Source organism: Diaphorobacter sp. B2A2W2 (genome assembly GCF_056730635.1).
The window spans coordinates 1-113,637 of record NZ_JBWZOR010000001.1 but is presented as its reverse complement, the minus strand read 5'-3'; the positions used below and the strand labels follow the sequence as shown (position 1 = coordinate 113,637).

Sequence of the window (113,637 nt, the reverse complement as noted above, 5' to 3'; positions counted from 1 at the left end):
GTCCATGCCTTCGACCAGGCGCAGGCGGTGCTCGGGCGTGGCCACCTGCGCATGGTCGCCCACGGCCATGCGCAGCACGGGCACGCCCACCTGGCCGTAGAAAGCGGGCACGGCGCCCTTCAGGGCCTCGATGCGGGTAGTGCTCAACTCGATGGCCTCCGCAGCGTCGCCTGCCAGCAGTCGCTGGTAGATGCGCGTGGGCTCATCCAGCACCGGCCGGCTGCCCAGCAGCACCTCCAGGAAGGCCAGCTGCGGCAGATACCGGCCGATCACCAGCAGGCACACGGTGAGCGGCGTGGACATGATGAGCCCCACCGGCCCCCACAGCGCCGCCCAGAAGGTGGCCGCCACGATGAGCGACAGCGCCGACAGCCCGGTGCTGGAGCCATACAGCCAGGGCTCGATGACGTTGTTGCTCACCAGTTCCAGCAGCACGATGAGGCCGAGCGTCCACAGCACCAGGTCCCAGCCCGGGTCCACCGCGAAAGCGAGGGTGAGCGGAAACGCCGCGGCAATGAACGGCCCCAGGTAGGGCACGAAGCGCATCACCGCGGCCAGCGACCCCCACAGCACGGCACCGGGCACGCCGATGAGCCACAGGCCCGCCGCCATGGGGATGCCGTAGGTCACGTTGACCAGCAACTGCATGGTCAGGTAGCGCGTGATGCGGTCGCCCGCCTCGTCCATGGCATCGGTGGCGCGGTGCAGATTGCCCCCCCACAGGCGCAGCAGGCGGTCGCGCAGGTCTACACGGTCCAGCAGGATGAAGATCACGAACACCAGCACCAGGCCCGCCTGGGTGAGCGGCCCACTGACCGCCGAGAGCGCGGCCATAAGCTGGTTGGCGGGCGACAGCACGGGCGGCTGCACCTGCACCTTTTGCACGGCCGGCGCGCGCGCGGCACCCGACAAGGCGGGAGCGGCCGCCTCCACCTCGCGCTGCACGATGTCGAAGGTGCGCTTGGCGCCGTCGAACATGCCAGGCGCGCGCAACTCCTGGCGCAGGCTGCGCAGCTTCTTGCGGATGGTGCTCTGGTAGGAGGGCAGCTGCGCGCTCAGCTCGCGCGCCTCGTTACCCACGAACAGCGCCCCCACGCCCAGCACCATCAGCATGGCCATCACCACCGCGATGACCGAGGGCAGGCGCGGCAGGCCCATGCGCTTGAGCTGCGCCACCAGCGGCTCCAGCACGAAGCTCAGCAGGAACGCCAATGCCAGCGGCACCAGTAGCGTACGGCCGAAATACAGGCCCGCGACCACCAGCGCCGCGATCACCAGGCCGATCATGAACCGCAGGCTGGGCACCGTGGCGTCCATGGCCGTGGCGGTGTGCACGGTGCGCTGCGGCGGATAGCCCGAAGCGGTGGCGCCGCGCGCCGCCCCCTTATCCCTGGCCGGCCTGGAATCGGTCGGCTCCTGCGGCCCGCTGTTGCCCATGGCGTTGTCCCCTTGCATCGCTTCTCGAAGTCGTGTCCGGCGCGTATTGTCCGCTGCGCGGCCCCGCGCCCCTGTAGGCGGCAGCCGCCACAGACTGCACGCGGGCGGGCGACTGACAGCGCACGCCGTGCACCGCGCCGCCCGCAGGGCGCTCCGCCCTACCGATCAATGACCTAAAATAGCCCCAGCGCGCTTGTAGCAAGCGCGAGCAGCTATCAAAATAAAAGCGCCTCTGCCGCACCGCCCCGTCGGCACGCACCTACCGGTCCACCCCAACAAAGCCACCGCGCCGCCGCCTTGACCGCCACCGCCACTCCCCTGATTGCCGCCGGCACCCTGCTGGGCGGCATCGGCCTGTTCCTGCTGGGCATGACCATGCTGACCGACGGGCTCAAGCTGGCGGCCGGGCGCGCGCTGGAGCGCATCCTGGCCGCCTGGACGCGCACGCCGCTGCACGGGCTGGTGACCGGGGTGGCGCTCACGGCGCTGGTGCAATCGTCCACCGCCATGACGGTGGCGGCCATCGGTTTCGTCAACGCGGGGTTGCTGGGCTTCAGCTCCGCGCTGTGGGTGGTGTTCGGCTCCAATCTGGGTTCATCGGTCACCGGCTGGCTCGTGGCGTGGCTAGGCTTTGCGGTGAAGGCCGATGCCTTCGCCCTTCCGTTCATCGGCATCGGCATGGCGCTGCAAATCACCGGCAGCGGCACGCGGCGCGGGGCGCTGGGCCAGGCGGTGGCGGGGTTCGGCGTGCTGTTTCTGGGTATCGAACTGCTGCGCAACGGCTTCACCGGGCTGGGTCCGCAAGCGCTGCCACCGCTGTCCAGCGACCTGCCGGGCCTGGCGCTGGCAGTGCTCATCGGCCTGGGCATGACGGTGGTGCTGCAGGCCTCGTCGGCCACGCTGGCGGTGGTGCTCACGGCCGTGGCGGGCGGCTCGCTGGCGGTGGAAGTGGGCGCGGGCGTGGTCATCGGCGCCAACGTGGGCACCACGCTCACGGGCATCCTGGCCGCCATCCACGCCACGTCCAACGCGCGGCGCCTGGCGGCGGCACACGTGCTGTTCAACGTGGTGACGGCCGCGGCGGCCCTGGCGCTGCTGTCGCCCCTGCTCGCGGCCATCCACCATCTGGGCGTATGGCTCACGGGTGAGGGAGACGCAGTGACGCAGCTCGTGATCTTCCACACCGCGTTCAACCTGCTGGGCGTGCTGCTCATGTGGCCGCTGTCGGGGCCGCTCGCGCGCTTTCTGCTGGCACGCTTTCGCTCGGCGGACGAAGACGTGGCCCGTGCGCAGTTCCTGGACCACAACGTGGCCGCCGTGCCCGCGCTGGCCCTGCAGGCGCTGCGCCGCGAGATGGCGCGCGTAGGCCACCTGGCACTGCAGCTGGCGTCGGATGCCACCCGCATGGCGCCCGTCGCCCTGCCCTGGCAACCGGCCGGCGCACAGGCCGCGAGCCAGCTCACGCGCCAGTTGCAGGCGCTGGAGCAGCTGCAGCAGCAGGTGGGCGAGTTTGTGAGCGACGTGAGCCGCCAGCCGCTGTCGCGCGACGTGGCCGACCAGATGCCCGAGCTGCTGCGCATTGCGGGCTACTACGACACGCTGGCGCGTGTCATGCACCAGGTGGGCCAGCAGGCGCTGCGCGTCACGCACCCCGCAACGGTGGCGCCCACCGCGCCCGAAGGCCACCCCCTGGCCGCGCTGCCCCTGGCCTTCACCGCGGCGCTGGATTTCTTTGCTGCCGCTGATCCCAAGGCCCACGACCTGGACCAGGTGAACACCGCAAACGCCGTGTTCGACGCGGCGTATGAAGCCGCCAAGGCCGCCGTGCTGCGCGCGGGTGCCCAGGGCTTGCTGGCAGTGACAGCCGTGCACGAGTGGACGGGCCTGCTGGGCGACCTGCGCCGCGCCGTGGAACAGGCCCACAAGGCCGCGCAGCATCTGGCAGCCCTGCCGCGTCTCAAGCCCACCCCGCCCGCCAATGGCTCCACAGGCGGCACACCCGGCGCCGAGTGATCCTCACTGGCGATTCAGGCAAAAAATGCCCGAAACGCCCTTGCATACTGCGCTGGCAGCTATACAAAACATAGCAATCTGAGCACATCCGTACGGCTGCACTCCCAACGGGTGTTCCGTCATGGGCCGACGCACTGTTGCGTTATGGCACACGGCTGTGCCGCTGCGGCACAGCCGCGGCACGCCCCACCGCCCCCTTCCCTCTGCCGCCGTGCTGGCACGGCGCTTGCACTGAGGCACTGCCGCCGCCGCATCGGTGGCATTCCTTCATAAGCACTCAGGAGACACCACATGAACATGGCCGAAATCGCCAGCCTTGGCATCGCCAACCCCTACAAGCAGCAGTACGGCAACTACATCGGCGGGCAGTGGGTGGCGCCCGTGGACGGGCAGTACTTCGAGAACATCTCGCCCATCAACGGCCAGAAGTTCACGGCCGTGCCGCGCTCCAACAGCAAGGACATCGACGCCGCACTGGACGCAGCGCACAAAGCCAAGGCCGCGTGGGGCCGCACCTCGACCACCGAGCGCGCCAACATCCTGAACCGGATCGCCGACCGCATGGAGGCCAACCTGCTGCAGATCGCCGTGGCCGAGACCATCGACAACGGCAAGCCGCTGCGCGAGACCATGGCGGCCGACATTCCGCTGGCCATCGACCACTTCCGCTACTTCGCCGGCGCGGTGCGCGCGCAGGAGGGCGGCATCAGCGAGATCGACGCCGACACCATCGCCTACCACTTCCATGAGCCGCTGGGCGTGGTCGGGCAGATCATTCCGTGGAACTTCCCCATCCTGATGGCGGTGTGGAAGCTCGCCCCCGCGCTGGCTGCGGGCAACTGCGTGGTGCTGAAACCCGCGGAGCAGACGCCCGCCTCCATCCTGGTGCTGATGGAGATCATTGGCGACCTGCTGCCGCCGGGCGTGGTCAATGTGGTCAACGGCTTTGGCCTGGAGGCCGGCAAGCCGCTGGCGTCCAGCAACCGGATCGCAAAAATAGCCTTCACCGGCGAGACCACCACGGGCCGGCTCATCATGCAGTACGCCAGCCAGAACATCATCCCCGTGACGCTGGAGCTGGGCGGCAAGAGCCCCAACATCTTCTTCGAGGACGTGATGTCCGCCGACGACGGCTTCTTCGACAAGGCGCTGGAAGGCTTTGCGATGTTCGCGCTGAACCAGGGCGAGGTCTGCACCTGCCCCAGCCGCGCGTTGATCCAGGAATCGATCTACGAGCGCTTCATGGAGCGCGCGCTCAAGCGCGTGGCCGCCATCCAGCAGGGCCACCCGCTGGACAAGAACACCATGATCGGCGCCCAGGCCTCGCAGGAGCAACTGGAAAAGATCCTTTCTTACCTGGACCTGGGCAAGCAGGAAGGCGCCCAGTGCCTCATCGGCGGCGCGCGCAACACAGCCCTGGGCGGCGACCTGGCCGGCGGCTACTACGTACAGCCCACGGTGTTCAAGGGCCACAACAAGATGCGCATCTTCCAGGAGGAAATCTTCGGGCCCGTGGTCTCGGTGACCACCTTCAAGACCGAAGAAGAGGCGCTGGAGATCGCCAACGACACGCTCTACGGCCTGGGCGCGGGCGTGTGGAGCCGTGATGGCGCGCGCGCCTTCCGCATGGGCAAGGGCATCCAGGCCGGGCGGGTGTGGACCAACTGCTACCACCACTACCCCGCGCACGCGGCATTTGGCGGCTACAAGCAGTCGGGCATCGGTCGTGAGAACCACAAGATGATGCTGGACCACTACCAGCAGACCAAGAACCTGCTGGTGAGCTACACCCAGCAGCCGCTGGGCTTCTTCTAAGCCCATACAGCGCCCCCACTGGCCGTCCCAGCGGGGGCGGCTGGTGCACGGGGGCTCCCCTTGCGTTCATTTGCACAGAGAAGGAGGTTTATCCCATGCCAGCCAAGACAATGAAAGCCGCCGTGGTCCGTGAATTCGGCAAGCCGCTGACGATCGAAGAGGTGCCCGTTCCCACCCCCACCGCCGACCAGATCCTGGTGAAGATCGAGGCCTCGGGCGTGTGCCACACCGACCTGCACGCCGCCGAGGGCGACTGGCCCGTCAAGCCCAATCCGCCCTTCATCCCCGGGCATGAGGGCGTGGGCTTCGTCGCCGCCGTGGGCGCCAACGTCAAGCATGTGAAGGAAGGCGACCGCGTGGGCGTGCCCTGGCTGCACTCGGCCTGCGGCTGTTGCACGCACTGCCTGGGCGGTTGGGAGACGCTGTGCGAGTCGCAGAGCAACACGGGGTATTCGGTCAACGGCGGTTTTGCCGACTACGCGCTGGCCGACCCCAACTACGTGGGCCACCTGCCGAAAGACGTGGGCTTCGTGGACATCGCCCCCGTGCTGTGCGCCGGCGTGACCGTGTACAAAGGCCTGAAGGTGACCGACACCAAGCCCGGCGACTGGGTGGCGATTTCCGGCATTGGCGGCCTGGGCCACATGGCCGTGCAGTACGCCCGCGCCATGGGGCTGAACGTGGCTGCGGTGGACGTGGACGACGACAAGCTCGCGCTGGCCCGCCAGCTGGGCGCCAGCGTGACGGTGAACGCGCGCGACACCGACCCGGCCGCCTTCCTGCAAAAGGAGATCGGCGGCGCGCACGGCGCGCTGGTCACGGCCGTGTCGCCCAAGGCCTTCGAGCAGGCGCTGGGCATGGTGCGGCGTGGCGGCACGGTGTCGCTCAACGGGTTGCCGCCGGGCAACTTTCCGCTGCCCATCTTCGACATGGTGCTGCGCGGCGTGACCGTGCGCGGCTCCATCGTCGGCACGCGGCTGGACCTGCAGGAGTCGCTGGACTTCGCCGCGCGCGGCCAGGTGAAGGCCACGGTGAGCACCGAGAAGCTGGAGAACATCAACGACGTGTTCGCGCGCATGCACAAGGGCCAGATCCAGGGCCGCGTGGTGCTGGACATGGCGGCCTGACGCCGCGGCACAGGCAACGCCATGACCACGCCAGCGCCGCCCGCCACCCGCGTGTCGGCCACGCCCGAGGCCACGGCGCTCATCAAGCGCCTGGTGGCCCAGCACGGTCCGCTGATGTTCCACCAGTCGGGTGGCTGCTGCGACGGCAGCGCGCCCATGTGCTTTGCACGCGGGGAGTTCCTGCTGGGCGATGCCGACGTGCTGCTGGGCGAGATCGCCGGGCAGCCGTTCTACATGAGCCGCTCGCAGTTCGCGTACTGGGAGCACACGCACCTCCTCATCGATGCGGTACCGGGCGGCGGGGGCATGTTCTCGCTCGAAGGACCCACGGGCATGCGCTTTCTCACGCGCTCACGGCTGTACACCGACGAGGAATGGGCCGCCATCGAAGCGCTGGGGCCGCCGCCAACGGGCGGCCAGTGACGCTCTTGTTGGGCCTGTTAGCACTATGGAAGGGTATCCCCTCCCATAGTGTTAGCAGGTCCTGGTGTTGCTCTTTATTTAATAGCTACTCGCGCCGTATCGGCGGCGTTTTTCAGGTCAATTTCGACTAAATCGCCCGCCCAACCAGCGCAAAGCGCTCCTTTTTCAGGAGCGACACGACTGCGCGCGCAGGTAGCGGTACACCGTGTTGCGCGACACGCCCAGCGCGCGCGCGGCGGCGGAGACATTGCCCGCGTGCGCATCCAGTGCCTGCTGCAGCGCATGGGCCGCCACATCGCCCAGCGGCCGCACGCTGGCCGGGGCCGGGGCCGGGACCGCGGCGCGCGCGCCGTCCGCTAGCGGCACCGCTGGCTGAGAGAACGCCTGCGCCACCACGCGGCCCTGCTGCGCCAGCGCCTCGCATTCCTCCAGGAAGTCCTCCGGCAGGTGCGCGCACGTGATCGCGTCCGCGCCCTCGGCCAACAGCGCCGCCGTGCGCAGCACGTTGGACAGCTGGCGCAGGTTGCCCGACCAGGCGTGGGCGGCGAACAGCGCCATCACCTCGGGCGCCACCGGTATGGGGCTGTCTGCGGCGGGAGAGTCATGCTGGGCGCGCAGCAACCGCTGCACGATCACCGCCAGGTCCGTGCGCTCGCGCAGCGCAGGCAGTCGCACCACCAGGCCGTTCAGCCGGTAGTACAGGTCGTCACGGAACTGGCCGTCGGCCATCATGGCGCGCAGGTTGCGGTGCGTGGCGCAGACCACGTTCACGTCCACCTCGATCTGCCGCGTGCTGCCCAGAGGCGCCACGCTGCGCTCCTGCAGCACGCGCAGCAGCCGCGCCTGCATGGCCAGCGGCATGTCGCCAATCTCGTCCAGGAACAGCGTGCCGCCGTGCGCCTGCACGATCTTGCCCACGCTGCCCTTGCGGCGCGCGCCGGTGAAGGCGCCCTCTTCGTAGCCGAACAGCTCGGCCTCGATCAGCGACTCGGGAATGGACGCGCAGTTCACCGCCACGAAGGGCCCCCGCGCGCGCGGGCCGTCGTTATGGATGGCACGCGCCAGCAGCTCCTTGCCGGTGCCCGTCTCACCCAGGATCATCGTGGGCACGCCACGCCCCAGCAGCCGCGTGACGCGCTCGATCACCTGCGCCAGCTGGGCATCGCCCGTGTCCAGGTAGCGCAGGCTGGACAGGCCCGGGGCCGCAGCAGGCCGCGCGCGCGGCGGCGGAGCCTCGGCCGGGACGTCCGGGCACACCGGCAGCGTGACGCCGCCGCGTGGCGCAAACTCCACCTGTGCGTGCACCGACACGCCTGCCGGCAGTTGCAGCGCCAGCAGCGTGGGCACCGAGCGGCGCGCATGCTCCAGCAACGCGCCCATCGACAGGCCGAACAGCGAGGTGAAGGTGTGTGCCGCCAGCGCCGGTCCCGACAACCCCAGCTGGAACTGCGCGCTGCGGTTGGCCGCCAGAAAGCGCCCCTGCGGGGTGAACGCCGCCAGCCCTTCCATGAGCGTGCCCAGGAACTCGGCGCGCGCATGAAAGCGCAGGCGCACGGCATCCTCGTACACCTTGCCGAAGAGGTGGTTCTCCACCATCGCGGCGGACATGCGCACCAGCGCCAGCGTGTGGGCGCTGTGGCCGCGGCGGTCGCCGCTCACGTCCAGCGCGCCGAGGATCTGCCCCTGCGGATCCAGGATGGGAGCGCATGAACAGGTGAGGAACTGGTTGGCTTCCAGGTAATGCTGGCGCCCGTTGATCTGCACCGCATCGCCCAGGGCCAACGCCGTACCAATGGCGTTGGTGCCCTTGCTGCGCTCCGACCAGCCCGCACCGGGCTGCAGGGCCACGCGGCCAGCGCGGTCCAGGAAGGCATCATCGCCCTCGGCATGCAGGATCACCCCCTGCGCGTCGGTCAGCATCACCATGCTCTGCGTGCCGCGCAGCTGCTGCGCCAGGGTTTCCATGACGGGGCGCGCATGGGCGCACAGGGCCTCGTTGCGTGCCACGGTCCAGGCCAGGGTCTGGCGGTCCAGCAGGTGCAGGTCGGCCTGCTCATGGGGCTGCAGCCCGAACGACTGCGAGCGGGCGTGGGCCTGGGCGACGACGCCTGCCGTGGTCAGCGCCAGCGCGGCACCCGCGGAAGGATGCGCGCCGGGCGTTGCGGTGCGGTGCATGGTGTCTCCTATGCAAGCTATGCGCTGCACGGCACGCGGCCAGGCGGCGCTTTGGGACCGCACGATAGCATCAACGGCCGCTGACGAGCCCAGCAACCGCGGCGGGCACGCAGGCATGGGGCTGCGCCCACGCGTGGGCCAACGCCTGCAGGGCAGTGCCTGCGTCCTGCTCCAGCTTGAGCGCCAGCAGCCCGTCGGCCCGTGTACGCCCCTGGTTGACCGCTGCCACGGGCAGGCCCGCATCGACCGCCGCCTGCACGAACCGGAAGCCCGAATACACCATGAGCGACGAGCCCACGACGAGCACCGCGTGCGAGCGTGCCAGCGCCGCGCGCGCGGCCTCCACACGCTCGCGCGGCACGCTCTCGCCAAAGAACACCACGTCGGGCTTGAGCAGGCCGTTGCCGCAATGTGCGCAGGAAGGCACATCGAAGCCGCCGAAATCAAGACCCTCTAGATCGGCGTCCCCATCGGGCGCGGCGCCGGCCTGCAGGGCCACCCATCCGGGATTGCGCCGCTCCAGTTCGTGTTGCAACGCGGCACGCGGCGCACGCATGCCGCAGTCCATGCACAGCACGGTGTCGATGCGCCCGTGCAGGTCCAGCGTGCGCTGGCTGCCCGCTGCGCTGTGCAGGCCGTCCACGTTCTGGGTTAACAGCAGTTCGATGCGGCCCGCCGCTTCCAGCGCAGCCAGCGCACGGTGCGCAGAACCGGGCTGGGCGCGGCCCATCACCCGCCAGCCCAGCAGGCTGCGGGCCCAGTAGCGCCGGCGCGTGGCTTCATCGCCCATGAAGGCCTGGAAGGTGACGGGCTGGGGGCGCTTCCATTCACCGTTGTGGTCGCGGTAGTCGGGAATGCCCACCTCCGTACTGCAGCCCGCGCCCGTGATGACGAACAACCACGGATGGCGGCGCACGAAGTCAAGCAGCGCATCAACGTTGGCGGCAGCTTGCATCACAGCCCCTCAGTCCATGCCGGGCGCGATGCTCTCGGCGTAGTCGTACACCGCGCCGAGGATGGCCTCGGTGCGTTCGTCATCGGCCTCGGCACCCAGCGTGTCCAGGCGCTCGAACAGCGCGTCGAACGTCAGCGCGCCGCCCTCGCCCTCCACCAGCATGGCGACGCGGTGCGCCTCCCAGCGCTCCTGCTCCTCGGGCGAGAGCGTGTGCGGGAAGTTGCGCGCACGGTAGCGCCAGACCAGCTCGGCCAGGCGCGCGTCGTCAAAACCCAGGCGCTCGTGCGCCAGCTCTTCGCCGGGCAATGCGCGCAGACGGTTCAGGCGGCGGCGGTCCTCATTGCCCACGAAGCCCCCGTACAGGTCCTGGTCCACATCCAGCGGCCCCTCCGCAGGGCGCTGGAACACCTGGGCCCACACGGCTGTCAGGTCGGGCAACGCGCGCGCCGCGGCGGCATGCAGCGCGGCCTGTGGCAGGTCGATGCCCCAGCGCTGCGCCATGGCCGGCGTGAGCGTATTGAGGTTACCCACCACCATCGGCGACTTGTTCAGATGCACGCTCTTGAGCGGCAGGCGCGTCACGCCCTCGGGCAGGTCGGCTGCGCGCGTGAACAGGCGCGTGCGGATCTCGTCAGCGGACAGCCGGGCCAGTTCGGAAGGGTCTTGCGCCAGGTCCCAGGCCAGCAGCTCATTCTTGTTGGTCGGGTGGCTGGCCAGCGGCCACATCACGGCCAGGCAGCCGCGTTCGGCAGGGAACATGCCCGAGACGTGCAGGAACGGCCGTGCCTCCTGCGCCGTGGTGGGCAGGCGCAGCTCAGCCGCCACGCGGTCCTTCTTGTGCAGGGACAGCGCGAAGTCGAACAGCCGGAGGTTGCGTGAACGGATGAGCCGCGCCAGCGCGATGGTTGCGCGCACGTCCGACAGCGCGTCGTGCGCGGCCTCGTGCGCCAGGCCGTTGGCCTTGGACAGATGCTCCAGGCGGAAGCTGGGCTTGCCGTCCACCTCGGGCCACGCGATGCCCTCGGGGCGCAGCGCGTAGGTCAGGCGCACCACATCCAGCAGGTCCCAGCGGCCGCACTGGTTCTGCCACTCGCGCGCATACGGGTCCATGAGATTGCGCCAGAACATGAAGCGCGTGATCTCGTCGTCGAAACGGATGGTGTTGTAGCCCACGCCAATGGTGCCGGGCAGCGCCATCTCGGCCTCGATGCGGGCGGCGAATTCGCGCTCGGGCAAACCCTTTTCCAGGCACAGCTGGGGCGTGATGCCAGTGATCAGGCACGACTGCGGATCCGGCAGATAGTCGTTGGTCGGGCGGCAATAGATCATCAGCGGCTCGCCGATCTCGTTGAGCTCGGCATCGGTGCGGACGGCGGCGAACTGTGCGGGGCGGTCGCGGCGCGTGTTGGCGCCAAAGGTTTCGTAGTCGTGCCAGAGGAAAGTGTGCATGAGGAAGAAGTTGCAGCCGGAAACAGTGCCAGGGCGAAGTATGCATGGCAGGCCGGCACAATGGCCGCATGCGTTTTCTCTTCATGCCCGACACCCTCGCCCGGCGCCGCGCCGCCGCCTCCGCACTGGGCCTGGCAGCACTGGCGGGGTGCGCCTCCGCTCCGCCAGCGACCCCCGCCGTAGCGGCTCCATCCGCTGCACCCAGCGCCCTTGCTCCCGCGCCGGTCATCCCCCAACTGCCCTCGCCCGCAGCGCCCACCACCCCGGCGCCTGCCCCGGCAGCATCCACCGTGGAACCTGCGAGCACGCCGGTAGCCCTGGCGCAGGCGGGCACCACTGCGGCCACACTGGCCGGCTTTCACGCCTGGGTGAGCGCCTTTGAACGCGAGGCGCTGGCCGCCGGCATCCGACCGCAGACCGTGGCCGCCACCCTGGGCCAGGTGCAGTGGCAACCGCGCGTGGTGGAACTGGACCGCGCCCAGCCCGAATTCACCCGCCCGCCCTGGGCCTACCTGGACAGCGCCGTGTCACCCCAGCGTATTGCGCAGGGACGCGAGCAGAGGCGCCAGTACGCCGACGCGCTGGACGCGGCCGCGCAGCGCTACGGCGTGCCCGCCAGCGTGGTCACGGCCATCTGGGGCATGGAGAGCAACTATGGCCGCAACTTCGGCAGCTTCCGCACCGTGGATGCGCTGGCCACCCTCGCCTACGACGGGCGCCGCAGCGCATGGGCCCAGCGCGAGCTGCTGGCCGCGTTGCGCATCGTGGACCAGGGCGACATCGCGGCCGACGCGCTCATCGGCTCCTGGGCCGGGGCCATGGGGCACACGCAGTTTCTGCCTTCGGTGTTCCTTGCCCATGCGGTGGATGCCGACGGGGACGGGCGGCGCGACATCTGGGGCAGCGTGCCCGACGTGGTGGCGTCCACCGCCAACTTCCTGTCCCATTCGGGCTGGAAGAGCGGTGAGCCGTGGGGCGCCGAAGTGCTGCTGCCGCCCGGCTTCGACTACGCACGCGCCGAACTGAGCGTGCGCCAGGCCAGCAGCGACTGGGCCGCTGAAGGGGTGCGCGGGGTGGATGGCGCAGAACTGCCGCCGCTGCAGGACGCCTCCGTCCTTACCCCGGCAGGCGCGCGTGGTCCCGCCATCCTGGTCGGGCCCAACTTCCGCGCGCTGCTGCGCTACAACAACTCGGTGAACTACGCCCTGGCCGTGGGCCTGCTGGCACGGCAGATCGACGGCGGCGCGGGCCTGGCATCCGCCTGGCCGCGCGAACTGCAGCCTCTGTCGCGCAGCGAAGTACGCGCGCTGCAGGAGGCGCTGAACGCGCGCGGCCTGGACACCGGCACGCCCGACGGCGTGGCAGGGCCTGCCACGCGCGCTGGGGTGCGCCGCTACCAGCAAAGTGTGGGCTTGCCCGCCGATGGCTATGCCACGCGCGAACTATTGCAGCGACTGCTGACGCATTGAGCGGGCGTTACTCCACTTTTAATAGCTTCTCGCGCTTGCTGGACGGGCGCTAGAGCCTGATTTCATCAAGATCGCCGCTTCACTCGAAGCCGCGCCCCTCGCCCGCCTCTTCGTGGGTCACGCCGTCGCGTATGTGGTAGATGCGCTTGAAGGTGGGAATGATCTTCTCGTCGTGCGTGACGACAATGATGGCCGTTTCCAGGCGCCGAGCCATGTCGTTCAGGATGCGGATCACCGCCATGGCACGTTGCGAATCCAGCGGCGCCGTGGGCTCGTCGGCCAGGATCACCGGCGGGCGGTTGACCAAGCCGCGGGCGATGGCCACACGCTGCTGCTCCCCGCCCGACAGTTGCGATGGCATGGCCGTGGCGCGGTGCTGCACGTCCAGGGCCGTGAGCAACTCCAGTGCGCGGCGGCGCGCCTCGTCGTTGGGCACGCCGGCCAGCATGGGCAGCAGCGCCACGTTGTCGGTGGCATCCAGAAACTGGATCAGGTACGGCGCCTGGAACACGAAGCCGATCTGGTCGCGGCGCAGCGCGCGCAGGTCGGGTACTTGCCAGCCGTCGTCATAGATCACCGTATCGCCCAGCGTCATGCGGCCCGACGTGGGATCGATCACCGCGCCCAGGCACTTGAGCAGCGTGCTCTTGCCCGAGCCGGACGGGCCGATCAGGCCCACCACCTCACCCGGTGCAACGTGCATGTTCACGTCCTTGAGGGCGAGGAACGCCGTGTCGCCGGAGCCGTAGCGCTTGGTCAGGCGCTCGATGTGGATCCCTTTCCTGCTCATTGCTGCGTCCTCACCCTATCGCCTCGGCCGGATCGACCCGCAGCGCCATGCGGATGGCCACCACGCTGGAGAGCACGCAGATCGCCAGCACCGCGATGAACCCCGCCACCGTATCGAACGGCACCAGCAGCACGTATTTGGGAAACAGCGGCGCGGCAAAGGTGGCCGTGATCTTGCCGACAACGAAACCGATCACGCCGAGCACCAGCGCCTGCTGCAGGATCATCCAGGCGATGGTGCGGTTGCGTGTGCCGATGAGCTTGAGCACGGCAATCTCGCGGATCTTGTCCATCGTCAGCGTGTAGATGAGAAAAGCCACGATGGCCGCACTGACCAGCGCCAGGATCACCAGGAACATGCCAATCTGCTTGGCCGATGTCGCGATGAGCTTGCCCACGAGGATGCCTTCCATCTGCGCCCGGTCGTAAACCGTGAGCCGCTTCCAGCGGCGGATGGGCTCGGCCACCTCCTGGGATGTGAAGCCCGGCTGCATGCGCACCAGCACGGCATTCACATAGCTGTTGCTGGTTTGCGAGGCCACCACCGCATCCAGCAGGTCGGGAACGCCGGGGCGGTTGAAGGCCGGGTTGGCCTCGGTGCGCCGGCGCTGCATGAGGATGGCGTCGTTGTCTTTGAGGAACTGCGCCTCCTGCGCATCTTTCAACGGTATGAACACCATCGGGTCGCCGCTGGACGAGACCATGCGCCGCGTGAGGCCCACCACCGTGTAGTGGTTGCGACGGATCTTCAGCACATCGCCCAGACGCACGCCGGCCGCCACGTCGGCGACGGCCTCGTAATGGCCGCGCGTGATCTGGCGCCCTGCCACCAACTGCGGCGGCCAGCCGGGCGCGCCCGGGCCGCTCGCGGTGATGCCCACCACCATGGAGCGCACATCCTTGTCGCCATGGCCCACTTGCATGGTCAGGTAGGTGATGTTCGCGGCCTGCGCCACGCCCGGCATGGCGCGGATGCCGCGCCACAGGTCGTCGGGCACGCTGGAGGATTCCGCGTAGGGGCCCAGCGTGTCTTTCTGCACCACCCACAGGTCGGCGCCGCTGTTGTCCAGCAGCACCTTGCCGTCGTCCACCATGCCGCGGTAGACGCCCGCCATGGTCAGCGTCACGCCGATCAGCAGGCCCAGGCCGATGCCTGTGAAGACGAACTTTCCCCAGGCATGCAGAATGTCGCGCCCTGCCAGGCTGATCAAGGCGCCACCCCGGCAATGCGCTCGACCACGTGCACGCGGCTGCGCGCAGTGAGCGCCCTCTCGCTGTACACCACGATGGAGTCGCCCACGGCCAGCCCGTCCAGCACCTGCACATGGCCGTCGAGGTCCGCACGGCCCAGGCGTACCTGCGCAAACTGCGGCTTGCCACTGACCAGCTTCCACACGCCGCGCTGCCCGTCCACGAAGCGGATGGCCGCATTGGGAATGGTGGGCGCCTCGGGCAGTGCCGGCAGGCGCACAGTGACCTCGGCCAGCTCACCGACGGGGGGCAGCGGTGTAACCGGTGCATCGAAGACGATCTTGGCCAGCGTCTCCTCTGTCACCGCGTCCGCCAGGGGCTCGACGCGCAGCACGCTGCCGACCAGGTTGTCCCCGCGGCGCGAGCGCAGCACCACCTCGGCCGGTAGCTGTGCCGCCAACCCTTGGGCGGTGATCTGGTCAAAGCGCGTGTCGATCCACAGGCTGGCCGGGTCGATGAGCTTTACCACCGCCTGCCCCGCCACCACGGTCGTGCCAGGGTCGGCATCGCGCGCAGCCACCATGCCGGCCACGGGCGACACCAGCCGCAGGTTGCCACGCTGCGCGCGCAATGCCTGCAAGTCAGCGCGCAGACGGCTCGCATCCTCGCGGGCAGCGGCGAGCGCGGCGTCTGCCACGGCCAGCTCCTGCTGTTTGGTGGCGTAGCTTTCCTCACTGGTGCCGCGCACGGCCACCAGTTTCCCGTAGCGCTGGTGCTGGGTCTGCGCATAGCTCTGTCTGGCCTCTGCCTGGCGCAGCGCGGCTTCGGCGCTCTTGATGGCCGCCTGCTGTGCGCGCACGCGGTCGTCCAGGTCCACCGGGTCCATTTCGCCCAGCACCTGCCCAGCCTCAACCCTGTCGCCCACCTGCACGTCCAGGCGCTGCACGCGCCCCGCGAAGGTGGGGCCGATCTTGTACAGATACCGCGCCTGCACCGTGCCGATGCCCGAGAGTGCCGGGGCAATGGCGCGCGATTGCACGCTGCCCAGCGTGACCGCCACGGGCGCCAGCGGCCCCGAACGCAGAGCGACATAGACGAACAGCGCCACCAGCGGCGCAATGACGGCGATCAGCGCCAGCGTGCGGCGCCGCAGACGGGGAAACTTCATAGCGCCCTTCCGATGCCGCGGCGGTAAATGGCAAACACGCCCTGCGCATCGCGGCGCATGCGCTGCACGTCGCCCGCGAGCAGCGACTGCATCACCAGCCCCTGCACGGTGCCGATGAACAGCACGGCAGCGGCCTGCGCATCCAGTTGCGGGTCCAGCTCTCCCGCGGCTTTGCCGGTCTCCAGCAGCCCGCGCAGGCGCTCGCCGTAGGCCGTGATCAGGGTCTGCACCATCTGCTTGGGCAGGGTTTGGCCAGGGCGTTGGAGCTCCCCAAAGATGAGGCGTGGCACACCGGGCCGCTCGCACACGAAATGGATGTGCGCCATGAACACCGCCTCCAGCGCCGCCAGGGGAGAGGCTGCCCCATCCGCGGCCGCGTCCACGCGAGCCATGAGACGCTGCGCCACCCACGACATCACCGCCTGCAGGATGGCGTCCTTGGACGCGAAATGCCGAAACAGTGCCCCCTGCGTCACGCCCATATGCTGGGCAATGGCGGTGGTGGTGATGTCGCTGGGGTTCTGCTGGGCCGCCAGATCGACCACGGCCTCCACCGTGGCGGTGCGCCGTTCGTCGGCGGGCAGGTACTTGGGCAGCTCACTCATGCAATCACCAAAAGAAAGTAATTTATTACTATCTTATCGATAAAAACGTTCGGCACAAGGCACGCAGCCCCCTGGAGCGTCCCCAGGGCTCCCATTCGCACGACCCCCCCAGCAATTCACTCTCTTATCGATAGCTGCTCTCGCTTGGTGGTTGGGCGCCGGAGGCGCTTTTGTTCATAAGCATGGCGCGCGCCCATAAAAAACCCGCAGCGCGAGCTGCGGGTTTGTTAAAACGCGGCGGTGCCGGAATCAGTCGGCGGTGGCTTCTTCGGGTTCGGCCGGTTCGGACTTGGCTCCGCGCTCCTTCTTGGGCACCGGCTGGATGTCCAGCAGCACCTCGGAAGTCTCCACGCCCTTGTCGTCCGTCTTGACCTCGATGTCCACCGTCAGACGCCCGCCTTCGGTCAGGCGACCGAAAAGCAACTCGTCGGCCAGCGCCTTGCGGATGGTGTCTTGGATCAAGCGCTGCATGGGGCGCGCGCCCATGAGCGGATCAAAGCCCTTCTTGGCCAAGTGCTTGCGCAGCGCGTCGGTAAAGGTAACTTCCACCTTCTTCTCGGCGAGTTGCTGCTCGAGCTGCAGCAGGAACTTGTCCACCACGCGCAGGATGATCTGCTCATCCAGCGGCTTGAAGCTCACGATGGCATCCAGGCGGTTGCGGAACTCGGGCGTGAACAGGCGCTTGATGTCGCCCATCTCGTCGCCCGCCTGGCGCGGATTCGTGAAGCCGATAGCGGCCTTGTTCATGGTCTCGGCGCCCGCATTCGTCGTCATGATGATGATGACGTTGCGGAAGTCGGCCTTGCGCCCGTTGTTGTCCGTCAACGTGCCGTGGTCCATGACCTGCAGCAGTACGTTGAAGATGTCCGGATGTGCCTTCTCGATTTCGTCGAGCAGCAGCACCGCATGCGGCTTCTTGGTGATTGCCTCGGTCAACAGGCCACCTTGGTCGAAGCCCACGTAGCCCGGAGGCGCACCGATGAGGCGGCTCACGGCGTGGCGCTCCATGTACTCCGACATGTCGAAACGGATCAGGTCCACACCCATGATGTAGGCGAGCTGCTTGGCGGCCTCGGTTTTTCCCACGCCTGTGGGGCCGGAGAACAGGAAGGAGCCGATCGGCTTGTCCGCCTTACCCAGTCCCGAGCGTGCCATCTTGACGGCGGCGGCAAGCACCTCCAGCGCTTTGTCCTGACCGAAAACCACGCTCTTGAGGTCGCGCTCAAGCGTCTGCAGCTTGCCGCGGTCGTCATTGGACACGTTGGCAGGCGGGATGCGGGCGATCTTTGCCACGATCTCCTCGATCTCGGCCTTGCCGATGGTCTTTTTGCGCTTGGACGGCGTGAGGATGCGCTGCGCTGCGCCAGCCTCGTCGATCACGTCGATGGCCTTGTCGGGCAGGTGGCGGTCATTGATGTACTTGGCACTCAGCTCGGCCGCGGCCTGCAAGGCAGCGGCGGCGTACTTCACGCTGTGGTGCTCCTCAAAGCGGCTCTTGAGTCCCTTGAGGATGTCGATGGTCTCCTGTACCGTTGGCTCGACCACGTCCACCTTCTGGAAACGCCGCGACAGCGCCGCGTCCTTTTCGAAGATGCCCCGGTATTCGGTGAATGTCGTTGCGCCGATGCACTTGAGCTGCCCGCTGGACAGCGCAGGCTTCAGCAGGTTGGACGCATCCAGTGTCCCGCCCGACGCCGCGCCCGCACCGATCAGCGTGTGGATCTCGTCGATGAACAGGATGGCGTTGGGCTTGTCTTTCAGGCTCTTCAAGACGCCCTTGAGGCGCTGCTCGAAGTCGCCGCGGTATTTGGTGCCCGCCAGCAATGCGCCCATGTCCAGCGAATACACCGTGGCCTCGGCCAGGATCTCGGGCACGTCGTTCTGCGTGATGCGCCAAGCCAGGCCCTCGGCAATCGCGGTCTTGCCCACGCCGGCCTCACCCACCAGCAGCGGGTTGTTCTTGCGGCGGCGGCACAGGATCTGGATCGTGCGCTCGACCTCGTAGTTGCGGCCGATTAGGGGGTCGATCTTCCCGTCCTTGGCCGCCTGGTTCAGGTTCTGGGTGTATTGCTCCAGGGGCGACGCCTTTTCACTGCGCTCGCCTTGCGCGCCCTCTTCCCCGTCGGCCTGGCCCTCGGCCTTGGCAGGCTCCGGCGGCTCGCCCTTCTTGATGCCGTGGGCGATGTAGTTCACCACGTCCAGGCGCGTCACGCCCTGCTGGTGCAGGTAGTACACGGCATGGGAGTCCTTTTCGCCGAAGATGGCCACAAGCACGTTGGCGCCCGTGACTTCCTTCTTGCCGTTGCCCGTGGACTGCACGTGCATGATGGCGCGTTGAATCACCCGCTGGAAGCCCAGCGTGGGTTGTGTGTCCACCTCGTCGGTACCGGCGACCTGCGGGGTGTTGTCCTTGATGAAGTTGGTCAGCGATGCGCGCAGATCGTCGATGTTGGCAGCGCATGAACGCAGCACCTCGGCCGCGCTGGGGTTATCGAGCAGTGCCAGCAGCAGATGTTCCACGGTGATGAACTCGTGGCGTTGCTGGCGGGCCTCGACAAAGGCCATGTGCAAGCTGACTTCCAGTTCCTGGGCAATCATGTGAGAACTCCTTTGTGCTTGCGTGTTAGGGATGACTGTAGATCGGGAGCAATGCCCCCTTATTCAACGGGCTCACTCAAACATTGCAGGGGGTGGCCTGCCTTGTGCGCCGCTTCCAGCACTTGGTCCACCTTGGTAGCGGCGACATCGCGCGTGTACACACCGCACACGCCTTTGCCGTCCAGATGAATCTTCAGCATGATCTGCGTGGCGGCCTCGCGGTCCTTGTTGAAGAACTCCTGCAACACGACGACGACGAACTCCATGGGGGTGTAGTCGTCGTTGAGCATGACCACCTGGTACATCTGGGGCGGCTGGGTCTTCTGTGTACGCCGCTCCAGCACGACCGAACCACCCTCGTCCCAGGACGGAGGGGTGGGAGCCGGCACCGGCGCGGGGATTGGGGGAGTGGTTGCCATGAATTTCATTCTAGCGAGGCCGATGCGGCACCGGAGCAGACCGCACATGGTGCCGCGCGGGCTTTTTTCAAGCGCTGATCACAGCCCTACTCATAGACCACATTCACAGCACCGCTGCCCGCCTGAGCGCTCCACGCGGCCAGCGCGGCATCGCTGGGAAAGAACCGGCTGGCCTCTCCCAACTGCACCTCGGCCGTGGCCGCGCCGGCCGCCGCTGTGCAGCGCAACTGCATGCGCACGCGCAGGCCATGGGCAAGCACCTCGCCGTGTTCTGTCTCCTCCCGTTGCGGAGGATAGTCACGCACCAGCGCCCCGATGTCTGGCAACTGCTGCCCCAGGCACACCTGCAGATAGCGCCCATAGCGTGCCCGCGCACCCGCCAAATCCCAGACCTGCTGCACCTTCATACGCAGGCCTCCGCTGAAGTGGTCCAACTGCAACCGACCACTCACCACTACGAATTCATCGTCCTTGAGCAGGCCGGCGTTCGCGTTGATCAGCCCTTCGTCGGCGGAAGCCTCGATGACGCCCGACTTGTCGTCCAGCTTGAACAACGCCAGCCTGCCGCGCTGCCCGTTAATGACGCGGTAGTCGCTCACGATGCCGGCTACCACCTGCGTCTCGCGGCTGTCTACCAGTTCGTCGATAGCGGTGCGCACGAAGCGGCGCACTTCCTGGTGCACTTCATCGAACAAGTGGCCCGAGAGGTAGAAGCCCACCGCGGTCTTCTCCTGCATCAGCCGTTCCTTGATGCCCCAGGGCATCACATCCACCAAATCAGGCTCCTGCGTGCTGGAGCCGATGGCGTCATCGCCCATCATGTCGAACAGCCCGCCTTGGTTGGCGTTGGCGATCTGCGCATTGGCAAACTCGAACGCCCGGTCGAGGGATGCCACGAGCGCGGCACGGTTGAGTTGCAGGGCATCGAAGGCGCCCGCCTTGATGAGCGCCTCCACCGTGCGCTTGTTGACGCGCGTGCGGTCCACGCGTACGCAAAAGTCAAACAAGCTCTTGAAAGGCCCCCGGGTTGCGCCCTGCGGACCCACGCCCTGCCCTTCGCGTGCGGCGATGATGGCCTCGATCGCCTGCTGTCCCGTGCCCTTAACGGCGCCCAGGCCATAGCGGATGACCTTGTCCGTCACCGGCTCGAAGCGGTAATTGCCGCGGTTGATGTCCGGCGGCTCGAAGGTCATGCCGAAATGTTTGACCGCGTCTTCATAGAGCACCTTGAGCTTGTCGGTGTCGTCCATTTCCACGGTCATATTGGCGCAGTAAAACTCCGCCGTGTAGTGCACCTTGAGCCACCCCGTGTGGTAGGCCAGCAGCGAATAGGCGGCGGCGTGAGACTTGTTGAAGCCGTAACCCGCAAACTTCTCCATCAGGTCGAAGACCTCGTCGGCCTTATCCTGACTGATACCCTTTTCGGCTGCACCCTTGCGGAAGATGGCACGGTGCTCGGCCATCTCCTCGGCCTTCTTCTTGCCCATGGCACGGCGCAGCATGTCGGCGCCGCCCAGGCTGTAGCCGCCCAGCACCTGGGCGGTCTGCATCACCTGCTCCTGGTAGACCATGATGCCGTAGGTCTCGGCCAGCACGGGCTCCACCAGCGGATGCGGGTACTCCACCACCTCCTTGCCGTGCTTGCGGTTCACGAAGCTGGGAATCAGGTCCATGGGGCCGGGCCGGTACAGGGCATTCAAGGCGATCAGGTCTTCCAGCCTGCTTGGGCGCGCTTCCTTGAGCATGCCTTGCATGCCCCGGCTTTCAAACTGGAACACGGCTTCGGTCTTGCCGTCCGAGAACAGTTTGTAGGTCGCAGCATCGTCCAGGGGAATGTTCTCGAACGCGAAGTTTTCCTGCCCTTTGTGACGCTGCATGATGAACTCACGCGCGATTTCCAGGATGGTCAGCGTCGCCAGGCCCAGGAAGTCGAATTTCACCAGGCCGATGGCCTCCACATCGTCCTTGTCGTACTGGCTCACCGCCGATTCGCTGCCTGGCTGCTGGTACAGCGGGCAGAAATCGGTCAGCTTGCCCGGCGCGATCAGCACGCCGCCGGCGTGCATGCCAATATTGCGCGTCATCCCTTCGAGCTTTTGCGCCATTTCGATGATGGTGCGCACGTCCTCCTCCTTGCGCACGCGCTCGTACAGGATGGGTTCCAACTCCAGGGCGTAGTTGTTCTTGTCCCCTTCCTTCTTGGGCTCTGGCGGGTAGGCCAGCGTATAGGTCTGGCCGGGTTTGCCCGGCACCAGCTTCGAGATACCGTCACAGAACGTGTAGCTCATGTCCATCACCCGCCCCACGTCGCGGATGGCAGCCTTGGCCGCCATCGTGCCGAAGGTGGCGATCTGGCTCACGGCCTCCTTGCCGTATTTATCCTTCACATAGTCGATCACCCGGTCGCGGTTGGCCTGGCAAAAATCGATGTCGAAGTCGGGCATGGACACCCGTTCGGGGTTCAGGAAGCGCTCGAACAGCAGGTTGTATTGCAGCGGATCCAGATCCGTGATCTTGAGCGCGTAGGCCACGAGCGAGCCCGCACCCGAGCCGCGCCCGGGGCCCACCGGGCAGCCGTTCTTCTTGGCCCACTGGATGAAGTCACCCACGATGAGGAAGTAGCCGGGAAAGCCCATCTTCAGGATGGTGCCCAGTTCAAACTCCAGCCGCTCCTGGTAGCGGGGGCGCTGGCGGTCGCGCTCGGCGGTGTCCGGGTACAGGTGCAGCAGCCGCTCCTCCAGGCCCTCGTGGGACGCGTGGCGGAAGTACTGCTCCATCGTCATGCCGCCCGGAATGGGGAAGTGCGGCAGTTGCGGCTTGCCCAGCACCAGCGACACATTGCAGCGCTTGGCCACCTCAACGGTGTTGGCGAGCGCGCTGGGTACATCGGCGAATAGCGCTTCCATCTCGGCACTGCTCTTGAAATACTGCTCGCGCGTGAAACGGCGCACGCGCCGCGGATTCGCCAAGATCTCGCCCTCGGCAATGCACACGCGCGCCTCGTGCGCCTCGTAATCGTCCGGCGTTGCGAACTGCACCGGGTGGGTGGCTACCACCGGCAGGGCCAGGCGCGCGGCAAGCTGCACCGCGGCGGTGACATGGGCTTCGTCGTCAGTGCGTCCGGCGCGCTGGACCTCCAGGTAGAAGCGGTGCGGGAAAATGCCCGCCAGACGCAGCGCCAGCTGCGCAGCTCCGGCGTCATCGCCCTTCATGAGCGCCTGCCCCACGGGACCGGCCTGTGCTCCAGCGAGGGCAATCAGGCCATCGCCCAATTCCTGCAGCCACTCCCAGGTGCACAGCGCCTGGTTCCTGACGATGTTGCGCGTCCACGCGCGGGCCAGCAGTTCGGAGAGGTTCAGATACCCGGTGCGGTTCTGCACCAGCAACACCATGCGCGAGGGTGCGCCTGCCGCTTCCCCCTCCAGGTAGATTTCGGCGCCCAGGATGGGCTTGACGCCCTTGCCCCGGCCTTCCTTGTAGAACTTGATCGCGCCGAACAGGTTGTTCAGGTCCGTGATCGCCAGGGCGGGCTGGCCGTCTTTCGCCGCCGCCTTCACGACCTCGTCGATACGGGTGGTTCCGTCCACGACGGAAAATTCAGTGTGCAAGCGCAAGTGGACAAACATGCGGCATTGTAGGAACGCGGGCATGTCCCATGCTTGCTCAGGGCCCCGCGCGCAGCATCCTTACAATGGTGCCATGCGGCCGCTCCATGGAGGTGCCGCCGCCGTCGCACACCCTTAGTACAAGAGCTGCCGCCATGCCGCGTTTTCCCCTGCCTTTGATTTCTGCCCTGCTCGCCGCCGGCCTGCTGGCTGCCTGCTCCAGCACGCCTGAAGACAAGACCGCTGGCTGGAGTACCGACAAGATTTATTCGGAAGCACGCGACGAGCTCAATGGCGGCTCTTACGACAAAGCCGTGCCGCTGCTGGAAAAGCTGGAAGGACGCGCCGCCGGCACGCCGTTGGCACAACAGGCCCAGTTGGAAAAGGCCTACGCGCAATACAAGGGCGGCGAGAAGGCGCAGGCTATTGCCACGCTGGACCGCTTCATGAAACTGCACCCCGCCAGCCCAGCGTACGACTATGCGCTGTACCTCAAAGGCTTGGTGAACTTCAACGACAACCTGGGCCTGTTCTCGTGGCTCTCGCGCCAGGACCTGTCGGAGCGCGACCAGAAGGCCGCCAAGGACTCGTTCGAGTCCTTCCGCGAACTGGTGACCCGCTTCCCCGAGTCGCGCTACACGCCCGACGCGCGCCAGCGCATGACCTACATCGTCAACTCGCTGGCGCAGTACGAAGTACACGTGGCGCGCTACTACTATGAGCGCGGCGCGTATGTGGCCGCCGTGAGTCGCGCGCAGAGTGCGGTTGCCGACTACAAGGACGTTCCAGCGACGGAAGAGGCTCTGTACATCCTGGTTCGGTCGTACGACGCGCTGGGACTCACACAACTGCGTGACGACACCCGCCGCGTGATGGATGCGACCTATCCTCAGAGCAGCCTGCCGCAGACGGGATTCAAGGCGAAGGCGAACCCCTGGTGGAAGTTCTGGTAAGGGCATCCAGCGCCGCGCCGAACTCTTCCTGCGTATGCAGCCTCCGCATGGGGGGCAATGCCCGCAGCAGAGGCTTGCCATAGCCCTTGTGCAACAGGCGTGTGTCGGCGATGACCAGTATGCCGTGGTCGTTCTCGTTGCGGATCAGCCGGCCGGCCCCCTGCTTGAGCGCCACTGCCGCCGATGGCAGGGCGTGGCTGCGGAACACGTTGCCTCCCTGGTCCGCCAGCCGCCGTGCCTGCGCCTGCTCCCACGGGTCACCCGGAGCGGGGAATGGCAGCTTGTCGATCACCACCATCTGCAGGGCCTCGCCCGGCACGTCGATCCCCTCCCAGAACGACGCCGCCCCCACGAGCACATGGCCCGCCGGCCGGCCGCTCGCGTCAAGCTGGGCACGAAAGCGCTCCACCATGCGCGACCGTGAGGCATGTCCCTGCACCAGCACCTCGATGCCGCCGCCGGGCGCGAACCGGCGGCATAGCTCATCCGCGATCACCGCAAGCGCCCGCAGACTGGTGGTCAACACCAGCGTATGCCCGCCAAGCCGTGCTACGGCATCACCCACCCAGCGCGCAAGCTGAACGCTGTGCCCCGCGTCGGAAGGCAGCGGGAGTGCGGGTGGCACATACAGCGCCGCCTGCCGCGCGTAGTCGAAGGGGCTAGGCACCTGCAGGATACGAGCGCCCTCCAAACCACAGGCATCGGTAAACCAGCGCAGGTCCTTGCCATCGCCCAGCGTGGCGGAGGTATAGATCCACGAACGCGGTGCGGACGCGGCAGGCGGTTCGTCGCTCTCGTCCCAGGCGCCCTCCGTGGGGGGCTTTCCCTCCCACAGCGTGCGCAGGGCGCCGGCCACATCCAGGGGCGTTTCCACCATGCGCAACGCACCTGCAGATTCAACCCAGCGCACCGTGCCAGCTTCCGCGTCGGAACAGAAATGCAGTACACGCTCCAGCAACGCGACCGTCCGGCTGTGCAGGTGGGCCAGATCGGGAGCGTGCTGCGCCACGCCGTCCAGTGCGGCCAGCACCGCGCGGAGTGCCGCCACCGCCCCCTCCAGCGCACCGTCCCAGGCTGACGGATCCAAGGCCTCGGGTGTGACGCCCGTCCAGGCGATGCGGGAGCCGGCTGCATCGGCATCTTCGCCCGGAGCGACCGCCAGGCGCAGCGCGTGCGCGCACTGGCGCAGGTGCTGGAGCAACCCCTGCCAATCCGCAGCGCCGCGCGCATGCCGCGCCCCAGCCGCCACCACATCCTGCCCAAGTTGCAGCAGCTGGCTGGTGCTGACATGCGTGCCCAGGAACTGGGCCGCAGTCTCGGCCAACCGATGGGCTTCATCGAACACCACGACCCCGGTGTCCGGTAGCAGTTGCGCGGCCCCCGCCCCCTGCGCACCGAGGTCCGCAAAGAACAGGTGGTGGTTGATGATGAGCACATCCGCCGCCTGCGCGTCGTGCCGTGCGCGGTAGACATGGCATTGGCGCAACCGCGGGCACATGGAACCCAGGCAGTTGTCTACCGTCGAAGTGACCTGCCTCCAGGCGGCTGAGTATTCATCCAGACCGGGGACCTCCGCCAGGTCTCCGCTGCGCGTGGACTGGGCCCATCGCTCAACACACGCCAGATCGTGGGCGACTGCTTCGTCATGCCCCTCCCCGTCGCGACGCGCCTGCTCCAGTCGGTAAAGGCAAAGGTAATTGGCCCGGCCTTTGAGGGCCGCTACGCGTAGCGGGAGCGCCAGCGCCTGCTGCAGCAGCGGCAGGTCGCGCGTCAACAGTTGGTCCTGCAGTGTCTTGGTGGCCGTGGAAATGAGCACACGCTCGCCGCTCAGCAGTGCGGGAACCAAATAGGCAAAGGTCTTGCCAATCCCCGTTCCCGCTTCCACCACCAGTGACTCCCGGGCGTTGATGGCCTGCGCCACAGCGAGGGCCATGGCCGCCTGCCCCGGGCGGGAACGCAGATCAGGCCGCACACGCGCCAGGGGTCCGTCGGGCGCAAACACCGGGAGGACGAGATCGCTCAAGGACATGCGCCGCGGGCCAAAAGAAGTGTCAGAAAGGAATGGCCTTGCACCAGCCGTGATGCTCTAAAAACACAAGCAGACGCACCAGCGATGACAAGGCCCGGGAGTTGATCATAATAGGCGGCTCCCCCCGCTTTCGCGACTGCGAGGCGGCCTTTCGTCCTCCGCTCCAATCCCATGACCAAAGCGTTCCGCCTCATTGCGTCGACCGGCATCCACAAGGGTGACCGCGAGTACCAGCAAGACCAGGTCGCCCTGCTGTCGCACCCGCGTTTCAATGGATGCGTACTGGGCGTGGTGGCCGATGGCATGGGTGGCCGCAGCGGAGGGCGCAAGGCGTCCGACCAGGTGATGCTCACCGCGCGCCAGTTGTTTGAACGCTATTCGCCAGAAACGGACGACGCCGCCGCCCTGCTCAAGCACATCGTAGAGGAGGCGCACATCGTGATCCGCCTCACCGCGATTTCCGCGGAACAGGAGCCACACAGCACCATCGCGGCATTCGTGATCAACCCACGCGGCGATTGCCACTGGGCCCACGCAGGGGACTCGCGCATCTACCACTTCCAGGGGGGGCGGCTGGTGTTCCGCACCAGCGACCACTCCTATGTGCAGGCGCTCGTGGACCGTGGCGAGATCACGGAAGCCGAGGCCAACACCCACCCCCACTCCAACATCCTCGTCGGCTGTCTGGGCACCGAGAGCGACCCTCCCATCACCACCCACCTGATTCCCCAGATGCAGCCGGGCGACGTACTGCTGGCCTGCAGCGACGGCGTGTGGCACTATTTCTCACCTGCGGAACTGGCATCGGTCCTGGATTCGCTGACGCCGCGCGAGGCCACCGAGTTCCTCATCGACAAGGCGCGCTCGCGCGCACGCGGGGGCGGCGACAACCTGTCGCTCGCCATCGTGAAGATCGAAACGCTGGTAGAGGAAAAGAAGCCTCCACGCTTGGCGCAACTCACACCCGCCACCTAAAACGCGCGTGGAAGACGGCCCCGCATGGGCCGTGGCGTCCACCGGGCCCTAAAGGGCACTCAACGGTCGCTGCTCGCGGCCGGGGCCGGCGGCGGCAATGCCGGCGACGGCTTGCGGCCGGCCGCCTCGGCTTGCTGGCGCTCAAGGCGTTCGCGGCGCTCACGTGCTTTCTGCTGCTTGGCCTCGTAGCGGGCGCGGGAATCCTGGATGCGCTGGGGCTGCGTTTGCTCACGGCGTTGCACATCGGCCGCATGCTCGGCTGCGCGGCGGCTCTGCTGCTGCGCACGGTCGCGCGCCTCCTGCTCGCGGGGCTTCTGCGGCGCGTTGCGGGGCGCCACCCGCATCGGGGCGGGACGCTCCCCTGCTTCCAGTTTCTGGCGTTGCTCCTGCTTGCGCTCCTCGATTGCTTGCAGGCGTTGCCCCGCCTTCTCCCGGCGCTCCGCATCGTTGATCTGCACTTCCTGGCGGTGCAGCACGTTGTCGGCCTCACGTGCCTGTACACGCACCCTGCGCAGGCAATCCTCCACGGCAAATTGCTGGTAGCAAGCCGCCTCGCCGCGCTCACGCTGCGCCTCGATCTCCCGGCGCTGCGCCTGGATGTGCTCACGCTGGGTCTGGCGCTGCCGCTGCGCCTGCGCTGCATCGGTCAATGGAGCGTCGGCAGCCCACGCCGCCAGGGGAGGCAGCGCTGCCCCACCCACGCACAGGAGAGCTGCAGCAAGAAAGCGGGAAGGCAGTGCAGGCATCAGGTCAGTCCGGTATCGACGACGCGCCGCTCAAGCGCCAGGAATTCCTTGGATTGCATCTCGTTGAGGCGCGAAATGGTGCGTGGAAATTCATGCGCCAGGGGGCCTTCCGTATAGAGCTGCTCGGGCGGCACGGCGGCGGAGACGACGAGTTTCACGCGCCTATCGTAGAGCACGTCCACCAGCCAGGTAAACCGGCGCGCGGGCGACGCCATGCTGACAGGCATGTAGGGCACGTTGGACAGCAGCACCGTGTGGAACTGCGAGGCGATTTCCAGATAGTCGTTCTGCGACCGGGGGCCCATGCACAGCTCGCGGAAGTCGAACCACACCACGCCGCCCGCACGGCGGATGGCCTTGATCTCGCGCGCCTCGATGTGCAGCACCGGGTCTTCGTCACGCACCTCGGCCAGCTGCTCGAAGGCGTGCTGCATGGCCGCGTCCGCCGCGGGGCCCAGGGGCGTGTGGTAGAGCTCGACCAGCTCCAGCGCACGGCGCCGATAGTCCGTGCCGTTGTCCACGTTCACCACCTCCATGCGCTCGTTGAGCAGGTCGATGGCAGGCAGGATGCGGTCGCGGTGCAGGCCGCCGGGGTACAGTTCGTCGGGCTTGAAGTTGGAAGTGGTGACAAAGCCCACGTCGTTGTCGAACAGCGCCGCCAGCAGGCGGTGCAGGATCATCGCGTCAGTGATGTCCGCGACGTGGAACTCGTCAAAGCAGATCAGCTTATAGCGCTTGGCGATGCGCGCACCCAGCACATCCAGGGGGTTCTGCGTCCCCTGCAGGCCAGCCAGCTCACGGTGCACTTCGCGCATGAATTCGTGAAAGTGCAGGCGCACCTTGCGCTTGATGGGTACGGCGTTGAAGAAGCAGTCCATGAGGAAGCTCTTGCCTCGCCCCACACCGCCGTACATGTACACGCCACGCGGCACCTGGGGCCGGTTGATGAGCTTCTTCAGCGTGTTGGAGCGGCGCTGCTTGTACGCTCCCCATTCCTGGGCACAACGCTCCAGTGCATCCACGGCCCGCAACTGGGCCGGATCGCTCTTGAAGCCCTTGGCGGCCAGCTCGGCCTCGTACGCCTGCCTGACGTTCACCCGCATGTTATCCCTATGCTTCAAAAACAATAGCTGCCAGCACTTGCCACACAAGCGCTGGCAGCCATTTTTGCCTCAAATTATCAGAAATTGAGGGTGCGCTTGTCCACGGCCAGCGCCGCTTCCTTGGTGGCTTCGGACAGCGAGGGGTGGGCATGGCAGATGCGCGCAATGTCTTCGCTCGATGCCTTGAACTCCATGGCGACCACGGCTTCGGCGATCAGTTCGGAAGCCATCGGACCGACGATGTGCACGCCCAGGATTTCGTCCGTGGCGGCGTCGGCCAGGAACTTCACCATGCCGGTGGTGTCGCCCAGCGCGCGCGCGCGGCCATTGGCCAGGAACGGGAAGGTGCCCGCCTTGTACTTCACGCCGTCGGCCTTGAGCTGCTGCTCGGTGCGTCCGACCCAGGCGATCTCGGGGCTGGTGTAGATGACCCAGGGGATGGTGTTGAAGTTGACATGGCCGTGCTGGCCAGCCATGCGCTCGGCCACGGCCACGCCCTCTTCCTCGGCCTTGTGCGCCAGCATGGGGCCGCGCACCACGTCGCCCACCGCCCACACGCCGGGCAGGTTGGTCTTGCAGTCACCGTCGACCACCACGGCGCCGCGCTCATCCAGCTTCAGGCCCACCCCTTCGGCGTTCAGGCCGGTGGTGTTGGGCACGCGGCCGATGGAGACGATCAGCTTGTCCACTTCCAACGCCTGGGCCTCGCCCTTGGCGTTGGTGTAGGCGATGCTCACGCCCGTCTTGCCAGTCTTGACTTCGCCAATCTTCACGCCCAGCTCGATCTTCAGGCCTTGCTTGTCGAAGGCCTTCTTGGCCTCCTTGGCGATCTGCTCGTCCACCGCGCCCAGGAACGTGGGCAAGCCTTCCAGAATGGTCACGTCGGCACCCAGGCGGCGCCACACGCTGCCCATTTCCAGGCCGATCACGCCGGAGCCGATCACGCCCAGCTTCTTCGGCACGCTGCCGATGGCGAGCGCGCCGTCGTTGGACAGGATCTGCTCTTCGTCGAAGGCCGCACCGGGCAGCGCACGTGCGTTGGATCCGGTGGCCACGATGACCTGCTTGGCGGTCAGCGTTTCTTCGGCCTTGCCGGTGACCTTGATTTCATAGCCCCCGTCCACCGCCTTCACGAAGGAGCCGCGGCCGTGGAAGAAGGTCACCTTGTTCTTCTTGAACAGGTACAGGATGCCGTCGTTGTTCTGCTTCACGACGTTGTCCTTACGGGCAATCATCTTGGCCACGTCCATCTTCACGCCCGTAGCGGTGATGCCGTGGTCGGCAAAGTGCAGGTTGGCATGTTCGAAATGCTCGGACGACTGCAGTAACGCCTTGGAGGGAATGCAGCCCACGTTGGTGCAGGTACCGCCGGGTGCGGCGCCGCCAGCGGCGTTCTTCCACTCGTCGATACAGGCCACATTCATGCCCAACTGGGCGGCGCGGATGGCGGCGATGTAGCCGCCAGGGCCTGCGCCGATCACGATGACGTCAAATTGCTTGCTCATGGTTCAAAAACAGTATCTGGTGATGAGAAAAAACCCACCGCTGGACCGGGCCGGGGGTGGGTTTTCGTATGCGTCGAACCCTGTGGGAATTACAGGTCGAACAACAGGCGCGACGGGTCTTCCAGCGCGTCCTTCATGGCCACGAGGCCCAGCACGGCTTCGCGGCCGTCGATGATGCGGTGGTCATAAGACATGGCCAGGTAGTTCATCGGACGCACCACGACCTGGCCGTTTTCGACCACGGCGCGGTCCTTGGTGGCGTGCACGCCCAGGATGGCCGACTGCGGCGGGTTGATGATGGGGGTGGACATCATCGAGCCGAAGGTGCCGCCGTTGGAGATGGAGAACGTGCCACCGGTCATCTCTTCGATGCCCAGCTTGCCGTCGGCCGCCTTCTTGCCGAATTCGGCGATCTTCTTTTCGATGTCGGCAAAGCTCATCTGGTCTGCGTTGCGCAGGATGGGCACCACCAGGCCGCGCGGCGAGCCCACGGCGATACCGATGTCGAAGTAGCCGTGGTAGACGATGTCGTTGCCGTCCACCGAGGCGTTGAGCACCGGGTACTTCTTGAGGGCATGCACCGCGGCCTTCACGAAGAAGGACATGAAGCCCAGCTTCACACCGTGCTCCTTGGTGAATGCGTCCTGGAACTTCTTGCGCAGGTCCATCACCGGCGCCATGTTCACTTCGTTGAACGTGGTGAGGATGGCGTTGGTGGACTGCGATTGCAGCAGACGCTCGGCCACGCGGGCACGCAAGCGGCTCATGGGCACGCGCTGCTCGGGGCGCTCGCCCAGATCAGCAGCGGACGACGGGGCTGCTACCTGGGGCAGCGCCTTGGTGGGCACGCCGGTGGGGATCACGGCGGCCGTCGACTTCACGCCGCCTGCCACTGCGGCCAGCACATCGCCCTTGGTCACGCGTCCGTCCTTGCCGGAGCCCGTCACATCGCCGACCGACAGGTTGTTGTCGGCCAGCAGCTTGGCGGCGGCCGGCATGGCCACGTCGCCCTTGCTGCCGCCAGCAGCGGCAGGCGCAGCGGCCGCCGGGGCAGATGCCGCTGCGGGCGCCGGTGCAGCGGCAGCAGCTGCCGGCGCGGCCGCGCCGGCCTTGCCCTCGGTGTCGATCTTGGCGATGACCTGGTCCGAAGCCACGGTGCCGCCGTCGGCAACCACGATCTCGGCCATCACGCCAGCGGCCGGTGCGGGCACTTCCAGCACCACCTTGTCGGTCTCGATCTCGATCAGGATTTCATCGATTGCCACGGCCTCGCCGGGCTTCTTCTTCCACTGCAGCAGGGTGGCCTCGGCCACGGACTCGGACAGCTGGGGGACTTTGACTTCTACGATAGCCATTTGATTCTTTCCAAAGAGGGTTCTGTACTGAAGGTGTGGGTTTGCGGCCTTACTTGGTCAGGACAAAACCCTTGAGCTTGGCGAAAGCGGCTTCCACCAGGGCCTTTTGCTGCTCCTGGTGCAGATGGGCGTAACCCACTGCGGGGGAGGCAGATGCGGCGCGGCCGGCATAGCCCAGCTTCTGGCCATCGAGCATGTTCTCGTGGATGTTGTGCTGGATGAAGAACCAGGCGCCCTGGTTCTGCGGTTCGTCCTGGCACCACACGATGTCGGTGGCATTCGGGTACTTCTTGAGCTCGGCGGCAAAGGCCTTGTGCGGGAACGGGTAGAGCTGCTCGACGCGGATGATGGCCACGTCGGTAGCTTCCTTCTCCACGCGCTTCTTCACGAGGTCGTAGTAGACCTTGCCCGAGCAGGCGATCACGCGCTTGACCTTGTCGGCCTTCTTGGCGATCGCTTCGTCCTGCTCCGAGATGACGGTCTGAAAACCGCCCTTGGTGAACTCGGACAGCGGCGACGTGGCGTCCTTGTTACGCAGCAGCGACTTCGGCGTCATGATGACCAGGGGCTTGCGCAGGTTGCGCACCATCTGGCGGCGCAGCACATGGAAGATCTGGCTGGCCGTGGTGGGCTGCACGATCTGCATGTTGGTGTCAGCGGCCAGCTGCATGAAGCGCTCCAGGCGGGCCGAGCTGTGCTCGGGGCCCTGGCCTTCGTAGCCGTGCGGCAGCATCAGCGTGATGCCGTTCACGCGGCCCCACTTCACTTCGCCCGAGGCGATGAACTGGTCGATCACCACCTGTGCGCCGTTGGCGAAGTCGCCGAACTGCGCTTCCCAGACCACCAGCGTGTTGGGGTCGTTGGAGGCGTAGCCGTATTCGAAGGCCAGAACGGCCTCCTCGGACAGGATGGAGTCGATCACCGTGAACGGCGCCTGGTTCTCGGCCACGTTCTGCAGCGGGATGTAGGTGCCTTCGTCCCACTTCTCACGCTTCTGGTCATGAATCACGGCGTGGCGGTGCGTGAACGTACCGCGGCCGCAATCCTCGCCAGACAGGCGCACCGGATAGCCCGATGCCACCAGCGATGCGAAGGCCATGTGCTCGCCCATGCCCCAGTCCACGTTGACCTCGCCACGGCCCATGGCGGCGCGGTCGTCGTAGACCTTCTTCACCAGTTGGTGCGGTGCGACGGTCTCTGGAATGGTCGTGATCTTCTCGGCGATGCGCTTCCACTCGGCCAGCGGGATGGCGGTGTCGCCGGCATCGGTCCACTTCTGGTCCAGGAAGGGACTCCAGTCCACGGCGTACTTGCTCTTGAAGTTGGTCAGCACCGGATCGACCGTGTGCTTGCCCTCGTCCATGGCGGCGCGATAGGCCTTGGCCATGTCGTCGCCCAGCGTCTCGCCCAGACCCTGGGCTGCCAGCTTGTCGGCGTAGAGCTTGCGCGTGCCGGGGTGTTGACCGATCTTCTTGTACATCAGCGGCTGGGTCAGCGCCGGCGTGTCCTGCTCGTTGTGGCCCAGCTTGCGGTAGCAGATGATGTCCACCACCACGTCCTTGGCGAATTCCATGCGGAAATCCAGCGCCAGCTGCATGGCCAGGCACACGGCCTCGGGATCGTCACCGTTCACGTGCAGCACGGGCGACTCGATCATCTTCACGATGTCGGTGCAGTACAGCGTAGAGCGCAGGTCGCGCGGATCGGACGTGGTGAAGCCGATCTGGTTGTTGATGATCAGGTGCACCGTACCGCCCGTGGTGTAGCCACGGGTTTCGGACAGCGCCAGGGTTTCCTGATTCACGCCCTGGCCGGCAAAGGCCGCGTCACCGTGCACCAGCACGGGCAGCACCTGTTTCCCCTTGGGGTCGCCGCGGCGGTCCATGCGCGAGCGCACGGAGCCCTCGACCACCGGGTTGACGATTTCCAGGTGCGAGGGGTTGAACGCGAGCGACAGGTGCACCGGGCCGCCGGCCGTGGAGACGTCGGAGCTGAAGCCCTGGTGGTATTTCACGTCACCGGCGGGCAGGTCCTCGGGGGCGGTGTGGTCGAACTCGGCGAACAGGTCCTTGGGCATCTTGCCCAGGGTGTTGACCAGCACGTTCAGGCGGCCGCGGTGGGCCATGCCGATCACCACTTCCTGCACGCCCTTCGCGCCTGCGGAGTTGATCAACTCGTCCATGGCGGCGATGAAGGACTCGCCCCCCTCGAGCGAGAAGCGCTTCTGGCCCACGTACTTGGTGTGCAGATAGCGTTCCAGGCCTTCGGCGGCCGTCAGGCGCTCCAGGATGCGCTTTTTCTTGTCGGCAGAGAAGTTGGGCTTGCTGCGGATGCTTTCCAGCTTTTGCTGCCACCAGCGCTTTTGCACCTGGTCGGTGGCGTACATGTACTCCACGCCGATGGTGCCGCAGTAGGTCTCGCGCAGCGCGTTCAGCAGCTCACGCAGGGGCATCTTGTCCTTGCCGAAGAAGGTGTTGCTCGCGTCGAACACCGTTTCCTGGTCGGCATCGCTGAAGCCGTAGAACGACGGCTCCAGTTCGGGAATCTGGGGGCGCTCGGTGCGCTTGAGGGGGTCCAGGTCGGCCCAGCGCTGGCCCACGTTGCGGTACGCGGCGATCAGTTGCTGGACGGCGGTGCGCTTGCGGCCCATCTCGGCGTCGGCGCTGGCCACCACGACCTTGGTGCCGCCGGCCTTGGCACGCTCGGCAAAGGCGTTGATAACGGGCAGGTGGGGAACATCCTTGGCATTGCTGCCGTCTACCGCGGGCACATGTTGCAGTGCGTCAAAGTATTCGCGCCAGGAGTCTGGCACGCTGCCAGGGTTGGCAAGGTAGTTCTCATACATCTCTTCGACGTAGGGCGCGTTGCCGCCGAAAAGATAGGTGTTGCCTTGGTAGGCTTGGTAGACGGATGTCGGATCGCTCATATTCCGCTGACCTCCACTTCCCTGAAGGAAGCGTTAGCTGGTTAACAAACCTTCCGCGTCACGGCTGAACCGGTTGGCGGATGCGACTGTGGCAGGGGAAGGGCCTCGTTTGCGGCCGCTATTGTGCCATTGAACGCCTGCGCGCGCGGCGAGTGGTGTATCAAGACAGGCGTCTGTGTGGCTTACATTTTGGGCTTCGCTCCTTCCACCGCCCCCATGAACCCGCCCACGCTCCAGTCCCGCACCCTGCTGCTCCTGCTCACCGTCGTGACGCTGGCCTTTGGCGCCATCCTCTGGCCGCTCAACGGCGCCATCTTCTGGGGTGTGGTGCTCGCCATCCTGTTCACGCCGCTGCACCGGCGGCTGCAGCGGCGCATGCCGCGCAGGCGCAACCTGGCCGCGCTTGCCACCCTGGGCGTGTGCCTGGTGATCGTGATCCTGCCGGTCACGCTGATCGGCGCTTCGCTGGTGCAGGAGGCCAGCGTGGCCTACGAGCGCGCCCGCTCGGGGCAGTTGAACTTCGGCGCCTACCTGCAGCAGGTGCTGGCCGCGCTGCCCCCCTGGATGCTGGAGCTGCTGGACCGCTTTCACCTCACCACCCGCGCGGAGCTGCAAGCCCGCCTGACCACGATCGGCGCCCAGGCCAGCCAGTTCCTGGCCACCAAGGCGCTGGACGTGGGCCAGAACACGCTGCAGTTCGTGGTGAGCTTCGGCGTCATGCTCTACCTGTTGTTTTTCCTGCTGCGCGACGGCGCGCGGCTGGCGGCGCGCATCCGCGAGGCCATCCCCCTGGATGCGCGGCACAAGGAGCAGTTGGCCATCAAGTTCACCACCGTGATCCGCGCCACCGTGAAGGGCAACATCGTGGTGGCCGCCGCCCAGGGCGCCCTGGGCGGCCTGATCTTCTGGCTGTTGAACATCCAGGGGCCGGTGATGTGGGGCGTGCTGATGGCGTTCCTGTCGCTGCTGCCCGCCGTGGGCGCCAGCCTGATCTGGGGGCCGGTGGCCATCTACTTCCTGGCGACCGGCGCGCCGGGGCAGGCCGTGATCCTCACCGCCTATGGCGTATTCGTCATCGGGCTGGTGGACAACGTACTGCGTCCCGTGCTGGTCGGCAAGGACACCAAGCTGCCCGACTACGTGGTGCTGATCTCCACCTTGGGCGGCATGGCGCTGTTCGGGCTCACGGGCTTTGTGATCGGCCCGATGATCGCCGCACTGTTCATCGCCACCTGGGACCTGTTCGCGCCGCACGACGGCGCAGAACGCTCCTGAAATAGTAGCTGCTAGCGCTTGATGGGCGGGCGCTGAAGGCCAAAACGCCTTCAACCCCGCCGGCGCACTCATTCCGCCTCAATACCCGCGGCCTTGATCACCCTGCCCCACTTCTGGGTCTCGGCGGCCTGAAAGCGCGCCAGCTCTTCGGGCGTGGTGGTCCAGGCCTCGGAGCCTGCGGTCTCGAAGAACGACTGGGCGGCCTGGCTCCTCGTCGCCTGCGCCAGCAGCGCGTTCAGCCGCGCCACCACGGGCGCGGGCGTGCCGGCGGGCACGTAGGCCGCAAACCAGTAGCCCATGTCATAGCCCCTCACGCCGGCCTCATCCAGCGTGGGCACCTCGGGCAGCTGCGTGCTGCGCTTTTGCGTGGAGTACCCCAGCGCGCGCAGCTTTCCCGCCTTGACCTGCGGGACGCCGGTGGACGTGTCGGTGATCATCAGGTCGATCTGCCCGCCGAGCAGATCGGTGATGGCCAACGGGTTGCTCTTGTACGGCACATGCAGAATGTCCACCCCCGCCAGTTGCTTGAGCATCTCGCCGGCCATGCGGCTGGAAGAACTGCCGCTGCCAAAGCTCAGCTTGCCGGGGTTCTTGCGGGCGGCGGCCAGCAGGTCGCCCACGTTCTTGTAGGGAGCGCCCGCGTTCACCACCAGCACCTGGCCGCCCTTGCCCAGGCCGGTGACGGGAGCGAAATCCTTCACCGGGTCGTAGGGCAGTTTCTTGTACAGGTGTTCGTTCGCGGCATGCGTGGTGTTGGTGGTGATGAGCACCGTGTACCCATCCGCCGGTGCCTTGGCGACGGACTGCGCGGCGATCATGCCGCTGGCGCCGGCCTTGTTCTCCACGACCACGGGTTGCCGCGCATCGGTGCTCACGGCCTGGCCCAATGCCCGCGCCAGTTGGTCGGTGGCACTGCCGGCCGCAAACGGCACTACGAAAGTGACGGGCTTGGCAGGATAGGCGGGAGCCTGTGCGTTGGCGGCGCCGGCCGCGGCACACAGGACGGCCGCAGCGGTGGCAGCCAGTACACGGCGGCGATGCGGGAACGGGTTCATGGTGTCTCCTTGGTTGTGGTGATGAAAAATGCCGCCGGCGCGCGTCAATGCGCTCCGGCCAGGTGATGTACAAGCGCCGCCGGCATCCGCACCGGCAGGTCCAGCAACAGAAAGGACAGCGCCTTGCCATGGCTGTCGAGGTTAAGCGCGTCGTTCACGCCGCCGTCCAGCACGCCATCCAGAACGAAATTCATCGCCTGCAGTTGGGGCAGCAGATAGCGCGTGACGCGCGTGGGCCCCCGCGCCGCGAACTGGCGCGCCACGGCCTCCTCGGTAACCTGCTGCACCAGCACGTCCCACAGGGCCGGGTGCCAGGCGATCACGCTGATGTTGGAGCGGTCACCCTTGTCACCCGTGCGGCCGTGCGCCAGGCGGTACAGGGGAACCGTGAGATCGGTAGGGTTCATCGTGGTCCTTCAGTCCAGCAGCGTGTAGCCAGGATTGACCGCCTCGCGCGGCACGAGGCAGGAAACGGTGCCCAGGCGCGGGCGCATGGCCGTGCGCACACCGCCGCCCCCCGCCGGGCCGCAGCAGTACAGCGCCGTCACCTCGCGCACCAGGCGCTGCGCGCTGGCATGGTCGCGGTGCTGCAGCGCCACGCGCAGGCGTACGTCCCGCGCGCCCTGGCTTGCCTGCGCCGCCAGCCACCGCCCTGCGTCGTCACCCCAAACGCTGGCCACGCCGATCAGGTCCACGCGCAGCGGTGCCACGCTCGCAAGCCGCTCGCGCAACACGTCGCCCGCCAGGCGGGCGCGCTCCTCGGCGCGCGCGCCGGCATACGAAATTTCGCCCTCGGCAAACCAGCCGGACTCGAAGCACACGTTCACCTTCAGCGACGGCGGCCGCGCATGGCCGCGCACGCCCTGCAGGTGCACGCGGTCGCTGCCGACCTGCGCCACGCTCGCCTGGGTGATGTCGGCCACCACGTCGGGCGTCAGGTAAGCGGCGGGGTCGTGCAGTTCATACAGCAGCTGCTCCTTGACCGTGCGCTCGTCCACGCGCCCCCCCGTGCCCGGCGGCTTGGTAAGGGTGCAATGGCCGTCGGCGTCGATCTCGGCGATCGGGTAGCCCAGCCGGGCCAGGCCCGGCACGTCCTTGTAGCCCGGGTCGGCAAAGTAGCCGCCCGTGACCTGCGCGCCGCATTCCAGCAGGTGGCCCGCCATGGTGGCGCGCGCCAGGCGGTCCCAGTCGTCCATGCACCAGCCGTAATGCGCCAGCGCCGGGCCCAGCACCAGCGCAGGGTCGGCCACGCGGCCGCAGACCACGATGTCGGCCCCCGCGCGCAGCGCCTGGGCGATGGGTTCCGCGCCAATGTAGGCATTGGCGCTCACGATGGGCTGCGCGGGCATGGACGGGCCCAACGCCCGCTCCAGCACGGCGCGGTGCTGTGCGCCGCTCAGGTCGTCGCCGTGCACCACCGCCACGCGCGGGCGGCGCGCGCCCAGCTCGGCTGCCAGTTGCTGGATACGCAGCGCAGCGCCCCGAGGATTGGCCGCGCCAAAGTTGCTCACGATGCGCACGCCGTGTTGAAGGCATTGCGCGAGCACCGGCCGCAGCAGCTCATCCAGCAGCGGCTCATAGCCCGCATCGGGATTGGCGCGGCGCGCCAGTTGGGCCAGCGCCAGCGTGCGCTCGGCCAGGGTCTCGAAGATCAGCACGCCGGGCCGGCCGCTGTCCACCAGCGCCTGCACCACGGGTGCGGCAGCATCCAGGCGGTCGCCCGAGAAGCCGGCCGCACAGCCGATGAGCAGGGGTGAGGGGTTCGCCATTGCAGGGGTCCTTGGGGAATGTCTCCAGGGCGCACTGTAGGCACGGCAGGTTATTCTGTGAAATAGATTGTCAAGATCAATTCATCTGGATATCAAATGAATATCTCCACACGGCAGGTCGACGCCTTCCTTGCCCTGGCGGCGCAGCGCAGCTTCACGCGCGCCGCGGCGCAGTGCCACTTGTCGCAGCCGGCCTTCAGCGCGCTCATCCGCGCGCTGGAGGACGACCTGGGTCTGCGCCTGTTCGACCGCAGCACGCGCCATGTGAGCCTGACGGCCGAGGGCGAGAACTTCCATGCGTCGGCGCTGCGCATTCGCGCCGAGGTGGATGCCGCGCTGGCCACTCTGCGCGACGCCGCACTGCTGCGGCGCGGGCGCGTGTCCGTCGCGCTGCTGCCCTCGCTGGCCGCAGGGTGGCTGCCCGGTGTGCTGGCCGGCTTTCGCGCACAGCACCCGGGTGTGGAACTGGACATTGCCGACGTGCTGTCTGAGCCTTGCATCGAGCGCGTGGCCTCGGGCAAGGCCGACTTCGCGCTGGCCGCCATCCGCGCGGACACGCCCGAGCTGCAGGCCGAGCCCTTCTGCGAGGACGGCTTTCACCTGGTCTGCCGCGCGGACCATCCGCTCGCCCGGCAGCCCTTGCCCGCCGGCCGGCGCAGCGCCGCCGCGCAATGGCGCGCCCTGGCCGAGTGGCCATTCATCCATCTCGCGCGGCACAGCAGCGTGCGCCAATACCTGGAGGCGGCCTTCCATCCCCATGCGATGCGCACGCTGATGGAAGTGGAGCAGTTGGCCACCGTCATGGGCATGGTGCGGGCCGGGCTGGGCATCAGCGTGGTGCCCACGCTCACGCTGTTCCACTTCCAGCAGGAGGGCCTGGCCACCCGGCCGCTGGCCCTGCCCGGGCTCACGCGGCAGATCTACCTGGTGCGCCGGCGCGACCGGGGCCTGTCGGTGGCCGCGCAGGCGCTGTACGCACGGGTGATGCAGCAGCGGCCGATGCATGCCGAAATGCCATCAAAACAATAGCTGGCAGCGCTTGATGGATAAGCGCTAGAGCGCGATTTTCTTGTGAATTGCATTCACCTGCGACCACGGCCTGCGGGGCACCCCCGGTGGCACTGCACGCTCTGCGATGCCACACTCGGGCCATCACATGCGTGCGCAGGAGGAAGCAATGAACACCCACGACACCGTGTATGCCTGCATCGACGGGCTGGCCACCACCCACGCCGTGGTGGACGGGGCCCTGTGGGCCGCGCAGCGCCTGCAGGCACCCCTGGCGCTGCTGCACGCACTGGAGCGGCCTGAACCCATGCCGCCCGTGGGCGACTACAGCGGCGTCATCGGCATGGGCGCGCAGGACCTGCTGCTGCAGCGCCTGAATACCCTCGATGAAGAGCGCAGCCACGTCGCACAGGAGGCCGCGCGCCGCATGCTGGCCGAGGCCCAGGCGCGCGTGGATGCCGCACGCGTGCCGTCGCTGCAGGCGCTGCTGCGCCAGGGCGAGTTGACCGACGTGCTGCTGGAGCACGAACCCAGCGCGCGCCTGTTCGTGCTGGGGCGCCAGCACCGCGCCACCGCCGCGCGCAAGCTGCGGCTGGACTACCGTGTGGAAGGCGTGGTGCGCAACGTGCGCCAGCCGGTGATGGTGGTGACCATGCCGGAGTTCGTGGCGCCGGCGGGCTTCGTCGTGGCCTTTGACGGCAGCGCCACCGCGCGCCGCGCCGTAGAGGCCGTGGGCCGCAGCCCGCTGCTGCGCGGCATGCCCGGCCTGTTGGCCCTGGCCGGCGAGCCCACGCTGGAGATGCTGGAAGCGCTGCAAAGCGCCCAGTCACACCTGGAGGCCGCAGGCTTCGACATCACCACGCAGATCGTGCCGGGCGTGCCGGAGGAGGCGCTGCCGGCCCTGCTGCAGTCGCACGGCAACGTACTGCTGGTGCTGGGCGCCTACGGGCACTCGCGCATCCGCCAGCTCATCGTCGGCAGCACCACCACTGCACTGCTGCGGCTGTGCAGCGTGCCGGTGCTGGTGCTGCGCTGACGGGTTAACTATCGATTCAATAGCTGCTAGCGCTTACTGCATAAGCGCTGCAGGCCTTTTTTATCTGAACTGTGACGTCCCCACGCTAGCCCCCGCCCCGCGCCGGGGCGAACGCCCTCAATCCGCGCCGCGCGGCACGACACCCCAGCGCCGCGCCCAGGCCAGCCCCTGCGAGGTGCCGCCCGGGCCCGCGATCGCCGGACGGTATTCACAGCCCACCCAGCCGTCGAAGCCGCAGGTGGCCCCCACCTCGTCGATCACGCCCAGCAGGTAGTCGACCTGCAGCTCTCCCTGGTCGGGCTCGTGCCGCTCAGGTACGCCGGCGATCTGGAAATGCCCCACCCGTCCCGTGGGCAGGTAGTGGCGGATCTTCGTGGCCACGTCGCCCTCCATGACCTGGCAGTGGTACAGGTCGAACTGCACCTGCACGTTGGAAGCGCCCAGTTCCTGCAGCACGGCATGGGCGTCCTGCTGGCGCTGCAGGAAGTAGCCGGGCATGTCGCGCCCGTTGATGGGCTCGATCATCAGCCGCACGCCCTGGCGCCCGGCCTGGCCGGCGGCCCAGCGCAGGTTGCGCAGGTAGCAGGCGCGTGCGTCGGCGTGCGCCAGCCCGGGCGGCACTACGCCAGCCATCACGTGCAGGCGCTCGCAGCGCAGCGCCTGCGCATAGTGCAGCGCCTGTTGCAGCCCCTCCTGGAATTGCGCCTCGCGCCCCGGCAGACAGGCCAGACCGCGCTCGCCCGCCGCCCAGTCCCCCGGCGGGGCATTGAACAGTACCTGCGTCAGTCCATGTTCGGCCAGGCGCTGCGCGATCTGCTCCGCAGGATGGTCGTAGGGAAAGAGGTATTCCACACCCCGGAAGCCGTCGCGCGCGGCAGCGGCAAAGCGGTCCAGGAAGGCATGCTCGGCGTAGAGCATGGAGAGGTTAGCAGCAAGGCGGGGCATGACAGGAAGGGCGTTCGCACAAAAAAAAAGGGCGCCAGTCGCGGACTGGCGCCCTTCATTCTAGGAACGCGTGGCGGGCGTCAGGGGAACGTGAAGTTCACCGTCTGGGTCGTTCCCGCGCCCAGCGTCAGGGCCTGCTGCTTGTCGGCCTGCCCCGCCAGACGCGCCTGGATGGTGTAGCGCCCTGCGGCGCCGGCATCGGCCGTGAACACCAGCGGAGTGGGCGCCGCGGCATACGGCGCCACCAGCGGGGCGGCCGTGGGCAGCGTGAAGCTGTAGGCGCCGGTCACGCCGTCCACGGGCTTGGCCGACACTTCCACCGTGCCAGCGGCTGCCAGTGGCTGCAGGGCCCGCACCCAGGCATCCACCGAAGTGGTGCCGTTCACGGTGGCAACGGGCGATGCCGGCAGCGCCACGGCCTGCGTGGACGTGCCGACGGAGGTGACCAGCTCGGACTGCACCGGCACCTGGGTCACCACGGCCGTGGTGCGGCCGGGTGCCGTCAGCACCAGCGTGTAGCTGCCCGGCACCACCGGCCGCAGCAGGTAGCGGCCCGAAGCGTCCGGCACGGTGGCGCGCACCACCTCGCCCTGGGACTGCAGCGTCACCGTGGTGCCAGCAACGGGTTCGACGAAGCCCTGCACACCAGAGACCAGGCGCGGAATCACCGCCACCACGGGCTTGAGCAGGTAACGGCCCGATGCGCCGGCCGTCACCACGGACTTGCAGGCGTCGAAGTCGAGCACGAAGTCCGCCATCTGGTTGGCGGCGATGTCGATGTTCACGTTCATCTTCACGCCACTTTGCTGGCCGCTGGGCGTGGTCAGCGCTACTTCGCCCGACCCCGTGGGCACCACGGAGTTGGCGAAGGGGGCCGCTCCGCCATTGCCGGCCAGCACCAGACGCATCTGGGTGTATTTGCCCGTGGGCAGCGGCAGCTCGCCCAGTTCCTCCAGCACTCCGTTGGTGAGCGACAGCAGGTCCACGCGGCGCGCGGGGTTCAGCGTGAGCTCATGCCAGCCGGAAGCGTCATCCGCCGCCGTAGCGCTTTGGTGCACGCGTATTTTTTGCACGGTGACGTTCACAGCGTCATAGCCGCAACTGGGGGCGTCGGTCAGCGCCAGCTTCAGCGTGCCGGTGTCGTCACCGCCATCACCACCGCCGCCGCAGGCGACCAGGGCAGCCAGCGCGGTGGCGCCAGCCAGATACTTGCAACAGGAGAGGGTTTTCGTGCGCATGATGTTCATCGCCTCCGGGGTTTTTCTTGCCGAGGAAGGTGCCGTCAGATCAGCCTGACCGCTCCGGGGCGCATTGTGAGAGCGGCACCCCGCTAGACCTGGCAGCCAAGTGTCAGGTGTGTTGCCTGATGTATGAAATCGCCAGAAAAGCGGGAGCCGCCATGTGCGCTGCAAAACACCGGACAGGCACATGAAATCGAAATTCAACGCTATGAATAGCAGAGCTACCGGCCAACGGACATGCAAGCAGATCGCGCCCGTGTCCTACACCAAACGCGGTAGTCGCCCACGGCCCCGCACACCCTGCTGCGCGCCCCGCCGCCGGGCAGGTCAGACCGGCTGCGCGGCCTGCACCAGCCGTTGCGTGTAGGCGTGGCGCGGCGCATCCAGCACCTGGTGCACGCTGCCGCTTTCCACCACCTCGCCGTCCTTCATGACGATGACCTCATGCGCCATGGCGCGCACCACCGCCACGTCGTGCGTGATGAGCAGGTACGACAGCGCCCGCTCCTTCTGCAGGCGCTGCAGCAGGCTCAGCACCTGCTGCTGGATGGTCACGTCCAGCGCGCTGGTGGGCTCGTCCAGCACCAGCACTTGCGGCTCGACGATGAGCGCGCGCGCAATGGCCAGGCGCTGGCGCTGGCCGCCCGAGAACTCATGCGGGTAGCGCGCCAGCAGGCCGGGGAATTGCGCGTCCGTCAGGCCCACCTCGGCCAGCATGGCGGCCACGCGCGTGCGGCGCTCGGCCACGTCCAGCGCAGGCATGTGCACGCGCAGGCCCTCGCCCACGATCTCCTCCACGGTCATGCGCGGCGACAGGGATGAGAACGGGTCCTGGAACACCACCTGCACCTGCCGGCGCAGCTGCTGGTTGTGCGCGGTGTTGCGGTGGGCGGGCTGCTGCCAGGCCTGGCCGGCGACCTGCAGGTCACCGCGCGACGGCAGCAGGCCCAGCAGCGCCTGGGCCAGCGTCGACTTGCCCGAGCCCGATTCGCCCACGACCCCCAGCGTGCGCGCCCGCGCAATGCGAAAGCCCGCATCCTTCACGGCCACGAATTCGCCTTTGGCAAACCAGCCGCGGATGCCCGGCACCGGCACGGGGTAGGCCACGCGCAGGCCGCTTGCCTGCGCGGCAGGCACGGCGTCGCCGTCGGCACCGCCTTCCACCACGTCCCGCCGCGGCGTACTGCCGATCAGCTTGCGCGTGTAGGCATGCTGCGGTGCGTCGAACACCTGGGCGACGGTACCCTGCTCCACCACGGCGCCCTGCTCCATGACGGCCACGCGATCGGCAAAGCGGCGCACCAGCAGTAGGTCGTGCGTGATGAGCAGCACGGCCATGCCTGTCTGGCGCTGCAGGTCGGACAGCAGGTCCAGGATCTGGCCGCGCAGCGTCACATCCAGCGCGGTGGTGGGCTCGTCGGCCAACAACAGCTTCGGTCGGCTGGCCAGGGCCATGGCGATCATGGCGCGCTGGCGCTGCCCACCCGAAAGCTGGTGCGGAAAACTGCCCGCGCGCCGCGCCGGCTCGGGGATGCCGGTACTCGCTAGCAGTTCGATAGCTGCTTGCGCGCTCTGCGCCTTGCTCAGGGCCTGTTTTAGCACCAAGACCTCGGCTACCTGGTCGCCAATCGTCATCAGCGGGTTCAGCGCCGTCATGGGCTCCTGGAACACCATGGCGATATCGCCGCCGCGCACGCCGCGCAGTTCGCGCTCAGGCAGTTGTAGCAGGTCGCGCCCGTGCATCAGCGCGCTCCCCTCCAGTTGCGCATCGCCCGTCAGGCGCAGCAGCGCCAGCGCGGTCACTGTCTTGCCCGAGCCGGATTCACCCACCAGCGCGAGCTTTTCGCCCGGGGCCATGTCGAAGCTCACGCCATGCACCACCTGCTTGGCGCCGAAGCGCACCCGCAGATCCCGCACCTGCAACAGCGGCGCGGACGATGGAGACAGGGGGGGCGCAGCGCGCATGGCAGAAGGGTTCACGATGCCTCAGTTCTTGCGGGGGTCCAGCGCGTCGCGCAGCGCATCGCCCATGAAGGTGAGCAGCAGCAGCGTGGTGACCAGCACCCCGAAGGTGAAGATGGAGATCCACCACGCGTCGATGTTGTTCTTACCCTGCGACAGCAGCTCGCCCAGGCTGGGGGTGCCGGGCGGCACGCCCAGGCCCAGGAAGTCCAGCGACGTCAGCGCCAGGATCGCCGCACCCATGCGAAACGGCAGAAAGGTGACCACGGGCGTCATGCTGTTGGGCAGGATGTGGCGGCGGATGATCTGGCCGTTGGACACGCCCAGCGCCCGCGCGGCCTTCACATAGTCCAGTTGCCGGTTGCGCAGGAATTCGGCGCGCACATAGTCCGACAGCCCCATCCAGCCAAACAGCGAAAGCAATACCAGCAGCAGCCCGATGCTGGGCGCGAACACGGCGCTGAAGATGATGAGCAGGTACAGCTCGGGCATGGAGCCCCAGATCTCGATGAAGCGCTGGAAAGCCAGGTCGGTCTTGCCGCCAAAGAAGCCCTGCACCGCCCCCGCCGCCACGCCCAGCGCCACCCCCACCACGGTGAGGGCAATGCCGAACAACACGCTCACGCGAAAGCCGTAGATCAGTTGCGCCAACAGGTCACGCCCGCGGTCGTCCGTGCCCAGCCAGTTGTCGCGCGACGGGCCCGAGGGGTTGGGTTCCTTCGCGAAGTAGTTCAGGGTGTCGGGCCCGTAGCGGTTGAGCGTGTACAGCGCCCAGTTATCCCCCTGCGACAGCCGCTCGCGAATGAAGGGGTCGAGGTAGTCAGTGGGCGTCTGGAAGTCACCGCCGAAAGTCGTCTCGGGGTAATCGTTGAACAACGGGAAATACGTCTGACCCTCATAGCGCACGACCAGGGGCCGGTCGTTGCTGACCAGTTCTGCCCCCAGGCTGACCACGACCAGCGCGCAGAACACCAGCAGGCTCCAGAACCCCAGGCGGTTGGCACGAAAGCGCTGCCAGGCGCGCCGGCTGGGTGACGCCGAGGCGGCAACGGGCGCAGCTGGCGCCCCATTAGCTACCGAATCAATAGCTGCTAGCGCTTGATGGTCGGGCGTTGGAGCCATATTTCAATCGAACTTGACGCGGGGATCCACCCACACGTAGCACAGGTCGCTGATGAGCTTGGTCACCAGCCCGATCAGCGTGAACAGGTAGAGCGTGCCCAGCACCACGGGGTAGTCGCGGCGGATCACGCTCTCATAGGACAGCAAGCCCAGGCCGTCGAGCGAGAACAGCGTCTCGATGAGCAGCGAGCCCGCGAAGAACGCGCCGATGAAGGCGGATGGGAAGCCCGTGATGATGGGAATTAGCGCATTGCGAAACACGTGCTTGTAGAGCACCTGCCGGTCGGTCAGTCCCTTGGCACGCGCGGTGAGCACATATTGCTTGCGGATCTCTTCCAGAAAAGCGTTCTTGGTCAGCATCGCCGTCACCGCAAAGCTGCCGGCCACCATGGCCGTGATGGGCAGCGCGATATGCCACAGGTAATCCGTCACCTTGGCCCACAGGCCCAGCTCGTCCCAGTTGGCCGAGGTCAGCCCGCGCAGCGGGAACCACTGCAATTGCCCACCAAAGATCACCAGCAGCGCCACGCCGAGTACGAAACCCGGAATCGCGTAGCCCACCAGGATGATGAGCGTGGTAACGAAGTCAAAGCGCGAGCCGGCGCGCACCGCCTTGGCCACGCCCAGCGGCACCGCCACGAGGTAGCTGATGAAGAAGGTCCACAACCCCAGGCTGACGGACACGGGCAGCTTCTCCTTCACGAGTTGCCACACCTCCTTGTTCTGAAAGAAGCTGCGCCCCAGGTCGAAGCGCGCGAACTGGCCCAGCATCTGGAAGAAGCGCTCGTGCGCCGGCTTGTCAAAGCCATAGAGCTGCTTGATCTGCTCCAGCCGCTTGGGATCCACGCCCTGCGCGCCGCGATAGGCCATGCCGCCACCCTCGCCGCCCCCGCCCATGCCGGCAGCGCCGGCCTTGGCCTCGGCCAGATACTGCTCCACCGGCCCGCCCGGCACGAACTGGATCACGACAAAGGTCAACAGCAACACGCCCAACAGCGTAGGCAGCATGAGCAGGATGCGCTTGAGGATGTAGGCGAACATGGCGGTTTCAGTCCTTGCGCGGCGTCGCGGCCTTGGGCGCGGTCTCGGCGGTCAACGCAGGTGAACGGGCCCACCACGTATCCACCGCCCACATCTCTCCGGTCGAATACGGCGGCACCACTTCGGGCCGGTCCAGGCGCCAAGCGTTGTAGACCATGCGATGGGTGCCCGCGGACCACTGCGGAATGAGGTAGTGGCCATGCGCAATGATGCGGTCCAGCGCATGGCACGCGGGCAACATCTGTTCCTGCGTCTTGGCGGACACCATGGCACGGATCATTGCGTCCACGGCCGGGCTCTTTACGCCGGGGAAATTGCCCGAGTCTTCCTGGTCTGCCGCCGCGCTGCCGAACAGGTCGGCAAACTCCTGCCCCGGGTTGTTGGTGCCCTGGTAGGCAATGGTGGTGATGTCGAAGTCGAACTTCTGCAGACGCTGCTGGTACAGCGCGAAATCCACCGAGCGGAACTTGAGGGTGATGCCGAGCTTCTGCAGGTTGCGCATCCACGAGGACAACGTGCGCACGCCGCCTTCGCTGCTGTCCATGTATTCCAGCACCATGGCCTGGCCGCTGGCGTTGCGCAGCACGCCATCCTGCACCTGCCAGCCTGCCTCCTGGAGCAGCGCCTGTGCGCGGCGCAGGTTGTCGCGCAGCGTGGTGGCGCCGTCGGTGGTGGGCGGCTCGAACATGGGGCCGAAGACCGCGGGGGGCAGATCCTTGCGCCAGGGCTCCAGCAGCGCCAGCTCCTGCGGCGTGGGCATGCCCTGCGTCTCGCACATGGTGTTGCCGAAAATGCCGCGCACGCGCTGATAGGCACCATAGAAAAGCTGGCGGCTCATCCACTCAAAGTCGAACGCCAGCCCCAGGGCCTCTCGCACGCGGCGGTCCTGCAGTAGCGGGCGGCGCGTGTTCAGTACGTAGCTCTGAAAGCCCGAGGGCAGCTTGTTGGCGAACTCGCCCTTGACCAACTCACCCGTGTCGAACTTGCGGCCGTTGACCCGCCGCGCCCAGTCGCCCGCACTGAAAAACCGCATCAGATCGAACTCGCCGGCCTTCAGCGCCTCCAGCCGCGCGGTGTTGTCCTTGTAGATCTTGACCAGCACACGGTCAAAGTTGGCCGTCCCCTTGCGCACGGGCAGGTCGCGCGCCCAATACTGGGGGTCGCGCACATAGGTGATGTCCTTGCCGAAGTTGACAGGCCCAATCTTGTACGGTCCGCTGCCGATGGGGATGTCCATCACCACCTGGTCGAACGGCTTGGGCTTGCCGTCGGTGTCCAGCCCCCAGTCGCGGCTGAACACGGGTAGCCCCCCGACGGTGAGCGGCAGTTCGCGGTTGGGCGCCTTGAAGCGGTAGCGCACGGTGCGGTCGTCCAGCACATCCACACCGGCCACCTCGATCAGGAGCGTTTTGTAGCCCGGTGAGGTGTAAGGGCCCATCAGGGTGTCGAAACTGTGCTTTACATCCTGGGCCAGCACCGGCTTGCCGTTGTGAAAGCGCGCCTCGGGCCGCAGCCTGAAGGTGGCTGACAGGCCATCCGGCGCCACCGCCACATCCTCGGCCAGCAGTCCATAGCCGGTGGCCGTTTCGTCCAGCGATCCGGTGAGCAGCGAGTCGAACATCAGCGCCGACAGGTAGGCCGGTGCGTTGCCGCGGATCGTGAATGGGTTGTACTTGTCGAAGGTGGAGGTGCGCAGATTGCTCACCAGGCGCAGCTCGCCGCCCTTGGGCGCCTGTGGGTTGACGTAGGGGAAGTGCGCGAAGTCGGTCGCCAGCGCGGGCGCCCCCCACATCGCGTAGGCATGCGCGGCCCAGGCCGCCCCGCCCGCCACGCTGCTCCCTCCCAGCCAACCGATCAATAAACAGATACGCCAGAACCGCATGCGACAATTCTGCACCACGCAAGCGGCCCGCAAGCCCCCGCGCCACGCTTGCCATTTCCCTTCGCACATCGCATTTCAGGAGAACAACAATGGGTTTTCTCGCCGGCAAGAAGCTGCTCATCACGGGCGTGCTGTCCAATCGCTCGATCGCGTACGGCATCGCCAGGGCCTGCCACCAACAAGGCGCGGAACTGGCCTTCAGCTACGTGGGCGAGCGCTTCAAGGACCGCATCACCGAGTTCGCCGCCGAATTCGACTCCAAGCTGGTCTTTGACTGCGACGTGGCCGACGACGCGCAGATCGACAAATTGTTCGCCGACATCGGCGCCGCCTGGGGCAAGTTCGATGGCTTCGTGCACTCCATCGGCTTTGCTCCGCGCGAGGCCATCGCCGGCAACTTCCTGGAAGGCCTCTCTCGCGAAGCCTTCAAGGTGGCCCACGACATCAGTGCCTACAGCTTCCCGGCCATGGCCAAGGCAGCCCTGCCCTATCTGAACGACAAATCGGCGCTGCTGACGCTGTCCTACCTGGGCGCCCTGCGCTCCATCCCCAACTACAACACCATGGGCCTGGCCAAGGCGAGCCTGGAAGCCAGCGTGCGCTACCTGGCAGAAGCGGTGGGCCGCACTGAAGACGGCCGCTGCATCCGTGCCAACGGCATCAGCGCGGGCCCCATCAAGACCCTGGCCGCCAGCGGCATCAAGGACTTCGGCAAGCTGCTGGGCCGCGTGGCTGACGCCGCCCCGCTGCGCCGCAACGTGACGATCGAAGACGTGGGCAACGTGGCCGCGTTCCTGCTGTCCGACCTGGCCAGCGGCGTGACCGCCGAGATCACCTATGTGGACGGTGGCTTCAGCCAAACCGCCGGGCTCTCGGCAGACCAGGTATAAGCCTGCGGCGATGACTGCGGGGTGGGGGCGCCACACCGCCCTTGCTTGAAGAACCAACGGGCCTGCAAGGCCCGTTGTTCGTTTCGGTCACTGCGCGCGGCCTTTTCAGGACCGCGGGTTGCCCATGATCGCGCCTTCGTCGGCGCGCCGGGACTTCTGCGGCATGCCCAGGGCCACGATCTCAGAATCGGTAGCGTGCCACCAGCTTTTCGCTCGATTTGCGATGCAGACCACTCTTTGCGAGATCGAGACCTTGTGTCAGGAACGCTGAAGTCAGCTTCCGATGAACTTCCAGGAACCACGGCAGTGGTCACGGAAGACAGGACTGAATTGGCTCTTCAACCTGCTCCCGATAGCACCTCCAACATGGTCATTCACTGACCCATCCATCCCCTTGATTCAGGGGGTGACACGGCCATCCACGGCCAATTTTCAACCAAGACCCTTCTTTGGCTGAAGCCCTCCCGCCTTGCCGCAATTCGGTAAAGGTTTCTCATGTGTGTCCTGTCTTGGGCCGCATTGCGGAGTGGACTCGGCTGGAGGGTTTCAACCAAAGAAAGCCACACATCATGAATAAGACACAAACAGGGCAACCTGCAAAAGCCGCTGTATTCGTCCCCGCCACGTTTGAGCATGAGATGTTCGGGGCAATCCGAATGATCCACCATCGTGGGGAGCCTTGGTTTGTTGCTACGGATGTCTGCAAAGCCCTTGGATACAAGAGCACTTCGGACGCCGTAGCTACTCACGTAGAACCGGAATGCAAATGCAGCGTTTCGCTAGGTTTCCTCACACAGCAGATGTGGGTCTCGGGGGAGATGTACAAGCGCCGATGTGACCTTGTGGGCTTCGTCAACGGTATTCCGCTGGTCTTCATCGAGCTGAAGGGGCCACACGTCCCCCTGAAGTCTGCCTATGACGACAACCTGAAGGACTACAAGGGCCAGAGCGTCCCGCAACTTTTCCACCCCAACGCATTCATCATCCTCTCCAATGGCTCCCAGACCCGTGTGGGTACGCTCACCCGTGTACTTGATGCCTTCCACGGTAAGTGCGGCAGGGAAACCCTGGTCACGGAACGTGCGGATGGAGGCGCTTAGGAACGGTCGAAATGCCGCAAGGTAGCCGTCCTTGAAGGTCTTGTAAGAGATGCACTTGTCCCACTCCATTGCCGCCAGCTCAATGGCGGTGGCCTTCCGAATTCGCTTCTCGTCAAACCAGCGTGGCGGCAGCTTGCACAAGAGGTCGAAGTAGTTCTCGATGTCCATCTGCCTGATCTGATCGACGGGGCGGTCTCCCATGAACTCCAAGAAGAGGTCAAGAGCAGGGCGGTACTTCTTGAACATCGGGACTGAGGAGTCCTGCTTGGAAATGAAGTACTCAATCACCCGCGACAGTTTCGGAACCTCGGGCTTTGGTGTGATGGCTGGCAATGCAGGGGGTGTTTCGACCCATTCCCCCTCCGACCGTGAATGCATTGTTTGAGTTGCCCGCTGAGTCCGCCTGAAGAACTCGACGGCGAACTGCTTGAACTCAGTGGATGACCGATCCAGGTCATACCCGAAGGCCTGGAGCCAATCATGGACCATGTCCTCGGCCTCAGCGTCGATCTGCCCCCGAGCGATGACACGCCGCTCCCGCTCTCGACGCTCTGCAATGGACAAACCAAGGCGCTTGAACATGAAGTCGTCCAGTCCATCCAGGCGGCTTTCTTCATCCGCGCTGAGTGAGCTATGGATGGCCGCATGAATGATCTCTTCAGCCGCTCCTTGGGGCAATACGCGCTTGAACTTGGAGCCGGTCTCCCGAACCCGGAGGAACTCTTCTTCCAGTGTTCCCAGCCAAACCCAGGCTTTTGAAGCCGCAGCACGGCGGTCGCTCTCGTCGGTCTTGAGCGTCAGAAACTGGGAGGGGTAGAGGTCAGGGTGCTTGCGCAGCAGGTCTTGCGGAACCCGCTTCTTGATGCGCCATTTGGAGCCATGTAGCTCCATTCCAGGCGGGTAGGCCATGTCGCTGTCGTGAGGTGTACTTGTGCCGGTTGTTCCCAGCTTTGTTCCCATGACGACCTACCGCAAGTGCCTGATTCGCAAAAAACCCTTAAAAAACAACGGCCCACAAGGGGCCGATGTTGAATATGGCGGAGAGGGCGGGATTCGAACCCGCGGTGGGGATTAGCCCACACACGCTTTCCAGGCGTGCGACTTAAACCGCTCATCCACCTCTCCGAAGCCCTCCATTATAGATGCTGCACAGACACTTTTTCAAAGATCTGACTGTTCCCTTGAAAAAACATGCTTCCTCACGGGTCCCAAGATGAAACATCCGGGTTCCCCGCCTTTCAGGATGCCTCTCGCGGGCGACCTAAGAAATGGAACCGCATCAGGGTACGCTCCCGTGCTCTGGCGTGGTCCACTACCGGCAGTGGATAGTCGATGCCTAAACGCAGTCCACAGGCCTGCAATTCCAGCGGCTTCATGCTTGCAGGGAAGTGGAGGTGCTTATCAGGAACACACGCCAGCTCCGGGAGATAGCGGCGGATGAACCTGCCATCGGGGTCAAACTTCTGCGACTGCGCCACCGGGTTGAAGATGCGAAACCAGGGCTGAGCGTCGCAGCCGGTTGACGCCGCCCATTGCCAGCCGCCATTGTTGGCAGCCAGGTCGTAGTCGTTCAGGTGCTGGGCAAAGAAGCGCTCGCCACGGCGCCAATCGATACCCAAATCCTTGGTCAAGAAGCTCGCCACCACCATGCGCAGCCGGTTGTGCATGTAGCCCGTCTGCAGCAGTTGGCGCATGGCGGCGTCGACCAACGGATAGCCAGTGCGCGCTGCGCACCATGCCTGCCAGTACTCAGGCGCGTCATCCCACTGGACCCGGTCGTACTCGGGGCGGAATGCCTGGGTGACCACGTGCGGGTGGTGCCACAGAATCATGAAATAGAAGTCGCGCCACGCCAGTTCGGACAGCCAGGTCTGCGCGCCTTCGCAGCCTTGCGCGGCCTGTCGCGCGGCCAGTGAGGCCAGCTGGCGGATGGACACGGTGCCAAAGCGCAGATGCACCGACAGGTAGGACACGCCTTTACGCCCAGGAAAGTCGCGCGCCAGCTTGTAAGCCGCCATGCGCGGCAGAAAATCCTGCAGCAACTGCTGCGCGCCGCGCGAGCCCACAGGCAGCTGCAAATCAGCCAGGTTGGTGGCCACGAAGCCCAGATCCGCCAGCGTGGGCAGCCGCTCCCCCGCCGGGGGCACGGCCAGGTGATGTGCGTGGCGCTCCACGGGATAAGGCTTGGTCTGGAAGGCATCCAGCTTCTGCAGCCAAGTGCGTTTGTATGGCGTGAAGACGCTGTAGGGCTGGCCCTGCTGGTTCAGCACCTCGCCCTGCTCCAGCAGCACCTGGTCCTTGTAGTCGCTGAACGCGATGCCACACGCCGCCAGGCCGTCTGCCACCCGTCGGTCGCGGGCCAGGGCTGCAGGTTCGTAGTCGCGATTGGCCAGCACTTCGCGCACGCCCAGGCTGCGGGCCAATTGCACGATGCACTGCACCGCCGTACCGTGGCGCACGATCAGGCCGCCGCCGGGGGCGCCACTACGCGCCGCCAGCGCGCGCAGGTCCTCATCCAATGCGCACACGCTGGCGTGAATGAACTCCACCCGCCGGTCGCACCGGGTCGGCAGCGCATCGAGGATGTCGGTGTCAAAGACGAAGACGCAGTACACGCGTTCGAAACGGCGCAGTGCGTGGTACAGGGCGGCGTGGTCATGGCAGCGCAGATCGCGCCGCAGCCACACAAGGGCGCTGGCTGGCATGGGACGGGAAGGACTGGTCTGGCTGACGGCGCGGCAGTGCCCCTCAGGCCTGCATCACCACGGGGCCGCCCTGCTCCAGCGCCCGCTGGTAGGCCGGACGCGCCCGCATACGCTGGCGGTAGGCCACCAGGTGCGGCCAGGCCGTTTCGTCGCCCCCGCGCGCGAGGGCCGCCTCCACGGCAAAGCTCATCTGAAAATCGGCCATGGTCAGGTAGCCCCCGGCGAACCAGTCGTGCTGTGCCAGGTGCGCGTCCATGAAAGCCAGCGCGGTTTGCACATTCGGGCCGATGAGTCTTTGCTGCACTTTGGCGCACAGGGTGCGCGCGATGGGGCGCACAAAAAACGGCATGGGCTGGCGCGCAATGGTGTCAAACACCAGCTTCATCACCAGCCAATTCATCAGGGACCCCTCGGCGTAGTGCATCCAGAACCTGCACTGGCGCTGTTCTCCCGTGCCGCGCGCGGGTTCCAGATGGGCCAGATCCGCCGGCGCCTGTGCGCCGTAGCGCTCGGCCAGATACTCGATGATGGCGCCAGATTCGGCCACCACCATGTCGCCTTCGGTGATGACGGGCGACTTGCCCAGCGGGTGCACCCGCTTGAGCTCTGGGGGCGCCAGCTTGGTCGCGGGGTCACGCGAGTAACGGCGGATATCGTAGGGCACGCCCAGTTCTTCCAGCAGCCACAGAATGCGCTGGGAGCGCGAGGTTTCCAGGTGGTGAACGGTCAGCATGGGCGGCATGGTAGTGCAGTCGCGCGCGAAGGGTTGGCGCCTGCCGCGGCACGGCGTGCCCCGCCATGGGTGTGCTGTCCCTCGCGCCGAGGCCCGGACCCACGTCCCTCACTTCGCCAAAGGAGCGCGGGGCGCTTTGCAAACTATATTTTTGATAGCTTATAGCGCTTACTCATCAACGCTTAGCGCCGATTTTCATCCAAAGACGGATCAACGCCGGCTGTAGATCTGGTCAAACAGTGCGCCGTCCGCAAAATGCTCCCGATTGGCCTTGGCCCAGCCACCGAAAGCCTGGTCGATGGTGGCCAGTGTGAGCTTGGGGAATTGCTTGTCGTACTGGGCCTTGGCCTTCTCGCTGGTTGGACGGTAGAAGTTCTTTCCAGCGATGTCCTGCCCCTCGTCGGAATAGAGGTAGGCAAGGTACTCCTCCGCCAGCGCGCGCGTGCCCTTCTTGTCCACCACCTTGTCTACCACCGCCACCGTGGGTTCGGCCAGGATGGACAGCGATGGCACGACGATCTCGAACTTGTCCTTGCCGAACTCCTTGAGCGCAAGAAACGCCTCGTTCTCCCAGGCCAGCAGCACGTCGCCCACACCGCGCTGCACGAAGGTGATGGTCGAGCCGCGCGCACCCGTGTCGAGCACCGGCACGTTCTTGTAGAGCTTGGACACGAAATCCTTGGCTTGAGTGTCGCTGCCGTACTTGCGCTTGGCGAACTCCCAGGCGGCAAGATAGTTCCAACGGGCCCCGCCGCTGGTCTTGGGGTTGGGTGTGATGACTTGCACGCCGGGCTTGACCAAGTCATCCCAGTCCTTCACGCCCTTGGGGTTGCCCTTCTTCACCAAGAACACGATGGTGGAGGTATAGGGCGCCGAGTTGTGCGGGAGGCGCTTTTGCCAAGCGGGCGCCAGCAGGCCGTGCTGGGCCAGCGCATCCACGTCTCCGCCCAGGGCCAGCGTAGCCACGTCGGCGTCGATGCCATCGATGATCGAACGCGCCTGCTTGCCCGAGCCGCCGTGCGACTGTTTGAACTGCACTTCCTGCCCCGTCTTGGCCTTCCAGTGGCGTGCGAAGGCCTGGTTGTAGGCCACATAGAGTTCACGCGTGGGGTCGTAGGACACGTTGAGGAACTGGGCGGGCTGCGCGAACGACGGCAAAGACGTCAGGGACATGACCGCCGTCAGGGCGGTGGCCAGGGGAAACTTGATAAAGTCGCGGCGATTGTTCATGAAGGGCTTTCGTTGCAGGGTGCGTCGGTGCGGTTCACCGATGCAAGGCATTCTGGAAGTCGCCCTTCAAAATCCAAACCAATAAGATTTCAGTTCGTTATTCCATTGACGTCTGAAGTTTCAGCAAGGAATCGCTCCATGGCACGTACCGTCCACTGCATCAAGCTCGGCAAGGAAGCCGAAGGCCTCGACTTTGCGCCCTACCCCGGCGATCTGGGCAAACGCATCTATGACAACGTGAGCAAGCAAGCCTGGGCCGACTGGATCAAGCACCAGACCATGCTGGTCAACGAGAACCGCCTGAACCTGGCCGACGCGCGCGCCCGTCAATACCTCGCCCGCCAGATGGAAAACCACTTCTTCGGCAGCGGCGCAGACGCTGCGGCGGGTTATGTGCCGCCCAGCGCGTAACGCAGTGCAGCGCTGCAAGAAGCGGTTTCGCTAAAGCCACTTTTTTGGCGCGGCGCAGACGCTGAGGCTGGCTGCGTCCCGCCCGGCGCATAACGCAGCGCTGCGCTGAAGCAGCGCCTCTTTGCAGTCGCCCCCGTCGCATCACTGTGGCGGGGGCGTTGCCGTTGTAGCCCACGGCGCCTGGCAGGCGGCCCAGGCCCGGCTCCCTGAGGAGATATTCATGTTGCCGTCGGTGTCATTGCTGGACTCGTTCCAGTTCTCACAGTTCACCACCCTGCTGGTGATCTACCTTGTGGCCATCACGGCCGAGGCCATGTCTGGCGCGCTGGCCGCAGGCCGGCGCAACATGGACATCTTCGGTGTCAGCGTGATCGCCTTTGTGACCGCGCTGGGCGGCGGCACCATCCGTGACATGGTGCTGGGCCACTACCCGATCGGCTGGACGCAGCACCCGGAATACGTGTACCTGGTGATTTCCGCAGGCCTGCTGACGACGGTGGTCGCGCGCTACCTGCACCGGATCAAGCGCGTGTTCCTGCTGCTGGACGCCATGGGACTGATCGCGTTCTCGCTGATCGGATGCAATGTGGCCCTGGAACTGGGCTACCCGCCCGTGGTGGTGGTGATGTCCGGCATGCTCACGGGCATCAGCGGCGGCATCCTGCGCGACGTGCTGTGCAACCAGGTGCCCGTGGTCTTTCGGCGCGAGCTGTACGCCAGCGTGTCCCTGGCCGTGTGCCTGCTGTTTCTGGGACTGCGCACGATGGAAGTGGAAAACAACCTCAGCACTTTGGTGTGTTTCGCCGCCGGCCTGGCGCTGCGGCTGCTGGCACTGCACTACCACTGGCGCCTGCCGGTGTTCTCGTACCAGCAGCGCTGGGAATGACACTGTTTCTGTAATCTTTTCGCGCCTCCCGACACCATGTCCGAACCGATTGAATGGCTGGAAGACGGCACGCCCTACAGCCCGCGCTTCTCAGACCGGTACCACAGCGAGCACGGCGGCCTGGAACAAGCCCGCGGCACATTTCTCGCCGGCTGCGGCCTGCCCCAGGCCTGGCAGAACCAGCCGCAGTGGCGGGTGCTGGAAACCGGCTTCGGCCTGGGCCTGAATTTCCTCGTGACCTGGGCCGCGTGGCGCGCCGACCCCCACCGGCCACAGCGGCTGCACTTCGTTTCCTGCGAGGCCTGGCCCGTGAGCGCGGCCGATCTGCTGCGCGCCACGCCCATCGATTCCACACTGCAATCGCTGGCCCAGCAGTTGGCGGCGCAGTACTGGGGCTTGCTGCCGGGCGTGCACCGGCTCTCCTTCGACGGCGGGCAGGTGCTGCTCACGCTGTACATCGGTGACGCGCAAGCCCTGCTGAGGCAGCAGCAGCCCACGGCGGATTCGGTGTACCTGGACGGCTTCGACCCCCAGCACAACCCGCAAATGTGGGACATCCACACCCTCAAGGCCGTGGCGCGCTGCTGCCGCCGCGGCACCCGCCTGGCGACGTGGACGGTGGCGCGCGGCGTGCGGGACGGGCTGGTGCAGTGCGGCTTTGAGGTGCAGAAGGTGCCGGGTGTCCGCCCCAAGCGCGACAACCTGCAGGCCACCTACGCGCCCCGCTGGGAGCCACGCGCCGGCCAGCCCGTGCTGCCAGACGCCACGGTGGCCGCCCCGGCCCGCTGCCTGGTGGTGGGCGCAGGACTGGCGGGCGCCGCCGTGGCGGCCAGCCTGGCGCACCGTGGCTGGCAGGTCCAGGTGCTGGACCGGGCCGATCACCCTGCCGCCGGTGCATCCGGCCTGCCGGCGGGGGTGTTCGCGCCCAATGTCTCGCAGGACGACAACCTGATCTCGCGCCTGTCGCGCGCGGGGGTACGCACCACGCTGAATACGCTGGCGCAGCTTCCAGCCGAGACGCGCGGCACCGACTGGAGCGCGTGCGGCACGCTGGAGCACCGTGTAGACGGCACCACCGGATTGGCCTGGAGCGACGGGCCTGGCCTGGACTGGAGTCGCCCCGCAACACCCGCACAACTGCAGGCCAACGGCTTATCGGCAGGCACGGTGGCCTGCTGGCACGAGCACGCAGGCTGGGTGCGCCCGCCCCAGCTCATCGCCCACCTGCTGAACGACCCGGCCATCCGCTGGCACGGCAGCGCGGCGGTGGCGGAGTTGCGCCGCACCACCGTCGACGGCCAGCCCCTCTGGCAGGCACTGGACGCCGAAGGGCGCGTCCTGGCCGAGGCGGAACTTGCCGTGGTCTGCGCCGGGCACCACACCGGCCCGCTCACGCACGCGCATTGGCCCATGAACCCGTTGCGCGGCCAGTTGGCCTGGGGCCTGCATGCCCAGGCCCCCGCGGGCGCCCCCTGGCCGCCCCAGCCGCTCAATGGCAACGGCAACCTGGTGCCCCGTGTGCCGCTGCAGGACGGCGCAGGCTGGGTGCTGGGCTCCACGTTCGAGCGCCTGAAGACCGCCCTGCCCCCCAGCCCTGACGACCACGCCAAGGGCTTGGCCACCAATCAGGCCAAACTGCACGCGCTGCTGCCCCCCCTGGGCGCTGCCATGGACGCCGCCTTCACCCAGGCTGCCACCGCGCCGGACGGCCCCGTGCGCACCTGGGCGGCCGTGCGCTGCGGCGCGCTGGACCGCCGCCCCATCGTGGGGCCGGTGGACTCGGTGCGCCAACCCGGCCTGTGGCTGTGCACTGCCATGGGCGCGCGCGGGCTCACGCTGTCATTGCTGTGCGGCGAACTGATCGCCGCGCGGCTGCACAGTGAGCCCCTGCCGCTGGACGCCCCTCTGGCGCGCGCGTTGAGCAGCGAGCGCTGGCTAGGGTATGAGCCACAGTGAGCCGACACGCATTTCATATACAAATAACGGAATATATGAAGCATTAAAAAATAGTTTGTCTTTATAAGACAGACTTTTAAAGTGCGCCCATCGATGCTGCGGGCGCCATTCGGGGCCCGGCGGCACCTGTGTTGAAACGCCCACGGCCCTGCCATGTACCAGTACACCGAATTCGACCGCCAGTTCGTCCACCTGCGCGCCCAGCAATTCCGCGATCAGCTCGAACGCTGGCAGCGCGGCGAGTTGACCGACGAGCAACTGCTGCCCCTGCGCCTGCAAAACGGCTGGTACATCCAGCGCTACGCGCCCATGGCCCGCATCGCCGTGCCCTATGGCGACATCAACAGCGCTCAGCTGCGCATGCTGGCCCACATCGCCCGCGAATACGACCGCCCCACGCCCGAGCTGCTGGCCCATGCCCAGGCCACGCAGGACCAGCTGCAGGCCGCCCAGCCGGGCCTGACACTGGCCGCGCCCCCGCTGCGCTACGGCTACGGCCACTTCACCACGCGCACCAACGTGCAGTTCAACTGGATTCCCATCACCCGGGCGGCCGACGTGATGGACCTGCTGGCCAGCGTGCACATGCACGGCATCCAGACCAGCGGCAACGACATCCGCAACATCACCTGCGAGGCCTACGCCGGCATCGCCGAGGACGAGATCGTGGACACCCGGCCGTTCGCCGAGATCACGCGCCAGTGGAGCTCGCTGCACCCCGAATTCACCTACCTGCCGCGCAAGTTCAAGATCGCCTTCAACGGCGCCGCGGAAGACCGTGCCGCCACCGGCTGGTATGACATCGGCCTGCAAGCGCTGAAGAACGCGGCTGGCGAGGTGGGCTTTGCCGTCAAGGTGGGCGGCGGCATGGGGCGCACGCCCGTCATCGGCACCGTGGTGCGTGAATTTCTGCCGTGGGACCAGCTGCTGAACTACATCGAAGCCATCGTGCGCGTGTACAACAGCTACGGCCGCCGCGACAACAAGTGGAAGGCGCGCATCAAGATCCTGGTCAAGAGCGAAGGCCAGCAGTTCATCGACGCGGTGGAGGCCGAATACCGCGCCATCCTGGAGCAGGACGGCGCCCCCCACACCATCACCCAGGCCGAGCTGGACCGCGTGACCGGCCATTTCGTCGTGCCACCACTGCGGCCCGCCGGCCGGCCGCACGGCGTGAACACCTCCGGCCAGCTGTACCAGCGCTGGCTGCAGCAGAACGTGCGCGGCCACCGCATGGCCGGCCTGAAGGCGGTGACACTGTCGTTCAAGCGCGTGGGCTTTGCGCCCGGCGATGCCGACGGCGACACGCTGGACGCCCTGGCCCAGCTGGCCGACCAGTTCAGCGCCGGCGAGGCGCGCCTGACGCACGAGCAGAACCTGCTGCTGCCCTGGGTGCACGAAGCCGACCTGCCCGCGCTGTACGAGGCCGCGCGCAAGCTGGGCCTGGCGCAGCCCAACATCGGCCTGCTGACGGACATGATCGCCTGCCCGGGCGGCGACTTCTGCTCACTGGCCAACGCGCGTTCACTGCCCATCGCCGCGGCGATCACCGAGCGCTACCAGGATTTGGACGAACTGTTCGACATCGGCCCCATCGACCTGCACATGAGCGGCTGCATCAACAGCTGCGGCCACCACCACAGCGGCCACATCGGCATCCTGGGCGTGGACAAGGACGGCAAGGAGTGGTACCAGATCACGCTGGGCGGCTCCGACGGCACGCAGCTGTCCGGCCCCGCCATCGGCGGCAAGGTGGTCGGCCCGTCGTTCTCGGCCGCCGAAGTGCCCGACGTGATCGAAGCGCTGCTGGACACCTACCGCGCGCTGCGCAAGGGCAACGAGCTGTTCATCGACACCCTGCGCCGCGTGGGCCAGGACCCCTTCAAGGCCGCCGCCAATGGTGCGCGCCACCCCAAGGCGGCCGAAGAGGCCGTGGCCTGACCCCACTCAAAAGACCTTGAACACTATGAAAATCATAGCTGCTGGCGCTTTATCCCTGGGCGCTGACGACCTCAAAACCCTACAGATCACCAACGACGCCGACCTGGCCGCGCTGGCCGCCGAAGGCGCGCTGGAGGGCGTGCAGCGCATCGAGCTGCAGTTCCCCAAGTTCACCGACGGCCGCGCCTACAGTCAGGCCCTGCTGCTGCGCCGCCGCTACCGCTTTGCGGGCGATATCCGCGCCACGGGCGACGTGCTGATCGACCAACTGGTGCACATGCACCGCAGCGGCTTCAGCAGCGCGGTGCTGGCGCCCGGCGTGGACCCGGCCGCGGCCGAACGCCAGTTCGCGCGCTATGCCGCCTTCTACCAGGGCGACGTGCTGGAGCCGCGCCCGCTGTTCGCCCGGGAGGCCGCATGAGCACCGCCACGGCGGTCAACGCCGCCGAACTCGCCCGCGTCAACGCCGAGCACGGCCACGATGCCGCCGCCCTGGTGGCCTGGGCGCTGGGCCTGGGCCAGACGCCCATCGTCACCACCAACTTCCGCCCGTTCGAGGCCGTGATCCTGCACCTGGTCACCCGCGTGCAGCCGGGCGTGCCCGTGGTCTGGATGGACAACGGCTACAACACCGAGGCCACCTACCGCTTTGCCGACGCGGTGACGAAGCAGCTGGGGCTCAACCTGAAGATCTACTTGCCGCGCCGCTCCCGCGCCCACCGCGAGGCCATCGAAGGCCCCACACCCGCACTGGACGACCCGCGCCACGCCGCGTTCACCGAAGAGGTGAAGCTCGAACCCTTCGCCCGCGCCCTGCGCGAAACGGCACCGCGGGTGTGGTTCACCGCGCTGCGCGCGACCGACACCGCCGTGCGCGCGCAGATGGAGCCCGTGAGCATCAACCCCGACGGCCTGATCAAGGTCGCGCCGCTATTGCACTGGTCGTCCAAACAGCTGCACGAGTACTGCCAGCAGCACGGCCTGCCCAACAACTTTGACTACGTGGACCCCACCAAGGGCGAAGACAACCGCGAATGCGGCCTGCACCTGGCCCACTAAAAACGATAGCTGCCTGCGCTTGCCCCACAAGCGCTGGAGCCAGATTTGACTGGAACATCGAATGAACGCCCGTGTTGACTCCCAAGTGCTCAACCAGCTCAGCAACCGCCACCTGGACGCGCTGGAAGAAGAAACCATCTTCATCCTGCGCGAGGTGGCTGCGGCCTTCGAGCGCCCCGCCCTGCTGTTCTCGGGCGGCAAGGACTCGCTGGTCATGCTCAAGTGCGCCGAGAAGGCCTTCGGCGCGGGCCGCATTCCCTACCCGCTGCTGATGATCGACACGGGCCACAACTTCCCCGAGGTGACCGACTTCCGCGACTTGCGCGCGAAGGAACTGGGCGCCGAACTCATCGTGCGCAGCGTCGAGGACTCGATGGCGCGCGGCACCGTGCGCCTGGCCCACCCCGGCGAATCGCGCAACGTGCACCAGTCCGTCACGCTGCTCGAAGCGATTGAGGAGTTCCGTTTCGACGCCTTGATCGGCGGTGCGCGCCGGGACGAGGAGAAGGCGCGCGCCAAGGAGCGCATCTTCAGCCACCGCGACAGCTTCGGCCAATGGCAGCCCAAGGCGCAGCGCCCCGAGCTGTGGACGCTGTTCAACACGCGCCTGGCCCCCGGCGAGCATTTCCGCGTGTTCCCCATCAGCAACTGGACCGAGCTGGACGTGTGGCAGTACATCGAGCGCGAGCAGGTCGCCCTGCCATCGCTGTACTACGCCCACCCGCGCGAAGTGGTGGAGCGCCGCGGCCTGCTGGTGCCCGTCACGCCGCTCACGCCCCCGAAGGACGGCGAAGCGGTGCAGACGCGCACCGTGCGCTTTCGCACCGTGGGCGACATCACCTGCACCTGCCCGGTGGAAAGCCCGGCCGCCACGGCGGGCGAAATCGTGATGGAGACCCTGGCCGCCGAGGTCAGCGAGCGCGGCGCCACGCGCATGGACGACAAGACCAGCGACGCCTCGATGGAAAAGCGCAAGAAAGACGGGTATTTCTGATGACCACCGCCACTATCAATTCAATAGCTTCCAGCGCACAACCAGAAAGCGCTAGCGGCACAAATGATCACATTTCCGCGCTGCGCTTCATCACCTGCGGCAGCGTGGACGATGGCAAGAGCACGCTGATCGGCCGCCTGCTGGTGGACAGCCGCGCCGTGCTGCAGGACCACCTGGCCGGCGTGCAGCGCGGCGGAGAGACCGACCTGGCGCTGCTGACCGACGGCCTCAGTGCCGAGCGCGAGCAGGGCATCACCATCGACGTGGCCTACCGCTACTTCGCCACCGAGGCGCGCAAGTTCATCATCGGCGACGCGCCCGGCCACGAACAGTACACGCGCAACATGGTCACCGCCGCCTCCCAGGCAGACGCCGCCGTGGTGCTGGTGGACGCCACCAAACTTGATTGGCAGAACCCGCAACTCACGCTGCTGCCGCAAACGCGCCGCCACAGCCTGCTGGTGCACCTGCTGCGTGTGCATTCGCTGGTGTTTGCCGTGAACAAGCTCGACGCCGTGGCCGACCCACAGCTCGCCTACCGTCACATCCGTGCCGCGCTGGAGCAGTTCGCCCGGCACGCGGGCATCGCGGTGGCGGGCGTGGTGCCGTTGTCGGCGCTAAAGGGCTGGAACGTGGTAGAGGCCAAGCCCGGCTGGTGTGACTACGCGGGCCCGAGCCTGCTGCAGATCCTGGAGCGGCTGCCCAACACCCCGCCCGACGCCGGCCTGCCCCTGGCCTTCCCGGTGCAGTGGGTGGAGAAATTTTCTTCCTCGTCCGACACTTCGCAGGGGCGCCGCGTGTTCTGGGGCCGGGTGGGCACGGGCCGCGTGCAGCCGGGTGCGCAGGTCGCCATCTTCCCCAGCGGACAGCTGGCGCAGGTGACGCAGGTGCTGGACCATGCGCGCCGCGCCACCGGCGTGGCCGCGGGCCAGAGCGCGGGCATCACCCTCGACCGCGAGGTGGACGTCTCGCGCGGCGACTGGATCGTGGCTGCGCCCGCACCCGCACCCGCTGCCGCGGCCGAGGACGACTTCGACACCCCCGCCACCGTGCCCGCATGGCCCGGCCAGCGCGAGATCACCGCCACCGTCGCGTGGATGGACGACGAGCCGTTGGTGGCGGGCCGGGTGTACTGGGCGCTGCACGGCCACCGCTGGGTCAAGGTCAAGGTGCGCCGCGTGGTCCACCGCCTGGACATCAACACCCTGGCCGAGGAAGACGCCACCCAGCTGGAGCCCAATGCCATCGGCCATGTGGAGCTGCTGCTGCAGGAACCCCTGCCCGCGGCGCCGTTCGCGCGCAGCCGCGTGCTCGGTTCGCTCATCCTGGTCGACACCGCCAGCCACAAGACGGCGGGCGCCGTGCTGGTGAACGCGCCGGCCCCAAAAGCTTGATCAACGTTAAGGTTTCCGCGCCTCAGGCATGGTTGGCTGGCCTGCTGAGGCGGCGGTCGGCCTAAAATCGCGGGCTAACCCCATACCAGAACACAACTACTCATGACTCACGTCGTCACCGAAAACTGCATCAAGTGCAAATACACCGATTGCGTGGATGTGTGCCCCGTGGACTGCTTCCGCGAAGGTCCCAACTTCCTCGTGATCGACCCCGACGAGTGCATCGACTGCGCCGTGTGCATCCCCGAATGCCCGGCCAACGCCATCTTTGCCGAGGAAGACCTGCCCAGCGACCAGCTGGCCTTCATCAAGATCAACGCCGAGCTGACGCCCAAGTTCAAGAGCATCACTAAGCGCAAGGCAGCGCTGCCCGACGCTGACGACTGGAACGGCAAGCCCGGCAAGCTGGACCAGCTGGAGCGCTGACTCCCGCGCTCCCGCCACGCCCGCATGCACCCATCCCCCAGCAGCCCGACGCCCCAGGCCGCGGACGCCGTGGTGATCGGCGCCGGGCCGGTGGGGCTCTTCCAGGTCTTCCAGCTCGGGCTGCAGGGCATCGCGGCGCACCTGGTTGACGCGCTGCCCCATGTGGGCGGCCAGTGCGCCGAGCTGTATCCCGACAAACCCATCTACGACATTCCCGGCATCCCTGTGTGCACGGGCCAGGGGCTCGTGGAACTGCTGCAGCGGCAGATCGCCCCTTTCGCCCCCACGCTGCACCTGGGCCAGCAGGTCCACACGCTGGCCGCGCAGGCCGACGAACGGATTCTGCTCACCACCACCGCCGGCACCGCGCTGCTGGCACGCAGCGTCTTCATCGCCGCGGGCGTGGGCGCCTTCGTGCCGCGCGCCATCAAGGCCGAGGGGGTAGAGGCGCTGGCACCCGGCCAGTTGCTCTACCACCCTGACGCCGCTACGGCCACCCGTGCCGCGACCGGCAAGCGCGTGGTGGTACATGGCGGCGACGAGGCGGCCGTGCAGGCGGCGCTGGACTGCGTGGACGCTGCCGCGCAGGTGCTGCTACTGCACCGGCGCGATGCCTTCCAGGCCGCGCCCGCGCCGCTGGCGCAACTGCAGGCACTGCGCGAGGCGGGCCGCATCCAGGTCGTGATCGGCCAGATCACGGGCGTGGAGACCGCGCCCGACGGCACCCTGCAGGCGCTGGCCCTGCTGGACCCACAAGGCCAGCCACAGCGCCAGCCGCTGGACCTGCTGCTGGCCTACCTGGGCATCTCTCCCCGCCTGGGGCCCATCGCCGACTGGGGCCTGGCGATGGACCGCAAGCAGCTGACCGTGGACACGGCCACTTTCGCCACCAGCGTCCCCGGCATCTACGCCGTCGGCGACATCAACACCTACCCCGGTAAGCGCAAGCTGATCCTGTGCGGCTTCCACGAAGCCACCCTCGCCGCCTTCGCCGAGGCCGAACGGCAGGCGGGCCACAAGCTGCCCCTGGAATACACCACCAGCAGCGAACGGCTGCAGGCCCGGCTGGGCGTCGCCCCGGCCCGCTGACCTGCGGCGACGGCGCGGCGCGCCCTGCGGCAATGCGCGAGGCGCTATTGAAGCAGGAGCTTGCAGCGCGCGTTCTGCCTTGTTTCCAAATAGAAAAATGTCTAAGAATGGCTTGTAGAGTGCGCTGGTAGCTCTATTTTTCATAGCGATTGACGTTTCGGCCATCGGTTCGCGCCTGAAACGGCCGGAACTTCGCACGCGGGCGGCCCTCCACCTGGGGGTTGTCATCCCTCAGTTCCAACTCCAAGGAGATCACCCCGTGCCCTTCGCACTGCCCTTGCCGCATCGCATCCTGTCCAAAGCCCTGGCCGCCGCCGCGCTGGCCCTGCCCCTGCTCATGCCCGCCGGCGTGCAGGCGCGCGAGTTCGTCAGCATCAAGGGCAATGCGGTCAACGTACGCGAGAAACCCAGCACCCGCTCGGCGACGCTGTGGGAGCTGGGCCGGGGCTATCCGCTGCAGGTGCAGCAGCGCAAGGGCCGTTGGCTCCAAGTGCGGGATTTCGAGGAGCCGCTCGGCTGGGTGTATGCGCCGCTGACCAGCAAGACGCCGCACCGCGTGGTGACGGCACGCGTCGCCAACCTGCGCGCCGGCCCCGGCCAGCAGCACAAAACCGTGGGCAAGCTGCAACAGCATGAGGTGGTGCGCAGCCTGGGCCAGTCGGGCAGCTGGGCCCGGGTGCAGCGCGAAGACGGGCAAAAGGGCTGGGTGGCCCGGCGCCTGACCTGGGGCTGGTGATATTTCAGGTGCCGCGGCGGTGTGGGCCTGTGGCGCGCGCGGTGCCCGGCGCTCCCTCAGCCGCCCGTTACTCGATCACACGCTGCGCCACCGGCGCATAGCCATGGTTGAGCGGCCCGTGGCCGTGACCGGTGCGCACATCGGCCCCCGCAGCGATCGCGCCCAGGATGTACTGGCGAGCCAACCGCACCGCCTGCGCCAGCGGCTGGCCCAATGCGAGATGCGCAGCGATCGCCGACGACAAGGTGCAGCCCGTGCCGTGGCCGTTGTGCGTGACGATGCGCGCAGCTTCCAGGCGGTGGCGCTCGTCGCCAGGCAGGGCCAGCACATCCACCACCCGGTCGCCCGGCAGATGCCCGCCCTTGAGCAGCACCGCGCGCGCGCCCAGCGCCAGCAGGTCGGTAGCGGCCGCGTCCAGCGCGCTTTCGTCGGCAATGGCGCGGCCCAGCAGCCAGCCGGCCTCGTCCAGGTTGGGGGTGACCACGGCGGCCAGCGGGAACAGCTCGCGCACCAGCGTGCCCACGGTCTCCTCGGCAATCAGCCGGTCGCCGCTGGTGGCGACCATCACCGGGTCCAGCACCACGTTGGGCAAGCCATGGCGAAGAATCGCGTCGGCCACCACCTGCACCACCTCAGGCGAATGCAGCATGCCGATCTTCACCGCGTCTACGCCGATGTCCTCGACCACGGCGTCGATCTGTGCGCGCAGCATCTCGGGCGGAATGCCGTGGATGCCCGTCACGCCGCGCGTGTTCTGCGCGGTGATGGCGGTGATCGCGGTCATGCCGTAGCAGCCCAGGGCGCTGAAGGTCTTCAGGTCGGCCTGAATGCCCGCGCCGCCGCCGCTGTCCGAGCCCGCGATGGTCAACACGCGCGCATAGCGCCGGCCACCGCCGGGCGTCTGTGTCTCTTGGTTCATGGCAAAAATTATCGGCCAAGCCGCAGCGCATTCAACGCAGCCGCGGCAACGCCAGAGCCTGCGCCACGTCAACAACAGGGGCACCACCCCTGTGCTGTAATGCCGGCCACGGACGAAACAGGGGTGTCCCCGCCACACTAAGAACGTGTTGACGAAAGCGGCAGGCGACTGAGAAATACCCTAAGCACCCGATCCAGGTCATGCTGGCGTGGGGAGTTTCAACAGCATCGGCGCGCCGCGCGCTCCCGTTTTGTCCTTTGGTTGTTTGGCCTGGCCTTTCATCACGGACACGATGCACACTTTCCCCACCCTTCGCTCCTCCTCCCGCGTCACCATCCTAGGCGCGGGCCTCATGGGCCGCCTGCTGGCCGTCGAACTCGCCCGCCAGGGCCACGCCGTTGAGGTGCACGAGGCCGGCACCCGTGCTGCCGAAGGCGCCGCAGCCTACGTGGCCGCCGCCATGGTGGCCCCCCTGGCCGAATCCATCGTGGCCGAGCCCGGCGTGGTGCGCATGGGCGTGCACTCGCTGGCGCGCTGGCCCGAGCTGCTGGCACCGCTGGCCGCACCGGTGTACTTCCAACATGACGGCACGTTGATCCTGTGGCACCGCCAGGACGCACCCGAAGCCGCGCGCATGCGCCTGAAGTTCGAGCAGACCCAAGGCCTGGTGCCCGGGCTGCCGCGCATGCAGGCGCTGGACAGCGCTGGTGTGGCCGCACTGGAGCCCACGGCCGCACAGCGCTTCCACCAGGGCCTGTACCTGCCCGGCGAGGGCCAATTGGACAACCGCCAGGCCCTGGCCGCGCTGGCCGCCACCATGGACCAGTTGGGCGTGGTCACGCATTGGGGCAGCGCGCGCCAGCCGGCCGACTTCACTCCCGGCCAGGCCGGCCAGCCCGACTGGGTGCTGGACTGCCGAGGCCTGGGCGCGCGTGCGCAATGGCCGCAACTGCGCGGGCTGCGCGGCGAGGTGGTACGCCTGCACGCGCCCGACGTGACGCTGCAGCGCCCCACGCGCATCGTGCATCCCCGCTACCCGATCTACATCGCACCGAAGGAGAACCACGTGTTCGTCATCGGCGCGACCGAGATCGAATCCGACGACATGTCGCCCGCCAGCGTGCGCTCCACGCTGGAGCTGCTGAGCGCCGCCTACGCCGTACACCCGGGCTTTGCCGAGGCGCGTATCCTGGAGATCTCCACCCACTGCCGCCCCACCCTGCCCGACAACCTGCCCGCCGTGCGCGTAGTGCAGGATCGCGTGCTGGAGGTCAACGGTCTGTACCGCCACGGCTTCATGATCGCGCCGGCCATGCTCGATGTGGTCATGCAGGTGCTGAACACGGGACAATCCGAGCTCGCCCCTGGATTCGACCTCTCGCTGCAGCTCGACCGCGAAGCTGCGCTGCACACATGAACGTATTCATCAACCAAAACGCCGTGCAACTGCCCGATGGCGCTACCGTCGCCGACGCCGTGGCCCACCTGGCACCCCAGCCTCCGTTTGCCGTGGCCGTGAACCTGCAGTTCGTGCCCAGTGCCCGCTATGCCGCGCACGCCCTGCAGTCCGGCGACCAGATCGAAATCATTGCGCCGGTCACCGGCGGTTGAGCCTTTTTCACCCATGAACAGTCCTACATCCTCCCCCGACACGCTGGTGCTCTACGGCCAGGCGTTCCAGAGCCGCCTGCTGCTGGGCACCGCGCGCTACCCGTCTCCCGCCGTGCTGGAGGCCGCCGTGCAGCGCGCGCGGCCCGCGATGCTCACCGCATCGCTGCGCCGCCAGGGCAGCAACCCGGCCGAATCCGGCAGCAGCTTCTGGGAACTGCTCAAGCGCCTGCAGGTGCCGGTGCTGCCCAACACCGCCGGCTGCCATAGCCTGCAGGAAGCCATCACCACCGCCCATATGGCGCGTGAAGTCTTCGAGACCCCCTGGATCAAGCTGGAGCTGATCGGCGACGACTACACGCTGCAGCCCGATACGCTGAACCTGGTGCAAGCAGCCGAGCAACTGGTCCGCGAAGGCTTCTACGTGCTGCCCTACTGCACTGAAGACCTGGTGCTGTGCCAGCGCCTGGTGGACGTGGGCTGCCAGGCCGTCATGCCGTGGGCGGCGCCCATCGGCACGGGCCGCGGCCCGGTGAACCCCTATGGCCTGCAGCTGCTGCGCGAGCGCCTGGACGTGCCGCTGCTCGTGGACGCCGGCCTCGGCCTGCCGTCCCACGCCTGCCAGGTGATGGAATGGGGTTACGACGGCGTACTGCTCAACACGGCCGTGGCCCTGGCGACCGACCCCGTGCAAATGGCCGGTGCCTTTGCCGATGCCGTGGCCGCAGGCCGCGCCGCCCGCATGGCCGGCGCGATGACGCCGCAGGAGGCGGCGCAACCCAGCACGCCCGTGCTGGGCACGCCGTTCTGGCACCACACGCAGGGCTGAGCATGCCGCAAGCCGCCGCGCCATTGCCTTCTGCAGCCGCCATGGAGCAAGCCATCCGCCAGCACCATGCGTCGGCGTTTGCGGACTTCCCGCCCCAGCCGATGCCGGCGACAACCCTGGAAGACCCCGTGTACCGCGCAGCCCTTGCGGCCTGCAGCGCCCTGGGTTTCATCGCCCATGACGCAGACTGCCTGGCCCGTGCCTGGGCTGCGCAGACGCGGCGTACCGGCTGCTTCGACCCGGCGCAGTGGCCCGACGAGCCCGCAGACTTCGGACTGCAGCCGCGCCCCCATGCGCACCCCTTTGCAGCCTGCCCGCAGAACCTGGGTCTCTACGCCGTATTGCCCGATGCCCAATGGGTGGGCCGCATGGCGCAGGCCGGCGTGCCGACGGTGCAGCTGCGCTTCAAAAGTGACGACCCTGCGGCCATCACACGCGAGGTACGCGCCGCAGTGCAGGCCGTGCAAGGCACCGCTTCGCTGCTGTTCATCAACGACCATTGGCGCCAGGCCATCGCGGCCGGGGCCTATGGCGTGCACCTGGGCCAGGAGGATCTGGATGCGCTGGGCCCCGAAGAGCTGCGCACGCTGCGCGAGTCCGGGGTGCGCCTGGGCGTGAGCACGCATGGCTACGCCGAGATGGTGCGCGCCGACGCGGCCAGCCCCAGCTACATCGCCATGGGCGCGGTGTTCCCCACCACGCTCAAGAAAATGGCCACAGTGCCCCAGGGCGTGGCGCGGCTGGCGGGCTATGCCCGGCTGATGCGCGGCTATCCGCTGGTTGCCATCGGCGGCATTGGCCTGGGCCAGTTCCCGCAAGTCCTGGCCACCGGAGTGGGGTCGATCGCCGTGGTGCGCGCCGTGGTGGCGGCCGATCAGCCGGAAGCCGCTGCGGCGCAGCTCATGCGGGCCATGGACGCCGGCAGGCGATAGCCCCGTCCGCGCACGGGGGGCGTTCGCGCTTCAGAAGCGGTTCTTTTGCGACTGCTCCAGTTCGAAGCGCAACTCCAGCTTGTCGTTTTCCATGCCAAAACCCACGGCCTGCCCTTGCGCGGGCGCCGGGGTGACGGGCACGGGCGGCAGATCGCTGAGGGTGATGTGAGGCGGCCCGGACACGTCCACGTCCACCGCGGCGGCGCAAGTGGATGCTGGCGAGCCGTCATCCACCGGCAGCAGCGCCAGGCCGGCCGCCATCGAGTCCAACGACCGGCCCGTCCCATCCTGCGCGCCCATCGGGTGGAGCGCTGGCGTGGCACGCGGGGTGGTGCGCGCGCGGGGCGGCTGCGCACCGCGCAAATGTGCGGGCGTGGTCTGGGCGATGGACAGCAGCAGCAGCAGATCGTCCAGCGCCGCCAGGTCGAAGGGCCCCTCGCCCTGCGTCTGTCCCCGGTGAAATAAGAGGCCCTCCAGCACGGCCAGCACCTCGGGCGAGGACCACGCCGCCTCGACCCGTGCCAGCGCCTCGGGATGCTCTTCCAGGCTCCGGCCCAGTTGCTGGAACTGCGCAAATGGAGGCACGCGTACGTTGAACCGCTCCTCGACCTGCGCGCGCAGGCCGTCGAAGCTGTCGGTTCGCCCCAGTTGGTGGTACAGGCGCAGCAGTTCGAGATGCGCCAGCGGCGAGTCTTCGCCGTGCTGCGCGATGAATTGGCGCAGCACATGGATCGCCTGCTCGTGCTCGCCCACCGAGGTGAAAAATTCGGCCTGCTGTTGCAGATCGAACAGCGACTCGGGCTGCACACCGGACTGGGCCCTTGCCTGCAAGGGCTCCACAGCCGGCGCCGCCACCGCGGGGCCTGGAGCCGCCACGGGTGCACTCACTGGCGCGGCGGTAGGCGTGAGTGGAAGCGGCCCACTGTCCGACCCTTGCGGCGGTGGCGCTGTCGGCTGCCAGACATCGCGCGCATCCGGCTCCACCTGCAGCCGGAGCTTGCCGTCAGGGCCTTCCGCGGCCACGGCCCCGTCCCGCAGGCCACCGCTGAGTGCCACCGAGTCACGCCATGCCTGCAGCGCCTCGCGCCGCGTGCGGCGCAGCAGCCAGGCAATGCAGGCCAGCGCGAGCACCAGCAGCCCCGCGAGCATGTACACCACGGTCGCGGGGAACCCCTGCGACTCCACCTGCGCCAGGCGCTCGCGCAGCTCAGCCGCCGTTGCGCGCTCGCGCTCCACCAGCTGGCCCTGCGCGGCCGCATCAGCCTCGAGCCTCTTGAGCCGCTCTTCAAACCGCTGTGTTTGGGCCGTCGAAGTGTCCATCGCCTGCCACCACGCGGCCGACTCCGCACGCAAGGCCTCGCTGGGGCGCGGCGACATCTGGGGCGGCTCGCGCGTGAGCTGCAGCGCGGACGCATTGTCAGAACCCAAATCCAGGGGTTCCATTACCAGGCGGGAGGGAGCCGCCGCAGCCGCGGGCGGCGAGACTTTGGCGCTGGTGCGCAGCGTCGTGGCGGTATTAGCCGCCCGCGATGGGCGTGTCGCCCGCTCGGCCGGGGCATGCGTGGACGCCGCGGGAACACGCGGCTGCGCACGAGGCCGCCGGACCGTGCGTGCGCCCTCCCCCTCGCCACCCAATGCACTCCGCACCTGCGGTGTAGCGCGTGGTCCGGGCACCGCCAGGCGCGACAGATCGATGGGCTGCCGTGCCGCTGGGGGTGCAGTGCCGGGCGGGTCTGCCAAGAACGTGTAGGTGCGCGACACACGCCCTTCGCAGCCGGCCGTGAGCGTGGCAGTCAGCACCGGCTCATCCACGGGAATGAGCGCCTGCACGCGCACCATCGGAATGGCGCCTCCTTCCAGGGGAGTGACATGCACACGCGTTTCGGGGACAGTGGTTGCGCCTAAGACCAGCCGCGCCCCGAGGCAGGAAGACGCGACGGTCTTGCCGAGATCAGGCCGTACCTCGAAGGTGAGATCGATCGTGGACCCCAGAACCACTGTGCCGTGGCTGCCGCCAAGCGAAAGCGCGCTGGCCCCAAACGCTGCGGCATAGATCCAGGCGCCGACAAGTAGGTTACGCATAAACACAATGGTTTCAATTTGTTTATAAATTTTGCCATAACCCTGCCGCATCCGATAGCGCTAGATAATTGCCGCCATGCAAACGGTCTTCACTTCAATCGGCATCGTGGGCACTGGCGCCATGGGCCGCGGCATCGCGCAGATCGCCGCCCAGGCAGGCAGCACGGTCTACCTCTACGACACCCATGGCGGCGCCGCCGACTCCGCCCGCACCCACATCCAACAGCAGTGGCAGCGTCTGGTGGACAAGGGTCGGCTGGACGAGAGCCTGTTGCCGGCTCTGGTGCAGCGGCTGGTTCCCGTCACGTCGCTGCACGACTTCGCGGCTTGCGAATTGGTGGTGGAAGCCATCGTCGAGCGACTGGATGCCAAGCAGGAACTGCTCAAACAGCTCGAAGCCATCGTCTCGCCCGAAGCCGTGCTGGCCAGCAACACGTCATCGCTGTCCATCACCGCCGTGGCCGCACCGCTGCAGCGGCCGCAGCGCATGGCAGGCTTTCACTTCTTCAACCCGGTGCCGCTGATGAAGGTGGTGGAGGTCGTGGCCGGCCTGCGAACGGACCCCCATGTCTGCACCCGCTTGGCCGGCTATGCGCGCGCCATGGGCCACACCCCGGTGATGGCGCAGGACACGCCGGGCTTCATCGTCAACCATGCGGGGCGGGGCTATGGCACCGAGGCGCTGCGCATCGTGAGCGAGGGCGTGGCCGATTTCGCCACCGTGGACCGCATCCTGCGCGACCAGGTGGGATTCAAGCTCGGCCCCTTCGAGTTGCTGGACCTCATCGCGCTCGATGTGTCGCACCCGGTCATGGAATCGATCTACCGCCAGTACTACGACGAGCCGCGCTTTCGCCCCAGCGTGATCACGGCGCAGCGCTTGAGCGGCGGCCTGCTGGGCCGCAAGTCCGGCGAGGGCTTTTACCGCTACGTGGACGGTGCGCCCGAGCTGCCGGCCGAGCCGCCGGTGCCCGAGGTATCGGGCCTGCCGCCGGTCTGGGTCTCCACGCGCGCCGCCCGCCGCGCCGAGCTGTACCAGTTGCTCAAGGACCTGGGGGCAACGATCGAGACGGGCACCTCGCCCTCGGCCCAGGCGCTCACGCTGGTCGCGCCACTCGGCTTTGACGTGACCACCGTGGCCGTGGTGGAGCGCCTGGACCCCGCGCGCACCATCGGCATCGACATGCTGATCGACGACGCGGCCACCCGCCGGCGCGTGCTGGCGACCAACCCCGCCACGCGCGAAGACATGCGCGACGCCGCGCACGCGCTGTTCGCGCGCGACGGCAAGCCAGTGAGCGTGATCCGCGACAGCGGCGGCTTCGTCACACAGCGCGTCGTGGCCAGCATCGTCAACATCGCCGCGGACATCTGCCAGCAGCGCATCTGCAGCCCCAAGGACCTGGAGACCGCCGTGACCCTGGGCCTGGGCTACCCGCTGGGCCCGCTGGCCATGGGCGACCGCTGGGGCCCCACCAACATCCTGGAAGTGCTCTTCAACATGCAGACCGTGTATGGCGACCCGCGCTACCGCCCCAGCCCCTGGCTGCGCCGGCGCGGCGCCATCGGCCTGAGCCTGACGCACGAAGAGCCCTGACCCTGCAACCACCCGCGCCGCCATGCCCGCCGAACTGCAAAGCACCAGCCAGGGCCAGACCCTGGTCCTGACCCTTCGCCACCCCGAGCTGCGCAATGCCCTGGAGCCGGCCATCTGCGCAGCGGGCATCGAGGCCCTGAACGTGGCGGAGCGCAATCCCGATGTGCGCTGCGTGGTCATCACGGGCGCGGACGGCCTGTTCAGCGCCGGCAGCAGTCTCCAGCGGCTACAGGCGTTGCGGCATCAGAGCGCGCCAGCGCAGGTGCATGGCCTGGATCTGCTGCACCACTGGATCGAGGCGATACGCACCCATCCCAAGCCCGTGATCGCCGCCGTGGAGGGTGAAGCCAAGGGCGCGGGGTTTTCACTCGCGCTGGCATGCGACCTGATGGTGGCCGCGCGCAACGCGGTGTTTGCCATGAACCATGTCCACGCGGGCCTGTCGCCCGATGGCGGCGCCAGCTGGAGCCTGGCGCAAATGCTGCCCCGCGCGCTGGCGCATGAGATCCTGATGTGCGGGGACCGCATCGACGCCGCACGACTGCAGTCCCTGGGCATGGTCAACCGGCTGGCCGATCCCGGCCGCGCCCTGCATGAGGCGCTGGCGCTGGCCCAGCGCCTGAACGATGGCCCGCCCCATGCGCTGGCGAGCATCAAGGAACTGGTGAGCGAGGCGCGACACCACAGCTTCACCGAACACCTCGCGCTGGAACGCAGCCATTTCGTGCGCAACCTCCAGCATGCCCCGGCGGGCGAAACCCGGGCGGCTTCTGCCGACCCACGCGCTTAAAGCTACTATTTTTATAGCTGCTAGCGCTTGACGGTCAAGCGCCGGCGGCTTGTCTCATTCAAACCCATCCATGGCATTGCTGGCTCCGCGGCAGCGGCGCCAGCACGCGCGCGCCCGCGGACGCCCATGTGACAGCCCGCTCCCCGCGCCCCGGTCCCTCACGCGACAATGGACTGCAACCCAGTCACGCAAACGACAGACCATGGACGATCCGATTCTTACCATCGATGAACGCGAGGCGATCAACTCAGGTCGCTGGTTTTCTTCCCTCTCCCCTTCTTTGCGCCACGACATACTGCGATGCTCCTACGTCAAACGCTTCAAGGATGGCGCACTCATCGCAGCACGCGGCGACCCGCCCGAGGAATGGATTGCCTGCGCACGCGGCGCCGTGCGCGTGAGCTCCACCTCGATCTCCGGCAAGCAGATCACGCTGACCTATGTGGAGCCGGGCATCTGGTTCGGCGACGTGGCGATCTTCGACGGGGACCGGCGCACGCACGATGCCTACGCCCATGGCGACACCACCATCCTGTGCGTGGCGCGGGCCGACTTCAAGAAGATCCTTGCACAGCACTCGGAACTCTACGAGGCCATGCTGCGGCTGCATGCGCGGCGCATCCGGCAGTTGTTCGGGCTGGTGGAAGACCTCAACACCCTGCCCCTGCGCTCGCGGCTGGCCAAGCAGTTGCTGCACCTGGTGCGCAGCTATGGCGTGCCCAGCCTGTCCGACGGCAACGAAGTGCGCATCAGCCTGCAACTGGCCCAGGAAGAACTGGCGCAGTTGCTGGGCGCGTCACGCCAGCGCGTGAACCAGGAGCTGAAGGCCATGGAGCGCGAGGACGCCATCCGCATCGAGCCCGGCGGCCTCGTGATACGCGACCGGGATGCGCTGATGCGCATCTCCGAAGCCAACCAATGAGCCAGGTTTACAAAAACCATAGCTTCCAGCGCTTGTCCCGCAATGGTTTCCATGTGAAAAGCCTTTGGATTCCATAGCTGACAAGCGCAAGCAGCTCACTTTTTTGAAAGAACCCTCCATCCCCATGAGCAACTTCGAGCACTTCATCGGCACACGCCCCGTCTCCGAGCAGCATGCCTTCGACACCAACGCGCTCACTGCCTGGCTGTCGCAGCATGTGGAAGGGTTTGCCGGACCGCTGACGGTGGAGATGTTCAAAGGCGGCCAGTCCAACCCCACCTACAAGCTCGTGACCCCCACGCGCAGCTATGTGATGCGCGCCAAGCCCGGCCCGGTGGCCAAGCTGCTGCCGTCGGCACACGCCATCGAGCGCGAATACGCGGTCATGCGCGGGCTCGCCGGCACCGACGTGCCCGTGCCGCGCATGATTGCGCTGTGCGAGGACGAGTCCGTCATCGGGCGCGCGTTTTATCTGATGGAGTTCATGCAGGGCCGCGTGCTGTGGGACCAGTCGCTGCCTGGCATGCAGCCGGCCGAACGCGCGGCGATCTACGACGAGATGAACCGCGTGATCGCTGCCCTGCACCGAGTGGACTTCACGGCGCGTGGCCTGGCGGACTACGGCAAGCCGGGCAATTACTTCGAACGCCAGATCTCGCGCTGGAGCAAGCAGTACACCGCCTCGGTCACCCAGCCCATCGCCGAGATGGACGCACTGATGCAATGGCTGCCCGCGCACATGCCCGACAGCGCGCGCGACGCAACCCGCGTGTCCATCGTGCATGGCGACTATCGGCTGGACAACCTCGTGTTTCACCCCACCGAGCCACGTGTGATCGCGGTGCTGGACTGGGAGCTGTCCACCCTGGGCCATCCGCTCGCGGACTTTGCCTACCACTGCATGAGCTGGCACATCCCCGCATCGCTGAGCCGGGGTATCGGCGGGCTGGACCTGGCGGCGCTGGGCATCCCGTGCGAGCGCGACTACATCCAGCGCTACTGCGAACGCACCGGCATCACCGACGTGGATGCGCTGCACCGGGACTGGAACTTCTACCTGGCCTACAACATGTTCCGCATCGCCGCCATCCTGCAAGGCATTGCCAAGCGCGTGGAGGCCGGCACGGCCGCCAGCGCACAGGCCAAGGCCGCTGGCGCCACCGCACGGCCCATGGCGCAGCTGGCCTGGTCCTTCGCGCAAAAGAGTTGATCCCCCTTCCCACTGACGAGAAAGCACCCCATGGACTTCGATTACTCGCCCAAGACCAAGGAACTGCAGGCGCGCCTGATCCAGTTCATGGACGACCACATCTACCCCGCTGAGAAGGCCTATGCCGAGGAGATGGCGGCCAACACGGCCGCAGGCAGGCGCTGGACACCACTGCAAACCATCGAAAACCTGAAACCCAAGGCGCAGGCCGCGGGGCTGTGGAACCTGTTCCTGCCGGTGGACACCGCCCAAGCATCTGGCTACGAAGGCGCCGGGTTGACCAACGCCGAGTACGCGCCGCTGGCGGAGATCATGGGCCGCGTGCTGTGGTCCAGCGAGGTGTTCAACTGCTCGGCCCCTGACACGGGCAACATGGAGACCATCGCGCGTTATGGCTCCGAGGCGATCAAGGCCCAGTGGCTCAAGCCGCTGCTGGAAGGGCGCATGCGCTCGGCCTTTGCCATGACCGAGCCCGATGTCGCCTCCAGCGACGCCACCAACATCGAAACGCGCATCGAGCGCCAGGGCGACCATTACGTGATCAATGGGCGCAAGTGGTGGACCAGCGGCGCCAACGACCCGCGCTGCAAGGTGTTCATCACCATGGGCAAGACCGACCCCGAGGCGCCCAAGCACTCGCAACAAAGCATGATCGTGGTGCCAGCCGACACGCCAGGCATCACGGTGGTGCGAGCACTCAACGTGTTCGGTTATGACGATGCGCCGCACGGCCACGCCGAAGTCCTCTTCGAGAACGTGCGCGTACCGGTGGACAACATCCTGCTGGGCGAAGGCCGTGGGTTCGAGATCGCCCAGGGACGCCTGGGCCCCGGGCGCATCCACCACTGCATGCGCCTGATCGGCCAGGCCGAGCGCGCGCTGGAACTGATGTGCCGCCGCGCCAGCAACCGGGTGGCCTTCGGCAAGACGCTGGCACAACAGAGCGTGACCCAGGAGCGCATTGCCGAAGCCCGCTGCAAGATCGACATGGCGCGCCTGCTCACGCTCAAGGCCGCCTGGATGATGGACACCGTGGGCAATAAGGTCGCCAAGACCGAGATCGCCATGATCAAGGTCGTCGCCCCCAGCATGGCCTGCCAGGTGATCGACTGGGCCATGCAGGTGCATGGCGGCGGCGGCGTGAGCGACGATTTCCCGCTGGCCTACGCCTATGCCAACGCGCGCACCCTGCGCTTCGCCGACGGCCCGGATGAGGTGCACCGCAACGCCATTGCAAAATGGGAACTGGGCAAGTACGGCACCTACGGTCGTGGTGCGGCCCAACCGGTCACCCGCGGCGCTTGAGCGCAGCGGGACCTTGCTCCGCAGTTGAAGATCCGGTCCCGGCCTGGCCTACCCATTGGGGTGGCTAGGCCGCAAGTTTTTATCAGCCTGCGTTCAAGTCTTCGCTGCGGCGGCTCCCTGCACTAGGCCTGGCGCCGCACTAAGGAAGGCACGGACCGGCCGGACAACCAGTGCGTAGAAGCAGCGCGGCATTTCACAAGATAAAATCACCGGTTCCTTGGTTCTGCCCTGCCTCATGAAGAAACACTCGCCGGACGCGCCCGCCAAACCCAGTGTCCAGGTGCTGGAGCGCATGTTCCAGTTGATTGACGTACTCGCTTCGCGCGAGGAAGCCATCTCGCTGAAGGAGATCAGCGAGAAGACGGGCCTGCATCCGTCCACCACCCACCGCATCCTCAATGACCTGACCATCGGCCGTTTCGTGGACCGTCCTGAGTCGGGCAGCTATCGCCTGGGCATGCGCCTGTTGGAGCTGGGCAATCTGGTGAAGGGGCGCCTGAGCGTGCGCGACGCCGCGATGGCACCCATGCGGCAATTGCACAAGCAGATCCAGCAGCCGGTGAACCTCAGCGTGCGCCAGGGGGACGAGATCGTGTACGTGGAACGCGCCTACAGCGAGCGTTCGGGCATGCAGGTGGTGCGCGCCATTGGCGGCCACGCCCCGCTGCACCTCACCTCTACGGGCAAGCTCTTCCTTGCGGCCGACGATCCGCAGCGCGTGCGCGCGTACGCCACGCGTACCGGCCTGCCAGGGCACACGCGCAACAGCATCACCCAGTTGCCCATCCTGGAACGTGAACTGGGCAAGGCGCGCCAATACGGCATTGCGCGGGACAACGAGGAGTTGGAACTCGGGGTGCGCTGCATCGCGGCGGGGGTCTTTGACGACCAGGGCCAGCTCGTGGCAGGCCTGTCAATTTCAGCGCCCGCTGACCGACTGGATGACGGATGGCTGCCCAAGCTCCAGTCCACCGCCGATGAAATCTCCCAGGCGCTGGGTTATACGGCGGGGCAGCGCACGGCCCTGGACGGCCCGCTCAAGACCTGAACGGCCTGACGCCGGCCGTCCGGCGGGTGTGTCGCAAGACGCATGCGACCCGTGGCCGCAGTCAGCCGCGGCTAACCGTTGGTTCCTGCGTGCAGGATGGCGCCGGCGCTAGGGTGGGTCTTCTCGACCCAGGAGCGCACGCGCTCCGCGTCGCCCAGACGGCTGAACTTTCCTGCCGAATCGAGGAACACCATGATCAACTTGCGGCCCGCCACCTCAGCCTGCATCACCAGGCAGCGCCCCGCTTCCGAGATGTAGCCGGTCTTCTGCAGGCCGATATCCCACGAAGGGCTCTTCACCAGCCGGTTGGTGTTGTTGTACTGCAGGGTGCGCCGGCCAACGGCGACCTCGTGGCTTGGAGACGTGGAGAGTTCACGCAGCAATGCGTCGCCATGCGCCACATTCACGAGCGTCGCCAGGTCGTGCGCGCTGGACTGGTTGCGGCTGGACAGGCCGGTGGGCTCGACAAAGCGCGTATCCGCCATGCCCAGCAGCTTGGCCTTGGCATTCATGCGCGCCACGAACGTATCCAGCCCGCCCGGGAAGGTGCGTCCCAGCGCATGGGCGGCGCGGTTCTCACTGGACATGAGTGCCAGGTGCAGCAGTTCACCGCGCGAGAGTGTCGTTCCCACCGCAAGCCGCGAGCCGCTGCCCTTTTCCGTATCCACGTCGTCCTGCGTGATCGTGATGAGCTCGTCCATGGGCAAGTTCGCCTCGGAAACCAGCAAGCCGGTCATCAGCTTGGTCAACGAAGCGATGGGCAGCACGGCATGGTCATTCTTGCTGAGGAGAACTTCCTTCGTGTCCTGATCGATCACCAGGGCCACGCTCGACTTCAGGTCCAGCGGATCGCTCACATCGTGCAGCCCTGCCAACTGCCCGAATGAGAGGCGCGCGGGCTCCGCCGCTACGCGCACGGGCGCCCGGGCACTCACTGCAGACGCGCGCGCCGCCTTCACGGCCACGGTCCGGCGGGGCGCCTTGGCCGACGATTTAGCGGGGGTGCGTTTGGCAACCGTGGTGGACGCGGCTTTTTTTGCCACCGCCTTCTTGCGTTCGGCCGCATGCACGCCCGGCGAGGCCAGTGCGATGCCCATCACCAGAAGGGCCAATCCCTGAGAGATACGGGAGACGATGCGAGCGCGCATATGCATCAAATGCTCCAAGCAGCAAAAACTGTGTGGCAGTGTACAAAATCAAAAAAAGTCGCGCAAGATCAATGCCTTGCGCGACTCTTTTAGAAAGTGCCTGAATTATAGGATGCGGTATCAGCCCTGCGCTGCCACGCGCTCAGCTTTACTTTGTAATTTATTCAGGGCACTGAGGTAGGCCTTGGCCGATGCCACCACGATGTCGGGGTCGGCCCCTACGCCATTCACCACGCGGCCGGCGCTCTGCAACCGCACGGTGACTTCGCCCTGGCTTTCGGTGGAGCCACTGATGGCATTCACCGAGTACAGCACCATCTCGGCACCGCTGCGCACATGCGCCTCGATGGCCTTCATCGAGGCATCGACCGGGCCGTTGCCCTCCGAGGAGCTGCGGACTTCCTTACCGTCCACGGTGAACACGATGGTCGCCTCGGGCCGTTCGCCCGTTTCGCTGTGCTGCGCCAGGGACACGAAGCCGAACTGCTCCTTCTCGCTGGTCACGCTTTCGTCGCTCACGAGTGCCAGGATGTCCTCGTCAAAGATCTCGCTCTTGCGGTCGGCGAGTTCCTTGAATTTGGCAAACGCCACGTTGATTTCGCCTTCGCTCTCCAACTGGACGCCCAGTTCCTGCAGACGTTGCTTGAACGCATTGCGGCCGCTGAGTTTGCCCAGCACGATCTTGTTGGCGCTCCAGCCCACGTCCTCGGCGCGCATGATCTCGTACGTGTCGCGCGCCTTGAGCACGCCGTCCTGGTGGATGCCCGAGGCGTGGGCGAACGCATTGGCGCCCACCACGGCCTTGTTGGGCTGCACCACAAAGCCGGTGGTCTGGCTGACCATGCGGCTGGCGGCCACGATGTGCTGGGTATCGATGCCGACGTCCAGGCCGAAGTAGTCGCGCCGCGTCTTCACGGCCATCACCACCTCCTCCAGCGAACAGTTGCCCGCACGCTCGCCCAGGCCGTTGATGGTGCACTCCACCTGGCGTGCCCCACCGATCTTCACACCCGCCAGCGAGTTGGCGACCGCCATGCCCAGATCGTTGTGGCAGTGCACGGACCAGATGGCCTTGTCACTGTTGGGAATGCGCTCGCGAAGGTTCTTGATGAAGTTGCCGTACAGCTCGGGAATGGCGTAACCCACGGTGTCGGGCACGTTGATGGTGGTGGCGCCCTCCGCGATCACCGTCTCGATCACGCGGCACAGGAAGTCCGGATCGCTGCGGTAGCCATCCTCGGGGCTGAATTCGATGTCCTCCACCAGGTTGCGTGCAAAACGCACCGCCTGCCTGGCTTGCTCCAGCACCTGCTCGGGCGTCATGCGCAGCTTCTTTTCCATGTGCAGCGCGCTGGTGGCGATGAACGTATGGATGCGCGCGCGGTTTGCCTCTTTGAGCGCCTCGGCAGCACGTGCGATGTCCCGGTCGTTGGCACGTGCCAGCGAGCAGACCGTGGAGTCCTTCACTGCGCGCGCAATGGCCTGCACCGATTCGAAGTCGCCGTTGGAACTGGCGGCAAAACCCGCCTCGATCACATCCACACGCAGCCGCTCCAGTTGACGGGCAATGCGCAGCTTTTCATCGCGCGTCATGGAAGCTCCCGGCGACTGTTCGCCGTCGCGCAAGGTGGTGTCGAAAATGATGAGCTTATCGGTCATGGATCGTCTCTTGAGGTCGTTGTGGGGATAGGGAATCAGGCAACCATCACCTGGGCTTGGACTTGTGGAGCACGCTGCAGCCCCGAAAGGATGGCACGGATCGAGGCTGACACGATGTTGGCATCCATGCCCACGCCATATACGGTGTGGCGATCATCGATGCGCATCTCGACATAGGCCACGGCCTTGGCGTGGGCGCCCTCGCTGATGGCATGTTCGTTGTAGTCCAGCACGCGCACATCGCAGTCCAGCGCAGCGGCCACGGCCTGCACGAAAGCGTCGATCGGGCCTGTGCCTTCGCCTTCAATCTGCAGCGTCTGGCCTTGCCAGGGCAGTTGTCCGCGCAATGCAACCGTGCCGTTTTCGCCTTCCATACGGTATACCGGCGTTGCTGCCTCGTCCAGACGGTATTCGCGCTCGAACAAACTCCACAGATCGGCGGCCGTGAGCTCCTTGCCGCTGGCGTCCATTTCGCGCTGCACTGCCTGGCTGAACTCGATCTGCAAGCGCCGCGGCAGTTGCACGCCGTATTCACTCTCCAACAGATACGCGATGCCACCCTTGCCGGACTGGCTGTTGACGCGAATGATGGCTTCATAACTGCGCCCCAGATCCTTGGGATCGATCGGCAGGTAGGGCATCTCCCAGATGTCGCCCTCGCGCCGGGCGGCAAATGCTTTCTTGATGGCGTCCTGATGCGAACCGGAGAACGAGGTATAGACCAGATCGCCCACGTACGGATGGCGCGGGTGCACGGGTAACTGGTTGCAATACTCCACGGTGCTGCGGATGCCGTCGATGTCCGAAAAGTCCAGCCCCGGATGCACGCCTTGCGTGTACATGTTGAGGGCCACGTTCACCACGTCCAGGTTACCCGTACGTTCGCCGTTGCCGAAGAGGCAGCCCTCCAGGCGGTCAGCGCCCGCCATCAAGGCCAGCTCTGCCGTTGCCGTGCCGGTGCCGCGGTCGTTGTGCGGGTGCACCGACAGCACCACGCTGTCGCGGCGCTGGATGTGGCGGTGCGTCCACTCGACCATGTCCGCGAAGATGTTCGGCGTGGAGTGTTCCACCGTGGTCGGCAGATTGACGATGCACTTCTTCTGGGGTGTCGGCTGCCACACATCGGTCACCGCATCGATCACACGCTTGGAAAACTCCAGTTCGGTGTCCGAGTACATCTCAGGCGAATACTGGAACGTCCAGTCGGTAAGGGGGTACTGGGCAGCAATGTCCTTGAACATCTGCGCGTTGCCACGCGCCAGTTCCACGATTTCCTCCTCGCTCATGTCCAGCACCACGCGGCGCATCACAGGCGCGGTCGCGTTGTAGAGGTGGACGATGGCGCGGGGCGCGCCTTCCAGTGCCTCAAACGTGCGACGGATCAGATGGTCACGCGCCTGGGTCAACACCTGAATGGTCACGTCGTCAGGAATGCGGTCTTCCTCGATGAGCTTGCGCACGAAGTCGAACTCGACCTGGGAGGCCGACGGGAAGCCTACCTCGATCTCCTTGAATCCGATCTTCACCAGTTGCTCGAACATGCGCATCTTGCGCGCGATGTCCATGGGCTCGATCAACGCCTGGTTGCCGTCGCGCAGGTCCACACTGCACCAGATGGGCGCGCGGTCGATCACCGCGTCGGGCCAGGTGCGGTCCGTCAGGCGCACGGGGGCAAAGGGACGGTATTTGGCGGCGGGGTTCTGCAGCATCGGAATTCTCTCTTTCGTGGAACAAGGTAGGTGTCTGACCTGTGCTCCAGCGACCCCGGAAAAACAAAAACGGCCCGTCGCTGGTGCTCACGGGCCGTGGGAAGTAGGTGTGTACGCGCGCGCTACTATGCCTGCCCGAGGGACAAGTTCAGTAGTAGTGCTAGCGACAGGAAATGCATGCGAACGACTCTAGCACAAAAAACCCACGGCGACACGCAGGGCTACTCGTGCAACCCGCGCTCCTCGGGCTCGTCCTTGGAGGTGCTGATCACGCTGGCCCGATACCCCTTGGCGCGCCGCCATGCATACACGCCGTAGCCGCTCAATCCATAAGCCACGAAGATGCTGAACAGCACCGTGGGCGCATGGATGTTGATGATGGCGATCCCCAGCACGATGAGCACGATGGCCGTAAAGGGCACGCTGCGCTTGAGGTGCAGGTCCTTGAAGCTATAGAACGGCGCATTGGTCACCATGGTGAGCCCGGCGTACAGCGTCAGCCCGAACATCACCCAGGTGAGCTGGCTCCAGGTCAGCAGGCCGTCCTGCCCACGCTGCACACCCGCGTCGGACAGCAGCCAGATGAAGCCCGTCACCAGCGCCGCCGCGGCCGGGGATGGAAGCCCCTGGAACCAGCGCTTGTCGACGGTGCCGGTGTTGACGTTGAAGCGCGCCAGCCGCAAGGCAGCGCACGAACAGTAGACGAAGGCCGCGATCCAGCCCCAGCGCCCCAGGCCGCTGAGGGCCCACTCGTAGGCGATCAGTGCAGGCGCCACGCCGAAGGACACCATGTCCGACAGCGAGTCCATCTGCTCGCCGAACGCGCTTTGCGTGTTGGTCATGCGCGCCACGCGGCCATCCAGGCTGTCCAGCACCATGGCGCAGAACACTCCCACCGCCGCATAGTCGAAGCGGCCATTCATGGCCATGACAATGGCGTAGAACCCGCCAAACAACGCAGCCAGCGTGAACAGGTTGGGCAGGATGTAGATGCCCTTGCGGCGCTTGCGCACCATCACGCCCGTGTTTTCGGCGGCGTCGTTGCCATCATGCATTCAATCGACCTCCAGCGCCTATCCAGCAAGCGCCAACAGCTATTAAATCAATAGTATTCTTGTTCCGCACACGCGTGCGGAAAAGGACGCAGTGTAGCCGCTGCCCCGCACGCAAAAAAGGCCACCGGGGTGGCCTTGGGGAAAGACGCCAGCGCGGCCCGGCCGCGCTCACGCATCAGTTGCGCGTCTGGTCCACCAGCTTGTTCTTGGCGATCCAGGGCATCATCGCACGCAGCTGGGCACCCACCACTTCGATGCTGTGGTCGGCGGTGTTGCGGCGGCGGGCCGTCATGCTCGGGTAGTTCAGGCGGCCTTCCTGGATGAACATCTTGGCGTAGTCGCCGTTCTGGATGCGCTTCAGGGCATTGCGCATGGCGGCGCGCGACTGCTCGTTGATCACTTCGGGGCCGGTCACGTACTCGCCGAACTCGGCGTTGTTCGAGATCGAGTAGTTCATGTTGGCGATGCCGCCTTCGTAGATCAGGTCCACGATGAGCTTGAGCTCGTGCAGGCACTCGAAGTAGGCCATCTCGGGGGCGTAGCCGGCTTCCACCAGCGTTTCGTAGCCCATCTTGATCAGCTCGACAGCGCCACCGCACAGCACGGCCTGCTCGCCGAACAGGTCGGTCTCGGTCTCTTCCTTGAAGTTGGTCTCGATGATGCCGGCCTTGCCGCCACCATTGGCCATGGCGTAGGACAGCGCCAGGTCACGCGCCTTGCCGGACTTGTCCTGGTGCACGGCCACCAGGTGGGGCACGCCGCCGCCCTGGGTGTAGGTGTTGCGCACGGTGTGGCCGGGGGCCTTGGGCGCCACCATCCACACGTCCAGATCGGCGCGGGGCACGACCTGGTTGTAGTGCACGTTGAAGCCGTGGGCGAAGGCCAGCGAGGCGCCCTGCTTGATGTGGGGCTCAACGTTGTTCTTATAGACCTCGGCGATCTGCTCGTCGGGCAGCAGGATCATGACGACGTCGGCTTCCTTCACGGCGTCGTTCACTTCCTTGACCGTCAGGCCGGCCTTGCCGACCTTGTCCCACGAAGCGCCGCCCTTGCGCAGGCCGACCACGACCTTCACGCCGCTGTCGTTGAGGTTTTGGGCATGGGCGTGGCCTTGGCTGCCATAGCCGATGATGGCCACGGTCTTGCCCTTGATGAGGCTCAGATCACAGTCTTTGTCGTAGAAAACTTTCATGGTCGCTCCGGTTGGGATTCTGTTCAGGGGGAAAGGAAAACGGGGGATTGTCGTACTTACACACGCAGGATGCGTTCGCCACGGCCGATGCCGCTGGCGCCCGTGCGCACCGTCTCCAAAATGGCGGTACGGTCGATGGCCTGCAGGAAAGCGTCGTTCTTGGACTGGTCGCCGGTCAGCTCGATCGTGTAGCTCTTTTCGGTCACGTCGATGATGCGTCCGCGAAAGATGTCGGCCATGCGCTTCATCTCTTCGCGCTCTTTGCCCACGGCGCGCACCTTCACCATCATGAGTTCGCGCTCGGTGTAGGCGCCTTCGGTCAGGTCAACCACCTTGACCACCTCGATGAGGCGGTTCAGGTGCTTGGTGATCTGCTCGATCACGTCTTCCGATCCATGGGTCTGGATGGTCATGCGCGACAGGGACGCGTCCTCGGTGGGCGCCACTGTCAGCGATTCGATGTTGTAGCCCCGCGCGGAAAACAGGCCAACGACGCGCGACAGCGCACCCGGTTCGTTCTCCAGCAGGACGGCGATGATGTGTTTCATGGGATGAGCTTCCTCTTCTCGCTGCCCTCCCCTGGCGCCGGTAAGCGTCAGGCTTGGCAGACAATAGATTCGTCAGAAAACGCTATTAAATAAATAGCTACTAGCGCTCGTCAGACAAGCGTTACAGGCCTTTTTGATGCTTAAAGGTCTTCCGACCCCAGCAGCATCTCGGTGATGCCCTTGCCAGCCTGCACCATCGGGAACACGTTCTCGGTGGGGTCGGTCCGGAAGTCCAGGAACACCGTGCGGTCCTTGAGCTTGCGCGCTTCGCGCAGCGCCGGCTCCACGTCCTGCGGGCGCTCGATGAGCATGCCCACGTGGCCATAGGCCTCGGCCAGCTTCACGAAGTTGGGCAGCGCATCCATGTAGCTGTGGCTGTAGCGGCCCGAGTATTCAATTTCTTGCCACTGGCGCACCATGCCCAAGTAGCGGTTGTTGAGCGACAGCACCTTGATAGGGGTGTTGTACTGCAGGCAGGTGGAGAGCTCCTGGATGTTCATCTGCACCGAGCCTTCGCCCGTCACGCAGAACACCTCAGACTCGGGCTTGGCCAGCTTGATGCCCATGGCATAGGGAATGCCCACGCCCATGGTGCCCAGGCCGCCGGAGTTGATCCAGCGGCGCGGCTCGTCGAATTTGTAAAACTGGGCGGCCCACATCTGATGCTGGCCCACATCGGAGGTGACGTAGGCATCCGCATCGCGGGTCATATTCCACAGCGTCTCGATCACGTACTGCGGCTTGATCACCTCGGTGTTCCCGCGGTCGTACTTCAGGCAGTCGCGGCCGCGCCAGTTCTCGATCTGCTCCCACCACGCCGACAGCGCACCAGCGTCGGGGCGTGTCGTGGTCTCGCGGATCATAGAGATCAGCTCAGTCAACACGTCCTTGACATCGCCCACGATCGGAATGTCCACCTTCACGCGCTTGGAAATGCTCGACGGGTCGATATCGATATGGATGATCTTGCGCTCGTTCTGCGCGAAATGCTTGGGATTGCCGATCACGCGGTCATCAAAGCGCGCGCCCACGGCCAGCAGCACGTCGCAGTTCTGCATGGCATTGTTGGCCTCGATCGTGCCGTGCATGCCCAGCATGCCCAGGAATTTGCGGTCGGTGGCCGGGTAGGCACCCAGACCCATCAGCGTGTGGGTGACCGGATAGCCCAGCATGTCGACCAGCGTGCGCAGCTCGGGCACCGCATTGCCCAGCAGCACGCCGCCGCCGGTGTAGATATAAGGTCTTTTCGCGGCCAGCAGCAGTTGCAGTGCCTTGCGGATCTGGCCGCCATGCCCCTTCTTGACGGGGTTGTAAGAGCGCATTTCCACGCTCTGCGGATAACCATGGAAAGCCGTCTTCTTGAACGACACATCCTTCGGGATATCCACCACCACGGGGCCGGGACGGCCGGTGCGCGCGATATGGAAGGCTTTTTTGAGCGTCACCGCCAGTTCGCGCACATCTTTGACCAGGAAGTTGTGCTTGACGATGGGACGCGTGATGCCCACGGTGTCGCACTCCTGAAAGGCATCCAGCCCGATCGCGGGCGTGGGCACCTGGCCGGAGATGATCACCATGGGGATCGAATCCATATACGCCGTGGCGATGCCCGTCACGGCATTCGTCAATCCTGGGCCGGAAGTCACCAGCGCCACCCCGACCTCGCCCGTCGCGCGGGCATAACCGTCGGCCGCGTGCACCGCCGCCTGTTCGTGGCGCACCAGCACGTGCTGAATGGTGTCCTGCTTGTACAGCGCGTCGTAGATGTACAGCACGGCGCCGCCGGGGTAGCCCCAGATGTACTGGACGTTCTCGGCCTGCAGAGCCTTGACGAGGATCTCGGACCCCATGAGGTCCTGGGCGCCGGGAGAAGATGAGGAGTTGCCGCCGCGAGAGGCCGCAGCCGCCGACGTGAGTTCGGCCTTGGAGATTTCCATGATCAACCTTTGCGAATTTCTCTAACGAAAAACCTTGGGTGCCCCTTGTACGAACTCTTGTGAAGCCGACTTGGGACTTGAGGCCTCGGCCATGGGCGCCATGAGTGTTGCGCCGGACCGGGACCCGTTTGCCTTTTTGAATTGCAGTACACATTATTGCACTGCACACATGCAGTTGGCGCAGCACGGCATAAAAAATACGCGGCAATGCGATAATCCGCCTTTCGCAGCTTGCTGCACGCACCTGCGCGCACTCCGCTTTCGCCCTCCTTGGGTTTTTGCCTTTGGCTACTGAACAAGAGCTCTCCGACTTCCTCAAAAGCGTGGACAAGCGTGCTTTCAAGCGCACGCTTTACCATGTGCGCAATGAGGAGGCCGCGTTGGACATCGTTCAGGACAGCATGCTCAAGCTGGCCGAGCACTATGGCGACAAACCGCCGGCCGAGCTACCCATGCTCTTCCAGCGCATCCTCACCAACTGCATGCTGGATTGGTTCCGGCGACAGAAGACGCGCAATGCGCTTTTTTCCAGCCTGAGCGACTTCGAGGGCCCGTCGGACGATGGTTCAGATTTTGATTTTCTCGAGGTACACGCCGCTGCCAATGGCGAAATGGCACAGAGTGCAGAGGATTCTGTGCGTCGCGCCCAGGTACTGCGCGATATCGATGCCGAGATCCAAGAACTGCCCCCGCGTCAACGGGAGGCATTTTTGATGCGTTACTGGGAAGAAATGGATGTCGCAGAAACCGCAGCCGCCATGGGTTGCTCCGAAGGCAGCGTCAAGACACACTGCTTTCGGGCCATCCAAACCCTCAGCAAGGCACTGAAGGCCAAAGGAATCGTGCTATGAACCGCCCTCCAGAATACCCGCCGGAAATCACCCAGGCCGCGGATGCGTTCGCCCGCCGCCTTACGGCGCGCCTGAGCGAAGGCAATGCCAGCCTTCCCTACGACATCACCGAGCGCCTGCGCGCCGCCCGCATGCAGGCGTTGGCGCAGCGCAAGCGCCCCGCCGTACAGTCTGCCCGTCAGACAGCCGCGGCAACGCACGTGTCTTCGCAAGGCTCCACCGCCACGCTCAGCGGCTGGGGCAGCGAAGGTGGCAACTGGTGGCGCGCCCTGGTATCCGCCGTGCCGCTGACGGCGCTGGTGGTGGGGCTGGTCTTCATCAATATGGCGCAGGATGAGACGGTGGCCACCGAAATCGCCGAAGTCGACGCTGCGCTTCTGACCGACGATCTTCCCCCGTCGGCCTATGCTGACCCCGGCTTCCTGCAATACCTCAAGACAGCCAATACGACGCAATAAGATCACTGCCTGCATGCACGAGCCGTCCCCGCACGCCCCACGCCCCCACCTGCCAGCATTCTTGCTGGCTTTTGTCTTGCTGGGTGCGCTGGCGACGACGGGGTGGTGGATGGCTGCCTATGTGCGGGTGGCGCCCAGTACCCCTGTCCCGGCCGAGGCGCTGGGAGATGGCAGGCACAAAATCTACAGCGAGCCCCGGCAGGCTCCGCAAGCCGAGGCTGGCCCCCGCTGGACAGAATTGAGCACTCCTCAGAAAGAAGCGCTCTACCCCCTTGCAGACCGCTGGAGCGTGCTCAGCGAAGGGCAAAAGCGCAACTGGCTCAACCTGGCGGCGGGCTTTCACGCACTCTCTGAGGACGAGCAGGCGAAGATGCTCGCACGCATTACCGATTGGGCCAGCCTCAGCACCCAGCAGCGCAGCCAGGCGCGACTGAACTATGCCGCCGCCAGCAGGCTCCCGGCCGACAGCCGGCGTGCCCGATGGGAGGCATACCAGGCGCTGAGTGCGGAAGAGAAGAAGCGCCTGGCGGCCAAGGCGGCGCCGCGGCCGACCGGTGCAGCCACCACGGTACGCCCGGTTTCCCCCAAGAAACTGGCCCGCGTCCCTGCAGCCACCAATGCGCCGCCGGCCGTCCCCAACCCTCCGAAAATCCAGCCGCCAGCGGAATTCCATTCGCCCCAGGCCCTGCCGGTGCCGCCCCCCGTGGTCGTGGAAACATCGCCGGTCACGATCCCGTCCGCACTGCCTGCGCCGCTCCCCCCCCTTGCGCCCGCCTCGGCTCCCGAACCCGCTCCGGAACCGCCAGTGGACCTGACCCCCCTGCATCCGCCGCAATGATCGGTGCATGACCTCCGTTCGCCGTCCCGCATGACTGCCTCGCGCGCCAATCCGCAGCCCCCCCACCCTTCCGACGCTGCCGCCCCGGCGGCATCCCGCGAGATCGCACCTCCGCTGCGGCGCCGCATGGCCTGCTGGTTGTATGAGGGCATGTTGATGTTCGGGGTGGTGTTCATCGCGGGCTACCTGTTCGGCACACTGACACAGACGCGGCATGGGCTGGACAACCGCCACGCGCTGCAGGCCTTTCTGTTCGTGGTGTTCGGCATCTACTTCGTCTGGTTCTGGTCCCAGGGACACACGCTTGCCATGAAGACCTGGCACATCCGGGTGGAAGACCGGCAGGGGCGCTCCCTCTCGCAACCACGGGCGCTGCTGCGCTACTTGTTGTGCTGGCTGTGGTTCCTGCCCCCATTGGCGGTGATCGCACCCTTTCAACTGTCCGCGGGCGAAGCGACCGTCATCGTGGCGGGCTGGGTCGCGGTGTGGGCCCTGCTCAGCCGATTTCACCCGCAACGCCAGTTCTGGCACGACGCACTCGCCGGTACCCGCCTGGTGCATTACGAAGTGCCGCCCCGCCGCAAGGGTTGAGGAGCGGACTGGGCCACGCACGCGTGCATCTGACGCGCAAGCTATGCGCACAACCCCTGCAGTTCGCCTTCCCATAGCGCGACAATCACCGTCCGAATGCCTGATCCCACCTCCTCCGCACCACACCCCCACAAGCAACGCACCGGCTTGCGCCGGCTGTGGCATGCCACGGGCTACTCCCTGACGGGCCTGCGGGCAGGATGGGAAGAAAAGGCGTTTCGCCAGGAGGTGTGCCTGGCAGCCCTGCTGCTGCCCTCGTCCTTTTACGTCGGTCGGGACTGGATGCAGACTGCTGTACTGGCGGCGGTGGTGGTGTTGGTGCTGATCACCGAATTGCTCAACTCTGGCATCGAGGCCGCCATCGACCGCGTCGGGCATGAACTGCATCCGCTGTCCAAGCGCGCCAAGGACTTGGGCAGCGCAGCGGTGCTGCTCAGCCTGCTGCTGTGCGCAGCCGTGTGGGCGGCCGCGCTCTACCAAAGGTTCCTACATGGCTGATGTCGCTTTTTCAATCTGCGTGTACCTGGGCTCTCGCCCGGGCAACAACCCCTTGTTCACAGAAGCGGCCACGGCCGTGGGCCACTGGATAGGCCGCCACGGCGGCCAGTTGGTCTACGGCGGCGGCCGCAGCGGCCTCATGGGCACGGTGGCGGAGGCCACGCGCGTGGCAGGCGGCCGGGTCGTGGGCATCATTCCGCAGGCTCTGGTGGACAAGGAGCTGGCCAACCACTTCTGCGATGAGCTGCACATCGTGCAGACCATGCACGAGCGCAAGGCCATGATGGCCGAGCGCAGCGATGCCTTCGTCGCCCTGCCGGGCGGCATCGGCACACTGGAAGAGCTGTTCGAAGTCTGGACTTGGCGCCAGCTGGGCTACCACGACAAGCCTATCGGCCTGTTGGACACCGACGGCTACTACGGCGGCATGCTGGGCTTCCTGCAGCATGCGGTACATGGCGGGCTCATGGGGGAATGGCAGATGGGCCTGATCCGTGTGGGTACGGAGCCCGATGCCCTGCTCACCGCGCTGGTGCAGGACGCAGGCGCGAATGCCAGCGCCATCCCCCTGCGCAGCGTGATCTGACGGCTGTCCCACCGCGCTGGCGTGCGCGGGATTGGCAGACGTGCCGTTCGTTACACCGCGGCGTCGTCCATGTCGCCGGTGCGGATGCGCACCACGCGCTCCACGGCGGTGACGAAAATCTTGCCGTCGCCGATCTTGCCGGTGCGCGCCGCGCCTACGATCGCGTCCACGCAGCGGTCCACGTCTTCGGTGCGTACCACCACCTCGATCTTGACCTTGGGCAGGAAGTCCACCACGTATTCAGCACCACGGTACAGCTCGGTATGGCCCTTTTGCCGGCCGAAGCCCTTCACCTCGGTCACCGTCAGCCCCGTTACACCACATTCGGCCAAGGCCTCGCGGACTTCCTCCAGTTTGAAGGGCTTGATGACGGCGGTGATCATTTGCATGGGGAACTCCTCAAATATCTAAAAAGCGGCGGGCATGGCACGGCGACCCAGCGGCCGCCACAGGGGGCTCAGGCCCTGAATCGGTTGGTGATGGGGTAGCGCCAATCCTTGCCGAAGCTGCGGCGCGTGACGCGCACGCCCACAGGCGCCTGGCGGCGCTTGTATTCGTTGAGCTTGATGAGCCGGGTTACACGTTCGACATCGGCACGTTCAAAGCCGGCGCGCACGATGTCTTCCAGAGGCTCGTCATTTTCCATATAGCGCTCGACGATGGCGTCCAGTACCTCGTAGGGCGGCAGACTGTCCTGGTCTTTTTGGTCGGGACGCAGTTCGGCACTGGGCGGACGGGTGATGATGCGCTCGGGAATGGGATTCGCGCCGGTGCCATACGGGTCATTGGCGTTGCGCCAGCGGGCCATGGCGAACACGCGCGTCTTGACCACGTCCTTGATCACGGCAAAGCCCCCGGCCATGTCGCCGTAAAGCGTGCAGTAGCCCGTGGCCAGCTCGCTCTTGTTGCCCGTGGTCAGCACCAGGCTGCCGAACTTGTTCGACAGCGCCATCAGCAGCATGCCGCGGATGCGCGCTTGCAGATTCTCTTCCGTCGTGTCCTCGGGCAGGCCGGCGAACTGCGGCGCCAGCGCAGTCTTGAAAGCCTCGAACTGCGGGGCGATGGCGATTTCGTCATAGCGCACCCCCAGCCGCCCGGCCATGTCGCGGGCATCGATCCAGCTGATGTCGGCCGTGTAGGGCGAGGGCATCATCACTGTGCGCACCTTGTCGGCGCCCAGCGCGTCCACGGCAATAGCCAGCACCAGCGCCGAGTCCATGCCCCCCGACAGGCCCAGCAGCACGCCGGGGAAGCCGTTCTTGCCCACGTAGTCGCGCACGCCCAGCACCAGGGCGGACCACAGCTCCGCCTCCCAGCCCTCGTGTGGCGCCACTGGCGCTTCCAAAACAATAGCTGCTTGCGCTTGCTGCACCTTGATCAGCAGCGTTTTTTCTTCAAATCCTGGCGCACGAGCCGCCACGCTGCCATCGGCATTCAGCGCGAAGGACCGGCCCTCGAAAACCACCTCGTCCTGCCCGCCGACCAAGTGCGCATAGACCAGGGGCAGGCCGGTTTCCAGCACGCGCTCGCGCATCACCTGTTCGCGCTCGACAGCCTTGCCCAGGTGGTAGGGCGACGCATTGAGCGTGACCAGCACCTGCGCGCCCGCCTCCCGCGCGCTGCGCGCCGGCCCGGGGTACCACGCGTCCTCGCAGATCAGCAGGCCCATGCGCACGCCCTCGACCTCGAACACGCAGTTCTCATCCCCGGGGACGAAATAGCGGCGTTCGTCGAAGACTTCGTAGTTGGGCAGGTACTGCTTGGCGTAGGTGTGCTCGATACGCCCCGCGCGCAGCACGCTGGCCGCGTTGTGGCACAGGCCGCGCCCCCCCTCGCCCACCCCGTGCGCCACGCGCCGCGGGTGCCCCACGACCACCGTCAGCCCTGGCCAATCCGCCGTAGCGGCCGCCAACCCTTCCAGTGCCTGCTCGCACGCTTGCACGAAGGCTGGCCGCAGGTACAGATCCTCGGCCGCGTAGCCGCACAGTGCCAGTTCGGGCGTGAGGAGCAGCCGGGCGCCGGCAGCATGGGCATCGCGCGCGGCCGCAAGAATCTTCTGGGCATTGCCCGGCACGTCGCCCACCACGAAGTTGAGTTGGGCGATGCTGATGACGAACGGCATGGGAATAGCGGGGCGGGTTGGTCTCGGACGATTATGTCACCCGGGCCCTGGCGCCGCCCCGAGCCGCGCCTTGCCCCTGCGGCACGCCCCGGCTGCGCGCTTGTCCCCACAGGCCAGGGACAGACCTGTGGATAAGCTGCGGGCGAGGCGGGCACATGCGGCTTAAGTGGTTGATTCATAACGCCCGCCCCTGCACCGCCTCATTTTTAAGCAGGCTGCGCCACCGCGGAGAAATCCCCACGGCTACGCGGTCCGGGCTTTGGGGACATGATGCGCTCTGCCCTGATTGCGGCACCGCCCACTGCATGACCACACCCTGCCCTGCCAGCACGCCTGCTTACGCATTGCACCTGCACGACTCGATCCATCGCGTGGGCGCCGATGCATGGGACGCACTGCTGGCGCACCAGCCCCACCCCACGCCCTTCCTGCGCCATGCCTACCTGTGCGCGCTCGAAGACAGCGGCAGCGCCACGCCCGCCCAGGGCTGGACGCCCGTCGTGTTCACCCTGTGGGCGGGCACGGACCTGCAGGCCGCCTGCATCGTGTACGCCAAGGCGCACTCGTACGGTGAGTACGTGTTCGATTGGGCCTGGGCCGATGCCTACGCCCGCCACGGGCTGGCGTACTACCCCAAGGCCGTGGCCGCCGTGCCGTTCACGCCGGTGCCCGGCACCCGGCTGTTGGCCTGCGACGATGCCGCGCGGGACGCCCTGCTGCGTGCCGTGCTGGACTGGGCGAAGCAGGCGGGGCTGTCGTCCCTGCACCTGCTGTTCGGCGCGCAGCAGGATCTGGCTGCAGCGCACCAGGCGGGGATGCTGCTGCGCAGCACCGTGCAGTTCCACTGGCACAACCGGCGGCCCATGGACGGTGCAAGGTTCGCGGATTTCGAGGACTTCCTCGCCTCCCTGAACCAGGACAAGCGCAAGAAGATCCGCCAGGAGCGCCGGCGCGTGGCCCAGGCGGGGGTGTGCTTTCGCGTGCTGCGGGGCACGCAGATCACCACGGCAAACTGGGACTTCTTCTACCGCTGCTACGAGCGCACCTACCTGGAGCACGGCAATCCGCCCTACCTGACGCGGGCCTTCTTCCACGCCATGCAGCAGCACATGCCCGAGGCCTGGGTGCTTTTCGTGGCGGAGCGCGCAGGCCGCCCCATCGCTACCAGTTTGATAGCTGTTGACGCTTATTCCAACTGCGTAAACTCCCCAAATGACATGCAATCCGTGGCCTATGGCCGCTACTGGGGTGCGCTAGAACGGGTGGACTGCCTGCATTTCGAGGCCTGCTACTACCAGCCCATCGAGTGGTGCATCGCGCAGGGCGTGCACCGTTTCGAAGGCGGTGCGCAGGGCGAACACAAGATGGCGCGCGCCCTCCTGCCCGTGCGCGCGCAGAGCGCCCACTGGCTGGCGCACCCGGCGTTTGCCGAAGCCGTGGACCGGTTCCTGGCGCGTGAAGGCGAAGGCGTGGAGCAGTACCTGGAGGATCTGCACGCGCGCAACCCCTTCCGTCGGGCAGGCTGACGGGCTGGACGCGGCCATGAAAAAGCGCGCCCATGGGCGCGCTTGGCAGAGATACAGCGAGAAGGCCCTCAGGCCGTCGCGACCGACTGCACCAATCCCATCTCAGAACTGCTGAGCAACGATTCGATGTCCACCACGATCAGCATGCGCTCGCCCACGGTCGCGATGCCGCGCACAAAGGACGAATCCACCTGCCCCTGGAACTGCGGTGCGGGCTTGATGGCATCGGCCGGCAGAGCCACCACGTCGGCCACGGCATCCACCACAGCGCCCAGCACCGTGCCACCCACGTTGAGGATGATGACCACGGTGAAGTCGGTGTAGTCGGCGCTGGCGCAGTGCAACTTCAGGCGCAGGTCGACGATCGGCACGATCACGCCGCGCAGATCGATCACGCCCTTGATGAACTCCGGCGCGTGCGCCATGCGGGTGGGTTGCTCGTAGGAGCGGATTTCCTGCACGCGCAGGATGTCGATGCCGTATTCCTCCTCACCCAGGCGGAAGGTCAGGTATTCCGCGGCACCGCTGGCGTTGGCGTTGCCGTACGAAGGACGCTGGGCGATGGAAGACGACATGGCAACTCCTAGGGAAATGTTCTCGCGCTTGCGCGCAGGTCGGGCACCGCCGGCCACACCAGCGTCGCGCACGCCCTGGCAGCATAGCAGTCATCGGTTACTTATGCTGACAATTTTGCCAGAAGCCGAAATCCCCGCAAGAAAAAAGCCCGCGGGCATGTGCCAGCGAGCTGGATGAGGGAGTGGGTGCGATACGGGCCGCACCCCGCCACCATCAGGCTTTCTTGTAGTTTTCCACGCCGTCCAGGATTTCCTTGTGGGCGGCATCGATGCCTTCCCAGCCCAGCACCTTGACCCACTTGCCTTCTTCCAGGTCCTTGTAGTGCTCGAAGAAGTGGCTGATGGCCTTCAGGCGCATGGGGTTCACATCCGCCACGGTCTTCCAGGGCTCGTACATCTTGAGGATCTTGGTAGTGGGGACGGCCAGCACTTTGCCGTCCACGCCGGCCTCGTCTTCCATCTTCAGGATGCCCAGCGCGCGGCAGGGCACCACCACGCCGGGGTGCAGCGGGTACGGGGTGATCACCAACACGTCCACCGGGTCGCCGTCGCCCGACAGGGTCTGGGGCACGTAGCCGTAGTTGCAGGGGTAGTACATGGCCGTGGTCAGGAAACGGTCCACGAAGACGGCACCCGACTCCTTGTCCACTTCGTACTTGATGGGATCGGATTCCGCCGGGATCTCGATCACCACATTGAAGGTTTCGGGAATGTTCTTGCCGGGCTTGACGTTGTTCAGCGACATGGTTTGGGGGTTGAGTGGTTGGAATGACACGGCCTTCGCCCCGGGGGCGGTGCGCAAGGCGGCCCGTGATTTTAGGCGCACGCCCCTTGCAGCTTGCTTGCACCGGGGGTTTCGCGTTAAATGGCTGCGTTGGCCAATCGTCTCCCGCCACCGGGGCACGAGGAAGCAACGCAGCGGAAGCACTTCCCCCATGCGTTGCGCTTCCCCCTCCGTGCAACTGACAACCGATGGAGATAACGAATGGCTGGTTCCACCTCGGCGCTGACTGCCCCTCTCATCCTGGCTCTGGTTTGCGGACTGATTGCTGTGGCCTACGGACTGTGGGCACGCAGCTGGATCCTTTCCAAGGACGCGGGCAACGCCCGCATGCAGGAGATCGCCGGCGCCATCCAGATGGGCGCGGCGGCCTACCTCGCACGGCAATACAAGACCATCGCCTTCGTCGGCATCGTGCTGGCCATCCTCATTGCGGCGTTCCTGGACGGCACCACCGCCGTGGGCTTCGTCATCGGCGCGGTACTCTCCGGCGCCTGCGGCTTCATCGGCATGAACGTCTCGGTGCGCGCCAACGTGCGCACGGCCCAGGCCGCCACGCAGGGCATGGGCCCGGCGCTGCAGGTTGCCTTCCGCGGCGGGGCCATCACGGGCATGCTGGTGGTGGGCCTGGGCCTGCTGGGCGTGACCGCCTTCGCGTGGTTCCTGATCGGCAATGGCCGGCTCACCCCCACGGCCAGCCTGCCGGCGCTGCTCAACCCGCTGATCGGCTTTGCGTTCGGCTCGTCGCTGATTTCCATCTTTGCCCGCCTGGGCGGGGGCATCTTCACCAAGGGTGCCGACGTGGGCGCGGACCTGGTCGGCAAGGTGGAGGCCGGCATCCCCGAGGACGACCCTCGCAACCCCGCCGTGATCGCCGACAACGTGGGCGACAACGTCGGTGACTGCGCCGGTATGGCGGCCGACCTGTTCGAGACCTATGCCGTCACCCTCATCGCCACGATGGCGCTGGGCGCGCTGCTGGTGGGTGCTGCGCCCGTCGCGGCCGTGACCTACCCGCTGGCGCTGGGGGCCGTCTCCATCATCGCCTCCATCATCGGCTGCTTCTTCGTGCAGGCCGGCCCGGGCATGCGCAACGTGATGCCCGCGCTGTACCGGGGGCTGGCCATCGCGGGCGTGTTGTCGCTCGTCGCCTTCTGGTTCGTCACGGCCTGGGTCATCCCCGACAACGCGCTGGGCGGCACGGGCGCGCAGATGCGGCTGTTCGGCGCCTGCGCCACCGGCCTGGTGCTGACGGCGGCGCTGGTGTGGATCACGGAGTTCTACACCGGCACGCAATATTCGCCCGTGCGCCACATCGCGCAGGCGTCCACCACGGGGCATGGCACCAACATCATTGCGGGTCTGGGCGTGTCCATGCGCTCCACGGCCTGGCCGGTGATCTTCGTGTGCGCGGCCATCATCGTGTCGTACACGCTGGCGGGCCTGTACGGCGTGGCCGTGGCCGCCATGTCCATGCTCAGCATGGCGGGCATCGTGGTGGCGCTGGACGCCTACGGCCCCATCACCGACAACGCTGGCGGCATTGCCGAGATGGCCGAGCTGCCCAGCAGTGTGCGCGACATCACCGACCCGCTGGACGCCGTGGGCAACACCACCAAGGCCGTGACCAAGGGCTACGCCATCGGCTCGGCGGGCCTGGCAGCACTGGTGCTGTTCGCCGACTACACGCACAAGCTGGAGAGCTTCGGCCAGGCGATCCGCTTCGACCTGAGCGACCCGATGGTCATCGTGGGCCTGTTCATCGGCGGGCTCATTCCCTACCTTTTCGGCGCCATGGCCATGGAGGCCGTGGGCCGCGCCGCCGGCAGCGTGGTAGTGGAGGTGCGTCGCCAGTTCAGCGAGATCCCAGGCATCATGGAAGGCACGGCCAAGCCCGAGTACGGCCGCGCGGTGGACATGCTGACCAGCGCCGCCATCAAGGAGATGATCATCCCCAGCCTGCTGCCCGTGGCCGTGCCCATCATCGTGGGCCTGGCGCTGGGGCCGAAGGCGCTGGGCGGCCTGCTCATGGGCACCATCGTCACGGGCCTGTTCGTGGCCATCAGCATGTGCACCGGCGGTGGCGCCTGGGACAACGCCAAAAAGTTCATCGAGGACGGCCACCACGGCGGCAAGGGCAGCGACGCGCACAAGGCCGCCGTCACCGGCGACACCGTGGGCGACCCCTACAAGGACACGGCCGGCCCGGCGGTGAACCCGCTCATCAAGATCATCAATATCGTGGCGCTGCTCATCGTGCCGCTGGTGGTGAAGTTCCACGCCGGCTGACCCGACACTATCAAAAAAGAAGCTGCCAGCGCCCGTCCCTTGGGCGTTGGACGGCACTCCGGCTCGTAGCCCAGCACGCTGCGCGCGCCTGCCGCACAATCAGGCCCATGCAGCTCCACCACATCGCCAACGCCGGCGTGGCCTCGACTTCGGGCCGCACCATTGCCGTGATCGACCCCTCCGACGGCCAGCCGTACGACGAAATCCAGCGCGGCACGGCCGAGGACATCGATGCCGCCGTGCATGCGGCGCAGCAGTGCTACCACAGCGTGTGGCGCAAGCTGGCCCCGGCCGAGCGTGGCAGGCTGCTGATGCGGCTGTCGGCCAAGATCACCGAGCATGCCGAGGAGTTGGCCGCCATCGAGCAACGCGACTGCGGCAAGCCCACCCGGCAGGCACGGGCCGACGCACACGCCCTGGCGCGCTACTTCGAGTTCTACGCCGGCGCCTGCGACAAGCTGCACGGCGAGACCATTCCCTACCCCGACGGCTTCAGCGTGTTGACCTGGCGCGAGCCGCATGGCGTGACCGGCCACATCGTGCCGTGGAACTACCCCATGCAGATCTTCGGGCGCTGCGTGGGCGCCGCACTGGCGGCCGGCAACGTGTGCGTGGTCAAGCCGGCCGAGGACGCCTGCCTGTCCCTGCTGCGCGTGGCCCAGTTGGCGGTCGAGGTGGGCTTCCCCGCCGGCGCGCTGAACATCGTGACCGGCTACGGCCACGAGGTCGGCGACGCGCTGGCGCGCCACCCCGGCATCCAGCACATCAGCTTCACCGGCAGCCCCAAGGTGGGCACGCTGATCCAGCAGGCCGCCGCAGAGCGCCACTGCCCGGTCACGCTGGAGCTGGGCGGCAAGAGCCCGCAGATCGTCTTTGCCGACGCCGACCTGGACGCCGCCGTGCCCGTGCTCGTGAACGCCATCGTGCAGAACGCTGGGCAAACCTGCTCGGCCGGCTCGCGCGTGCTGATCGATTCCCTGATCTACGAACCGCTGCTGGAGCGCCTGTCAAAGGCCTTCGAGGCGCTGCGCGTGGGCCCCGCCGCCATGGACCTGGACCTGGGGCCGCTGATCCGCCAGAGCCAGCAGCAGCGCGTGTGGGATTACCTGTCCGATGCGCAGGTGGCTGGCATTCCCCTGGCCGCGCAGGGCACCGTGGTGGACGAAGCGCCCGACACGGGCTTCTACCAGGCACCCACCCTGCTGCGCGACGTACCGGCGCAGCACCGCCTGGCGCAGGAGGAAATCTTCGGACCCGTGCTGGCCGCCATGCCCTTCGACGACGAAGACCACGCCGTGGAGCTCGCCAACGGCACGCCCTTTGGCCTGGTGGCGGGGGTGTGGACGCGCGATGGCGCGCGCCAGTTCCGCATGGCGCGGCGCATTGCCAGCGGCCAGGTGTTCATCAACAACTACGGCGCGGCCGGCGGCGTCGAATTGCCGTTTGGCGGCGTGAAGTCCAGCGGACACGGACGCGAGAAGGGTTTCGAGGCGCTCTACGGCTTCACCACCCTCAAGACCGTGGCCATCCGCCACGGCTGATCCCTGCGAACCGCGTGCCCTGCGGTGCCTTTCCAGTGCTCGCTTGCCCGCTGATACGTTTCCCATCTCGACCCATGCCTCTGTCATCCCCTTCCCCCCGCACTGCCCGCCATGTCCGACGCGTCACCTACCAGGGTTACGAGCGCGAGGACGGGCTCTGGGACATCGAGGGCGAGCTGCACGACAGCAAGCCGCAGGACCTGCCGTCGCTGCGCTACCCGGACGGCGTGCGCCGCGCCGGCGAACCCATCCACCACCTGTGGCTGCGCGTCACCGTGGACCGCGACCTGGTGGTGCGCGCCATCGAATCCGCCATGGATGCCCACCCCCTGGCGGGCTGCACACAAGCGCAGCGCGCCCTCCAGGCGATGGTGGGCTGCAGCATGGCGCGCGGCTGGCGCCAGTCCATCCAGACCCACCTGGGCGGCGTGGCCGGTTGCACCCATCTGCGGGAACTGCTGTTCAACCTGGCCACGGCCACGTTCCAGACGATTCACGCCGCATTCCAGAATGAAGGCGACGAGCCGCCGCGCCACTTGGGCCAGTGCACGGGTTGGGACTTCAGCGGTCAGGGAGTGAAGGAGCACTACCCGCAGTTCTACGGCCGCGCGCCGCGCACGCCGAAGGCAGCCTGATCGGCAATCGCTCCCGATTCAATAGCTGCCCGCGCTTTCTACACGGGCGCTAGAGGCACTTTTTGCCCATAGGCCTGATTTAGATCGACCGCATGTGCTGGCGCGCGGCTCAGGTTCACCATGCGAACACTCGCGGAGGCTGAATAGCGCTTGAACGGCTCGGCCCGACGGACGGCCTGCGCCAACCCCTGGTTAGCCAGCCCCTGGTTAGTAGAGCGAGTGGAGAGTGGCGTGGCACATCCGCCGGGGGCGCGCGGCTGGGGCGGTCGAGCCAAAGCCGTGTCCCGCGCGCCACAGCTGCTGCCCAGCGGGGCAACCAGCCCAGCCACGTCGGCCTTCCCTCCCCCGGAAAAGCGGTGCAGCCGGGCGCCGCGCCGATGAGACACGCAGTTGCTCTGTGGCCGCAGGGGTCAGCCCAGCACGTCCTGCAGGGCCACCTCGTACAGCGAAGTCAAGCTGTCCGTAACCTCCAGCAGGCGCTCGCTGGTGGTGGCCACGTTTTCCAGGCCGCGCGGGTCTGGTTGGCGCTTGAGGGCGGCCTCGAAAAACACCCACTGCGCCTGGCCCAGTTCCAGTGCCGAGCGGATGGCAGGGGTGGAGATGGGTGCCTTGTTCAACTGCGCGAGGGCACGCTGGAACTCATCGGCGTCGCCCGTCATCTGCTCGCGCACCGTGCGGCTGTCAAGGCCGGCGGCCAACAGCTCATAGTTCTTGGCCAGGCGCTGCGACAGCATGCGCTGGCGCCCGGCGGTGTTGACCAGGCGTGCCGTGGGCGCCTGGGCCAGGCGCTCGAGGGCCTCGGTGGTGGTGTTGGCAGCAGCCAGCATCTGGTCGGCCTGGGCCGACACGGCCTGAAAGCCCTCCTTCGTCGGCGCCTGGGCCGTGAGCGCGTCCAGGCGGTCCGCGTTGCGGCGCACGTCCGCCAGCAGCCGCGCCACCTCGGGCGGCCAGCTCTGGCGGTCCATGTCCTCAAAGCCGGAATGCACCTGCCGGCGGGTGTGTTCCAGCGCATCGCGGGCGCGCGCGGCGCCCACGTTCAGGTACAGCTGGCCGTAGACCTTGGCGGTGCGCTGGGACAGCGCCCGAAAGCGCGCCGTGCGGTTGATGGCCGTGGCCAGGGCCATGCGCGCCTGGGCCGACAGCGGCAGGGCCGGCACCAGCAACACGGTGGCCAGCGCGCGCACAGCGGTGCGGCGGCCGCGCCGGCAGGTGGCGACGGAGGAAGGGGTGGGGACTGGGCGTTGGTTCTGCATGCGCCGTATTCTCAAATCGCCCTCCCGCGCCCCCTATGACACTGGTCAAAGGCACCTCATGTCGCTGCCGTGACAGCAGATTGATCAACATCAATTTAGCGGGCAGCCGCCATACCCCTACGACGCCGATGGGGCACAATTTCGCCATGGCTGAACGTGTCATTCCCCTCGTGGACCAGCGCAGCAAGGTGCTGCAGCCCCCTGCGCCCCTGGCCGCGGCACCCGCTACCGGACTGCTGCAGGACACGCTCTCCCGTCCCTTGCGCGACCTGCGCATCAGCGTGACGGACCGCTGCAACTTCCGCTGCGGCTACTGCATGCCGAAGGAAGTGTTCGACAAGCACTACCGCTACCTGCCGCACAGCGACCTGCTGAGCTTTGAAGAGATCACGCGGCTGGCGCGCCTGTTCATGGCGCATGGGGTGCGCAAGATCCGCCTCACCGGCGGCGAGCCGCTGCTGCGCAAGGACCTGGAGAACCTGGTTGCCCAGTTGGCGGAACTGCGCACGCTGGAGGGCCTCGTGCCCGACCTCACGCTGACCACCAATGGATCGCTGCTGGCGCGCAAGGCGCGCGCCCTCAAGGCCGCGGGCCTGCGGCGCGTCACCGTGAGCCTGGACAGCCTGCAGGACGACGTGTTCCGCCGCATGAACGACGTGGACTTTCCGGTGGCCGACGTACTCGCCGGTATCGAGGCCGCGCAGGCGGTGGGCCTGGAGCACATCAAGGTCAACATGGTGGTCAAGCGCGGCACCAACGACCACGAGATCCCGGCGATGGCGCGCCACTTTCGCGGCACCGGCATCACGCTGCGCTTCATCGAATACATGGACGTGGGCGCCACCAACGGCTGGCGCATGGATGAGGTGCTGCCCTCCGCCGAAGTCATCGCGCAGCTGCAGGCCGATCTGCCGCTGGTGCCGCTGGCCGCGCAGTCCGCCGGCGAGACCGCCAAGCGCTGGGGCTACGCCGGCCCCGACGGTCGCCACGACCCGCGCTTGGGCGAAGTGGGCGTGATCAGCAGCGTCACGCAGGCCTTCTGCGGCGACTGCAACCGCGCGCGCCTGTCCATGGAGGGCCGGCTGTACCTGTGCCTGTTTGCCTCGCAAGGCTGGGACCTGCGCAGCCTGCTGCGCGGCAATGCCAGTGACGTGCAGATCAGCGCCGCCATCGCCCACATCTGGCAGGGGCGCGGCGACCGCTATTCCGAGCTGCGTGCCAGCCTGCCATCCGAGACGGGCAGCGGCCAGCGGCGCATCGAGATGAGCTACATCGGCGGCTGAGCCGCCGCTGCGCCGCAGGGACCTGCCCCGGCGCGCCGTTCACCACCCTTCTTCTTTCCCATGATCGACACCCACGACATCACAGGCCTCATCCTCGCCGGCGGCCGCGGCTCCCGCATGGGCGGGGTGGACAAAGGCCTGCAGAACTTCCGCGGCTTGCCGCTGGCGCTGCACACGCTGATGCGGCTGCAGCCGCAGGTGGGCGACGTGATGATCAACGCCAACCGCAACCTGGCGGCCTATGAATCATTCGGAGTGCCGGTGTGGCCTGATGGCCTTGCCGACTACGCAGGCCCGCTGGCGGGCTTTCTCACAGGGCTGGAGCGCTGCGAGACCCCTTGGCTGCTCACCGTGCCCTGCGACACACCGCTGTTCCCGCCAGACCTTGCCGCACGCCTGGCCCAGGCCGCCATGCGCGAGGGCGCCGACATTGCCATGGCAGCGGCACCCGAGGCCGACGAGCGCGATGGCACCGTGCGCGTGCGCACCCAACCGGTGTTTTGCCTGCTGCGCGTGACGCTGCTGGAGAGCCTGGTGCGCTTCACGCAGGGCGGCGGGCGCAAAATCGACCGCTGGACCGAACAGCACGCCTGCGCCGTGGTTCCGTTCGACCAGCCGGGAGACGACCCGCATGCTTTCTACAACGCCAACACCCTGGCCGAGCTGCACGCCCTGGAAGGCCTGGGCCACCGCTGAGCTGCAACCCTCCTTGCCCGTACCGCATGAAAACCATTGACCAGATCGCCGCCGAGTTGCAGGGCTACGACCCGCAGGCGCTGCGTGCCGCCGATGTGAACACCTTCCTGGAGCGCCTGGTCGCGCCCGTCACCCGCACCGAAGAAGTCGGCATCTTCGACGCCCTGGGCCGCGTGCTGGCGCGGGACGTGGTCTCGCCCGTCAGCGTGCCGCCACACGACAACTCGGCCATGGACGGCTACGCCTTCGACGGCGCCCAACTGCAGCCCGGCCAACCGCTGGTGCTGCGCCCGGTGGGCTCCACAGCCTTTGCCGGCGCCGCCTGGACCGGCACCGTGGCCGCAGGCGAGTGCGTGAAGATCATGACCGGCGCCATCATGCCGGCAGGGCTGGACACCGTGGTGCCGCAGGAGTTCACCACCGCCGAGCCCGACGGCCACATCCGCATCGCACCCGACGTGCTGCGCCGGGGCGACAACCGCCGCCTGCTGGGGGAAGACCTCATGCAAGGCCGCGTAGCGCTAGCAAAAGGAGAGCCGCTAGCGCCTGCTGCTATTGGCCTGGTGGCCAGTTTGGGTCTAAAAACGGTGACGGTGTACCGCCGGGTGCGCGTCGCCTATTTCTCCACGGGCGATGAGATCCTCAGCCTGGGCGAGCCACCGCGGGAGGGCGCGGTGTACGACAGCAACCGCTACACAGTCTTTGGCCTGCTGACACGTCTGGGCGTCCAGGTGATCGACCTGGGTGTGGTGCGCGACGAGCCCACACTGCTGGAAGCTGCCTTCCGCCGTGCCGCCGCCGAGGCCGACGCCATCATTACCAGCGGCGGGGTGAGCGTCGGCGAGGCCGACCACACGCGCACCATGATGAAGCAGCTGGGCGACGTGGCGTTCTGGCGCATCGCCATGCGCCCGGGCCGGCCGATGGCGGTGGGCCGCCTTCGGCCCGAATTACAAGCCAAATCCGATCCTAACGCTCGTCCATCAAGCGTCAACAGCTATCAAGATGGAAGCATTCAGAGTGCAGACGGCAGCAGCGTGCTGTTCGGCCTGCCGGGCAATCCGGTGGCGGTGATGGTCACCTTCCTGGCTTTCGTCCGCCCCGCGCTGCTGCGCATGATGGGCTGCACACGCAGCGCACCGCCGCTGCTGCGCGCCGTCAGCACCGAGGCCATGCGCAAGAAACCCGGCCGCACCGAATACCAGCGCGGCCTGGTCACCACGGCCGCAGACGGCACGTTGCAGGTGCGCACCACGGGCAACCAGGGCTCAGGGGTGCTCAGTTCCATGGTGCAAGCCAACGGCCTCATCGTGCTGCACCACGGCCAGGGCAACGTGGCACCTGGCGACATGGTCGATGTGATGATGTTTGACGGCGTGATCTGACACGCCCGCGCAGCGGCGGCCGGCTTGGCCGCGTGCGCCGCAGCCCTACCCTGCCCCCATCGCCATCCTTGCAGGAGCCGCCATGCCGTTTGCCGCCACCCATCTCGCTCAGCCGCCTTCGCGTGAAACGGTGGACCAGTGGCTGGGCCCCACCGTGCTGGAGTTCGGTACGCCCTGGTGTGGCCACTGCCAGCGCGCCCAGCCGCTCATCGAGCAGGCCCTCGAAGACCGGGACGATGTGCGCCACGTCAAGGTGGAGGACGGCCCCGGCCAGCGCCTGGGCCGCAGTTTTGGCGTGAAACTCTGGCCCACGCTCGTGTTCCTGCGCGACGGGCGCGAAACGGCACGGCTGGTGCGCCCGCAGACGGCTCAGAGCATCCATGAAGCGGTGCAGGGCATCACCGCCACCACCGGCTGATCACCCGCAAGGCCCGGAACCCGGTCTCAGCGGCCCAGCGCCTGCTCCACACCCTTGTTGGCCAGCATGTCGGCGCGCTCGTTGCCGGGATCGCCCGCATGGCCGCGCACCCAGTGCCATTCGATGCGGTGGCCCGCTTGGTGCGCCAGCTCGTCCAGGCGCTGCCACAGCTCCACGTTCTTCACGGGCTGGCCGGCCGCCGTGCGCCAGCCCTTTTTCTTCCAGCCGTGAATCCATTCGGTGATGCCCTGGCGGACGTACTGGCTGTCCAGGTACAACGCCACCTGGCAGGGGCGCTTGAGCGCGCCCAGCGCCTGGATCACGGCCATCAGTTCCATGCGGTTGTTGGTCGTTCCCAGTTCGCCACCGAACAGCTCTTTCTCCAGCGTGCCTGAACGCAGCACTGCCCCCCAACCGCCGGGGCCCGGATTGCCCTTGCACGCACCGTCGGTATAGATCACCACCTGATTCAAAAAATAGCTCCCAGAAATAAAGAAAATGGCCCGTCGCCTCAGCCCGGGCCATGGCGCCGCGCTACCTGCACCTGCGCGGCAGCCGCCTGCGGCGCCTTGCGCCACGAAGGCTCCAGCAGGCGCATGCCCTGCACGCGCTTGACGGCGACGATCACATACGCGGCCCCGAAGATCGGCCACCAGCGCGCGCCCAGCGCGTCCATCCAGCCATAGCGCTGCAGCCAGCGGTCGCCGGCCACGGCGGGCCGGTAGCAGCCGAAGCTCATGGATTCCAGCTCAAAGCCAAGCAGGCGCAGCCAGTCGCGCAGGCGCCCGGGTGAAATGAACTCCCCCACGTCCGGAAGGAACAGCCGCCCCCCTGCGCCACAGCGCTGGTACAGGCGCGATCGCCGCTGCCGTAACCCCCACAGACTGAGCGGGTTGAGTCCACTGATGACCACCTTGCCCTCGGGCACCAGCACGCGGTGCACCTCGCGCAGCGCCGTGTGCGGGTCCACGCTCAGCTCCAGGGTGTGGGGCAGCGCCAGCAGGTCCAGGCTGGCCTCGGCAAACGGCAGCGCGACCGCATCCGCCAGCAGCGCCGGTGGCTCCTGCGCATCGCTACGCTCTAGCAGCAACTCCGGCGGCATTACGGCCAGCCAGCGGTGCGGCATGCGGTTGCTGCGCAATGCCTGCAGGCCCGGCATGCCCAGCTGCAGCGCGTGGTAGCCGAAGATGTCCGCCACCAGCTCGTCGTAACGCTCCTGCTCCCAGGCCAGCAGGTAGCGGCCAGGGGCAGTATCGAACCAGTGGTGCAAACCTATAATTTCGCCGGTCATGAAGAACTTGCTGCCATTGCCCGCCTTCGCCGACAACTACATCTGGATGATGTACGACGCGCAGCGTGCGGTCGTTGTGGATCCCGGCGATGCAGAACCCGTGTTGCAGGCGCTGCGCAGCATTGGGCTGCCATTGGAAGCGATTCTAGTCACGCACCACCATGGCGACCACGTGGGCGGGGTGAACGCCCTGCGCGAAGCCACGGGCGCAACCGTGTATGGCCCTGCCACGGAGCCCATGCCCGAGCCCCTCATCCGTCTGTCGGGCGGCGACACTCTTGAGGTGCTAGGCCTCACGTTTTCCGTGCTGGACGTGCCGGGGCATACGGCGGGGCATATCGCCTACTACTGTGCGGACATGGAAGGCGAGCCCCTGCTGTTGTGCGGGGACACGCTGTTCTCAGGTGGATGCGGGCGCTTGTTCGAAGGCACGCCCACGCAAATGCAGGCCTCGCTGGATACGTTGGCCGCATTGCCCGGCAACACCCGCGTATGCTGCGCCCATGAATACACGCTGTCCAACCTGAAGTTCGCCCGCGCGGTGGAACCCCATAACGCTGCGCTACTCCAGTACATCACCGAATGCGAGTCCCGGCGCCGCGCGGATCAGCCCACACTGCCGTCGCGCATTGCCATCGAGCGCGACATCAACCCTTTTCTGCGCACGCGCGTTGCTACGGTAGCCCAAGCCGCACACGGCTTCGACGCCCTCATAGACCCGCGCGAACCCGCAGCCGTACTGGCCGCGCTGCGCCAATGGAAAAACGAATTTCGATGAGACTTCTGCACATCCTGGGGCTGGCAAGCCTGCTGTGGTTGACCGGTTGCGCGACCACTGCCCCTACGGACAACGCCGCATCCACCACCGACCCCACTACTGCCAGCCATACGCCGCTGTATCCGTCGGGACCATTGCAGCCCATCACGGCGAGTGCCGCCAGCGGCCACACAGTGGCTGGCGTCAGTGCGCCAGCCGATCTGTGGGACCGCATCCGGCGCGGCTTTTCCATGCCCGACCTGGACACCGATCTGGTACGCGACCGGGAACAGTGGTATGCCACGCGCCCCGACTACATGCAGCGCATGACCGAGCGTTCCAGCAAGTACCTGTTCCATATCGTCGAAGAGCTGGAACGCCGGGGCATGCCCACAGAACTGGCGCTGCTGCCCTACATCGAGAGCGCCTTCAACCCCCAGGCAGTGTCCAGCGCCAAGGCCGCGGGTATGTGGCAGTTCATGCCGGCCACGGGAACCTATTTCGACTTGAAGCAGAACGCCTTCCGCGACGACCGGCGCGATGTGCTGGCGTCCACGCGCGCGGCACTGGACTACCTGCAGAAGCTCTACGGCATGTTCGGCGACTGGCATCTGGCCCTGGCCGCCTACAACTGGGGGGAAGGCAGCGTGGCCCGCGCGATCGCGCGCAACGAGAAACAGGGTCTGGGCACGCGCTACACCGAGTTGACGATGCCCGCCGAAACCCGCATGTACGTTCCCAAACTGCAGGCCGTGAAGAACATCGTGGCCAATCCCGACAAGTTCAGCACCGAGCTGCCGTTGATCGAGAACCATCCGTACTTTCAGAGCGTGGAGATCACGCGCGACATGGACGTCACCCTGGTAGCCAGTCTCGCCGGCGTACGCATCGAGGATTTCCGCGCCCTGAACCCGTCGCTGCACAAGCCCGTGATCCTTGCGGCGGGCATGCCGCAGATCCTGCTGCCCTGGGACAACGCCCAGGTGTTCCGCAAGAACCTGGAGGCCTACACCGAAGGCCAATACGCCAGTTGGACGGTATGGACGGTGCCCAACACGATGAGCGTCTCCACCGCGGCGCAACGCACGGGCATGAGCGAAAACGATTTGCGTCAGGTGAATGGCATTCCACCACGCATGATGATCAAGGCCGGCTCGGCCCTCATGGTGCCCCGCGCGGCCACCATGCGCGCAGACGTCCCGGGCCATCTCGCCGACAACGGCCAAGTCAGCTTCACGCCCGAAATCGTGACGCGGCGCACCACGGTGCGCGCGGGCAAGCGCGACACCGTGGCCAGCATCGCGCGGCGCTACAAGGTCAGCACCGCAGACGTTGCCGACTGGAACGACGTGAAGACTTCGGGCAAGTTCAAGCCCGGAGAACAGGTCGTGATGTACCTGCCCGTGCGGCTTGCCGCGACCTCGCTGGCGCGCACCAGCGCGAAACAACCCATCAGCCGGGCGACAGTCCGCTCGGCAAAGGCCGGTGCGCCCGCACGCAAGGGCGGCACACCGTCGAAACGCAAACGGTAAGTCTGGCTAGAAACGCAGCGTGTGCATACCCAACAGGCCGAGGATGCCCATCACGATCAGGTACAGCGCAACGATCACGTTGAGCAGTTTGGGCATGATCAGAATCAGGATGCCTGCGATGAGGGAAACCAGGGGGCCAATGCTGAGGTGAAGTGTCATGGGAACTTTGCCGGGATGCGGGAGGAAGGAAAGCACTCGCGCTGAGCGCGCCGCCTAGCCCATCACTTTAGCGGTGATCCCGGGTCGCAAGGCGCACTTGGCGCGCCCTGACCGACCGAACCAACGCCTGGGCACGCCGTAATCTGCCGCAGAGGGCCGGGGCGCCTGCATTTTGCCCTCTCTTGCGCCACACCGAGCTTTCCCAAAAAAAGTCCGATACGGCGCGAAGCGCGGCGTCACATCAGCAGTTGCCTTTTTTCGCCTGACCGGGAGGGCACCCGTGCGGGTGGCTCTTGGGACCCGCTCCACGGTTGTCGTAATGGTCGTGATAGACCGCGCAACCGGAAAGCGTGAATGCAGCAACCACAATGGCAAGCAGAGTCTTCATGGCTGAAAATGTGGATGGACGTCCAGGCATTTTAGAAGCGCCCCGTTGTTCCCGGACTGATTGAAACTCGTACGGTGGAGTAATACGACGCTGTACTACTCATCGCTAGCAGGTAAGCAGTCAGGTCATGGGTGCCTTCTATGTTGATCACGGAGCTATTGGGGGGGGCAAAACGTTGGCGCACCCCTACCCTCACAATTGGCCAAGCAAAAACAAAAAAGGCCCTGTATCGCTACAGAGCCTTTGAAACTTGGTAGGACGTACAAGATTCGAACTTGTGACCAATGGATTAAAAGGGGTCTAAGAGCCCTTATATTTCAACAACTTAGCTCGTCTTCGCTCGCCAAACATCGCCGTCACTCGCCAATGCTGTCACGTTGCACTGACACGCTTTAAGTCAGCAATCGGCCAGGAGCAGTCTGTGGTGGCAGCTGAAAGCGGACGCTCAACGGACTAGGTAAGCGGGCCGCCGAAGGCGGATCCGCTTGACCGCTGGGTTAGGACACAACATATTAGCCGCGAAAAGCCAAGTAGTACCCGGGAGCGGCAAGGCACCATGCGAGCACGAAAACAGTGCTTCCGCGCCTGCATATTTTCTTGCCGACTTCGTCATAGCGATCTACCTCTAAAAACCACCAAAGTGTCCAGCCGACGGTTTTTTCAATGTCTGTGGCATCACGTAAATGTTTGAGAGCAACGAGTCCTAGGTACGCATAGTAGAGCCCGGCCATGACTGAGGCTCCGATTAGTAGCCAGCCAGAAATCACAATGGCTTTCATCTGTTCTAACGTTTGACTTAAGCGGCATGCCGAAGGCATGTCCGCTTGAAGGAATAGTTAGGCGTCGCGGTGGCGCACATGACTTGAATAGCAGCGAAATGTTTACCGAGCATACGGTGTGATGCTTAGGACTCGTGCCTTCTGTGCTGCGAATGATGCTTGGAATTCGTAGCAATGCTCCAGCTCAACCTGCAGAACTTGGCGACTTGCGTCGTCTGGATGACTCATCAGTTCCAGATTCAGCGCAGACAGGACGTTTTGGTTAGCTGCCTCTGTGTTGCGGGAGTTTCCCGGGAGCAGCAGGGATCTGAGAAGTTTGAGCATGGAGGAAACGCGCTTCGTGCCAGCTAACGTAATGTAGACCGCACCAAGCCGCAGGCCATATCTGGCGCTTGCGGTCTAAATTGGCGCGAAAAAAACGCGGAAATGGGCTTGTAGCCGAGCTTGACGGCGTATATGCTGTATGAAAATACAGTACTAAATTCAGCCATGAAACCCGCCGCCCCTCCTGTGTTGCGCGCCACACGGTTGCTGGACCAGGTCCGTGAGCGAATTCGTTACAAACACTATAGCCTGCGCATCGAGCAGGCCTATGTGCAATGGGTGCACATGTTCGTGAAATGGCACGTCTTGCGGCATCCACGAGACATGGGGCAGCTGGAAATCGAAGGTTTTCTAGCCATGTTAGCCAACGAGCGACGGGTGGCGGCTGCCACGCACAACCAGGCGTTGAGTGCACTGCTATTCCTCTACCGTGAGGTGTTGGGCATGGACCTGCCATGGCTCGATGGCGTGCAACGCCCGCGCACGCCCAAGCGCATTCCTTCGGTTTTGACGGTAGATGAGGTGGCTGTTCTGCTATCGGCGCTGCCGACCGATATGGCCTTGCTGGCCCGACTGCTGTACGGTACCGGCATGCGGCTGATGGAAGGTCTGCGCTTGCGGGTCAAGGACCTGGATTTTGATCGTGGGGTGGTCGTGGTACGCCAAGCCAAGGGCGACAAGGATCGGGTCGTAATGCTGCCGCGCAGCTTGGCAGCCGAGCTGCACCAACAGGTGCTTGCTGCGCGCGCGCTGTGGGAGCAAGACCGGCAAGCGCAGCGCGGTGGCGTGGACGTTCCGCATGCACTGGAGACAAAATATCCCGGCATGGGACAACGTTGGGATGGTTCTGGGTGTTCCCCGCTTCATCCCTGTCT

99 protein-coding genes, 1 tRNA gene and 1 riboswitch (1 of these 101 only partly in view) are annotated in these 113,637 nt (G+C 66.4%); of the genes, 51 read left to right on the top strand and 49 right to left on the bottom strand.

All coding sequences use genetic code 11. The features are described 5' to 3' along the window. On the bottom strand, positions 1 to 1,455 hold the 5' portion of the coding sequence (locus tag AC1PPL_RS00500; RefSeq protein WP_479972385.1) for an AI-2E family transporter. 1,038 nt of this gene lie to the left of the window's left edge; only the first 1,455 of its 2,493 coding nucleotides appear in the window; its start codon is at positions 1,453 to 1,455; its stop codon lies off the left edge, out of view. A gap of 279 nt (positions 1,456 to 1,734) precedes the next feature. Here AC1PPL_RS00500 and AC1PPL_RS00495 point away from each other — a divergent pair, with 279 nt between their 5' ends. From AC1PPL_RS00495 to AC1PPL_RS00480, 4 genes are all read left to right on the top strand, one after another. Beyond that, positions 1,735 to 3,450: a Na/Pi cotransporter family protein gene (locus AC1PPL_RS00495; RefSeq protein WP_479972384.1), complete on the top strand. Its 1,716-nt coding sequence runs from the start codon at positions 1,735 to 1,737 to the stop codon at positions 3,448 to 3,450. A gap of 291 nt (positions 3,451 to 3,741) precedes the next feature. Continuing rightward, positions 3,742 to 5,265 (top strand): aldehyde dehydrogenase, encoded by a 1,524-nt coding sequence (gene adh / locus AC1PPL_RS00490; RefSeq protein WP_011805141.1) that lies wholly within the window; start codon positions 3,742 to 3,744, stop codon positions 5,263 to 5,265. A gap of 95 nt (positions 5,266 to 5,360) precedes the next feature. Beyond that, positions 5,361 to 6,392 carry an alcohol dehydrogenase AdhP gene (adhP, locus tag AC1PPL_RS00485; RefSeq protein WP_479972383.1) on the top strand — a complete coding sequence of 344 codons (1,032 nt, stop codon included), beginning with the start codon at positions 5,361 to 5,363 and terminating at the stop codon, positions 6,390 to 6,392. Between the two features lie 21 nt (positions 6,393 to 6,413). After that, entirely contained in the window at positions 6,414 to 6,815 is a 402-nt protein-coding gene (locus AC1PPL_RS00480) for a DUF779 domain-containing protein (protein WP_047351214.1), read from the top strand. Between the two features lie 165 nt (positions 6,816 to 6,980). On the opposite strand, the gene AC1PPL_RS00475 is transcribed toward AC1PPL_RS00480, so the two are convergent. The 3 genes from AC1PPL_RS00475 to sbcB all read right to left on the bottom strand — a co-directional run bounded on the left by AC1PPL_RS00475 (position 6,981) and on the right by sbcB (position 11,394). Further along, positions 6,981 to 8,990, bottom strand: a complete 2,010-nt coding sequence (locus tag AC1PPL_RS00475; protein ID WP_479972382.1) for a sigma-54-dependent Fis family transcriptional regulator — start codon at positions 8,988 to 8,990, stop codon at positions 6,981 to 6,983. A gap of 70 nt (positions 8,991 to 9,060) precedes the next feature. Beyond that, positions 9,061 to 9,945: an NAD-dependent protein deacetylase gene (locus AC1PPL_RS00470; protein ID WP_479972381.1), complete on the bottom strand. Its 885-nt coding sequence runs from the start codon at positions 9,943 to 9,945 to the stop codon at positions 9,061 to 9,063. A 9-nt stretch (positions 9,946 to 9,954) separates the two neighbouring features. Then, on the bottom strand, positions 9,955 to 11,394 hold the full coding sequence (gene sbcB / locus AC1PPL_RS00465) for an exodeoxyribonuclease I (protein ID WP_479972380.1): 1,440 nt from the start codon (positions 11,392 to 11,394) through the stop codon (positions 9,955 to 9,957). Between the two features lie 83 nt (positions 11,395 to 11,477). Here sbcB and AC1PPL_RS00460 point away from each other — a divergent pair, with 83 nt between their 5' ends. Beyond that, on the top strand, positions 11,478 to 12,863 hold the full coding sequence (locus AC1PPL_RS00460) for a lytic murein transglycosylase (protein WP_479972379.1): 1,386 nt from the start codon (positions 11,478 to 11,480) through the stop codon (positions 12,861 to 12,863). A 79-nt stretch (positions 12,864 to 12,942) separates the two neighbouring features. Here AC1PPL_RS00460 and AC1PPL_RS00455 read toward each other — a convergent pair whose 3' ends face one another. From AC1PPL_RS00455 to dnaE, 7 genes are all read right to left on the bottom strand, one after another. After that, positions 12,943 to 13,653 (bottom strand): ABC transporter ATP-binding protein, encoded by a 711-nt coding sequence (locus tag AC1PPL_RS00455; RefSeq protein ID WP_015913233.1) that lies wholly within the window; start codon positions 13,651 to 13,653, stop codon positions 12,943 to 12,945. A gap of 10 nt (positions 13,654 to 13,663) precedes the next feature. Continuing rightward, positions 13,664 to 14,863, bottom strand: a complete 1,200-nt coding sequence (locus AC1PPL_RS00450; protein ID WP_047351218.1) for an ABC transporter permease — start codon at positions 14,861 to 14,863, stop codon at positions 13,664 to 13,666. Beyond that, positions 14,860 to 16,011 carry an efflux RND transporter periplasmic adaptor subunit gene (locus AC1PPL_RS00445; protein WP_479972378.1) on the bottom strand — a complete coding sequence of 384 codons (1,152 nt, stop codon included), beginning with the start codon at positions 16,009 to 16,011 and terminating at the stop codon, positions 14,860 to 14,862. The genes AC1PPL_RS00450 and AC1PPL_RS00445 overlap by 4 nt, the downstream gene beginning before the upstream one ends. Then, positions 16,008 to 16,616 (bottom strand): TetR/AcrR family transcriptional regulator, encoded by a 609-nt coding sequence (locus AC1PPL_RS00440; protein ID WP_123675776.1) that lies wholly within the window; start codon positions 16,614 to 16,616, stop codon positions 16,008 to 16,010. The genes AC1PPL_RS00445 and AC1PPL_RS00440 overlap by 4 nt, the downstream gene beginning before the upstream one ends. Positions 16,617 to 16,865: 249 nt before the next feature. Then, complete coding sequence (clpA, locus tag AC1PPL_RS00435; RefSeq protein ID WP_088886618.1) at positions 16,866 to 19,214, bottom strand: ATP-dependent Clp protease ATP-binding subunit ClpA; 2,349 nt, start codon at positions 19,212 to 19,214, stop codon at positions 16,866 to 16,868. A gap of 59 nt (positions 19,215 to 19,273) precedes the next feature. Beyond that, positions 19,274 to 19,642: an ATP-dependent Clp protease adapter ClpS gene (clpS, locus tag AC1PPL_RS00430; protein WP_015913417.1), complete on the bottom strand. Its 369-nt coding sequence runs from the start codon at positions 19,640 to 19,642 to the stop codon at positions 19,274 to 19,276. Positions 19,643 to 19,719: 77 nt separating this feature from the next. Next, positions 19,720 to 23,259, bottom strand: coding sequence for a DNA polymerase III subunit alpha (gene dnaE / locus AC1PPL_RS00425; protein WP_479972377.1), 3,540 nt, complete (start codon positions 23,257 to 23,259; stop codon positions 19,720 to 19,722). Positions 23,260 to 23,393: 134 nt separating this feature from the next. Between dnaE and AC1PPL_RS00420 the strand changes: the two genes are divergently transcribed. Further along, positions 23,394 to 24,191, top strand: coding sequence for an outer membrane protein assembly factor BamD (locus tag AC1PPL_RS00420; RefSeq protein WP_312130446.1), 798 nt, complete (start codon positions 23,394 to 23,396; stop codon positions 24,189 to 24,191). Here AC1PPL_RS00420 and yoaA read toward each other — a convergent pair. Then, complete coding sequence (yoaA, locus tag AC1PPL_RS00415) at positions 24,154 to 26,220, bottom strand: DNA repair helicase YoaA (protein WP_313561792.1); 2,067 nt, start codon at positions 26,218 to 26,220, stop codon at positions 24,154 to 24,156. The two genes, AC1PPL_RS00420 and yoaA, sit on opposite strands and share 38 nt — an antisense overlap. A gap of 171 nt (positions 26,221 to 26,391) precedes the next feature. Between yoaA and AC1PPL_RS00410 the strand changes: the two genes are divergently transcribed. Then, positions 26,392 to 27,195, top strand: a complete 804-nt coding sequence (locus AC1PPL_RS00410; RefSeq protein WP_011805090.1) for a PP2C family protein-serine/threonine phosphatase — start codon at positions 26,392 to 26,394, stop codon at positions 27,193 to 27,195. 59 nt (positions 27,196 to 27,254) lie between these two features. Here AC1PPL_RS00410 and AC1PPL_RS00405 read toward each other — a convergent pair whose 3' ends face one another. The 5 genes from AC1PPL_RS00405 to AC1PPL_RS00385 all read right to left on the bottom strand — a co-directional run bounded on the left by AC1PPL_RS00405 (position 27,255) and on the right by AC1PPL_RS00385 (position 34,830). Further along, positions 27,255 to 27,941, bottom strand: a complete 687-nt coding sequence (locus AC1PPL_RS00405; protein ID WP_479972376.1) for a hypothetical protein — start codon at positions 27,939 to 27,941, stop codon at positions 27,255 to 27,257. Beyond that, positions 27,941 to 29,038: a cell division protein ZapE gene (gene zapE / locus AC1PPL_RS00400; RefSeq protein WP_041836257.1), complete on the bottom strand. Its 1,098-nt coding sequence runs from the start codon at positions 29,036 to 29,038 to the stop codon at positions 27,941 to 27,943. The genes AC1PPL_RS00405 and zapE overlap by 1 nt, the downstream gene beginning before the upstream one ends. A gap of 83 nt (positions 29,039 to 29,121) precedes the next feature. Next, on the bottom strand, positions 29,122 to 30,549 hold the full coding sequence (gene lpdA / locus AC1PPL_RS00395) for a dihydrolipoyl dehydrogenase (protein WP_479972375.1): 1,428 nt from the start codon (positions 30,547 to 30,549) through the stop codon (positions 29,122 to 29,124). A gap of 89 nt (positions 30,550 to 30,638) precedes the next feature. Next, the gene (gene odhB, locus AC1PPL_RS00390; protein ID WP_015913423.1) at positions 30,639 to 31,904 is read right to left on the bottom strand and encodes a 2-oxoglutarate dehydrogenase complex dihydrolipoyllysine-residue succinyltransferase; all 1,266 of its coding nucleotides are present in this window, start codon (positions 31,902 to 31,904) and stop codon (positions 30,639 to 30,641) included. A gap of 49 nt (positions 31,905 to 31,953) precedes the next feature. Beyond that, positions 31,954 to 34,830, bottom strand: coding sequence for a 2-oxoglutarate dehydrogenase E1 component (locus AC1PPL_RS00385; protein ID WP_011805085.1), 2,877 nt, complete (start codon positions 34,828 to 34,830; stop codon positions 31,954 to 31,956). 216 nt (positions 34,831 to 35,046) lie between these two features. On the opposite strand from AC1PPL_RS00385, the gene AC1PPL_RS00380 reads away from it, so the two are divergent. Further along, positions 35,047 to 36,105 carry an AI-2E family transporter gene (locus AC1PPL_RS00380; protein WP_041835977.1) on the top strand — a complete coding sequence of 353 codons (1,059 nt, stop codon included), beginning with the start codon at positions 35,047 to 35,049 and terminating at the stop codon, positions 36,103 to 36,105. Positions 36,106 to 36,173: 68 nt separating this feature from the next. Here AC1PPL_RS00380 and AC1PPL_RS00375 read toward each other — a convergent pair whose 3' ends face one another. The 3 genes from AC1PPL_RS00375 to AC1PPL_RS00365 are packed head-to-tail and all read right to left on the bottom strand — an operon-like array spanning position 36,174 to position 38,929. Continuing rightward, positions 36,174 to 37,160 (bottom strand): Bug family tripartite tricarboxylate transporter substrate binding protein, encoded by a 987-nt coding sequence (locus AC1PPL_RS00375; RefSeq protein WP_479972374.1) that lies wholly within the window; start codon positions 37,158 to 37,160, stop codon positions 36,174 to 36,176. Positions 37,161 to 37,204: 44 nt separating this feature from the next. Further along, positions 37,205 to 37,567: an AtuA-related protein gene (locus AC1PPL_RS00370; protein ID WP_011805082.1), complete on the bottom strand. Its 363-nt coding sequence runs from the start codon at positions 37,565 to 37,567 to the stop codon at positions 37,205 to 37,207. Positions 37,568 to 37,576: 9 nt separating this feature from the next. Further along, a complete protein-coding gene (locus AC1PPL_RS00365) occupies positions 37,577 to 38,929 on the bottom strand; it encodes an acyclic terpene utilization AtuA family protein (RefSeq protein WP_479972373.1) in 1,353 nt (450 codons plus the stop codon). Between the two features lie 96 nt (positions 38,930 to 39,025). On the opposite strand from AC1PPL_RS00365, the gene AC1PPL_RS00360 reads away from it, so the two are divergent. Beyond that, the gene (locus tag AC1PPL_RS00360; RefSeq protein ID WP_479972372.1) at positions 39,026 to 39,958 is read left to right on the top strand and encodes a LysR substrate-binding domain-containing protein; all 933 of its coding nucleotides are present in this window, start codon (positions 39,026 to 39,028) and stop codon (positions 39,956 to 39,958) included. A gap of 148 nt (positions 39,959 to 40,106) precedes the next feature. Continuing rightward, the gene (locus tag AC1PPL_RS00355) at positions 40,107 to 40,973 is read left to right on the top strand and encodes a universal stress protein (protein ID WP_088888505.1); all 867 of its coding nucleotides are present in this window, start codon (positions 40,107 to 40,109) and stop codon (positions 40,971 to 40,973) included. 117 nt (positions 40,974 to 41,090) lie between these two features. On the opposite strand, the gene otnI is transcribed toward AC1PPL_RS00355, so the two are convergent. The 6 genes from otnI to AC1PPL_RS00325 form a co-directional block, all read right to left on the bottom strand. Next, entirely contained in the window at positions 41,091 to 41,918 is an 828-nt protein-coding gene (gene otnI, locus AC1PPL_RS00350) for a 2-oxo-tetronate isomerase (protein ID WP_123675766.1), read from the bottom strand. Positions 41,919 to 41,998: 80 nt separating this feature from the next. Continuing rightward, the gene (locus AC1PPL_RS00345) at positions 41,999 to 43,156 is read right to left on the bottom strand and encodes a DUF4382 domain-containing protein (RefSeq protein ID WP_479972371.1); all 1,158 of its coding nucleotides are present in this window, start codon (positions 43,154 to 43,156) and stop codon (positions 41,999 to 42,001) included. Positions 43,157 to 43,486: 330 nt separating this feature from the next. Then, positions 43,487 to 45,124 carry an ABC transporter ATP-binding protein gene (locus AC1PPL_RS00340; RefSeq protein ID WP_015913431.1) on the bottom strand — a complete coding sequence of 546 codons (1,638 nt, stop codon included), beginning with the start codon at positions 45,122 to 45,124 and terminating at the stop codon, positions 43,487 to 43,489. Between the two features lie 21 nt (positions 45,125 to 45,145). Further along, on the bottom strand, positions 45,146 to 46,243 hold the full coding sequence (locus AC1PPL_RS00335) for an ABC transporter permease (protein WP_103737713.1): 1,098 nt from the start codon (positions 46,241 to 46,243) through the stop codon (positions 45,146 to 45,148). Positions 46,244 to 46,246: 3 nt separating this feature from the next. Beyond that, positions 46,247 to 47,284 carry a microcin C ABC transporter permease YejB gene (locus AC1PPL_RS00330; protein ID WP_287985808.1) on the bottom strand — a complete coding sequence of 346 codons (1,038 nt, stop codon included), beginning with the start codon at positions 47,282 to 47,284 and terminating at the stop codon, positions 46,247 to 46,249. A 7-nt stretch (positions 47,285 to 47,291) separates the two neighbouring features. After that, the gene (locus AC1PPL_RS00325) at positions 47,292 to 49,166 is read right to left on the bottom strand and encodes an extracellular solute-binding protein (protein WP_479972370.1); all 1,875 of its coding nucleotides are present in this window, start codon (positions 49,164 to 49,166) and stop codon (positions 47,292 to 47,294) included. An 89-nt stretch (positions 49,167 to 49,255) separates the two neighbouring features. Here AC1PPL_RS00325 and fabI point away from each other — a divergent pair, with 89 nt between their 5' ends. The 3 genes from fabI (at position 49,256) to AC1PPL_RS00310 (ending at position 51,786) form a co-directional block, all read left to right on the top strand. Continuing rightward, positions 49,256 to 50,056, top strand: a complete 801-nt coding sequence (fabI, locus tag AC1PPL_RS00320) for an enoyl-ACP reductase FabI (RefSeq protein ID WP_312790953.1) — start codon at positions 49,256 to 49,258, stop codon at positions 50,054 to 50,056. A gap of 569 nt (positions 50,057 to 50,625) precedes the next feature. After that, positions 50,626 to 51,156, top strand: coding sequence for a type I restriction endonuclease (locus AC1PPL_RS00315; protein WP_479972369.1), 531 nt, complete (start codon positions 50,626 to 50,628; stop codon positions 51,154 to 51,156). A gap of 480 nt (positions 51,157 to 51,636) precedes the next feature. Beyond that, positions 51,637 to 51,786, top strand: a complete 150-nt coding sequence (locus tag AC1PPL_RS00310; RefSeq protein ID WP_479972368.1) for a hypothetical protein — start codon at positions 51,637 to 51,639, stop codon at positions 51,784 to 51,786. A gap of 405 nt (positions 51,787 to 52,191) precedes the next feature. On the opposite strand, the gene AC1PPL_RS00305 is transcribed toward AC1PPL_RS00310, so the two are convergent. From AC1PPL_RS00305 to AC1PPL_RS00290, 4 genes are all read right to left on the bottom strand, one after another. Further along, positions 52,192 to 52,281 (bottom strand) — tRNA-Ser (locus AC1PPL_RS00305). Positions 52,282 to 52,394: 113 nt separating this feature from the next. Next, positions 52,395 to 53,861: a cryptochrome/photolyase family protein gene (locus AC1PPL_RS00300; RefSeq protein WP_479972367.1), complete on the bottom strand. Its 1,467-nt coding sequence runs from the start codon at positions 53,859 to 53,861 to the stop codon at positions 52,395 to 52,397. Between the two features lie 43 nt (positions 53,862 to 53,904). After that, on the bottom strand, positions 53,905 to 54,594 hold the full coding sequence (locus tag AC1PPL_RS00295) for a glutathione S-transferase family protein (protein WP_479972366.1): 690 nt from the start codon (positions 54,592 to 54,594) through the stop codon (positions 53,905 to 53,907). Between the two features lie 210 nt (positions 54,595 to 54,804). After that, a complete protein-coding gene (locus AC1PPL_RS00290; protein WP_015913438.1) occupies positions 54,805 to 55,824 on the bottom strand; it encodes a sulfate ABC transporter substrate-binding protein in 1,020 nt (339 codons plus the stop codon). Between the two features lie 138 nt (positions 55,825 to 55,962). Between AC1PPL_RS00290 and AC1PPL_RS00285 the strand changes: the two genes are divergently transcribed. From AC1PPL_RS00285 to AC1PPL_RS00235, 11 genes are all read left to right on the top strand, one after another. Next, positions 55,963 to 56,235, top strand: a complete 273-nt coding sequence (locus tag AC1PPL_RS00285) for an oxidative damage protection protein (RefSeq protein ID WP_011805062.1) — start codon at positions 55,963 to 55,965, stop codon at positions 56,233 to 56,235. A gap of 220 nt (positions 56,236 to 56,455) precedes the next feature. After that, positions 56,456 to 57,121, top strand: a complete 666-nt coding sequence (locus AC1PPL_RS00280; RefSeq protein ID WP_011805061.1) for a trimeric intracellular cation channel family protein — start codon at positions 56,456 to 56,458, stop codon at positions 57,119 to 57,121. Between the two features lie 36 nt (positions 57,122 to 57,157). Next, a complete protein-coding gene (gene mnmC, locus AC1PPL_RS00275) occupies positions 57,158 to 59,077 on the top strand; it encodes a bifunctional tRNA (5-methylaminomethyl-2-thiouridine)(34)-methyltransferase MnmC2/FAD-dependent 5-carboxymethylaminomethyl-2-thiouridine(34) oxidoreductase MnmC1 (RefSeq protein WP_479972365.1) in 1,920 nt (639 codons plus the stop codon). Positions 59,078 to 59,230: 153 nt separating this feature from the next. Next, positions 59,231 to 61,018, top strand: coding sequence for a nitrite/sulfite reductase (locus AC1PPL_RS00270; protein ID WP_015913440.1), 1,788 nt, complete (start codon positions 59,231 to 59,233; stop codon positions 61,016 to 61,018). A 25-nt stretch (positions 61,019 to 61,043) separates the two neighbouring features. Then, positions 61,044 to 61,439, top strand: a complete 396-nt coding sequence (locus AC1PPL_RS00265; protein WP_088886600.1) for a DUF934 domain-containing protein — start codon at positions 61,044 to 61,046, stop codon at positions 61,437 to 61,439. Then, complete coding sequence (locus AC1PPL_RS00260) at positions 61,436 to 62,077, top strand: phosphoadenosine phosphosulfate reductase domain-containing protein (RefSeq protein ID WP_454535563.1); 642 nt, start codon at positions 61,436 to 61,438, stop codon at positions 62,075 to 62,077. Before AC1PPL_RS00265 ends, AC1PPL_RS00260 begins: the two co-directional genes overlap by 4 nt. A 61-nt stretch (positions 62,078 to 62,138) precedes the next feature. Then, positions 62,139 to 63,071, top strand: coding sequence for a sulfate adenylyltransferase subunit CysD (gene cysD, locus AC1PPL_RS00255; RefSeq protein WP_454535562.1), 933 nt, complete (start codon positions 62,139 to 62,141; stop codon positions 63,069 to 63,071). Continuing rightward, complete coding sequence (locus AC1PPL_RS00250) at positions 63,071 to 64,465, top strand: sulfate adenylyltransferase subunit 1 (protein WP_479972364.1); 1,395 nt, start codon at positions 63,071 to 63,073, stop codon at positions 64,463 to 64,465. The genes cysD and AC1PPL_RS00250 overlap by 1 nt, the downstream gene beginning before the upstream one ends. Before the next feature lie 102 nt (positions 64,466 to 64,567). Continuing rightward, positions 64,568 to 64,891, top strand: a complete 324-nt coding sequence (gene fdxA / locus AC1PPL_RS00245; RefSeq protein WP_011805054.1) for a ferredoxin FdxA — start codon at positions 64,568 to 64,570, stop codon at positions 64,889 to 64,891. 24 nt (positions 64,892 to 64,915) lie between these two features. Beyond that, positions 64,916 to 65,980 carry an NAD(P)/FAD-dependent oxidoreductase gene (locus AC1PPL_RS00240; protein WP_479972363.1) on the top strand — a complete coding sequence of 355 codons (1,065 nt, stop codon included), beginning with the start codon at positions 64,916 to 64,918 and terminating at the stop codon, positions 65,978 to 65,980. 337 nt (positions 65,981 to 66,317) lie between these two features. Beyond that, positions 66,318 to 66,716 (top strand): SH3 domain-containing protein, encoded by a 399-nt coding sequence (locus tag AC1PPL_RS00235; RefSeq protein ID WP_250645006.1) that lies wholly within the window; start codon positions 66,318 to 66,320, stop codon positions 66,714 to 66,716. A 67-nt stretch (positions 66,717 to 66,783) separates the two neighbouring features. On the opposite strand, the gene thiD is transcribed toward AC1PPL_RS00235, so the two are convergent. Beyond that, positions 66,784 to 67,635 carry a bifunctional hydroxymethylpyrimidine kinase/phosphomethylpyrimidine kinase gene (gene thiD / locus AC1PPL_RS00230; RefSeq protein ID WP_479972362.1) on the bottom strand — a complete coding sequence of 284 codons (852 nt, stop codon included), beginning with the start codon at positions 67,633 to 67,635 and terminating at the stop codon, positions 66,784 to 66,786. 109 nt (positions 67,636 to 67,744) lie between these two features. Continuing rightward, positions 67,745 to 67,867, top strand: a riboswitch (TPP riboswitch). A gap of 60 nt (positions 67,868 to 67,927) precedes the next feature. On the opposite strand from thiD, the gene AC1PPL_RS00225 reads away from it, so the two are divergent. From AC1PPL_RS00225 to AC1PPL_RS00210, 4 genes are read left to right on the top strand one after another with little or no spacing between them, the layout of a single operon-like run. Further along, the gene (locus tag AC1PPL_RS00225) at positions 67,928 to 69,052 is read left to right on the top strand and encodes an FAD-dependent oxidoreductase (RefSeq protein WP_011805050.1); all 1,125 of its coding nucleotides are present in this window, start codon (positions 67,928 to 67,930) and stop codon (positions 69,050 to 69,052) included. Continuing rightward, entirely contained in the window at positions 69,049 to 69,246 is a 198-nt protein-coding gene (gene thiS / locus AC1PPL_RS00220; protein WP_011805049.1) for a sulfur carrier protein ThiS, read from the top strand. The genes AC1PPL_RS00225 and thiS overlap by 4 nt, the downstream gene beginning before the upstream one ends. 13 nt (positions 69,247 to 69,259) lie before the next feature. Then, complete coding sequence (locus tag AC1PPL_RS00215; RefSeq protein WP_088886594.1) at positions 69,260 to 70,072, top strand: thiazole synthase; 813 nt, start codon at positions 69,260 to 69,262, stop codon at positions 70,070 to 70,072. A gap of 2 nt (positions 70,073 to 70,074) precedes the next feature. Next, entirely contained in the window at positions 70,075 to 71,004 is a 930-nt protein-coding gene (locus AC1PPL_RS00210) for a thiamine phosphate synthase (RefSeq protein WP_312304786.1), read from the top strand. Positions 71,005 to 71,034: 30 nt separating this feature from the next. Here the strand turns inward: AC1PPL_RS00210 and AC1PPL_RS00205 are convergent, their stop codons facing one another. Beyond that, the gene (locus AC1PPL_RS00205) at positions 71,035 to 72,879 is read right to left on the bottom strand and encodes a type IV pilus assembly protein FimV (protein ID WP_479972361.1); all 1,845 of its coding nucleotides are present in this window, start codon (positions 72,877 to 72,879) and stop codon (positions 71,035 to 71,037) included. A 283-nt stretch (positions 72,880 to 73,162) separates the two neighbouring features. On the opposite strand from AC1PPL_RS00205, the gene AC1PPL_RS00200 reads away from it, so the two are divergent. The 6 genes from AC1PPL_RS00200 (at position 73,163) to AC1PPL_RS00175 (ending at position 79,958) form a co-directional block, all read left to right on the top strand. Beyond that, on the top strand, positions 73,163 to 74,683 hold the full coding sequence (locus tag AC1PPL_RS00200; RefSeq protein ID WP_479972360.1) for a 3-hydroxyacyl-CoA dehydrogenase: 1,521 nt from the start codon (positions 73,163 to 73,165) through the stop codon (positions 74,681 to 74,683). 22 nt (positions 74,684 to 74,705) lie between these two features. Then, positions 74,706 to 75,473, top strand: a complete 768-nt coding sequence (locus tag AC1PPL_RS00195; protein WP_479972359.1) for an oxepin-CoA hydrolase, alternative type — start codon at positions 74,706 to 74,708, stop codon at positions 75,471 to 75,473. A 202-nt stretch (positions 75,474 to 75,675) separates the two neighbouring features. After that, positions 75,676 to 76,395, top strand: a complete 720-nt coding sequence (locus tag AC1PPL_RS00190; RefSeq protein WP_047351330.1) for a Crp/Fnr family transcriptional regulator — start codon at positions 75,676 to 75,678, stop codon at positions 76,393 to 76,395. A 124-nt stretch (positions 76,396 to 76,519) separates the two neighbouring features. Then, positions 76,520 to 77,605: a phosphotransferase gene (locus tag AC1PPL_RS00185; RefSeq protein ID WP_288011666.1), complete on the top strand. Its 1,086-nt coding sequence runs from the start codon at positions 76,520 to 76,522 to the stop codon at positions 77,603 to 77,605. A 30-nt stretch (positions 77,606 to 77,635) separates the two neighbouring features. Next, complete coding sequence (locus AC1PPL_RS00180; protein WP_103737727.1) at positions 77,636 to 78,910, top strand: acyl-CoA dehydrogenase family protein; 1,275 nt, start codon at positions 77,636 to 77,638, stop codon at positions 78,908 to 78,910. A 235-nt stretch (positions 78,911 to 79,145) separates the two neighbouring features. Next, positions 79,146 to 79,958: an IclR family transcriptional regulator gene (locus AC1PPL_RS00175; RefSeq protein WP_011805040.1), complete on the top strand. Its 813-nt coding sequence runs from the start codon at positions 79,146 to 79,148 to the stop codon at positions 79,956 to 79,958. A 71-nt stretch (positions 79,959 to 80,029) separates the two neighbouring features. Here AC1PPL_RS00175 and AC1PPL_RS00170 read toward each other — a convergent pair whose 3' ends face one another. From AC1PPL_RS00170 to AC1PPL_RS00140, 7 genes are all read right to left on the bottom strand, one after another. After that, on the bottom strand, positions 80,030 to 81,112 hold the full coding sequence (locus AC1PPL_RS00170; RefSeq protein WP_088886588.1) for a serine hydrolase: 1,083 nt from the start codon (positions 81,110 to 81,112) through the stop codon (positions 80,030 to 80,032). 114 nt (positions 81,113 to 81,226) lie between these two features. Beyond that, complete coding sequence (locus tag AC1PPL_RS00165) at positions 81,227 to 82,765, bottom strand: 2-isopropylmalate synthase (RefSeq protein ID WP_011805038.1); 1,539 nt, start codon at positions 82,763 to 82,765, stop codon at positions 81,227 to 81,229. Between the two features lie 35 nt (positions 82,766 to 82,800). Further along, complete coding sequence (leuA, locus tag AC1PPL_RS00160) at positions 82,801 to 84,474, bottom strand: 2-isopropylmalate synthase (RefSeq protein WP_479972358.1); 1,674 nt, start codon at positions 84,472 to 84,474, stop codon at positions 82,801 to 82,803. A 221-nt stretch (positions 84,475 to 84,695) separates the two neighbouring features. Continuing rightward, positions 84,696 to 85,529, bottom strand: a complete 834-nt coding sequence (pssA, locus tag AC1PPL_RS00155; RefSeq protein WP_011805036.1) for a CDP-diacylglycerol--serine O-phosphatidyltransferase — start codon at positions 85,527 to 85,529, stop codon at positions 84,696 to 84,698. A 175-nt stretch (positions 85,530 to 85,704) separates the two neighbouring features. Continuing rightward, positions 85,705 to 86,721, bottom strand: coding sequence for a ketol-acid reductoisomerase (ilvC, locus tag AC1PPL_RS00150; protein WP_011805035.1), 1,017 nt, complete (start codon positions 86,719 to 86,721; stop codon positions 85,705 to 85,707). 56 nt (positions 86,722 to 86,777) lie between these two features. Next, positions 86,778 to 87,269: an acetolactate synthase small subunit gene (gene ilvN / locus AC1PPL_RS00145; protein WP_011805034.1), complete on the bottom strand. Its 492-nt coding sequence runs from the start codon at positions 87,267 to 87,269 to the stop codon at positions 86,778 to 86,780. A 140-nt stretch (positions 87,270 to 87,409) separates the two neighbouring features. Further along, positions 87,410 to 89,206 (bottom strand): acetolactate synthase 3 catalytic subunit, encoded by a 1,797-nt coding sequence (locus AC1PPL_RS00140; RefSeq protein ID WP_479972357.1) that lies wholly within the window; start codon positions 89,204 to 89,206, stop codon positions 87,410 to 87,412. 284 nt (positions 89,207 to 89,490) lie between these two features. On the opposite strand from AC1PPL_RS00140, the gene AC1PPL_RS00135 reads away from it, so the two are divergent. From AC1PPL_RS00135 to AC1PPL_RS00110, 6 genes are all read left to right on the top strand, one after another. Beyond that, entirely contained in the window at positions 89,491 to 90,057 is a 567-nt protein-coding gene (locus AC1PPL_RS00135) for an RNA polymerase sigma factor (RefSeq protein WP_011805032.1), read from the top strand. Continuing rightward, positions 90,054 to 90,515, top strand: coding sequence for a DUF3619 family protein (locus AC1PPL_RS00130; RefSeq protein ID WP_011805031.1), 462 nt, complete (start codon positions 90,054 to 90,056; stop codon positions 90,513 to 90,515). The genes AC1PPL_RS00135 and AC1PPL_RS00130 overlap by 4 nt, the downstream gene beginning before the upstream one ends. Positions 90,516 to 90,528: 13 nt before the next feature. After that, positions 90,529 to 91,353: a DUF3106 domain-containing protein gene (locus AC1PPL_RS00125; RefSeq protein WP_270175391.1), complete on the top strand. Its 825-nt coding sequence runs from the start codon at positions 90,529 to 90,531 to the stop codon at positions 91,351 to 91,353. Between the two features lie 30 nt (positions 91,354 to 91,383). After that, the gene (locus AC1PPL_RS00120; protein ID WP_479972356.1) at positions 91,384 to 91,944 is read left to right on the top strand and encodes an RDD family protein; all 561 of its coding nucleotides are present in this window, start codon (positions 91,384 to 91,386) and stop codon (positions 91,942 to 91,944) included. A 96-nt stretch (positions 91,945 to 92,040) separates the two neighbouring features. Then, positions 92,041 to 92,442 (top strand): diacylglycerol kinase, encoded by a 402-nt coding sequence (locus AC1PPL_RS00115; protein ID WP_011805028.1) that lies wholly within the window; start codon positions 92,041 to 92,043, stop codon positions 92,440 to 92,442. Beyond that, positions 92,435 to 93,028, top strand: coding sequence for an LOG family protein (locus AC1PPL_RS00110; RefSeq protein WP_011805027.1), 594 nt, complete (start codon positions 92,435 to 92,437; stop codon positions 93,026 to 93,028). The genes AC1PPL_RS00115 and AC1PPL_RS00110 overlap by 8 nt, the downstream gene beginning before the upstream one ends. Before the next feature lie 50 nt (positions 93,029 to 93,078). Here AC1PPL_RS00110 and AC1PPL_RS00105 read toward each other — a convergent pair whose 3' ends face one another. Next, complete coding sequence (locus AC1PPL_RS00105; RefSeq protein ID WP_479972355.1) at positions 93,079 to 93,417, bottom strand: P-II family nitrogen regulator; 339 nt, start codon at positions 93,415 to 93,417, stop codon at positions 93,079 to 93,081. A 68-nt stretch (positions 93,418 to 93,485) separates the two neighbouring features. Further along, on the bottom strand, positions 93,486 to 95,150 hold the full coding sequence (locus AC1PPL_RS00100; protein WP_479972354.1) for an NAD+ synthase: 1,665 nt from the start codon (positions 95,148 to 95,150) through the stop codon (positions 93,486 to 93,488). Positions 95,151 to 95,455: 305 nt separating this feature from the next. Here AC1PPL_RS00100 and AC1PPL_RS00095 point away from each other — a divergent pair, with 305 nt between their 5' ends. Then, positions 95,456 to 96,676 (top strand): GNAT family N-acetyltransferase, encoded by a 1,221-nt coding sequence (locus AC1PPL_RS00095; RefSeq protein ID WP_479972353.1) that lies wholly within the window; start codon positions 95,456 to 95,458, stop codon positions 96,674 to 96,676. 68 nt (positions 96,677 to 96,744) lie between these two features. Here the strand turns inward: AC1PPL_RS00095 and AC1PPL_RS00090 are convergent, their stop codons facing one another. Next, positions 96,745 to 97,251: a chemotaxis protein CheW gene (locus AC1PPL_RS00090; RefSeq protein ID WP_011805023.1), complete on the bottom strand. Its 507-nt coding sequence runs from the start codon at positions 97,249 to 97,251 to the stop codon at positions 96,745 to 96,747. Positions 97,252 to 97,465: 214 nt separating this feature from the next. Beyond that, a complete protein-coding gene (gene ppa / locus AC1PPL_RS00085) occupies positions 97,466 to 97,996 on the bottom strand; it encodes an inorganic diphosphatase (protein ID WP_479972352.1) in 531 nt (176 codons plus the stop codon). A 240-nt stretch (positions 97,997 to 98,236) separates the two neighbouring features. On the opposite strand from ppa, the gene AC1PPL_RS00080 reads away from it, so the two are divergent. The 3 genes from AC1PPL_RS00080 to AC1PPL_RS00070 all read left to right on the top strand — a co-directional run bounded on the left by AC1PPL_RS00080 (position 98,237) and on the right by AC1PPL_RS00070 (position 102,497). Further along, on the top strand, positions 98,237 to 100,321 hold the full coding sequence (locus tag AC1PPL_RS00080; RefSeq protein ID WP_479972351.1) for a sodium-translocating pyrophosphatase: 2,085 nt from the start codon (positions 98,237 to 98,239) through the stop codon (positions 100,319 to 100,321). A 107-nt stretch (positions 100,322 to 100,428) separates the two neighbouring features. Next, complete coding sequence (locus tag AC1PPL_RS00075) at positions 100,429 to 101,862, top strand: aldehyde dehydrogenase family protein (RefSeq protein WP_015913467.1); 1,434 nt, start codon at positions 100,429 to 100,431, stop codon at positions 101,860 to 101,862. Positions 101,863 to 101,936: 74 nt separating this feature from the next. Beyond that, entirely contained in the window at positions 101,937 to 102,497 is a 561-nt protein-coding gene (locus AC1PPL_RS00070; RefSeq protein ID WP_312129060.1) for a DUF2889 domain-containing protein, read from the top strand. A gap of 410 nt (positions 102,498 to 102,907) precedes the next feature. On the opposite strand, the gene AC1PPL_RS00065 is transcribed toward AC1PPL_RS00070, so the two are convergent. Next, entirely contained in the window at positions 102,908 to 103,750 is an 843-nt protein-coding gene (locus AC1PPL_RS00065) for a type IV pili methyl-accepting chemotaxis transducer N-terminal domain-containing protein (RefSeq protein ID WP_088886581.1), read from the bottom strand. A 146-nt stretch (positions 103,751 to 103,896) separates the two neighbouring features. Here AC1PPL_RS00065 and moaA point away from each other — a divergent pair, with 146 nt between their 5' ends. From moaA to AC1PPL_RS00045, 4 genes are all read left to right on the top strand, one after another. Beyond that, positions 103,897 to 105,033 carry a GTP 3',8-cyclase MoaA gene (gene moaA, locus AC1PPL_RS00060; RefSeq protein ID WP_479972350.1) on the top strand — a complete coding sequence of 379 codons (1,137 nt, stop codon included), beginning with the start codon at positions 103,897 to 103,899 and terminating at the stop codon, positions 105,031 to 105,033. 60 nt (positions 105,034 to 105,093) lie between these two features. Continuing rightward, positions 105,094 to 105,729, top strand: coding sequence for a molybdenum cofactor guanylyltransferase MobA (gene mobA, locus AC1PPL_RS00055; protein WP_270175387.1), 636 nt, complete (start codon positions 105,094 to 105,096; stop codon positions 105,727 to 105,729). Positions 105,730 to 105,755: 26 nt separating this feature from the next. Next, positions 105,756 to 107,114 (top strand): molybdopterin molybdotransferase MoeA, encoded by a 1,359-nt coding sequence (gene moeA, locus AC1PPL_RS00050; RefSeq protein ID WP_479972349.1) that lies wholly within the window; start codon positions 105,756 to 105,758, stop codon positions 107,112 to 107,114. Positions 107,115 to 107,196: 82 nt separating this feature from the next. Further along, positions 107,197 to 107,532, top strand: a complete 336-nt coding sequence (locus AC1PPL_RS00045; protein WP_011805012.1) for a thioredoxin family protein — start codon at positions 107,197 to 107,199, stop codon at positions 107,530 to 107,532. A 26-nt stretch (positions 107,533 to 107,558) separates the two neighbouring features. Here AC1PPL_RS00045 and rnhA read toward each other — a convergent pair whose 3' ends face one another. Together rnhA and AC1PPL_RS00035 are read right to left on the bottom strand one after the other, a co-directional pair. Then, positions 107,559 to 108,005, bottom strand: a complete 447-nt coding sequence (gene rnhA / locus AC1PPL_RS00040) for a ribonuclease HI (protein WP_015913473.1) — start codon at positions 108,003 to 108,005, stop codon at positions 107,559 to 107,561. A 38-nt stretch (positions 108,006 to 108,043) separates the two neighbouring features. Then, entirely contained in the window at positions 108,044 to 108,823 is a 780-nt protein-coding gene (locus tag AC1PPL_RS00035) for a class I SAM-dependent methyltransferase (protein WP_011805010.1), read from the bottom strand. Here AC1PPL_RS00035 and gloB point away from each other — a divergent pair. Next, positions 108,822 to 109,601, top strand: a complete 780-nt coding sequence (gene gloB, locus AC1PPL_RS00030; protein ID WP_479972348.1) for a hydroxyacylglutathione hydrolase — start codon at positions 108,822 to 108,824, stop codon at positions 109,599 to 109,601. The two genes, AC1PPL_RS00035 and gloB, sit on opposite strands and share 2 nt — an antisense overlap. Then, positions 109,598 to 111,112: a transglycosylase SLT domain-containing protein gene (locus tag AC1PPL_RS00025; protein WP_312305239.1), complete on the top strand. Its 1,515-nt coding sequence runs from the start codon at positions 109,598 to 109,600 to the stop codon at positions 111,110 to 111,112. Before gloB ends, AC1PPL_RS00025 begins: the two co-directional genes overlap by 4 nt. Positions 111,113 to 111,118: 6 nt before the next feature. On the opposite strand, the gene AC1PPL_RS00020 is transcribed toward AC1PPL_RS00025, so the two are convergent. The 3 genes from AC1PPL_RS00020 to AC1PPL_RS00010 form a co-directional block, all read right to left on the bottom strand. Then, entirely contained in the window at positions 111,119 to 111,271 is a 153-nt protein-coding gene (locus AC1PPL_RS00020) for a DUF3096 domain-containing protein (RefSeq protein ID WP_011805007.1), read from the bottom strand. Between the two features lie 241 nt (positions 111,272 to 111,512). Continuing rightward, complete coding sequence (locus AC1PPL_RS00015) at positions 111,513 to 111,659, bottom strand: hypothetical protein (protein WP_312844080.1); 147 nt, start codon at positions 111,657 to 111,659, stop codon at positions 111,513 to 111,515. 512 nt (positions 111,660 to 112,171) lie between these two features. After that, complete coding sequence (locus tag AC1PPL_RS00010) at positions 112,172 to 112,438, bottom strand: hypothetical protein (protein ID WP_479972347.1); 267 nt, start codon at positions 112,436 to 112,438, stop codon at positions 112,172 to 112,174. Positions 112,439 to 112,927: 489 nt separating this feature from the next. Between AC1PPL_RS00010 and AC1PPL_RS00005 the strand changes: the two genes are divergently transcribed. Further along, positions 112,928 to 113,637 (top strand): integron integrase (locus tag AC1PPL_RS00005; RefSeq protein ID WP_479972346.1); only part of this gene is annotated, 710 nt, incomplete at its 3' end.

Bases quoted from the DNA above. Each gene is read 5' to 3' on its own strand.
- AC1PPL_RS00075 (WP_015913467.1), top strand. From the start codon at position 100,429: ATGCAGCTCCACCACATCGCCAACGCCGGCGTGGCCTCGACTTCGGGC.
- AC1PPL_RS00120 (WP_479972356.1), top strand. From the start codon at position 91,384: ATGACTGCCTCGCGCGCCAATCCGCAGCCCCCCCACCCTTCCGACGCT.
- fdxA (WP_011805054.1), top strand. From the start codon at position 64,568: ATGACTCACGTCGTCACCGAAAACTGCATCAAGTGCAAATACACCGAT.
- AC1PPL_RS00080 (WP_479972351.1), top strand. From the start codon at position 98,237: ATGGCTGGTTCCACCTCGGCGCTGACTGCCCCTCTCATCCTGGCTCTG.
- AC1PPL_RS00325 (WP_479972370.1), bottom strand. From the start codon at position 49,166: ATGCGGTTCTGGCGTATCTGTTTATTGATCGGTTGGCTGGGAGGGAGC.
- AC1PPL_RS00015 (WP_312844080.1), bottom strand. From the start codon at position 111,659: ATGAAGACTCTGCTTGCCATTGTGGTTGCTGCATTCACGCTTTCCGGT.
- AC1PPL_RS00070 (WP_312129060.1), top strand. From the start codon at position 101,937: ATGCCTCTGTCATCCCCTTCCCCCCGCACTGCCCGCCATGTCCGACGC.
- AC1PPL_RS00420 (WP_312130446.1), top strand. From the start codon at position 23,394: ATGCCGCGTTTTCCCCTGCCTTTGATTTCTGCCCTGCTCGCCGCCGGC.
- AC1PPL_RS00300 (WP_479972367.1), bottom strand. From the start codon at position 53,861: ATGCCAGCCAGCGCCCTTGTGTGGCTGCGGCGCGATCTGCGCTGCCAT.
- AC1PPL_RS00455 (WP_015913233.1), bottom strand. From the start codon at position 13,653: ATGAGCAGGAAAGGGATCCACATCGAGCGCCTGACCAAGCGCTACGGC.
- moaA (WP_479972350.1), top strand. From the start codon at position 103,897: ATGGCTGAACGTGTCATTCCCCTCGTGGACCAGCGCAGCAAGGTGCTG.
- AC1PPL_RS00285 (WP_011805062.1), top strand. From the start codon at position 55,963: ATGGCACGTACCGTCCACTGCATCAAGCTCGGCAAGGAAGCCGAAGGC.
- AC1PPL_RS00170 (WP_088886588.1), bottom strand. From the start codon at position 81,112: ATGCATATGCGCGCTCGCATCGTCTCCCGTATCTCTCAGGGATTGGCC.
- AC1PPL_RS00250 (WP_479972364.1), top strand. From the start codon at position 63,071: ATGACCACCGCCACTATCAATTCAATAGCTTCCAGCGCACAACCAGAA.
- AC1PPL_RS00240 (WP_479972363.1), top strand. From the start codon at position 64,916: ATGCACCCATCCCCCAGCAGCCCGACGCCCCAGGCCGCGGACGCCGTG.
- ilvN (WP_011805034.1), bottom strand. From the start codon at position 87,269: ATGAAACACATCATCGCCGTCCTGCTGGAGAACGAACCGGGTGCGCTG.
- clpA (WP_088886618.1), bottom strand. From the start codon at position 19,214: ATGATTGCCCAGGAACTGGAAGTCAGCTTGCACATGGCCTTTGTCGAG.
- yoaA (WP_313561792.1), bottom strand. From the start codon at position 26,220: ATGTCCTTGAGCGATCTCGTCCTCCCGGTGTTTGCGCCCGACGGACCC.
- AC1PPL_RS00165 (WP_011805038.1), bottom strand. From the start codon at position 82,765: ATGACCGATAAGCTCATCATTTTCGACACCACCTTGCGCGACGGCGAA.
- dnaE (WP_479972377.1), bottom strand. From the start codon at position 23,259: ATGTTTGTCCACTTGCGCTTGCACACTGAATTTTCCGTCGTGGACGGA.
- thiD (WP_479972362.1), bottom strand. From the start codon at position 67,635: ATGAACCAAGAGACACAGACGCCCGGCGGTGGCCGGCGCTATGCGCGC.
- AC1PPL_RS00355 (WP_088888505.1), top strand. From the start codon at position 40,107: ATGAACACCCACGACACCGTGTATGCCTGCATCGACGGGCTGGCCACC.
- AC1PPL_RS00215 (WP_088886594.1), top strand. From the start codon at position 69,260: ATGAACAGTCCTACATCCTCCCCCGACACGCTGGTGCTCTACGGCCAG.
- AC1PPL_RS00190 (WP_047351330.1), top strand. From the start codon at position 75,676: ATGGACGATCCGATTCTTACCATCGATGAACGCGAGGCGATCAACTCA.
- AC1PPL_RS00105 (WP_479972355.1), bottom strand. From the start codon at position 93,417: ATGCAAATGATCACCGCCGTCATCAAGCCCTTCAAACTGGAGGAAGTC.
- AC1PPL_RS00010 (WP_479972347.1), bottom strand. From the start codon at position 112,438: ATGAAAGCCATTGTGATTTCTGGCTGGCTACTAATCGGAGCCTCAGTC.
- ppa (WP_479972352.1), bottom strand. From the start codon at position 97,996: ATGTCGCTGAACAACGTCAAGCCCGGCAAGAACATTCCCGAAACCTTC.
- AC1PPL_RS00140 (WP_479972357.1), bottom strand. From the start codon at position 89,206: ATGGAAATCTCCAAGGCCGAACTCACGTCGGCGGCTGCGGCCTCTCGC.
- AC1PPL_RS00335 (WP_103737713.1), bottom strand. From the start codon at position 46,243: ATGGCTCCAACGCCCGACCATCAAGCGCTAGCAGCTATTGATTCGGTA.
- AC1PPL_RS00185 (WP_288011666.1), top strand. From the start codon at position 76,520: ATGAGCAACTTCGAGCACTTCATCGGCACACGCCCCGTCTCCGAGCAG.
- AC1PPL_RS00370 (WP_011805082.1), bottom strand. From the start codon at position 37,567: ATGAACCCTACCGATCTCACGGTTCCCCTGTACCGCCTGGCGCACGGC.
- adhP (WP_479972383.1), top strand. From the start codon at position 5,361: ATGCCAGCCAAGACAATGAAAGCCGCCGTGGTCCGTGAATTCGGCAAG.
- AC1PPL_RS00200 (WP_479972360.1), top strand. From the start codon at position 73,163: ATGCAAACGGTCTTCACTTCAATCGGCATCGTGGGCACTGGCGCCATG.
- AC1PPL_RS00480 (WP_047351214.1), top strand. From the start codon at position 6,414: ATGACCACGCCAGCGCCGCCCGCCACCCGCGTGTCGGCCACGCCCGAG.
- leuA (WP_479972358.1), bottom strand. From the start codon at position 84,474: ATGCTGCAGAACCCCGCCGCCAAATACCGTCCCTTTGCCCCCGTGCGC.
- AC1PPL_RS00475 (WP_479972382.1), bottom strand. From the start codon at position 8,990: ATGCACCGCACCGCAACGCCCGGCGCGCATCCTTCCGCGGGTGCCGCG.
- AC1PPL_RS00330 (WP_287985808.1), bottom strand. From the start codon at position 47,284: ATGTTCGCCTACATCCTCAAGCGCATCCTGCTCATGCTGCCTACGCTG.
- AC1PPL_RS00310 (WP_479972368.1), top strand. From the start codon at position 51,637: ATGGACCATGTCCTCGGCCTCAGCGTCGATCTGCCCCCGAGCGATGAC.
- adh (WP_011805141.1), top strand. From the start codon at position 3,742: ATGAACATGGCCGAAATCGCCAGCCTTGGCATCGCCAACCCCTACAAG.
- AC1PPL_RS00365 (WP_479972373.1), bottom strand. From the start codon at position 38,929: ATGGCGAACCCCTCACCCCTGCTCATCGGCTGTGCGGCCGGCTTCTCG.
- AC1PPL_RS00130 (WP_011805031.1), top strand. From the start codon at position 90,054: ATGAACCGCCCTCCAGAATACCCGCCGGAAATCACCCAGGCCGCGGAT.
- AC1PPL_RS00270 (WP_015913440.1), top strand. From the start codon at position 59,231: ATGTACCAGTACACCGAATTCGACCGCCAGTTCGTCCACCTGCGCGCC.
- AC1PPL_RS00100 (WP_479972354.1), bottom strand. From the start codon at position 95,150: ATGCCGTTCGTCATCAGCATCGCCCAACTCAACTTCGTGGTGGGCGAC.
- AC1PPL_RS00385 (WP_011805085.1), bottom strand. From the start codon at position 34,830: ATGAGCGATCCGACATCCGTCTACCAAGCCTACCAAGGCAACACCTAT.
- gloB (WP_479972348.1), top strand. From the start codon at position 108,822: ATGAAGAACTTGCTGCCATTGCCCGCCTTCGCCGACAACTACATCTGG.
- AC1PPL_RS00410 (WP_011805090.1), top strand. From the start codon at position 26,392: ATGACCAAAGCGTTCCGCCTCATTGCGTCGACCGGCATCCACAAGGGT.
- AC1PPL_RS00260 (WP_454535563.1), top strand. From the start codon at position 61,436: ATGAGCACCGCCACGGCGGTCAACGCCGCCGAACTCGCCCGCGTCAAC.
- AC1PPL_RS00440 (WP_123675776.1), bottom strand. From the start codon at position 16,616: ATGAGTGAGCTGCCCAAGTACCTGCCCGCCGACGAACGGCGCACCGCC.
- odhB (WP_015913423.1), bottom strand. From the start codon at position 31,904: ATGGCTATCGTAGAAGTCAAAGTCCCCCAGCTGTCCGAGTCCGTGGCC.
- AC1PPL_RS00095 (WP_479972353.1), top strand. From the start codon at position 95,456: ATGACCACACCCTGCCCTGCCAGCACGCCTGCTTACGCATTGCACCTG.
- AC1PPL_RS00290 (WP_015913438.1), bottom strand. From the start codon at position 55,824: ATGAACAATCGCCGCGACTTTATCAAGTTTCCCCTGGCCACCGCCCTG.
- AC1PPL_RS00045 (WP_011805012.1), top strand. From the start codon at position 107,197: ATGCCGTTTGCCGCCACCCATCTCGCTCAGCCGCCTTCGCGTGAAACG.
- AC1PPL_RS00380 (WP_041835977.1), top strand. From the start codon at position 35,047: ATGAACCCGCCCACGCTCCAGTCCCGCACCCTGCTGCTCCTGCTCACC.
- AC1PPL_RS00180 (WP_103737727.1), top strand. From the start codon at position 77,636: ATGGACTTCGATTACTCGCCCAAGACCAAGGAACTGCAGGCGCGCCTG.
- AC1PPL_RS00235 (WP_250645006.1), top strand. From the start codon at position 66,318: ATGCCCGCCGGCGTGCAGGCGCGCGAGTTCGTCAGCATCAAGGGCAAT.
- cysD (WP_454535562.1), top strand. From the start codon at position 62,139: ATGAACGCCCGTGTTGACTCCCAAGTGCTCAACCAGCTCAGCAACCGC.
- fabI (WP_312790953.1), top strand. From the start codon at position 49,256: ATGGGTTTTCTCGCCGGCAAGAAGCTGCTCATCACGGGCGTGCTGTCC.
- AC1PPL_RS00360 (WP_479972372.1), top strand. From the start codon at position 39,026: ATGAATATCTCCACACGGCAGGTCGACGCCTTCCTTGCCCTGGCGGCG.
- AC1PPL_RS00125 (WP_270175391.1), top strand. From the start codon at position 90,529: ATGCACGAGCCGTCCCCGCACGCCCCACGCCCCCACCTGCCAGCATTC.
- AC1PPL_RS00405 (WP_479972376.1), bottom strand. From the start codon at position 27,941: ATGCCTGCACTGCCTTCCCGCTTTCTTGCTGCAGCTCTCCTGTGCGTG.
- AC1PPL_RS00445 (WP_479972378.1), bottom strand. From the start codon at position 16,011: ATGAAGTTTCCCCGTCTGCGGCGCCGCACGCTGGCGCTGATCGCCGTC.
- sbcB (WP_479972380.1), bottom strand. From the start codon at position 11,394: ATGCACACTTTCCTCTGGCACGACTACGAAACCTTTGGCGCCAACACG.
- AC1PPL_RS00065 (WP_088886581.1), bottom strand. From the start codon at position 103,750: ATGCAGAACCAACGCCCAGTCCCCACCCCTTCCTCCGTCGCCACCTGC.
- AC1PPL_RS00340 (WP_015913431.1), bottom strand. From the start codon at position 45,124: ATGCGCGCTGCGCCCCCCCTGTCTCCATCGTCCGCGCCGCTGTTGCAG.
- AC1PPL_RS00020 (WP_011805007.1), bottom strand. From the start codon at position 111,271: ATGACACTTCACCTCAGCATTGGCCCCCTGGTTTCCCTCATCGCAGGC.
- AC1PPL_RS00090 (WP_011805023.1), bottom strand. From the start codon at position 97,251: ATGTCGTCTTCCATCGCCCAGCGTCCTTCGTACGGCAACGCCAACGCC.
- AC1PPL_RS00110 (WP_011805027.1), top strand. From the start codon at position 92,435: ATGGCTGATGTCGCTTTTTCAATCTGCGTGTACCTGGGCTCTCGCCCG.
- ilvC (WP_011805035.1), bottom strand. From the start codon at position 86,721: ATGAAAGTTTTCTACGACAAAGACTGTGATCTGAGCCTCATCAAGGGC.
- AC1PPL_RS00470 (WP_479972381.1), bottom strand. From the start codon at position 9,945: ATGCAAGCTGCCGCCAACGTTGATGCGCTGCTTGACTTCGTGCGCCGC.
- AC1PPL_RS00210 (WP_312304786.1), top strand. From the start codon at position 70,075: ATGCCGCAAGCCGCCGCGCCATTGCCTTCTGCAGCCGCCATGGAGCAA.
- AC1PPL_RS00460 (WP_479972379.1), top strand. From the start codon at position 11,478: ATGCCCGACACCCTCGCCCGGCGCCGCGCCGCCGCCTCCGCACTGGGC.
- AC1PPL_RS00375 (WP_479972374.1), bottom strand. From the start codon at position 37,160: ATGAACCCGTTCCCGCATCGCCGCCGTGTACTGGCTGCCACCGCTGCG.
- AC1PPL_RS00295 (WP_479972366.1), bottom strand. From the start codon at position 54,594: ATGCTGACCGTTCACCACCTGGAAACCTCGCGCTCCCAGCGCATTCTG.
- AC1PPL_RS00025 (WP_312305239.1), top strand. From the start codon at position 109,598: ATGAGACTTCTGCACATCCTGGGGCTGGCAAGCCTGCTGTGGTTGACC.
- thiS (WP_011805049.1), top strand. From the start codon at position 69,049: ATGAACGTATTCATCAACCAAAACGCCGTGCAACTGCCCGATGGCGCT.
- AC1PPL_RS00175 (WP_011805040.1), top strand. From the start codon at position 79,146: ATGAAGAAACACTCGCCGGACGCGCCCGCCAAACCCAGTGTCCAGGTG.
- AC1PPL_RS00195 (WP_479972359.1), top strand. From the start codon at position 74,706: ATGCCCGCCGAACTGCAAAGCACCAGCCAGGGCCAGACCCTGGTCCTG.
- pssA (WP_011805036.1), bottom strand. From the start codon at position 85,529: ATGCATGATGGCAACGACGCCGCCGAAAACACGGGCGTGATGGTGCGC.
- AC1PPL_RS00225 (WP_011805050.1), top strand. From the start codon at position 67,928: ATGCACACTTTCCCCACCCTTCGCTCCTCCTCCCGCGTCACCATCCTA.
- AC1PPL_RS00035 (WP_011805010.1), bottom strand. From the start codon at position 108,823: ATGACCGGCGAAATTATAGGTTTGCACCACTGGTTCGATACTGCCCCT.
- AC1PPL_RS00115 (WP_011805028.1), top strand. From the start codon at position 92,041: ATGCCTGATCCCACCTCCTCCGCACCACACCCCCACAAGCAACGCACC.
- AC1PPL_RS00280 (WP_011805061.1), top strand. From the start codon at position 56,456: ATGTTGCCGTCGGTGTCATTGCTGGACTCGTTCCAGTTCTCACAGTTC.
- AC1PPL_RS00345 (WP_479972371.1), bottom strand. From the start codon at position 43,156: ATGCGCACGAAAACCCTCTCCTGTTGCAAGTATCTGGCTGGCGCCACC.
- lpdA (WP_479972375.1), bottom strand. From the start codon at position 30,549: ATGAGCAAGCAATTTGACGTCATCGTGATCGGCGCAGGCCCTGGCGGC.
- mnmC (WP_479972365.1), top strand. From the start codon at position 57,158: ATGTCCGAACCGATTGAATGGCTGGAAGACGGCACGCCCTACAGCCCG.
- moeA (WP_479972349.1), top strand. From the start codon at position 105,756: ATGAAAACCATTGACCAGATCGCCGCCGAGTTGCAGGGCTACGACCCG.
- otnI (WP_123675766.1), bottom strand. From the start codon at position 41,918: ATGCCCCGCCTTGCTGCTAACCTCTCCATGCTCTACGCCGAGCATGCC.
- clpS (WP_015913417.1), bottom strand. From the start codon at position 19,642: ATGAAATTCATGGCAACCACTCCCCCAATCCCCGCGCCGGTGCCGGCT.
- AC1PPL_RS00315 (WP_479972369.1), top strand. From the start codon at position 50,626: ATGAATAAGACACAAACAGGGCAACCTGCAAAAGCCGCTGTATTCGTC.
- AC1PPL_RS00265 (WP_088886600.1), top strand. From the start codon at position 61,044: ATGAAAATCATAGCTGCTGGCGCTTTATCCCTGGGCGCTGACGACCTC.
- mobA (WP_270175387.1), top strand. From the start codon at position 105,094: ATGATCGACACCCACGACATCACAGGCCTCATCCTCGCCGGCGGCCGC.